This window comes from Mycobacterium sp., assembly GCF_052144515.1.
Taxonomy (GTDB): Bacteria; Actinomycetota; Actinomycetes; order Mycobacteriales; family Mycobacteriaceae; genus Mycobacterium.
The window spans coordinates 1-99,474 of record NZ_JBKQQD010000164.1; the positions used below are offsets into that span (position 1 = coordinate 1).

At 66.2% G+C, this 99,474-nt stretch carries 80 protein-coding genes and 5 pseudogenes; 50 read left to right on the forward strand and 35 right to left on the reverse strand.

Translation table 11 applies throughout. The features are described 5' to 3' along the window. Positions 1-23: 23 nt before the first annotated feature. Both ACLP9N_RS10795 and ACLP9N_RS10800 read right to left on the reverse strand, forming a co-directional pair. Entirely contained in the window at positions 24-194 is a 171-nt protein-coding gene (locus ACLP9N_RS10795; RefSeq protein ID WP_442407403.1) for a CsbD family protein, read from the reverse strand. A 177-nt stretch (positions 195-371) separates the two neighbouring features. After that, a complete protein-coding gene (locus ACLP9N_RS10800; protein ID WP_442407404.1) occupies positions 372-689 on the reverse strand; it encodes a hypothetical protein in 318 nt (105 codons plus the stop codon). Positions 690-1,579: 890 nt separating this feature from the next. Here ACLP9N_RS10800 and ACLP9N_RS10805 point away from each other — a divergent pair. Together ACLP9N_RS10805 and ACLP9N_RS10810 are read left to right on the forward strand one after the other, a co-directional pair. After that, positions 1,580-2,287 carry a GAF and ANTAR domain-containing protein gene (locus ACLP9N_RS10805; protein WP_442407405.1) on the forward strand — a complete coding sequence of 236 codons (708 nt, stop codon included), beginning with the start codon at positions 1,580-1,582 and terminating at the stop codon, positions 2,285-2,287. Between the two features lie 67 nt (positions 2,288-2,354). Next, on the forward strand, positions 2,355-3,113 hold the full coding sequence (locus ACLP9N_RS10810) for a GAF and ANTAR domain-containing protein (protein ID WP_442407406.1): 759 nt from the start codon (positions 2,355-2,357) through the stop codon (positions 3,111-3,113). A 27-nt stretch (positions 3,114-3,140) separates the two neighbouring features. On the opposite strand, the gene ACLP9N_RS10815 is transcribed toward ACLP9N_RS10810, so the two are convergent. Continuing rightward, positions 3,141-3,431 (reverse strand): ANTAR domain-containing protein, encoded by a 291-nt coding sequence (locus tag ACLP9N_RS10815; protein ID WP_442407407.1) that lies wholly within the window; start codon positions 3,429-3,431, stop codon positions 3,141-3,143. Between the two features lie 696 nt (positions 3,432-4,127). Here ACLP9N_RS10815 and ACLP9N_RS10820 point away from each other — a divergent pair. The 6 genes from ACLP9N_RS10820 (at position 4,128) to ACLP9N_RS10845 (ending at position 11,164) form a co-directional block, all read left to right on the forward strand. Then, entirely contained in the window at positions 4,128-5,129 is a 1,002-nt protein-coding gene (locus ACLP9N_RS10820) for a helix-turn-helix transcriptional regulator (protein ID WP_442407408.1), read from the forward strand. Next, a complete protein-coding gene (locus ACLP9N_RS10825) occupies positions 5,126-6,100 on the forward strand; it encodes a helix-turn-helix transcriptional regulator (protein ID WP_442407409.1) in 975 nt (324 codons plus the stop codon). Before ACLP9N_RS10820 ends, ACLP9N_RS10825 begins: the two co-directional genes overlap by 4 nt. Positions 6,101-6,164: 64 nt before the next feature. Then, positions 6,165-6,422 (forward strand): Sec-independent protein translocase subunit TatA, encoded by a 258-nt coding sequence (gene tatA / locus ACLP9N_RS10830; RefSeq protein ID WP_442407410.1) that lies wholly within the window; start codon positions 6,165-6,167, stop codon positions 6,420-6,422. 138 nt (positions 6,423-6,560) lie between these two features. After that, entirely contained in the window at positions 6,561-7,403 is an 843-nt protein-coding gene (gene tatC, locus ACLP9N_RS10835; RefSeq protein WP_442407411.1) for a twin-arginine translocase subunit TatC, read from the forward strand. Positions 7,404-7,490: 87 nt separating this feature from the next. Further along, positions 7,491-10,277, forward strand: coding sequence for a DEAD/DEAH box helicase (locus ACLP9N_RS10840; protein ID WP_442407412.1), 2,787 nt, complete (start codon positions 7,491-7,493; stop codon positions 10,275-10,277). 77 nt (positions 10,278-10,354) lie between these two features. Continuing rightward, positions 10,355-11,164 carry a DUF4333 domain-containing protein gene (locus ACLP9N_RS10845; RefSeq protein WP_442407413.1) on the forward strand — a complete coding sequence of 270 codons (810 nt, stop codon included), beginning with the start codon at positions 10,355-10,357 and terminating at the stop codon, positions 11,162-11,164. Positions 11,165-11,167: 3 nt separating this feature from the next. Here the strand turns inward: ACLP9N_RS10845 and ACLP9N_RS10850 are convergent, their stop codons facing one another. Next, a complete protein-coding gene (locus ACLP9N_RS10850; protein WP_442407414.1) occupies positions 11,168-12,124 on the reverse strand; it encodes a 5'-3' exonuclease in 957 nt (318 codons plus the stop codon). Positions 12,125-12,143: 19 nt separating this feature from the next. Here ACLP9N_RS10850 and ACLP9N_RS10855 point away from each other — a divergent pair, with 19 nt between their 5' ends. Together ACLP9N_RS10855 and ACLP9N_RS10860 are read left to right on the forward strand one after the other, a co-directional pair. Continuing rightward, positions 12,144-13,280 (forward strand): M24 family metallopeptidase, encoded by a 1,137-nt coding sequence (locus ACLP9N_RS10855; RefSeq protein ID WP_442407415.1) that lies wholly within the window; start codon positions 12,144-12,146, stop codon positions 13,278-13,280. Between the two features lie 15 nt (positions 13,281-13,295). Further along, positions 13,296-15,563 (forward strand): alpha/beta hydrolase-fold protein, encoded by a 2,268-nt coding sequence (locus ACLP9N_RS10860; RefSeq protein ID WP_442407416.1) that lies wholly within the window; start codon positions 13,296-13,298, stop codon positions 15,561-15,563. Here ACLP9N_RS10860 and ACLP9N_RS10865 read toward each other — a convergent pair. From ACLP9N_RS10865 to ACLP9N_RS10875, 3 genes are all read right to left on the reverse strand, one after another. Next, the gene (locus ACLP9N_RS10865) at positions 15,560-15,865 is read right to left on the reverse strand and encodes a DUF2563 family protein (RefSeq protein WP_442407417.1); all 306 of its coding nucleotides are present in this window, start codon (positions 15,863-15,865) and stop codon (positions 15,560-15,562) included. The genes ACLP9N_RS10860 and ACLP9N_RS10865 overlap by 4 nt on opposite strands. Positions 15,866-15,941: 76 nt before the next feature. After that, a complete protein-coding gene (locus ACLP9N_RS10870; RefSeq protein ID WP_442407418.1) occupies positions 15,942-16,502 on the reverse strand; it encodes a hypothetical protein in 561 nt (186 codons plus the stop codon). 29 nt (positions 16,503-16,531) lie between these two features. Then, positions 16,532-18,511 carry a putative alpha/beta hydrolase gene (locus ACLP9N_RS10875; RefSeq protein WP_442407419.1) on the reverse strand — a complete coding sequence of 660 codons (1,980 nt, stop codon included), beginning with the start codon at positions 18,509-18,511 and terminating at the stop codon, positions 16,532-16,534. A 335-nt stretch (positions 18,512-18,846) separates the two neighbouring features. Here ACLP9N_RS10875 and ACLP9N_RS10880 point away from each other — a divergent pair, with 335 nt between their 5' ends. Continuing rightward, positions 18,847-21,423, forward strand: a complete 2,577-nt coding sequence (locus ACLP9N_RS10880) for an ADP-ribosyltransferase (protein WP_442407420.1) — start codon at positions 18,847-18,849, stop codon at positions 21,421-21,423. Positions 21,424-21,465: 42 nt separating this feature from the next. Next, complete coding sequence (locus ACLP9N_RS10885; protein WP_442407421.1) at positions 21,466-21,681, forward strand: hypothetical protein; 216 nt, start codon at positions 21,466-21,468, stop codon at positions 21,679-21,681. A 60-nt stretch (positions 21,682-21,741) separates the two neighbouring features. Here the strand turns inward: ACLP9N_RS10885 and trhA are convergent, their stop codons facing one another. Next, entirely contained in the window at positions 21,742-22,467 is a 726-nt protein-coding gene (gene trhA, locus ACLP9N_RS10890) for a PAQR family membrane homeostasis protein TrhA (RefSeq protein WP_442407422.1), read from the reverse strand. Between the two features lie 179 nt (positions 22,468-22,646). Between trhA and ACLP9N_RS10895 the strand changes: the two genes are divergently transcribed. Further along, entirely contained in the window at positions 22,647-24,071 is a 1,425-nt protein-coding gene (locus tag ACLP9N_RS10895) for a HAMP domain-containing sensor histidine kinase (protein WP_442407423.1), read from the forward strand. Here the strand turns inward: ACLP9N_RS10895 and ACLP9N_RS10900 are convergent. The 3 genes and pseudogenes from ACLP9N_RS10900 to ACLP9N_RS10910 form a co-directional block, all read right to left on the reverse strand. Beyond that, a pseudogene (locus ACLP9N_RS10900) lies at positions 24,053-24,722 on the reverse strand (response regulator transcription factor). The gene ACLP9N_RS10895 and the pseudogene ACLP9N_RS10900 overlap by 19 nt on opposite strands. Continuing rightward, positions 24,719-25,519 (reverse strand): COG4705 family protein, encoded by an 801-nt coding sequence (locus tag ACLP9N_RS10905; protein ID WP_442407424.1) that lies wholly within the window; start codon positions 25,517-25,519, stop codon positions 24,719-24,721. The pseudogene ACLP9N_RS10900 and the gene ACLP9N_RS10905 overlap by 4 nt, the downstream one beginning before the upstream one ends. A gap of 138 nt (positions 25,520-25,657) precedes the next feature. Continuing rightward, positions 25,658-26,074: a F420-dependent biliverdin reductase gene (locus ACLP9N_RS10910; RefSeq protein ID WP_442407425.1), complete on the reverse strand. Its 417-nt coding sequence runs from the start codon at positions 26,072-26,074 to the stop codon at positions 25,658-25,660. Between the two features lie 35 nt (positions 26,075-26,109). Between ACLP9N_RS10910 and ACLP9N_RS10915 the strand changes: the two genes are divergently transcribed. Genes ACLP9N_RS10915 through ACLP9N_RS10930 form a run of 4 tightly spaced genes read left to right on the forward strand, consistent with a single transcriptional unit; the run spans position 26,110 to position 29,505 of the window. Then, positions 26,110-26,856, forward strand: coding sequence for an SDR family NAD(P)-dependent oxidoreductase (locus tag ACLP9N_RS10915; protein ID WP_442407426.1), 747 nt, complete (start codon positions 26,110-26,112; stop codon positions 26,854-26,856). Further along, on the forward strand, positions 26,853-28,028 hold the full coding sequence (gene cbiE / locus ACLP9N_RS10920) for a precorrin-6y C5,15-methyltransferase (decarboxylating) subunit CbiE (protein WP_442407427.1): 1,176 nt from the start codon (positions 26,853-26,855) through the stop codon (positions 28,026-28,028). Before ACLP9N_RS10915 ends, cbiE begins: the two co-directional genes overlap by 4 nt. Then, positions 28,025-28,780 carry a precorrin-4 C(11)-methyltransferase gene (cobM, locus tag ACLP9N_RS10925; protein WP_442407477.1) on the forward strand — a complete coding sequence of 252 codons (756 nt, stop codon included), beginning with the start codon at positions 28,025-28,027 and terminating at the stop codon, positions 28,778-28,780. The genes cbiE and cobM overlap by 4 nt, the downstream gene beginning before the upstream one ends. Next, entirely contained in the window at positions 28,780-29,505 is a 726-nt protein-coding gene (locus tag ACLP9N_RS10930) for a cobalt-precorrin-6A reductase (RefSeq protein ID WP_442407428.1), read from the forward strand. The genes cobM and ACLP9N_RS10930 overlap by 1 nt, the downstream gene beginning before the upstream one ends. Here the strand turns inward: ACLP9N_RS10930 and sigC are convergent. From sigC to ACLP9N_RS10965, 7 genes and pseudogenes are all read right to left on the reverse strand, one after another. Further along, entirely contained in the window at positions 29,502-30,065 is a 564-nt protein-coding gene (gene sigC / locus ACLP9N_RS10935; protein WP_442407478.1) for an RNA polymerase sigma factor SigC, read from the reverse strand. The two genes, ACLP9N_RS10930 and sigC, sit on opposite strands and share 4 nt — an antisense overlap. Positions 30,066-30,251: 186 nt before the next feature. Beyond that, positions 30,252-30,884 (reverse strand): annotated as a pseudogene (locus ACLP9N_RS10940) (DUF2275 domain-containing protein); the annotation flags it as partial. Between the two features lie 44 nt (positions 30,885-30,928). After that, positions 30,929-32,416: a precorrin-2 C(20)-methyltransferase gene (locus ACLP9N_RS10945; RefSeq protein ID WP_442407429.1), complete on the reverse strand. Its 1,488-nt coding sequence runs from the start codon at positions 32,414-32,416 to the stop codon at positions 30,929-30,931. Next, positions 32,413-33,039 (reverse strand): precorrin-8X methylmutase, encoded by a 627-nt coding sequence (locus tag ACLP9N_RS10950; protein WP_442407430.1) that lies wholly within the window; start codon positions 33,037-33,039, stop codon positions 32,413-32,415. The genes ACLP9N_RS10945 and ACLP9N_RS10950 overlap by 4 nt, the downstream gene beginning before the upstream one ends. A 9-nt stretch (positions 33,040-33,048) precedes the next feature. Beyond that, on the reverse strand, positions 33,049-34,158 hold the full coding sequence (gene cobG, locus ACLP9N_RS10955; RefSeq protein ID WP_442407431.1) for a precorrin-3B synthase: 1,110 nt from the start codon (positions 34,156-34,158) through the stop codon (positions 33,049-33,051). A 347-nt stretch (positions 34,159-34,505) separates the two neighbouring features. Next, on the reverse strand, positions 34,506-34,769 hold the full coding sequence (locus ACLP9N_RS10960; protein WP_442407432.1) for a hypothetical protein: 264 nt from the start codon (positions 34,767-34,769) through the stop codon (positions 34,506-34,508). A gap of 179 nt (positions 34,770-34,948) precedes the next feature. Further along, positions 34,949-36,259, reverse strand: coding sequence for a DUF222 domain-containing protein (locus ACLP9N_RS10965; protein ID WP_442407433.1), 1,311 nt, complete (start codon positions 36,257-36,259; stop codon positions 34,949-34,951). 199 nt (positions 36,260-36,458) lie between these two features. Here ACLP9N_RS10965 and ACLP9N_RS10970 point away from each other — a divergent pair, with 199 nt between their 5' ends. Next, positions 36,459-37,916: a flavin-containing monooxygenase gene (locus ACLP9N_RS10970; RefSeq protein ID WP_442407434.1), complete on the forward strand. Its 1,458-nt coding sequence runs from the start codon at positions 36,459-36,461 to the stop codon at positions 37,914-37,916. A 100-nt stretch (positions 37,917-38,016) separates the two neighbouring features. On the opposite strand, the gene ACLP9N_RS10975 is transcribed toward ACLP9N_RS10970, so the two are convergent. Together ACLP9N_RS10975 and ACLP9N_RS10980 are read right to left on the reverse strand one after the other, a co-directional pair. After that, positions 38,017-38,337: a hypothetical protein gene (locus ACLP9N_RS10975; RefSeq protein WP_442407435.1), complete on the reverse strand. Its 321-nt coding sequence runs from the start codon at positions 38,335-38,337 to the stop codon at positions 38,017-38,019. 144 nt (positions 38,338-38,481) lie between these two features. Then, a complete protein-coding gene (locus tag ACLP9N_RS10980; protein ID WP_442407436.1) occupies positions 38,482-39,315 on the reverse strand; it encodes an SDR family oxidoreductase in 834 nt (277 codons plus the stop codon). Positions 39,316-39,354: 39 nt separating this feature from the next. Here ACLP9N_RS10980 and cobN point away from each other — a divergent pair, with 39 nt between their 5' ends. Then, positions 39,355-42,948: a cobaltochelatase subunit CobN gene (cobN, locus tag ACLP9N_RS10985; RefSeq protein ID WP_442407437.1), complete on the forward strand. Its 3,594-nt coding sequence runs from the start codon at positions 39,355-39,357 to the stop codon at positions 42,946-42,948. A gap of 86 nt (positions 42,949-43,034) precedes the next feature. On the opposite strand, the gene ACLP9N_RS10990 is transcribed toward cobN, so the two are convergent. From ACLP9N_RS10990 to ACLP9N_RS11005, 4 genes are read right to left on the reverse strand one after another with little or no spacing between them, the layout of a single operon-like run. Continuing rightward, complete coding sequence (locus ACLP9N_RS10990) at positions 43,035-43,838, reverse strand: SDR family NAD(P)-dependent oxidoreductase (protein ID WP_442407438.1); 804 nt, start codon at positions 43,836-43,838, stop codon at positions 43,035-43,037. 24 nt (positions 43,839-43,862) lie between these two features. Next, on the reverse strand, positions 43,863-44,474 hold the full coding sequence (locus ACLP9N_RS10995) for a TetR/AcrR family transcriptional regulator (protein WP_442407439.1): 612 nt from the start codon (positions 44,472-44,474) through the stop codon (positions 43,863-43,865). A gap of 4 nt (positions 44,475-44,478) precedes the next feature. Continuing rightward, entirely contained in the window at positions 44,479-45,624 is a 1,146-nt protein-coding gene (locus tag ACLP9N_RS11000) for a sulfotransferase family protein (protein ID WP_442407440.1), read from the reverse strand. Continuing rightward, complete coding sequence (locus ACLP9N_RS11005) at positions 45,621-46,856, reverse strand: DUF1214 domain-containing protein (RefSeq protein ID WP_442407441.1); 1,236 nt, start codon at positions 46,854-46,856, stop codon at positions 45,621-45,623. Before ACLP9N_RS11005 ends, ACLP9N_RS11000 begins: the two co-directional genes overlap by 4 nt. 107 nt (positions 46,857-46,963) lie before the next feature. Here ACLP9N_RS11005 and ACLP9N_RS11010 point away from each other — a divergent pair, with 107 nt between their 5' ends. Then, positions 46,964-47,359, forward strand: a complete 396-nt coding sequence (locus ACLP9N_RS11010) for a PPOX class F420-dependent oxidoreductase (protein ID WP_442407442.1) — start codon at positions 46,964-46,966, stop codon at positions 47,357-47,359. Positions 47,360-47,386: 27 nt separating this feature from the next. Beyond that, positions 47,387-48,250, forward strand: a complete 864-nt coding sequence (locus ACLP9N_RS11015; RefSeq protein WP_442407443.1) for a type 1 glutamine amidotransferase domain-containing protein — start codon at positions 47,387-47,389, stop codon at positions 48,248-48,250. Here the strand turns inward: ACLP9N_RS11015 and ACLP9N_RS11020 are convergent. Then, positions 48,238-48,444: a hypothetical protein gene (locus ACLP9N_RS11020; protein ID WP_442407444.1), complete on the reverse strand. Its 207-nt coding sequence runs from the start codon at positions 48,442-48,444 to the stop codon at positions 48,238-48,240. The genes ACLP9N_RS11015 and ACLP9N_RS11020 overlap by 13 nt on opposite strands. Positions 48,445-48,491: 47 nt before the next feature. Beyond that, entirely contained in the window at positions 48,492-49,199 is a 708-nt protein-coding gene (locus ACLP9N_RS11025; protein ID WP_442407445.1) for a dienelactone hydrolase family protein, read from the reverse strand. A gap of 73 nt (positions 49,200-49,272) precedes the next feature. Between ACLP9N_RS11025 and ACLP9N_RS11030 the strand changes: the two genes are divergently transcribed. The 3 genes and pseudogenes from ACLP9N_RS11030 to lnt all read left to right on the forward strand — a co-directional run bounded on the left by ACLP9N_RS11030 (position 49,273) and on the right by lnt (position 54,135). Next, a complete protein-coding gene (locus ACLP9N_RS11030; RefSeq protein ID WP_442407446.1) occupies positions 49,273-49,788 on the forward strand; it encodes an FxsA family protein in 516 nt (171 codons plus the stop codon). A gap of 9 nt (positions 49,789-49,797) precedes the next feature. Continuing rightward, positions 49,798-51,423, forward strand: a complete 1,626-nt coding sequence (locus ACLP9N_RS11035; RefSeq protein WP_442407447.1) for an amidohydrolase — start codon at positions 49,798-49,800, stop codon at positions 51,421-51,423. Further along, positions 51,416-54,135: pseudogene (gene lnt / locus ACLP9N_RS11040) on the forward strand (apolipoprotein N-acyltransferase). The gene ACLP9N_RS11035 and the pseudogene lnt overlap by 8 nt, the downstream one beginning before the upstream one ends. On the opposite strand, the gene rbpA reads toward lnt, so the two are convergent. Beyond that, entirely contained in the window at positions 54,113-54,448 is a 336-nt protein-coding gene (gene rbpA / locus ACLP9N_RS11045; protein WP_424075126.1) for an RNA polymerase-binding protein RbpA, read from the reverse strand. The pseudogene lnt and the gene rbpA overlap by 23 nt on opposite strands. A 187-nt stretch (positions 54,449-54,635) precedes the next feature. Between rbpA and ACLP9N_RS11050 the strand changes: the two genes are divergently transcribed. From ACLP9N_RS11050 to ACLP9N_RS11065, 4 genes are all read left to right on the forward strand, one after another. Next, positions 54,636-55,004, forward strand: a complete 369-nt coding sequence (locus tag ACLP9N_RS11050) for a hypothetical protein (protein WP_442407448.1) — start codon at positions 54,636-54,638, stop codon at positions 55,002-55,004. 323 nt (positions 55,005-55,327) lie between these two features. Continuing rightward, complete coding sequence (locus ACLP9N_RS11055) at positions 55,328-67,780, forward strand: type I polyketide synthase (protein ID WP_442407449.1); 12,453 nt, start codon at positions 55,328-55,330, stop codon at positions 67,778-67,780. A gap of 8 nt (positions 67,781-67,788) precedes the next feature. Further along, on the forward strand, positions 67,789-70,410 hold the full coding sequence (locus tag ACLP9N_RS11060; RefSeq protein WP_442407479.1) for a sugar epimerase family protein: 2,622 nt from the start codon (positions 67,789-67,791) through the stop codon (positions 70,408-70,410). A 71-nt stretch (positions 70,411-70,481) separates the two neighbouring features. Continuing rightward, complete coding sequence (locus ACLP9N_RS11065) at positions 70,482-71,120, forward strand: hypothetical protein (RefSeq protein WP_442407450.1); 639 nt, start codon at positions 70,482-70,484, stop codon at positions 71,118-71,120. Positions 71,121-71,133: 13 nt separating this feature from the next. Here the strand turns inward: ACLP9N_RS11065 and ACLP9N_RS11070 are convergent, their stop codons facing one another. Then, positions 71,134-71,763 (reverse strand): TetR/AcrR family transcriptional regulator, encoded by a 630-nt coding sequence (locus ACLP9N_RS11070; protein WP_442407451.1) that lies wholly within the window; start codon positions 71,761-71,763, stop codon positions 71,134-71,136. A gap of 103 nt (positions 71,764-71,866) precedes the next feature. Between ACLP9N_RS11070 and ACLP9N_RS11075 the strand changes: the two genes are divergently transcribed. Beyond that, positions 71,867-73,078 (forward strand): cytochrome P450, encoded by a 1,212-nt coding sequence (locus tag ACLP9N_RS11075; protein ID WP_442407452.1) that lies wholly within the window; start codon positions 71,867-71,869, stop codon positions 73,076-73,078. A 2-nt stretch (positions 73,079-73,080) separates the two neighbouring features. Beyond that, positions 73,081-74,055, forward strand: coding sequence for an SDR family NAD(P)-dependent oxidoreductase (locus tag ACLP9N_RS11080; protein WP_442407453.1), 975 nt, complete (start codon positions 73,081-73,083; stop codon positions 74,053-74,055). On the opposite strand, the gene ACLP9N_RS11085 is transcribed toward ACLP9N_RS11080, so the two are convergent. Next, complete coding sequence (locus tag ACLP9N_RS11085; RefSeq protein WP_442407454.1) at positions 74,042-74,746, reverse strand: hypothetical protein; 705 nt, start codon at positions 74,744-74,746, stop codon at positions 74,042-74,044. The genes ACLP9N_RS11080 and ACLP9N_RS11085 overlap by 14 nt on opposite strands. Before the next feature lie 78 nt (positions 74,747-74,824). Here ACLP9N_RS11085 and ACLP9N_RS11090 point away from each other — a divergent pair, with 78 nt between their 5' ends. From ACLP9N_RS11090 to ACLP9N_RS11100, 3 genes are read left to right on the forward strand one after another with little or no spacing between them, the layout of a single operon-like run. After that, positions 74,825-76,342: a carboxylesterase/lipase family protein gene (locus tag ACLP9N_RS11090; protein ID WP_442407455.1), complete on the forward strand. Its 1,518-nt coding sequence runs from the start codon at positions 74,825-74,827 to the stop codon at positions 76,340-76,342. 5 nt (positions 76,343-76,347) lie between these two features. Beyond that, positions 76,348-78,378: a DUF7064 domain-containing protein gene (locus ACLP9N_RS11095; RefSeq protein ID WP_442407456.1), complete on the forward strand. Its 2,031-nt coding sequence runs from the start codon at positions 76,348-76,350 to the stop codon at positions 78,376-78,378. Beyond that, positions 78,348-78,920, forward strand: coding sequence for a gluconokinase (locus ACLP9N_RS11100; protein ID WP_442407457.1), 573 nt, complete (start codon positions 78,348-78,350; stop codon positions 78,918-78,920). The genes ACLP9N_RS11095 and ACLP9N_RS11100 overlap by 31 nt, the downstream gene beginning before the upstream one ends. On the opposite strand, the gene ACLP9N_RS11105 is transcribed toward ACLP9N_RS11100, so the two are convergent. Continuing rightward, positions 78,889-79,746, reverse strand: a complete 858-nt coding sequence (locus ACLP9N_RS11105) for a DoxX family protein (protein ID WP_442407458.1) — start codon at positions 79,744-79,746, stop codon at positions 78,889-78,891. The genes ACLP9N_RS11100 and ACLP9N_RS11105 overlap by 32 nt on opposite strands. A gap of 77 nt (positions 79,747-79,823) precedes the next feature. Between ACLP9N_RS11105 and pncA the strand changes: the two genes are divergently transcribed. Together pncA and ACLP9N_RS11115 are read left to right on the forward strand one after the other, a co-directional pair. Continuing rightward, positions 79,824-80,396 (forward strand): pyrazinamidase PncA, encoded by a 573-nt coding sequence (gene pncA, locus ACLP9N_RS11110; RefSeq protein WP_442407459.1) that lies wholly within the window; start codon positions 79,824-79,826, stop codon positions 80,394-80,396. 11 nt (positions 80,397-80,407) lie between these two features. Next, a complete protein-coding gene (locus tag ACLP9N_RS11115) occupies positions 80,408-81,208 on the forward strand; it encodes a ketosteroid isomerase family protein (RefSeq protein ID WP_442407460.1) in 801 nt (266 codons plus the stop codon). Positions 81,209-81,214: 6 nt separating this feature from the next. Here ACLP9N_RS11115 and ACLP9N_RS11120 read toward each other — a convergent pair. After that, positions 81,215-81,531: pseudogene (locus ACLP9N_RS11120) on the reverse strand (DoxX family protein). 154 nt (positions 81,532-81,685) lie between these two features. Between ACLP9N_RS11120 and ACLP9N_RS11125 the strand changes: the two are divergent. From ACLP9N_RS11125 to ACLP9N_RS11150, 6 genes are read left to right on the forward strand one after another with little or no spacing between them, the layout of a single operon-like run. Continuing rightward, positions 81,686-81,883, forward strand: coding sequence for a hypothetical protein (locus tag ACLP9N_RS11125; RefSeq protein ID WP_442407461.1), 198 nt, complete (start codon positions 81,686-81,688; stop codon positions 81,881-81,883). Positions 81,884-81,908: 25 nt separating this feature from the next. Beyond that, the gene (locus tag ACLP9N_RS11130) at positions 81,909-83,234 is read left to right on the forward strand and encodes an ABC transporter substrate-binding protein (protein WP_442407462.1); all 1,326 of its coding nucleotides are present in this window, start codon (positions 81,909-81,911) and stop codon (positions 83,232-83,234) included. A 7-nt stretch (positions 83,235-83,241) separates the two neighbouring features. Then, positions 83,242-84,168, forward strand: coding sequence for a carbohydrate ABC transporter permease (locus ACLP9N_RS11135; protein WP_442407463.1), 927 nt, complete (start codon positions 83,242-83,244; stop codon positions 84,166-84,168). Further along, positions 84,155-84,997 carry a carbohydrate ABC transporter permease gene (locus tag ACLP9N_RS11140; protein ID WP_442407464.1) on the forward strand — a complete coding sequence of 281 codons (843 nt, stop codon included), beginning with the start codon at positions 84,155-84,157 and terminating at the stop codon, positions 84,995-84,997. Before ACLP9N_RS11135 ends, ACLP9N_RS11140 begins: the two co-directional genes overlap by 14 nt. Positions 84,998-85,000: 3 nt before the next feature. Beyond that, the gene (locus ACLP9N_RS11145) at positions 85,001-86,071 is read left to right on the forward strand and encodes an ABC transporter ATP-binding protein (RefSeq protein ID WP_442407465.1); all 1,071 of its coding nucleotides are present in this window, start codon (positions 85,001-85,003) and stop codon (positions 86,069-86,071) included. After that, entirely contained in the window at positions 86,068-87,024 is a 957-nt protein-coding gene (locus tag ACLP9N_RS11150) for a patatin-like phospholipase family protein (protein ID WP_442407466.1), read from the forward strand. Before ACLP9N_RS11145 ends, ACLP9N_RS11150 begins: the two co-directional genes overlap by 4 nt. Here the strand turns inward: ACLP9N_RS11150 and ACLP9N_RS11155 are convergent, their stop codons facing one another. Next, positions 87,025-87,324 (reverse strand): DUF3349 domain-containing protein, encoded by a 300-nt coding sequence (locus tag ACLP9N_RS11155; protein ID WP_442407467.1) that lies wholly within the window; start codon positions 87,322-87,324, stop codon positions 87,025-87,027. A gap of 166 nt (positions 87,325-87,490) precedes the next feature. On the opposite strand from ACLP9N_RS11155, the gene ACLP9N_RS11160 reads away from it, so the two are divergent. From ACLP9N_RS11160 to ACLP9N_RS11180, 5 genes and pseudogenes are all read left to right on the forward strand, one after another. Continuing rightward, positions 87,491-88,324 (forward strand): DUF3097 domain-containing protein, encoded by an 834-nt coding sequence (locus tag ACLP9N_RS11160; RefSeq protein WP_442407480.1) that lies wholly within the window; start codon positions 87,491-87,493, stop codon positions 88,322-88,324. 93 nt (positions 88,325-88,417) lie between these two features. Then, positions 88,418-89,429 (forward strand): annotated as a pseudogene (locus tag ACLP9N_RS11165) (Dyp-type peroxidase); the annotation flags it as partial. A 159-nt stretch (positions 89,430-89,588) separates the two neighbouring features. After that, positions 89,589-90,449, forward strand: coding sequence for a universal stress protein (locus ACLP9N_RS11170; RefSeq protein WP_442407468.1), 861 nt, complete (start codon positions 89,589-89,591; stop codon positions 90,447-90,449). Positions 90,450-90,604: 155 nt separating this feature from the next. Next, on the forward strand, positions 90,605-90,961 hold the full coding sequence (gene fdxA / locus ACLP9N_RS11175) for a ferredoxin (protein ID WP_442407469.1): 357 nt from the start codon (positions 90,605-90,607) through the stop codon (positions 90,959-90,961). A 213-nt stretch (positions 90,962-91,174) separates the two neighbouring features. Then, positions 91,175-92,062: a universal stress protein gene (locus ACLP9N_RS11180; protein ID WP_442407470.1), complete on the forward strand. Its 888-nt coding sequence runs from the start codon at positions 91,175-91,177 to the stop codon at positions 92,060-92,062. 10 nt (positions 92,063-92,072) lie between these two features. Here the strand turns inward: ACLP9N_RS11180 and mhpA are convergent, their stop codons facing one another. From mhpA to ACLP9N_RS11195, 3 genes are all read right to left on the reverse strand, one after another. After that, entirely contained in the window at positions 92,073-93,587 is a 1,515-nt protein-coding gene (gene mhpA / locus ACLP9N_RS11185; protein ID WP_442407471.1) for a bifunctional 3-(3-hydroxy-phenyl)propionate/3-hydroxycinnamic acid hydroxylase MhpA, read from the reverse strand. Next, entirely contained in the window at positions 93,584-94,546 is a 963-nt protein-coding gene (locus tag ACLP9N_RS11190; protein WP_442407472.1) for a fumarylacetoacetate hydrolase family protein, read from the reverse strand. Before ACLP9N_RS11190 ends, mhpA begins: the two co-directional genes overlap by 4 nt. A gap of 121 nt (positions 94,547-94,667) precedes the next feature. Further along, positions 94,668-95,810, reverse strand: a complete 1,143-nt coding sequence (locus tag ACLP9N_RS11195) for a VOC family protein (RefSeq protein ID WP_442407473.1) — start codon at positions 95,808-95,810, stop codon at positions 94,668-94,670. Between the two features lie 79 nt (positions 95,811-95,889). Between ACLP9N_RS11195 and ACLP9N_RS11200 the strand changes: the two genes are divergently transcribed. From ACLP9N_RS11200 to ACLP9N_RS11215, 4 genes are all read left to right on the forward strand, one after another. Beyond that, the gene (locus ACLP9N_RS11200; protein WP_442407474.1) at positions 95,890-96,579 is read left to right on the forward strand and encodes a TetR/AcrR family transcriptional regulator; all 690 of its coding nucleotides are present in this window, start codon (positions 95,890-95,892) and stop codon (positions 96,577-96,579) included. Between the two features lie 458 nt (positions 96,580-97,037). Next, the gene (locus tag ACLP9N_RS11205) at positions 97,038-97,355 is read left to right on the forward strand and encodes a hypothetical protein (protein ID WP_442407475.1); all 318 of its coding nucleotides are present in this window, start codon (positions 97,038-97,040) and stop codon (positions 97,353-97,355) included. A 205-nt stretch (positions 97,356-97,560) separates the two neighbouring features. Next, positions 97,561-98,232, forward strand: a complete 672-nt coding sequence (locus ACLP9N_RS11210) for a TetR/AcrR family transcriptional regulator (protein WP_442407476.1) — start codon at positions 97,561-97,563, stop codon at positions 98,230-98,232. A gap of 757 nt (positions 98,233-98,989) precedes the next feature. Next, positions 98,990-99,474: MlaE family ABC transporter permease (locus ACLP9N_RS11215; protein ID WP_442407481.1), on the forward strand; the 485-nt coding region annotated here is incomplete at its 3' end.

Genomic DNA, 99,474 nt, shown 5'->3' on the forward strand with positions numbered 1-99,474 from the left:
GCGGCAGGCCACAACAAGAACGGTTATTTGAATACGTCCTTGACGTTTTCGCCGGCCTTCTTAACGCTGGACTTGGTTTGGTCCTTCTTGCCTTCGCCCTCGGTGTGCTTGTCGCCAGTGACCTTTCCGGCCTGCTCCTTGGCTTTACCCGCGACGTCCTGAGCGGCGTTCTTGACCTTATCGGTGATTCCCATGGGTGTGTCCCTTCTGAGGTGGTCAGCCGCGAACTGCGGATGACCGTGGAACGACCCCGAGGTGGGGTCGCCCTGGACCCGCACCCGGGTGAGCCCCGGTGCGAGAGATCGTGCTATCCCCTTGTGCTGCAATGACAATGCGGACACGCGGACCTAACGGTGGAGCGGAACTTGCGATTAGGCGTCGCCGCGGTGACGGCTGCCACACTTCGCCAGACCCCGGCTTACCATGTAGCCGATGCTGAGCAACACGACGTAGAACCATGCCCGATCCGCCGAGAAGTAGTCGGCATGCCCGTCGGTCGCCTTGACTAAGTACGACGCGAGCAGCACGCCGATGACCGCGGCGACAAACACAGCGAATTCGGATGTCTTGAATGATGCCTTCGTCTCGTTTCCGCGTCGTGAGCGAACTCGACTGACGTCCGTGTCTTCCGCGCTGTAGGCGGTCGGCGTGTCGGAGCAGTGTGTGGCGGCGGGGTTACTGATCGTCATTTCTATTCCTAAATTGTGTGTAAGCCTGACAGAGTTCTCGCGAAAGCCATTGGTAGCAAATGTGTTTCGAGCTGCTATCACATCGACTGTGTTGGTTCAGAATCGCATCATTGGAGGCGCCCAGTCACGTCGAGGCACGCGAATTCGCGCCGTCCCAGTCGACTGGTTTGTTAGATATCCGGCTGAACAGATGCTTGCGGCTAAGACTTAACCGCTCCGGACTTGCTGATTACCAACGAGCTCAACGCTACGCGCTGGTAGATCATTTGGCTACTCCAGCAATTGGATACGGCTTCGCCGGTTCGGGCTTGGAAAACCGGGTATTCTTCGTGTCGGTTGACACGCCAGCCAGCCAGAGTGCTTCACCCGCGGGCGTCCCGATCGCGACGCCGGATGAATCTGGTATTTCGGTGATTACAGCTGGGAGCTGGTCGTCATGGAATCGTTTTCTTCGCTGGTGAGCAGACGTCGAAGCGCGGCTCGCCAAATCGGTCTGCTCCGCGACGTTCCGGTATTCGTCGCGTGGGGGGCCGACGACACGACCATTCCACCGCGACACCATCTCGCTCTCGCGGAGCGCGTACCGCACGCGGTGATGGTCGAGACTACCGATGCTGGCCACTACCCCACACGAAACCCGCCGCTGCTCAGCTGCTTCCGGCCATGGAGAGGTTTCTCCGCTCGACGCAGCCGTTCCGATACTCCGAGTCCCGAGTTTGTCGAACGGCTCACCGAATCACCAGGACACCGCTCATGGGTAGCTTCCGACAAGAGTCTCGAAGGGCCGGACTCGTCGACACGCGTGGGGTTAGTGAATAGTGGACGGATGACGCCGCGAACGAAGTATCCGGGCGGTTGCGCTGACCCGACCGACCTGTGTTCGGATAAATGTGACAATCCATGAGCAACTGCTCGCCGCGGTCGGCGGAGAACGCCGGCTAGATGCCGCAGACCGGCTGTGCCGGGCCTGCGTGACGCTGCTCGAGGTCGAAGCTGCGGCGATCTCGCTGGTCTTCGACGGCGCCAACGCCGCAACACTGGGGTCGAGTGGATCGCGAGCGCGGATTTATGACGAGCTGCAGTTCACTCTGGGCGAGGGGCCATGCTTGGACTCGGTGGCCCTTCGGGCTCCCGTCGTCGTTCTCGACCTTGCCGACCTAAACGACACACGGTGGCCCGCGTACGGGCCCGCGATGCTGGCACACCAGATCCGAGGGGTGTACGCGACGCCGGTGCTGGTGGCTGGCGAATACGTCGGAGCACTGGACCTGTTTTGCGCCAAGCCGGGTCCATTGGGCACCGAGCAACTGGCCGGCGCGGTTGCGGCCGCCGAGTTGGCAGCCATCCCCGTACTCGATCTCATGAATGCAGATCTGCAGGCCGCGGTTTCCGATCCCAGCAGCAACGCCTGGGCGGAACTGAATGCGCTGTCTCGCGTTGAGGTCAGCCAGGCCACCGGCATGGTGATGGCTCAGCTCGGCATCGACGCGGCAGACGCCCTTGTCCGGCTGCGGGCGCACGCGTACGCCACCGATCGCAGCGCCATCGACGTCGCGCGCGACATCCTGGACCGTCGACTGCGACTGGAGGATGATTGATGCGGTCATCTCAAGTGGGACACCCCTTCGGCGCGCCACGCGGGGCCATCCAGGAAGGGAGCCGAAGGTGACCGACACTGCTCGTGAATCTCGAGTCTTGGACGCTGTCGTATCGCTTGTCGACAGCCTGCTCGACGATTTTGACGTGGTTGACCTATTGACCGAGCTCACGGAACGCTGCGCAGGGCTACTGGATGTTGCCGCGGCCGGTCTCCTGCTCGCTGACCCGCTCGAGAAGCTGCATCTGTTGGCTGCGACTTCGGAGAAGGCGCGCGATTTGGAGCTCTTCCAGCTGCAGGCCGACGAAGGACCGTGTGTGGAGTGTTACACCAGCGGGCGGCCCGTTTCGGTGGCGGACCTAGCGGCTGCGTCGCCGCGTTGGCCGCGGTTTGTTCCCGCGGCTGTCGACGCCGGCTTCGCCTCGGTGCACGCGGTGCCGATGCGCGCGGCCGGAAAAGTATTGGGTGCCCTGGGCCTGTTCGGTACCCATTCGGGCGAACTCAATGACGCCGATCTGCTGGTCGGCCAAAGCCTGGCGCACATCGCGTGTGTGGCGATCTTGCAGGAACACGCGCCAACTGCCTCGGCGGTGGTGCCACGCCTGCGCACCGCACTGGCCGCCCGCCTGGTGGTCGAGCAGGCCAAGGGCTTCCTGCGCGAGCGACTGGACGTGTCGGTGCAGGACGCGTTTACGTTGTTGCGGCGTTACGCGCGGTCCTACGACGATCATCTGACTGACGTCTCGCGGCGGCTGATAGCCGAGCCCGATTGCCGCCCCACGATCTTGGCGGCCATGGCAACAATGAAAGCGGCTCTGCCGGCGTGACTCTCTAGTCCCCCGCGCTAGCCGCCGTCAGGCCTGCTCGTGGCGGGCGCGGGCGCGGCGCACCGATTCGTCGACCAGTCGCTCGGCGATGACGCGCAGCTCGACGTTCTCGGACTGACTCAACTTGACCAGCCGGTCCAAGGCCTCCTGCGCGCTGGCTCCGGACCGGCTACGGACGATACCGATCGCCTGGTCGAAAACCGACCGACTACCCAACGCGCGCTGCAGCTGCTCGGCGTGGTACCGGGCCTCCATCAACAACCGCGCGTTGTAGACCGACACGGCCGCGGGTCCGGCGAACTGTGCGCCGACCGCCATGGCGTGTTCGGCGAACGCGTCGAGGCCGTACGCGTAGGCGTTGATGGCCCCCGACCACCTGCTCGCCGAGCATCAGCGGCAAACCAAACGCCGAGTTCACGCCCAAGCGGGCAACCGCGGGGCCGAAGCGTGGCCAACGTGTGTCGTCCCCGATTGACCCACCGACACAGGGCCGTCGGGTGCGCATAGCGGTGATGCACGGCCCTTCCTGGTGGACCTCGTACTGAAGGATGTCAACCTCACGGACGAACTCCGCGGTCACCTCCCACGCCTGGATACGCAATTGCGCCCAAGACGGGTGGGCGACGGTCACAGCGGCACCCTCGACGCCCGGAATCGCATGTGCGGCAAACTCGGCCACCTGGGCCAGCAACTCGCTCACGGTGGAGGCACCCATCACGATGCCGCTCAATCCGATCAGCCCGGCATGCAAATCGTCCTCGTCCACCCTGCGTTGTGCGTGCGTGAGTTCTGGCAGCTGCGGTGTAGTAGCGCGCCCGGGCTGGAAGTCATACCCGGCCAACGCCACCACCCCCTCGTCAGTCGCGTTTAGCACCTGCTAACGACTCGCCCGTAGCGCCGACCGGCGTCTCAACCTCGCTAAAGGGTTGCCTACAGCCTAGTAACTCAAACTCGACGACGTGACCGACTCAGCCAATTTCGAATTGGTTTTGCCGCACCCCTAAGCTGCTACTGGTGGCGACCTCGAAAGTCGAACGGCTGGTCAATCTCGTCATCGCTCTGCTGTCCACCCGCGGCTTCATCACCGCTGAAAAGATCAGATCCAGCGTGGCAGGTTATTCGGACAGCCCCAATGCCGAGGCGTTCTCCCGGATGTTCGAGCGCGACAAGAACGAGTTACGCGACCTCGGCATCCCGCTGGAGGTTGGCAAGGTGTCGGCGCTGGACCCCACCGAGGGCTACCGCATCAATCGCGACGCCTACGCATTACGCCCCGTCGAGCTGACCTCGGACGAAGCCGCCGCGGTAGCCGTCGCCACCGGGCTGTGGCAATCGCCCGAGCTGATCACCGCGACCCAGGGCGCGTTGCTCAAGCTGCGGGCCGCCGGGGTGGACGTCGATCCCTTAGACATCGGGGCGCAGGTGGCCATCGCGTCGGCGGCCGGGGTGCCGGGTCTGCGCGGATCGGAGGATGTCCTGGGAATCCTGTTGTCGGCCATCGGTTCCCGGCAGGCGGTGCAGTTCCCGCACAGGCCGTCGCGGGCGGAGCCCTACACCACCCGCACCGTCGAACCGTGGGGGGTAATCACCGAGAAGGGCCGCTGGTATCTGGTGGGCCACGACCGCGACCGCGGCGCCACCCGCACGTTCCGGCTCTCGCGGATCGGCGCCGACGTCACGCCGGTCGGCCCCGAAGGCGCGATCACCGTGCCCTACGACGTCGACCTGCGCAAGATCGTGGCTGAGACGGTCAGCGAGACACCCGCCGGTGGCCTGGCCATGGTCTGGGTCGCCGACGGACGGGCCACCGCGCTGCGGCGCGCCGGACGGCCCGTCAGCGCGCGGCAACTCGCCGGGCGCAACGGAGACGTGATCGAACTCGACATCGGGTCCGCCGACGGATTGGCGCGTGAGGTCGCCGGCTACGGGGCCGACGCCATCGTGCTGGAACCGCAGTCCCTGCGCGACGACGTGCTGATCCGATTACGCGCCCAAGCGGGGGAGCGGCGCCCATGACAAACGTGTCCGATCGCCTTGTGCGGCTGCTCAACATGGTGCCGTATTTCCAGGCCAACCCGCGGATCACCCGCGCCGAGGCCGCCGCCGAGCTGGGGGTGACGAGCAAACAGCTCGAGGCGGACCTCAACCAGCTGTGGATGTGCGGCCTGCCCGGCTACGGCCCCGGCGACCTCATCGACTTCGAGTTCTCCGGCGACACCATCGAGGTGACGTTCTCGGCCGGCATCGACCGGCCCCTTCAGCTGACGTCGCCGGAGGCCACCGGCCTGCTGGTGGCGCTTCGGGCGTTGGCCGACATTCCGGGAGTGGTCGATCCGGAGGCGGCGCGCAGCGCGATCGCCAAGATCGCGGCCGCCGCCGGCGCAGCCGGGCACGACGGCACGGTGTCGGCCGCCGACGAACCGGCGCCCCTGGAGAGCCGGGCCGCAGCCGCGGTACGCGCCGCGGTGCGTGACAAAAAGGCATTGGCCATCGACTACTATGCCGCCTCACGCGACACCCTGACCAGCCGCATCGTCGACCCCATCCGGGTCCTGCTGGTCGGTGGGCACAGCTACCTGGAGGCCTGGTCACGCGAATCCGAAGGGGTTCGGCTGTTCCGCTTCGACCGGATCGTGGACGCCACTGAGCTCGACGAGCCGGCCGCGCCACCCGAACCCGTGCTGCAGGCACCACCCGACACCTCGCTGTTCGACGGCGACCCGTCACTGCCGTCGGCGACGCTGCGCATAGCGCCCGCGGCGTCCTGGATGTTCGAGTACTACCCGCTGCGGGAGGTGCGCGAGCTGCCGGAAGGATCGTGCGAGGCGGTAATGACCTACGCCTCCGAAGACTGGATGACGCGTTTGGTGCTGGGCTTCGGGGCCGCGGTGCGGGTGCTTGAACCGGAGTCGCTCGCAGTGCGTGTAAGGGATGCTGCCGCGGCCGCCCTCGAGTCCTATCAGGTGGCGGGGCCCACCACGCCGTAGTGCGAGGACACCGGCGTTTTGCTCTGCTGCGGTAGCATCGAGTGGACGTCTGGAGGTAACAAAAGTGGGCAGTCTTAGTCCGTGGCACTGGGCAATCATCGCCATCCTGGTGATCGTGCTGTTCGGCGCCAAGAAGCTCCCCGATGCAGCGCGCTCGCTGGGCAAGTCGATGCGCATCTTCAAGTCCGAGATGCGGGAAATGCAGTCCGAGAACAAAGCCGACGCCATTGAGACCCCCGCCGCGACCCCCACGCCGGTGCAGTCGCAGCGCGTCGACCCGGCGGCCACCGAGCAGGGTCACACCGAGGCACGGCCGGCCTAGCCTGCGATTACCGTCGCGGTGCCCGAGATTCACTGACCGAACGTCGTGAATGGTTCCAGGGTGTCAGGGCGCGGCGCCCGTGTATTCAAACGACTCGATCCACGCCACAGGCGCAGTCGCACCAATCCTGACGCGACGATGTCGCTGGTCGACCACCTCACGGAGCTGCGTACCCGGCTGCTGATCGCCCTGGCCGCGATCCTGGTCACCACGATTTTCGGGTTCGTCTGGTATTCGCATTCGATCTTCGGGCTGGAAAGCCTCGGCGAGTGGCTGCGGCATCCGTACTGTTCGCTGCCCCAGTCGGCGCGCGCGGATATCAGCGCCGACAGGCAATGCCGGTTGCTGGCCACCGCCCCGTTCGACCAATTCATGCTGCGGCTCAAGGTCGGGATGGCGGCCGGGGTTGTGCTGGCCTGTCCGGTGTGGTTCTACCAGCTCTGGGCGTTCATCACGCCCGGGCTCTACAAGAAGGAACGCCGCTTCGCGGTGGCGTTCGTGATCCCGGCGGCGGCCCTGTTCATCGCCGGCGCCCTGCTGGCCTACCTGGTGCTGTCCAAGGCGCTGGGTTTCTTGTTGACCGTCGGCAACAACGTGCAAGTCACCGCGCTGTCCGGTGACCGGTATTTCGGCTTCCTGATCAACCTGCTGGTGGTTTTCGGGGTCAGCTTCGAGTTCCCGCTGCTGATCGTGATGCTCAACATGGTCGGTGTGCTGACCTATCAGCGGCTCAAGTCCTGGCGGCGCGGGCTGATCTTCGCGATGTTCCTGTTCGCAGCGATATTCACGCCCGGATCCGATCCGTTTTCGATGACGGCTTTGGGCCTGGCGCTGACGGTGCTGCTCGAGTTCGCTATCCAGATCTCTCGGCTGCACGACAAGCGAAAAGCCAAGCGCGAAGCGCTGATTCCCGACGACGAAGCGTCGGTCATCGAATCTCCCGAGCCGATAATTGCCGGGACCCATGACGACATCACGTAAAGATCGACCCGGCGAGCGTGCGCGTCTGTACAGCGACACGCCGTATTTGATGTACATCCGCGCACGCTCGCGCAACCAGGCAGCGGCGTGACCGAATTGGCCGAGCTGGCCCGGTTCACCGCGGAGCTGCCCTTTTCGCTCGACGACTTTCAGCAGCGGGCCTGCGCGGCACTCGAACGGGGCCACGGCGTGCTGGTCTGCGCGCCGACGGGTGCGGGCAAGACGGTGGTTGGCGAATTCGCCGTGCACCTGGCACTGGCGTCGGGCGGCAAATGCTTTTACACCACGCCACTGAAGGCCCTGAGCAACCAGAAGCACACTGACCTCACGGCGCGCTACGGCCGCGACCGGATCGGGCTGCTCACCGGTGACGTGTCGGTCAACGGCGATGCGCCCGTGGTGGTGATGACCACCGAAGTGCTGCGCAACATGCTCTACGCCGATTCTCCTGCGCTACAAGGACTTTCGTATGTGGTGATGGACGAGGTGCATTTCCTCGCCGACCGGATGCGGGGCCCGGTGTGGGAAGAGGTCATCCTGCATCTTCCCGACGAGGTGCGAGTGGTCAGCCTGTCGGCGACGGTGAGCAACGCCGAGGAGTTCGGCGGCTGGATCCAGACCGTGCGGGGCGACACGACCGTGGTGGTCGACGAGCACCGGCCGGTGCCGCTGTGGCAACACGTCTTGGTGGGCAAGCGCCTCTTCGACCTGTTCGATTACGACAGTGCAGCCGACAAATCGCGCGGCCCCCGCGTTGATCCCGAACTGCTGCGCCACATCGCGCATCGCCGCGAGGCCGACCGGATGTCGGACTGGCGTGGCCCCCGCCGCCAGGCGGGAAGAGGTGGCCAGGGCCGAGGAGGTCAAGGCCGGCCGCGGTTCTACCGCCCGCCGCCGCGCCCCGACGTGATCGCGAAGCTGGACTCCGAAGGTCTGTTGCCGGCGATCACGTTCGTGTTCTCGCGGGCGGGCTGCGATGCCGCGGTCGGCCAGTGCCTGCGGTCGCCGTTGCGGCTGACCACCGAAGAGGAACGCGCCCAGATCGCTGAGGTGATCGACCACCGTTGCGGTGACCTCGCCGACGCCGACCTGGCAGTGCTGGGCTACTACGAGTGGCGGGAAGGGCTGCTGCGCGGTCTGGCGGCCCACCACGCCGGCATGTTGCCCGCGTTTCGGCATACCGTTGAAGAGTTATTCACCGCGGGCCTGGTCAAGGCGGTGTTCGCTACCGAAACCCTGGCGCTCGGCATCAACATGCCCGCCCGCACGGTGGTGCTCGAGCGGCTGGTGAAGTTCAACGGCGAGCAGCATGTACCGCTGACGCCGGGGGAGTACACGCAGCTGACCGGCCGCGCCGGTCGGCGCGGCATCGACGTCGAAGGCCACGCCGTCGTGCTCTGGCACCCTGACATCGAGCCGTCCGAGGTGGCCGGGCTGGCCTCTACCCGCACCTTCCCGCTGCGCAGTTCGTTCGCGCCGTCGTACAACATGACGATCAACCTGGTGCACCAGATGGGCCCCGAGCAGGCGCACCAGTTGCTTGAGCAGTCGTTCGCCCAGTACCAGGCCGATGGATCCGTCGTCGGGCTGGTTCGTGGCATCGAGCGGGGTAAGGAGATGCTCGACGAGATCGCTGCCGAACTGGGTGGTCACGACGCGCCGATCCTGGAATACGCGCGGCTGCGGGCACGGATTTCCGAGATGGAGCGCACGCAGGCCCACGCGTCCCGGCTGCAACGACGGCAAGCGGCCAGCGACGCGCTGGCCGCGCTGCGCCGCGGCGACATCATCAACATCACCCACGGCCGTCGCGGCGGGCTGGCGGTGGTTTTGGAGTCGGCCCGCGACGGCGACGACCCGCGGCCGCTGGTACTCACCGAACACCGATGGGCGGGACGGATTTCGTCGGCGGATTATTCGGGTGCGTCGGCGCCGGTCGGGTCGATGGCATTGCCCAAGCGGATCGAACACCGCCAGCCGAGGGTCCGGCGTGATCTGGCCTCGGCGCTGCTATCGGCCGCCGCCGGGCTGCCGGTTCCTGCTGGACGCCGCGCCGGTAGCAGCAAGAAGGCCGCGGATAAGGACAGTGAATTCCACGATCCGGAACTGGCGTCGTTGCGGGCACAATTGCGTCGGCACCCCGCTCACAATGCGCCCGAACTCGAGGACCAGATCCGCCAGACCGAGCGCTACCTGCGCATCGAACGCGACAACGCGCAGCTGCAGCAGAAGGTCGCCGCCGCCACCAACTCGCTGGCCCGCACCTTCGATCGGATCGTCGGGCTGCTCACCGAACGCGACTTCATCGGAGGTTCCGCCGCCGACCCGAAAGTCACCGACGACGGACGGTTATTGGCCAGGATCTACAGCGAGAGCGACCTGCTGGTCGCGGAGTGCCTACGCACCGGCGCGTGGGCGGGCCTGCGTCCTGCGGAGTTGGCGGCAGTGGTCTCGGCGGTGCTGTACGAGACGCGGGGCGGTGACGGCCCCAGCGCCCCGTTTGCCGCCGAGGCGCCCACCCCGCGTTTACAGCAGGCGCTGCGGCAGACGGCGAGGCTGTCGGCCGCGCTGCGCGCCGACGAGCAACGGCACCGAATCGCCCCGAGTCGTGAACCCGACGACGGGTTCGCCAGCACCATCTACCGCTGGGCCTGCACCGGTGATCTGGCCGCGGCTTTGGCCACCGCCGACACCTACGCCTCGGCCGGCGGTGGTTCTCCGTTGTCCGCGGGGGATTTCGTGCGCTGGTGCCGACAGGTGCTCGACCTGCTGGACCAAGTCCGCAACGCCGCTCCCGACCCTGAGCTGCGGGCTACCGCCAAGCGCGCTATCAATGACGTTCGGCGCGGCGTTGTCGCAGTTGACGCCGGGTAGGCTGAGCCGGGACTACGGTTACATGCGCAAACGTGTCAAAAGACTTGCAAGGGACTTTCAAGGACACAGGAGAAACGATGAGCGGACCGCAGGGGTCAGATCCAAATCAGTCGTGGCAACCGCCCGGCCATGACGCCGATCAGCAATCCGCGGACCAGCCGACCCAAGTGGCACCGACGGGATCACCCTGGCAACAGCAGCAGCCACCCCAGGACGCGACGTGGCAAGCCCCCGCGTACACGCCACCCGCGTATCCGCAGTACCAACAGCCGGCTGAGCAGTCGTATCAACAGCAATACCCGTCGGCAACGCCCGGCTACGGACAATCGGAGCAGTTTGGTTCCCAGCCCACCCAGTACGGCACGCCCGCTCAATACGGCCAGCCCGACCAGTACGGCCAGCCGGGGCAGTACGGGCAATACGCCCAGCCTGGCCAATACGCCCAGCCTGGCCAATACGGTCAGCCCGGCCAGTACGCCCAGCCCGGTCAGTACCCGCAGCAATACCAGCCCTATGACCAATCGGGGCAACCGGGACAACCGGGCAAGAAGCGTTCGGGTGCGCTGATCGGCGGCATCGCGGCGGCAATCGGCGTGGTCGTGATCGGGGCCGTTCTGGTGCTCGGTTTCTTATGGCCAGCATGGTTCGTCACCACCAAGCTGGACGTCAACAAGGCTCAGGCCGGCGTGCAGCAGGTCCTCACCGACGAAACCAATGGCTACGGCGCGAAGAACGTCAAAGACGTCAAGTGCAACGGCGGCTCAGACCCGACCGTCAAAAAGGGCGGCACCTTCGACTGCACCGTCAGCATCGACGGCGCGCAGAAGCACGTGACGGTCACCTTCCAGGACAGCAAGGGCACCTACGAGGTCGGCCGCCCCCAGTAGCCCTCACGCGGGCAACGCGTCCAGCGCCTTCTGCAACCGCGCGATCGACGACCCGACTCCCAGTGCCGTCGCCAGCTCGGCGGTGCGTTTCGGGTCGGCGGCGGCCAGCGGTAGCGCGTCGGTGGGCGTCGAAAGTGTGACGGGCGCGTCGGTGGCGACCCGCACCACCGCACCGGCGGCCTCGATGTAGTCGGTCGCGGCCAGCAGTTTCGCCCGCAATCCCTTGGCCATTTTGGATTTCGGGTCGTGTGCGGCGGCCAGGATCTGCTCCAGCGAGCCATGCTGCGCCAGCAGGGCGGCCGCCGTCTTCTCGCCGACGCCCGGCACACCCGGTAGGCCGTCGGACGGATCGCCGCGCAGCAGCGCGAGTTCGGCGTAGGCGGGCCCGGCCCGATCGGCCGGAACGCCGTAGTGCTCGGCGACCTCGGCCGGCCCGAACAGGGTGGCCTTGGACAGCCCGCGGCCCAGGTAGAGCACCCGAACCGGGACGGGATCGTCGGCGACGACCTGCAGCAGGTCGCGGTCGCCGCTGACCACGACGACGGGGTCGTCTTTTTCGAATGCCGCCAGCGTGCCCAGCACGTCGTCGGCCTCGAAGCCCGGCGCGCCCGCGGCGGGGATCCCGAATGCGTCCAGCAGCTCCATGATCATGTCGACCTGCGGTGTCAGGTCGTCGGGCACTTCCTCGACGTCGGGCTCTCCCTCAGGCTCGGGCTCGGCCACCCGGTGCGCCTTATAGGAGGGGATCAGATCGACGCGGAACTGGGGCCGCCAATCCAGGTCGAGGCACACCACCAGCCGGCTGGGCTTTTGTTGGGTGATGACCACGGCCATCGAGTCGATGAAGCCGCGCACGGCGTTGACCGGCCGGCCGTCGGGCGCGGTGATCGACGACGGCACCCCGAAGTAGGAGCGGAACCACATGCTGGCGCCGTCGAGCAGCGCGAGGGATGCGGGCATGCGGGTTATCCTGCCAGCCATGGATTCTCGCCGGTTCAAGGCCTTCGATGCCGGGGTATATGCCCGCCGGCTGACCGCGGCGGCCGCGGCCACCGCCGACGCCGGTCTCGCCGGTCTGGTTATCACCCCGGGCTATGACCTGCGCTACCTTGTGGGTTCGCGCGCGCAGACGTTCGAGCGCCTCACCGCGTTAGTGTTGCCGGCAGCCGGTGAGCCGACGATCCTCGTGCCGCGATTGGAGCTGGCCTCGCTCAGCGAGTCGGCCATCACGGAACTGGGCCTCACGGTGCGGGATTGGGTCGACGGCGACGACCCCTACCGGTTGGTGGGTGACGCGTTGGGCGGTGCCCCTGCCGCAGCGGCCGTCAACGATTCCATGCCGGCGCTGCACCTGTTGCCGCTGGCCGGTGTGCTCGGCGTGCTGCCGGTGCTGGCCACCGACGTGATGCGCGGGCTGCGGATGGTCAAGCAGCCGGCCGAGATCGATGCGCTGCGCAAGGCCGGTGCGGCCATCGACCGGGTGCATGCTCGGGTCCCGGAGTTTTTGATACCCGGCCGGACCGAGGCCGACGTCGCCGCCGATATCGCTGAAGCGATTGTCGCCGAAGGGCATTCGGAGGTGGCGTTCGTCATCGTCGGCTCCGGACCGCACGGAGCCGACCCGCATCACGGCTACTCCGACCGCGAACTGCAGGTCGGCGACATCGTCGTCGTCGACATCGGCGGCAGCTACGAACCCGGATACCACTCCGACTCCACCCGCACGTACAGCATCGGCGAACCCAGTCGCGATGTGGCACAACACTATTCGACACTGCAACGGGCGCAGCGCGCGGCGTTCGACGCGGTCCGTCCGGGCGTGACCGCCGAGCAGGTCGACGCCGCTGCTCGCGACGTGCTTGTTGAGGCCGGCCTGGGGGAGTATTTCGTGCATCGCACCGGGCACGGTATCGGGCTGTCGGTGCACGAGGAGCCCTACATCGTCGGCGGCAATGACCTGACTTTGGTTGCGGGCATGGCGTTTTCGATCGAGCCCGGTATCTACTTCCCGGGCCGGTGGGGTGCCCGGGTCGAGGACATCGTCATCGTGACCGAGGACGGTGCGCTGTCGGTCAACAACCGGCCGCACGAGCTCATTGTGGTGCCCGTGGCTTAGCGTACGTTGGGTGTGGTGTCACTCCTGGACCTCACACTGCTTCCCATCCGGATCGCACGTCACATCGCCGATGCGGTGGTGCATCCCGAGGCGCCCGCATCGGCGCCACCGGCCGAGCTGGTCGTGGTCGACGGGATGCCCGAGGGGGTGCCGCCGGCGGCGCGGCGACCCGAGCCGCAACTCCCCGCGCCGGCCGGGTGGCCGTTCGGCGAGGAGTTTCCGCGCACCTGCGGCACGGCCCGCCTGGCCGGTGGCGCTTTGTTCTGGACCGACTTCCTCTACGACGACCATGGCGCGACGGGCCTGCCCATCGGCGACCTGAAAATCCAGGCGCCGCCCGCCGGCACCTACATCTATCCCGACGGGCCCGCGGCCGGCAACGGGGCCGACATCTTCCGTGTCGCCATCGGGCTGACCGAGACCCATACCTGGTGGCGGATCGACTGGAACACGCTGCTCGACGCCGCGGTGCCGATCGCGCTGTTCACCTTCGACACCCACCGTGAGCGGGCCAGTGCTGAGGAATGGCCGGCCGGTGCCGGCGTGCGCTCCGAGGGCATCGACCTGGCGCTGCTGGTCTCCGGTGGCAGTGCGCGGCTGATCGAGCTGACCACGCAGGCCTCGACGCCCGTCGAGCAGAGCGTCGACACGGGATCGAGGTCGTTTGTCGCGCAGGTTCCGCGGTCGCTGCTCGAACCCGCCGGCAGTTGGACAGTCCGGCTGGCCGCCGGGCTGGCCAACGCCGCGGGAGACGGATTCGCCGACGTGCCGGCCGAACACGGCGCGCTGCCCGGGCAACCCAACGTGTACAACGTCGCGTTTCGCACCAACGAGCAGGAACCGCCGCACCTGAACTTCTGGTCCGACAAGGCCCAGGCCAAGGCCCTGAGCAGCGGCGACGTGTCAGAGTTCGCGGTCGTCGTCGACTGGGACGCGCTTGCCGAACGGGAAACCACGCCCGAGCCGGTCATCACCGGCGCCTCGACCCGCTGGTACGTGTCCTCAGTGGAGCTGGGCCAGGGCATAAAACAAGGGTTGGCGGCCGACAATATTTTGAGCACCGAGCCGCAGTTCCTCGGTCGGGTTCAGCCCTTTTCGATTTGCCTTCCGTCGACATATGCGCCCGGGCGCGCGCTGCCGTTGACGCTGCTGCTGCACTCGCTTTCGCTCGGGCAAACCCAGTTCGCCGCCATCGACCCGCGACTGTTGCACGAAGTCTGCGAGACCCGCGAATCGGTGGTGATCACGCCGCTGGCCCGAGGCCCGTCGACCTGGTATTTCGACACTGGGGAACTCGACGTGTGGGAGGTGTGGGCGCGGGTGGCCGAACAGCTGGGCACCGACCCCAACCGCACGGTGATTTCGGGCTATTCGATGGGCGGCTATGCAGCCTACAAGCTTGGGCTGACCTACCCCGAGGTGTTCGCCCAGGCGGTCGTGCTGGCCGGCCCGCCGGCGTGTGGTGTGCGGCTGTTGCCCGATATCGACATCCCGGCCGACCTGAACCCGGACTCTCCCTGTGCCCGCGAGGGCGACAGCTGGAAGCTGCTGGTGAACGCGCGGTGGCTGCCCTACGTCATCGCTCACGGGCTCGTCGATGAGCTGGTGCCGTTCGCCTCGGCGGCCGAGCAGGTGCTCGAACTGGACCGGCTCGGCTATCGCCACCGATTCACCGCTTATCCGCTGGAGGATCACATCGCCTGGATCTTTCAGGACAAGTTCGACGATCCGGTCGCACACATGGGAACTGGCCTGCGCCAAGCGGATCCGGGTCACATCACGTTCGCGTGGTACCCCCAGCTGGTGCGGGCCGACCTGGGTATCGGGCCACACCAGGTGTGGTGGTTGTCGGAGCTGGCGGCCGCCCCCGAGGTGGTTGCCCGCCGCGGGGCCGTCGCGGAAGTCGACGCGCGGTCGTATGCACGGCCGGACCCGACGCACACCATCACGCACCATCGCGGCATCGTCGGGCACTTCGACCCGACCCCCGGGTTGTACAGCGAGCTGGACTGGCGGGTAGGGCCTCCCGCGGGGCCGCTGCCGTATCTGACATTGCGGCTCAACGGGGTTGGCAGCCTCACCGTTGACGTCGAGCGGGCCGGCCTGGCGGCGTTGCCCTCCTCGACGATCTCGGTGGCGACCGACACCGCCACCCAGATCACGCTCGGTGGGCTAGGCGCCGGGGCGGTGGTGCAAGTCGACGGCCAACCAGCCGGGCCGAGCGTGGCGCTGCTGCCGGGGCGGCACCGCATCGACCTGATCGGAAAAGCAGTGACGCCCTAGGTGTTTCGCACCGCCCGCTCGGCCGCGGCGTTGCGCGCGTCCATCTCGGTGAACCCGTTGGCGGCCAGGTGCGCCCTGCTGCCGACCGCGGTGAGCGCCTCCTGGTGGGCCTGCAAGGTTTGCACGTGCTGCGTGTGTGCCGAGCGGACCGCGTCGTGAAACTCCTCGGCCGCGGCGAACTCACCGAACATCCCCGACATCAGCGGGCCGCGCGAGAGGTGGTCGGCCCCTTCTTGAGCGTGTCCGCCCGCGCGGTGCGACTCGTTGGCCCCCGAGTGCAGCAATCCAGTGTCGACAAACATCGTGACCCCTTCCTGCTATGAGCTGTCGGTGAGGCTAATGACGGCGCGGTGAGCGGTCAATTCACCCTGCGCGTCATCAGTGCAGCAACTGGTCGGTGACGTCGTACCAGGTGCCGTCGCGGCGGTGGTCACCGACGTTGCGGCACTCCCCGGAAAGTTCGACCGAACCGTCTTTGACCGTTCCGCTGCTCTTGCCGATGATCGCCATGACGCCGCCTGTGTGGATGACGCGGCCGAAGGGCCGCTTGCCCGGCGGCGGACCGTCCGACCAGCCGTGGCCAATCATCGTCGTGGCGATCTGCTCGAAATAGGCGTTGCGGTCGGCTCCGGCGGGGACGTCGAACGACATGTCCACTCGGCCGCGAAAGGGCGGGTCGCCCTGGTCGTTACACGATTCCCAGCCGAAGACGCCGGAGACGTTTTGCAACTTGGCGATCGTTGCGATTTGCCTGGCCGGGTCGAGCACCTGGGCCTTGGTCTGCTCATCGGAGAGCGGGTTTGCAGGACGATCCGGGTCCTGTCCAAACGGAATCATCTTCGAACATCCTCCTAAGACGACGGTGACCGCGATGAGCGCGGCGGCGACGCGTGCAAAAACTGAAATAGCTTGCTGCCCAGCCGCGTTAACATCAAACATCGGCGAACAACCTCCTTGAGCACCGATCACTATTTGAAATCATGGTCCCTGGTGACCGAATCTCCCTGCCGGTCCCATTCCGGGTCGACGGTGACGGGTGCTCGAATCTCGACGTGCGGCAGGGGGATCGTCCCGAAGGGCGTCTTCACCTCGGTCGGCGTCGAGATCCGTTCTTCGTCCCTGAACGGAGCGAGCATGCCTTGGTTGGCCAAGTCACTGCCGTGGCCGGTGGAGATTTCGGTCATATTGTGCAGCGCTTCGCTGCCCATGTCGTAGTAATGGGAGTGGTCGTTGAACCAGGGGACAACGCTGCGCGTGCCCGCAACTTCGGCGCGGAACCGCACCGACCCGAATCCGGAATGGGCTGGGTCGGTGCCCAGCCCCGCCAACGGCCCGAGCGGGTCGCCGAGAGCGTCGTTGATCGCGTTGGGCGTACCGCTGCCTGATTCGCCGATCCAACTGATCGCGTCGGTGGAGGCCGCACCCACGTAAACCTGTCCGCCATTGAGGTGAAAGTCGGTGGCGCTGCGCGCCACATCGGTTCCTGGACAGCCGATCAGCACGGCGTCATTGGCGCGCATGCCGCTGTTGGCGAAGGCGTCGGCCACCGTCGTCGACCCGTAGGAATGCCCGATGACGGTGACGTGCGACGGAATCGAGCCATCATGGGTGACCGCCAGACCGTTGACATCGGCGGCCAGCAGCGCGCCTCCCTCACGCGCCAGCCACGGGCTGCCCACCTGCTGCAGTTTCGTCGGGTCGGCGAGGGCTTGTTCCGGATGCTGGAAGTCGAACTCCGGTGCGTCATAGCCCATCCAGGCGATCACCGCGGTGGGCTTCGTGGGATCGGCGTTCAACGACTGGCTGTAGAGGTTGATGGCGTCGTTGTGCCCGTCGAACAGCCAGCCGCCTTTCACGCTGCTGTTGGTGCCGGGAACGATGACGGCGGTATTGCGCGCCTTGTCGAGGTTACCGATCGCGATCGCCGCCCGTCCCTTTCCGTTGAAGGCGAGCGGGTCGTATGCCCAAAGCATAACGGGCCGTGGGTTTTTGGGGTCGCCCCTGTCGTGTTCGAGTCCCTTGTTGGTCTTCACCGCGTTCTGGTATCGGGTGATGTCGGTGGCCTTGAGGCCGTACTTTTCCGGGTTGGTGAACAGGTCGTTGTTCGAGTCGTGAAGCGCGTTGTCCCTCAGCGCTTGGGGCGACAGCCCGAACTGTCCCGCGACATCCTCGACCCGGTGCAGGTCGTCGTTCATCACGTCCGCGCTGACGTGTCCACGGACGTCGGCCGGAATTCCGTTGAGGTTGCCCAACTCCTGCGGGTGCTGATCGATCAGCAGGCGTTTCTGCTCCTCGCTGAGCGAATCCCACCAGCGTTTGACTTGCTCCGGATTGGTGTCCGGCGGCGGGATCAACAACTCGTCCGCCCCTCGCATCTCCGCCGGGTCGACTCCGTCGGCGCGCAGGACGGCCAGCCCGTTCTGCAACGTCGCCGAGTAGCCGTCGCGAATTTGGTTGACCTGGAACAGCACTGCGCGTGTCTCGGCAACGGCGTCTTCGTAGAGATCGTTGACCTCGTCTTCGTCGCCGTCGTCGATTGCCTCGCCGATTTCGTCGTCGATATCTGCCAGGTCCTGGTCGAGCGCCGAGATGTACCAGCCGGAGGTTCGTTGCGCTTCGGCCAGGGCGGCGGCGATGTTTTCCAGGTCGGCGGCGATTTTGGGCAGTTGCGCGGCCTGCAGGCCCAAGGACTTGGTCACGCGCTGCACTTCGGCGGAGTCGTTGATCGGGTGCTGGCCGTTCTCCCGATTCCAGGACGCCGCGAAGCGGCGACGGGCCTCCTCGAAGGCGGTGTTGGACTCGGTGGTGGACTGGCCCGCGTCATGAAACGCCTGCGCCAGATCGGATATCTGCGCTGGGAGGCCGGCCTGCAGGCTGTCGTCCATCCCCCAGGGATCGCCGCCGGCATCGATGATCAGCCGCGCGACGCTTATGTATTGGAGTTGCATCGCACCGCCGGCGGTTCTTGGGCGCACCTCGGCGCGAGGTAGGACTCATCCGCCCCCGCGTGCAGTGACCCAATGTCGACGACCATGTGTGCAGGAATCCGAGGTGAGCGGACATCGCCCCCCTCTATAGCTGGTGAGGTTAGCTACTTCGCGATTGCCGGTCAATCTGGTGCCGGTCTTCCGGGGCCCCGGCCGACGGGCGAATCGTCGGGCCGCGTGCGCGATAGGGGTCTCACATCTGCCGTCTGACTGGTGGTGGCGGCTGGCTCTGGAGGGCTTTGCTGCGCGACTGGGGTGAATAGCGGCTGCGGACGGCATGGGTGAGAATTCCGCGCGTGGCCCCCTTGGCGGTTGATCCAGCGGCGTTGTCGGCTGCCGGCGCCGCCGTGATTGCCATTGGCGATGACGTGGCCGCGGCGTTGGGCGCGTTGACGGCCGGGTTTTCGGCCAACACTGGCCAGGACGCGGCCGGCGAGGTGTTCGGCCTGGCGTATCAGGATGCCGCGGAGGCGCTGTTGAAGGCTGCGGCGGCTGCGATCAACGCGCTGCGTTTCAACGGGGCCAAGATACAACTTTGCGCGTCGAATTATTCGAAGGCCGAGGCGGCTTCGACGCTCGGCGGCGGCGGTGGCGGTGTGCTGCCCGCCCCGGGCGAACCGGTCAAGATCGCGGCTCCCGGTCCGCCGGGGACGCTGGGTCCCGGGGTGGCCGCTCCACTGCTTTGGGCGGTGGTTGAGGCGTTGATCGACGGTGTCTGGCCCAACGGTCATGTTGCGGCGCTGCGTGCGGCCGCGGGGCGGTGGCGTGCCTTCGGTGCGGCGCTCACCGGGGGCCAGGACGCGCTGAACAAGCCGAAGTCAGCGGTCGCCGGGCAGCAGATTCCGGAAGGAGCGTCGATTCAGCCCGTCCTGTCCACGATCGGCACCCATCTGGGCGAGCTGGGTGCGCAGTGCGGGAAGTTGGCCACCAAGCTGGACGCTTTCGCCGACGAAGTGGCCCACACGCAGAATGCGATTCGCGATCTCTTGCACCGGTTGGGGACGGTGTCGGGCCTGTGGCATGAGGTGGTGTCGTTCTTCGACGGTGACGCGCTTGAGGAGATCAAAAAGATCGCCGCCGACATCAACGCCCTACTGCACGACATGAAACGCGAAGCCGAGGCCCAAGCGCAGGTCATGAAAGATGGGATGCAGATCATCGATGGCTGGGTGCGCGGCATGGAGAAATACACGCGCGGCGAGTTCACTCATTTCCTGGGCCAGGCCGTCGGTAATCAAGTGGCAACTGTTTTCGACACCTACGTAAACATTGACGAGGGAGTTTTCAAGGGAGCGGTCGGGCTCGTACAGACCGTCGACCAGCTAGACCCGACGCGGTTCCTCTACGATCCCAAAGGCGCGGCGTCCACTTGGGCCGGTCTTGGCGAGACGGTCGTTAAAGCCAATCCGTTATACGCCGTATTTGATCCGGCCGGCGCACTCAAAAATGATCTGGGCCTTCTCAAAGGCCTAGTGCACGCCGAGGATTGGCGCAGCGATCGGCCGGGCTTGGGGTTCGGGGAAAACCTCTTCGATGTCGCGACCCTCTTCGTTCCGGGTGCGGGGGAAGCCGGTGCCGGCGCGGAAGGGGCTGCGGCGGGAACACGCGCCGCCGCCGAGGCGGGCGTTGATGCCGCGGATGCTGCCGGCACGGTGGGGCGCGCCGGGCGGGTGGCCGGCGAGGTGGGAGAAGCCGCGGGCGCTGGCGGTGCGCTGGCCGATATCGGCAAGGCAGGCGGCGGCTTGACCAAGGACTTGGAAAACCTCGGGGGAGAGCTGCCCAAGACCGATTCTCCGCTCGGTGGTCGTCCGGTCGGCTTGCCAGACCCGAAGCCGTTGGAGGCGCCGGTCGAGCCCACACCTCGCCCGATGGATTCCGCGGTGTCGAGCAAGACCCCATTCGATCCTCCGGCCGCCCCGCCCGCGACGGCCGTGAGCGAGGGTCCATTCGGCCCGCCAATCGCCCCGCCCGGGTTGGAGCCGCCGGGCACGCCGGTCGGTCCGCATGATCCGCTGCCCGGGCCTGGGGGTGGTCCGGGTCCTGGGCTGGCGGGTCGCCATGATCCGGTGTCGGTGCCGGCGGGTGGTCCGCGTGATTCGGTGCGGCTTTTCGCAGCGGCGACGCCCACCGCATCAGCCCCCGATCTCACGGCATCGGGCAGTCGGCTATCCGAACTGTCAGCGCCACATGGCGGTGGAGGGCATGGGCCTGGCGACGGCAGGCCCACGGGCAGTCACCCGCATGAACGGCCACCGCGCGGTGGTGGCCAGCACAGGCCCGGTGACGACAGTCCGCAGAGTGGTCGCCCTCACGGGCAACCACCATCCCGCGACGGGACACCTCACGGACATAGCGATGCGGGCTCAGATCGTGACGGCCTTTCCGACAGCGGCTACGGTCCGACCGCGATAGACCCACTGACCTGGGATGATCGGTTGGCACTTGCCGACTACACTGGCTCTGGCTACGAGGACTTAAACAGGGCGTTGAGGAGCGATGCATTGGACGCATCTCACCACGCTCGTATTGACGCGCTAAATAATGCGTTGGAGAAGCTTCCCGCTTATCAAGGCCCAGTAATTCGTGGGACAAACCTTCCGCCTGAGGTGCTTGATCAATATCGACCTGGTGAAATCATTACAGAGGACGCTTTCCTAAGTACGACGACGAACACGGCAGTCGCACGGTCACCAACGTTCGCTGGGAACGTAGAGTTTAGGATTTTGTCCAGCACAGGCCGAGATATTTCGTCCCTCTCGATGTTCCCGGGCGAGCAAGAAATACTGTTTCCCCCTGGTACTAGGTTCTATATCGTTAGTAAGGTACTAGATCCGCTAACGGGCAGGACAGTTATCCGCATGGTCGAACGCTAGATCAGGGGGATCCAGGGAACCAATGGACGATGGGAGTTTTCAGTGAGTAAGAGAATTGCTGGCAAGACTTTTTCTACGCCCGAAGAGGCAGGCGTTACTCCGCCGACAGAAGAGGAATTGGCGCGCGCACAAAAACTATTTGATGAGTTCGAACAAAAAATAGACGCCGTGGCTCCAGAAGATCGGATCAAAGATGTCTCACCAAAGTTCTGGGATGACATTTCAGGCACCGAGTACGAAGATCGGAGCGACCAATAGCTCGCACCACAAGATCGGTTTCGACCTGATCTGGCTGCGTTACTCGCTTTTTGCGTCCGACTAGAAGACCGCGAACCATATGGCGATGTATTGGCAGATCGCCGCAACCGCGGTGCAAGCGTGGAACAACTCGTGATAACCGAACGTCGTCGGCCACGGGTCGGGCCAGCGCAGCCCGTAGAACACCGCACCGATGCTGTACAGCGCGCCGCCGCAAGCCAGCAGCATCGCCCCGGCCACTCCGACGTCGTGCACAATCATTCCGCCGTACCAGACCGCTACCCAGCCCAGCAGGAGATAAAGCGTGACGCCCACCCAACGCGGGGCCGACGGCCAAAACAGCGACACCGCGATTCCGGCCAGCGCACCGCCCCATACGATTGCCAGCACGGTATGCGCGGTCGCGCGCGGCATGGCCAGCGTGGCGAACGGTGTGTAGGTGCCAGCAATGAACACGAAGATCATCGAGTGGTCGAGACGACGCATCCATCTCCTGGCGTCCGCCGACTCCCAGTGAACGCGGTGATAGATGGCGCTGACAGCAAACATCGCCACGATAGCCAGGGCATACGCCAGCGTGGCGAGGCCGGCTTGCTTGGAGGCCACTGCCCACGACATCACCACCAGGGCAGTACCCGCAAAGAAGGCCGCGACGGCGCAGTAGAGGTGAATCCAGCCGCGCAAGCGCGGCGGGGTCAGCGTATTGACAGCGGCGTTAACACCGTCGACAACGGCAGCTGGTTGCAGAGACTCGGGCCGGGAGATCGAATCAGTCTGGTAACTCACTATTTCCCCTAACTAGTGGCGAAGCGTTCAGTCCTCACCATCGGAGCGCCAGCGTAGGAGCGGGCCGCTGAGAAGCCGCTGAGAAGCTCGTCGGCCTTGATGTATGTCGCGCATGACGGCCACGTTGTTACCGCGCTAAAGGTGTTCTCAGCCGATCCTCAGCGCTGCAGGATCAAACTATGGGGGTGTGTGCAGTACGGCCGGTGCGGCGAAACAGGATCGTGCGTGCCGTGCGCCTCCCCAATTTGGGCATCTCCGCTCGCTCAGCTGCGGTGTCGGCGATCGTCGTGTTGGTTGCACTTGTTTTTGCGGGCTCGTTATTCGTGGCGATCCTGTACCGGTCGTTGCTGGTGGGTGTCGATGACGCCACCGCCGGCAGGGTTCGCCATATCGTGGAGGCCCTGCAGTCCGGCTCGCCTGACAACCTCGACAGCGGCCTTTTGACCACCAACCAGCGCGTGGTCGCAATCCAGCTCATCGCCCCCGATGGCAAGGTGATAGCGCGGGCCGGGGCTGCGCCTAATACGCCGTTGATCGCCGTGACCCAGTTCGACCTCAATTTGCGCCGCGGCATGTCCGACGATGCGGTGCCCAATGACGACATGCGTGTCAGCGGTCAGCGGGTCAACACTCCATCCGGTGAATACACGGTGCTCGTCGGAGGGGGTAGCGAGGCGGTCGAGGCGACCGCACGGACCGTCGCGCTGCTTTTGGCTTGCGGCGCCCCGATCATCATCGCGGTGGCGGCAGCGGCAACCTACGGGCTCGTTCGCCGCTCACTGAAATCGGTGGACGCGATCCGCAGCAGAGTGGCTGAAATCTCCACGTCCGACTTAGCCGAACGGGTACCCGTACCCAGCAGTCGCGACGAGATTGCAGCCCTGGCAGTCACCATGAACGAAATGCTGTCGCGCATCGAAGCCGGCCACCGCGCGCAACAACGGTTCCTCGGCGACGCCTCTCACGAATTACGCAGCCCGCTGGCCACCATCATCTCCGGGTTGGAGGCCGCCGAGGTTCATCCTGAGTTGCTCGATGCAGACTTAGCGATCAACACCTTGCTTCCGGAGGCGCAACGAATGCGCCTGCTGATCGAAGATCTGCTTCTGCTGGCCCGCGCCGACGAGCAAAGTCTGACATTGCGCAAAGAGCAGGTGCTCCTCGGCGATGTTGCGGAGGTCGAGGTGAATCGCGCACGCCGTGACGCCGGATGCACGATCCACACCGATACCTCTCCGGTGTGCTTTATCGGTGACCCGGTTGCGGTGTCGCGTGTGATTCGCAATCTCGTGGATAACGCTGTGCGCCATGCGAAATCGCGCGTCGACGTCCACGTCGGCAGCCGAGACGGTGACGCCATCATCACCGTCAGTGATGATGGCCGCGGCATCGCTCCAGCCGAGCGAGCCCGGGTCTTCGAGCGGTTTGTGCGTCTGGACTCAGACCGGGCCCGCAGCAGCGGAGGAACCGGCCTAGGGCTAGCAATCGTCGCCGAGGTCGTGGCCGCGCACGGCGGCACCGTAACCATTGACGACCGACCCGGCGGCGGAACCAAAATGACCGTGGCCCTCCCTCAAAACAAGCCTCAGCACAACAACCGGTAACCGGCACCGCGAATCGTCTCGATGGTGTTGGTGCCGAAGGGAACATCGATCTTGCGCCGCAGATAGCCCACGTAAACCTCAACAACGTTGTCCGGACCCTGATAGTGCGCATCCCACACGTTGTTCAAGATCTCGGCCTTCGTCACCACGACGTCCTTGTTGCGCATGAGAAATTCCAGCAGCCCATACTCACGGGGAGTCAAAGTGATTGGGGTCGAACCACGTTGGACCGTGTGCCGGGCCGGATCCAGTGACAGCGAGCCAGCGGTCAACACCACTGGCCGCTCCGGCGCACCGCGACGCACCAACGCGCGCAGCCGCGCCACGAGCACCCGAAACGAAAACGGTTTCGTCAGATAGTCATCCGCTCCGAGATCGAACGCATCGGTCTCGTCGTATTCACCGTCCTTGGCAGTCAGCATGAGCACCGGTGTCCACACGTCCTGCGACCGCATTCGACGCAGCACCTCGTACCCCGCTGTGGCCGGGGAGCATGATGTCGAGAACCACGACATCAAAGTTGTGTGAAACCGCCTCGTGTAGGCCCTCGACGCCCGTACTGGCAGCGACGACGACGAAACCCTCCGCCTTCAGTCCCCTGGACAGCGTCGCCGACAATCGTGGCTCGTCCTCGACGAGCAGGACTCTCATGGCGTTGATTCCGCGTCTGCCGCTGTACGTCCTTCCGGCTGGCCGGGGTGACGTCCGGGGCGTTGCGGCAGGAGAACTAGCAACGCGACGATGATCGCAGCGATGACCGCCGAGGCCAGCGGGCGGCTCAGGGCCAGGCCGCCATCGGCGACGGGCTTATCGAGGAAATCGCCCACGGTCGCGCCCAGCGGCCGCGTCAGGATGAATGCCACCCAGAACAGGGTGACCCGCGACACTGCGGTCCAGTAATACAGGGCCACCACCGCGAGAAGAGCCGCCGCGAATACCAACGCGCCGCGTTCGTAACCAAATCCGCGAGTGTCGGCGAGCCAATCGCCGAGAGCGGTGCCCAGCGTTTGTGAAAACGTGATGGTCGCCCAGTAGAACGCCTCTACCTTCGGCGTCGAAACGGTGCTCACCGATACCGTGCCCTGCGACCAACGCCAAAGCCCCAAGGTAGCCAAGAGACAACCCAGAAGCAGAAGCGATCCGCCGGTGTAGCCGATCCCCAGTGATCGGTCAGCGAAATCGGCCAACACTGTGCCGAAGGTCGTCGAGGCCACGATCGTCGCCCAGTACAGAGCCGCATGGAAGCGCTTGGCCAAGATCTGTGCGGCGACCAGTGCCACCAGCGTGACCCCGAAAAGCGCAACTCCGGCGACGTAACCCCAATTCAGCGTCATCGTGACGGTGTCGCCGCCGGTCTCGCCCAACGTGGTCGCCAAGACCTTGATGACCCAAAAGCCCAGGGTCACCGCCGGCACCTTGGTTAACGCCTGTTTCGTCACGTCATTCATCAGGTACTGATCTTTCGGTCTCGTTGAATGGATGCCACAGCGTGCCGATGTCTCTATTCATGACTACGGCAACCCAACTGAGGAGACGCTGAGATCGATTCCGCGGATTTAGCAAGTAGGGGTGAGGCCAGCCGAAGGCTACTCGCTGCTACTGCGGTCGAGCAGATCCGACGACCCGAGCACCCGCTCCACCTGGACCTCGATGACCACCCGTCGCGGGTTTGCGCGTGGGGTGCGGTAGCGCTGGGCGTAACGCAACTCGGCGTCGCGGACGGCGTCGATCTCCCTGTTCACGGTGGATCGGCCCTCCAGCGACAGCCACCGGGCACCGTCGACCTGGCTGAGCACGGCCACCCCGCCGCGGTCGGCGTTGACCGCCTTCTGAGAGCCGCCGGTGGTGATGACCCGTGCGATATGGGTCTTGGGATCGAAGGTGAAGCCAACCGCCACCACATGCGGCGAATTGTCGGCTCGCAGCGTGGTCAGCATCGCCAAGTGGCGTTCGGAGAGAAACGCCAGCGCGTCGTCGGTGAGTCGGGTAGTGGTATACGGCATCGCCCCTCACGCTAGCGCAGGTCATAATCGCAGCCGTGGACGACACGGGCGCCGGCCCGGTACTAATTCTGGGCGGCCGCAGCGAGATCGGCGTTGAGCTTGCGCGGCGCCTGGCCCCTGGGGCGACGCTGGTCCTGGCCGCACGGAATGCCGACCGTCTCGACGAGCAGGTGGCCACCCTCACGGCGGCCGGAGCCGCGGCGGTGCACACCAGGGAGTTCGACGCCGACGACCTGGCCTCGCACGGCCCGCTGATCGCCTCGGTCATCGACGACCATGGCCCCATCGGCACCGCGGTGCTGGCCTTCGGGATCCTTGGCGACCAGGCCCGGGCTGAGGTCGACGCGGCGCATGCGGTGGCCATCGTGCACACCGACTACGTCGCTCAGGTGAGCATGCTCACCCATCTGGCCACCGCCATGCGCACCGCGGGTCGGGGATCGCTGGTGGTGTTCTCCTCGGTGGCCGGGGTGCGGGTGCGCCGCGCGAACTACGTCTACGGCTCCGCTAAGGCCGGCCTGGACGGCTTCGCCAGCGGGTTGGCCGACGCGCTGCACGGAACCGGAGTGCGACTGCTGATCGCGCGGCCGGGATTCGTCATCGGGCGCATGACGGAGGGCATGACGCCCGCACCGCTGTCCAGCACCCCCGACCAGGTGGCCGCCGCCACCGCGCGGGCGCTGGCCAAGGGGCGGCGCACCGTCTGGATCCCGCGGGCATTGCGGTCGTGGACCGTCGTGCGGCTATTGCCGCAGTTCGTCTGGCGCAGGATGCCGCGTTGATCACCGTTGTCGGGATCGGCGCCGACGGAATGCCGGGACTTCCCGAAGCGTCGCGAAGCGAATTACGCAGGGCCACAGTCATTTACGGGTCCAAGCGGCAGCTGGATCTGCTCGATGACACGGTGCGTGCGCCCCGCCGGGAATGGCCGTCACCCATGCTGCCCGCGCTGCGGCGCCTGCTTGACGATCACGGCGGCGAAGACGTACACGTGGTGGCCAGCGGCGACCCGCTGATGCATGGCATCGGCGGCACGTTGATCCGGCTGTTCGGGCCCGACCAGGTCACCGTGTTGCCGCACGTCTCGGCGGTGACGCTGGCGTGCGCGCGGATGGGGTGGAATGTGCATGACACGGAGGTGATCAGTCTGGTCACCGCGCAACCGGCCACCGCGGTACGCCGCGGCGGCCAAGCGATCGTGCTGTCCAGCGACCGGTCCACGCCGAAGGCGCTCGCGGAACTCCTCAACGCGCACGGCCGCGGCAATTCCGAATTCAGCGTGCTCGAACAGCTCGGCGGCCCAAAGGAGCGTCGCCGCGACGGCACCGCGCGGGAGTGGGCCGATCGCGGGCCCCAGGGGGTCGACGACCTCAACGTGATCGCCGTGCGCTATCTGCCCGACGAGCGCACGTCGTCGTTGTCGGATCAGGCATTCGCCCACGACGGGCAGATCACCAAACACGGGATCCGGGCGGTCACCATGGCGGCGTTGGCGCCGAGGCCCGGGCAGCGGTTATGGGACGTCGGTGCGGGCTCAGGCAGCATCGCCGTCGAGTGGTGCCGCAGCTGGCAGAGCTGCACCGCGGTGGCGTTCGAACGCGACGAGCGGCGCCGCCTCAACGTCGGGTTCAATGCCGCGGCGTTCGGTGTCAGCATCGACGTGCGCGGGGAAGCACCTGATGCGTTCGGCGGCGCCGAAGCGCCCTCGACGATTTTCATCGGAGGTGGCCTCACCGAGCCCGGACTCCTCGACGCCTGCCTCGGCAAACTGCCCGCCGGTGGACGCCTGGTCGCCAACGCTGTTACCGCAGAATCGGAAGCCCTACTGGTACATGCTTATTCGCGTTTCGGCGGCGAGCTGCGCCGATTCCAGCACTATCGGGGCGAGCCGCTCGGCGACTTCACCGGTTGGCGCCCGCAGATGCCCGTCACCCAGTGGGCGGTAACGAAGTGACGGTGTATTTCATCGGCGCGGGCCCGGGCGCCGCCGACCTGGTCACAGTCCGCGGCCAGCGACTCCTCGAAAGCTGCCAAGTGTGCCTCTACGCGGGGTCGATCATGCCCGACGACCTGCTGGCACACTGTCCACCCGGCGCCAAAATCGTCGATACCGGTTCGCTGACTCTTGAGCAGATCGTCACCGAACTCGCCGACGCCCACGCCGCCGGCCACGACGTGGCGCGGCTGCACTCCGGCGACCCGTCGCTGTATAGCGCGCTGGCCGAGCAGTGCCGCCGACTCGACGCGCTGGGCATTGACTACGAAATCGTCCCTGGAGTACCGGCTTTCGCCGCGGCCGCTGCCGCCCTCAAACGCGAGCTCACCGTCCCCGGGGTGGCGCAAACGGTGACGCTGACCCGAGTGGCCACTCTGTCGACACCCATGCCGCCCGGCGAAGACCTGGCCAGCCTCGCCCAGTCCGGGGCCACCCTGGTCCTGCACCTGGCCGCCGCGCAGATCGACACCATCGTCCCGCAGCTGCTGGCCGGCGGCTACCAGCCCGAAACACCGGCTGCGGTAGTGGCTTTCGCGAGCTGGCCACAGCAGACGGTGCTGCGCGGCACGCTCTCCAGCATCGCCGGCCAGATGCACCACGCCGGCATCACCAAGACCGCCGTCATCGTCGTCGGCGACGTGCTGGCCGCCGAGGGCTTCACCGACAGCTACCTGTATTCGGCGGCACGTCGCAGCGGGCCGCCCCACTGATGCGCGTGCTGCTGCTCGGTGGCACCGCTGAGGGAAGGGAATTGGCCGCGCGGCTGCACCCGCACGTCGACATCATCAGCTCGCTGGCCGGCCGGGTGCCCGACCCGGCCCTGCCCGTCGGCCCGGTGCGCATCGGCGGGTTCGGCGGCACCGATGGACTGCGGCGCTGGCTGCGAGACCAACGCATCGACGCCGTCGTCGACGCGACCCACCCGTTCGCGGCCACCATGACCGCGCATGCCGCGCAAGTATGTCGCGAACTGGCAATGCCGCATCTGGTGCTGGCCCGACCCCCGTGGGATTCCGACGGCGCCACCGTCGTCGCATCGGACACCGGCGCGGCAGAAACCGTTGCCGAACAACGTTTTTCGCGGGTCTTCCTCACCACCGGCCGCTCGGGCGTCAAGGCCTTCGCCGCCAGCGACGCGTGGTTTCTGATCCGCGCGGTCACCGAGCCGAACAGTGCATCATTGCCGCGTCATCACCAGCTGGTGCTGTCCCGCGGGCCGTATCACTACGACGACGAATTCGCGCTGCTGACCAAGCATCGCATCGACGCGCTGGTTACTAAGAACAGCGGCGGCGACATGACTCGGGCGAAGCTGGATGCTGCTGCGGCGCTTGATATTCCGGTGGTGATGGTGGCGCGCCCGCGGCTGCCGGACGGGGTGAAGGCGGTGGGCACCGTGCAGCAGGCCGCCGACTGGGTCGCCGAAATCCGCTAACCGGTAAGGTCGTCGCGTGCGTCGCGTTCCGCGTCGGCCAGCAGTGCGTCGCGGGCGCGGGCTACGCGGGATCGGATGGTGCCCACCGGGCAGCCACACACCGCCGCGGCGTCGGCATAGGGCAGCCCCAAAAGCTGGGTGAGCAAGAGGGCTTCCCGCTGTTCGGTGTTGAGGCCGGCGATCATCGTGGTCACTTCGACGAGGTCTTCGAATCCGCGGGCGTGGCGGTCGCCGGTGGGCAGGTGTTCGAGATAGGCGCCCGCGGCGGTACGGGGCCGCGATTGGGCGCGGCGGATGTGGTCGGCGACGACGCGGCGCGCGATGGCCAGCAGCCAGGTTCGGGCGCTGGATCGTCCGGAGAACCGCTCGATGGCGCCGATCGCCCGCAGGAAGGTTTCTTGAGTCAGGTCGTCCGCGTTCCCCGCATCGGACAGATAGGTGACAAACCGCCACACGTCGTGCTGGGTGGCCTTGATGAACGCCTCGAGCGCCCGCTCGTTCCCGCGCGCAGCCGCCAAGGCGAGTGCGGTAACGGCCTCGTCATCGGTTGACGCGGTCATGGCCGACCACCTTAGTCCCGCGGGCCTGGAGAATCTACGACGGGTTGTCGTAGAGGTCGCGATGGACCGGTTGATGGGCCACAGATGCCCGCGTCGTCGACCGGTGGGCTGGGCGGGGATGTCGGCTTGTTCGTCGGAGGCATCCGGGGCATCCGAGGCGTCCGATGACCGTGGCCCGCGCGCCCCGATTCGTTCCCGCGCCACCAGCAACGCGAACGTAAAGCCCACCAGCAGGGGCACGTGACTGGCGATGCGTGCTGCGGTCTCCTCGCCCTCGAAGGCGTCAACGACCTCGTAGCCCACGAGTGCCACCGAATACGCGCCGACGATCGCCGCGACACCGATCGCCGCGACGGGCCAGACGCCGGCGGCGATCATGGCCAGCCCCAACGCCATCAACCACGCAGTGGACTCGTGCATTAGATGCTCGCCCGACATCGCCCCGTGCGTGTGGGACACCATGCCGAAATCGAACCCGCCGATCTGAGCCGCCGCGATCGCCACCTGGAACACACCGACGGCAATGAGGCCCCAGCGCCGGTAGCGCGACCGCAACGCGCGCATCCAGCGTTGCCGCGCGGTGGACCCCTCGCTGAGACTCGCCATGATCTTGTCGGCCAGGTCCGGTCCGTGCCCGGGCTCGACGGAGGCCAGCCGGCGAGTCTGCACGGCCGCGCCGATCAGCCACGTGCGGCACCGGCCGCACGATTCCAGATGGGCATCGACCTGCTGCGCGAGCACCTGCGGACGCTCGCCGTCCAGCCGCGCCGACAGCGCCTCGCGCGCAACCTCACACCGCATCCCTGCATCGTTGCGCATGCCTGGTCCGCGCGCAAAGACCAGGACCTGTGGCACCTCGGTCACTAACCTGGATAGTGCCGAGGTGTGAACACACGATCCCCGGAATCGCCTGAGTACCACTGGGTTTGCGAAGACCCGACGATCAGGAGGCACCGCATGTCGACATCGGCGGGGTTCAGGTCGGCCAGCCGCACGACACTGACGTCTTCATCGGGGCCCGACACGTTGCGGCCGATCACCACCGGTGTGCCGGGTTCGCGATGGGCCAGCAGCAGGTCGCGCATCGCGCCGACCTGCCAGGTCCGCGCCTTAGAGGCCGGGTTGTAGATGGCCAGCACCAAATCGGCGGCGGCCGCGGCGACGAGGCGGTTGGCGATCAAATCCCAAGGCTTGAGCCGGTCGGACAACGAGATCACGGCGTAGTCGTGACCCAGCGGGGCGCCGACCCGGCTGGCGACGGCCTGAGCGGCGGTCATCGCCGGAATCACCCGGACCTGCACATCTGGCCACTGTTTGGCCTCTTCCAGAACGGCGGTGGCCATCGCGAACACGCCCGGATCGCCCGAGGAGACCACCGCGACAGCGTGCCCTTGTTCGGCCAGCGCGCAGGCCAGCCGCGCACGCGCGGGTTCGTCGGTGTTGTCGCTGGGACGACGCCGCTGGCCGTCGCGCACCGGGACGCGGTCCAGGTAGCGGCCGTAACCGATCAGATCGGTCGCGGCGGCCAGCTCGCGGCGGCTCTGCGGTGTCATCCAGTCGCGGTCACCGGGCCCCAGGCCCACCACCGCGACCGTGCCGGCTGTTGGCTTCAACGGTCGCCGGCCGCCCGGCAGCATGGCCAGCGAGAAGTACGGCACCCGGGTCTCGTCGACGTCCGCGGCGGGCAATATGTGTTGTCCCGGGGTGCTGGCGCGCTCCACATAGAAAGCGTCGTCAAGCCGTCCGGACGCCGAAAGTGCTTCGCGGACATTGTGATACGAACGGCCCAGCTTGAGCACCACGGCGGCGTCGGCGTCGGCAAGCCGACGGGTCAGTTCGGCGACCGGCAAGGTGCCCGGCAACACCGACAGCACCTCGTCCCCGGCCACCAGCGGTGTCGCGATGGCCGCCGACGCGGCGCTCACCGACGTCACGCCCGGCACGATGACGGCGTCGAATCGCTGCGTCAGCCGGGTGTGCAGATGCATGTAGGAGCTGTAGAACAGCGGGTCGCCCTCGGCCAGCAGGGCCACGTCGCGTCCGGCATCGAGGTGTGCGGCGATACGCCGGGTGGCGTCGGCGTAGAAGTCCTCGAGCGCACCGGCGTAGCCGCCGGGATGATCGGTCGTTTCGGTGGTCACCGGGTAGATCAGGTGTTCCTCGATCTGACCGGGTCGCAGGTAGGGTTCCGCGATGCCGCGGGCGATGCTGCGACCGTGGCGGGCGCTGTGATAGGCCACCACGTCCGCCTCGCCGAGCACCCGGGCGGCCTTGACTGTCACCAACTCTGGGTCGCCGGGCCCCAGCCCGACCCCCCAGAGCGTGCCTCTCTGTTTGGGCTGGCCCGTCATTCGGTGTCGGCCGCAATCGCGTTGACGGCGGCGGCGGCCATGGCGCTGCCGCCGCGGCGGCCGGTCACCACCAGATAGGACATGCCCCGCGGCCGGTCGATGAGCTCCTGCTTGGACTGCGCCGAGCCGACGAATCCGACCGGCCCGCCCAGCACCGCGACCGGCGCCGAAACCCCCTCGTCGATCAGTTCCAGCAGCCGGAACAGGGCGGTGGGCGCATTGCCGATCGCCAGCACCGCGCCGGCCAGCCGGTCGGCCCACAGCTCCACGGCGGCCGCCGAGCGGGTGGTGTGCCGACGAGCCGCCAGCTCGGCCGCCCGCGGATCAGCCACCAGTGACACGACCTGGTTGTCGGCGGGCAGCCGCGTGGTGGTGATCCCGGCGGCGACCATCGACGAATCGCACAGCACCGGGGCACCGCCGCGCAGGGCGGCGCTGGTCCGGGTGACCACGTCGTCTGCGAAGGCGACGTGCTCGGCGACGTCGACCTGCCCGCAGGTATGGATCAACCGGACCACGACCCGCGCGACATCGGCGGGGAACCGGGTCAGGTCGGCTTCGGCCCGGATGGTCGCGAACGATTGACGATAGATCTCGTCGGCGTCGCGTAGATAGTCGAGCACTCGCTCACCCTACGGCTTTGATTTGCGGAGCAGCCGGTACCCGTCGCCCGTGGCCACCAGCACTTCGCCCACCGGCGGACTGCCGCAGGCACGTTCGCAACCGACGAAGTGGCGGTGCATGGCGGGATCCACGTTCAGCGCGTGCTCCGCATCCGCTCGCACATCGGCGGTCGACTGCGCGCAGCCGGGGCTGCCCGTGCAGGCGCTGACGGTCAGCCAGGGGGAGGTCTCGTCGAACACCAGGCCCAGCGGCGCCAGCACCCGCAGCGCAGCGTCGGCGACGGACTCGTCGAGGTCGCACACCAGCACCGATCGCCACGGCGTGATGACCAGCGGGGCCTCAACAGCGGCCAAGTACTCCGCGAGGCGGGCCGGCAGCACCCCCAACGGGACCGCGGCGCCCAGCGTGACGCGGCCGTCTATCTGGGTCATCCAGCCGACCGGTGCCTTGGTGACGGGCGGGAATGATTCGGCACTTAATTCGGCGCCGGGTACCAGGTCATGAAGGTCATCCAATTCGTTTACCCGCCAGGCTTTTCCGCGAAGTTCCAGGAAGCGCACCGCGACGCCGATCAGCGTGTCGGCGACGTCGCCGACTGCCACCCGGATGCTGGTGTCCTCCCCTGCCAGCAGCAGCGCGCAGCCATCGTCGAACCAGTGCACGCCGACGTCGGCACCCAGGCCGGACACGTCGGCGCGGCCGTCGTCGAGACCGAACCAGAACCGCCCGCCCAGCTCCGCGAGTCTGGGTTCAGCGCAGATCGCCGCGTCCAGCTCATCGACCCACTCTCGCACGTCGACGCGCCCGCCGACCCGGCCGGACAGTGGCGACGCGACGATGTTGCGGACCCTTTCATGCGTCGCCGACGGCAGCAGCCCGGCGGCGGCGATCGCGTCGCCAACCGCCGCGACGTCGGTGATCCCGCGCACCTGCACGTTTCCGCGGGCGGTCAGCTCCAGCGTTCCTGAGCCCAACCGGTTCGAGACGCCGGCCAGCGCCCCCAACTGGGCGGCGGTGATCATGCCGCCGGGCAGTCGGATTCGTGCCATCGCGCCATCGGCCGCCTGATGCACCTGCAGTGCACCCGGGCAGGCATCGGTGTCGCGGGCTCGGGGCATGGTTCACGGTACGTCCTTCGTCTAAAAGGGCGGCGGCTGGTTTCGAGCAGCGACGTGGGCGGCGTTGAGAGCGCGTTCGGCGTTGATTCGGCAGGAGCGGTCTTGTTCGCGGGTTCGGTGGCGCTTGGGCATCATCAACCCGCGCTCGCCGGGTGGTCGGATTAGCGCTGGTGCAGGCGGTATTTCGCCGGTGGGCAGGCACAGGGTGGGGAACAGCAGCCGACTGCCCGGGCGAGTTGTGTAAGTCTGCCCCGTCGGCGATGTCCATACGACGGTGCCGTCAGGCAATTGGTCGCTGGGCCTGTGAGCCACGCTGGCGCACCTGTGTCTTGCCGATGCCCTTTGCCTTATGTAATGGCGTGGCTAGCGCCGTGGCGCTGGTGCACCGATGCCAAGTACTCCACCATCCGGCAAAGGTTGACACCAGCCGCGCTCAACTTGTAGATGGTGGCGTCCCGATCTTCCACGCACGACTGCCAGTCCAGGAACTCCTTCGGCAATTTCTGGTTGTCTGCGTTGAGGTGGATTTTCTGCTCGATTTGGTCGCACACATCCGCGAGGGTCAAGTCTCCCGGCGAACCACCGATGGTGGAGAACCACTTATCAGTCATGTCAGATCGTCTTCTCTCCAAAGAAATAAAGCCCCCGTATCTCGAAGGCTATCGGGTCCCTGTCACGAGGTTTCTGCGGGCCGCTGCCGACCGACGCGAATGTTGCATCGAATCGCAAAATGTTGCATCGAATCGCAAGGTGGCCCCGGCGGATTGGAGACAACACCGAGGCCACTTAGCTAATCGTCGCGCCGCCGCCGGGGTGGCCGGTAGGGTCTTTGGGCATCAAACCTGCTCCGACTTGGCGTTCGAGGGGGGTATCCCAGACGAATGCCCGTGCCGTCGGGGAGTTGCTCGTCGTGCCACGCTGTCCAGAAAGTTTTGAGCAGATGGTGTTTTCTGCATAGACATTTCAAGTTCGACGGATGCGTCAGACCCAGCGGGTAGGGGATCGTGTGGTCGACATCGCAGCACTCCGCAGGCTGGTCGCAGTTCGGGAACCGGCACGTCATGTCGCGGCACCGCACGAACATGTCCAGCGCTGCCGACGGGCGGTAACCCGACTCCGGTGCGACCCGGTTGCCGGGATGGATCATCGGCCGAAGCTGTGCACCATCTCGGATAAGCTCAGCGAGTAGCGGCGCAGGCACCACACCACCACTGGTAATCGAGGCGGCCGGCCGCTTCCTGGGTGTCGCCGCGGGTGGTGCTGGTTCGGATAGGGCGTCTGTCGCTGAGGCGACGGCGACGACGTGGGTAACCACGCACGACGCCCGCTGTTCGCGATCGGCACCGGCGACGCAGTCAATGCTTTCGCAGCGGCAGGCAAGCCGATCGGCCCCGGCGGCCAGCGCGCCCAACGCGTCGGCGCGGCGCTGGCTGAGGGTACGTGGGTCGTGCTCGCAGACATCGTGGGCCATCTGGGTGAGTCGCCGGTCGAGCACAGCGGCATCGGTGGCGTACAGCCGGCCCCACAGGGCGGCGGTGCCGGACTCTTCATTTGCCTGGTCAATCACCACTTCGCGGCTGCGGGCGGCGTCACGGGTGCGCCGCAATGCGGCCGGGTCGTGGTAATCCACCACGGTGTTGATGGCCTGTGCCGTCTTGGTTGCCGATAGCGGCCCGAATCGGGCCGCGTCCTGTGCCAATGTCTCATCGACCAGCCGCAACGTCTCGGGGTCCTTGATGAGATCGGTATGCCACACGATCGTCGACGCCAGCCGTGCGCTGATCTTCCCCTGGGCGAAGAGAGCCGCCACGTGAGGCAGCCGATTGTCTAGTGCGACAGCCAGATACATCTGGCCCGATGCCATACGGTGGCTGATGCCCTGTGCGGCGCCGACTTCAGCGGCCATGGCATCCCAGTTATCGCACGACCAGTGGGCGCAGTCGGTGGGGCCATCGGCGTGGCGGCGCACCCACTCGGCGATGGCGGCGAGGCGACGCGCTGACGCGACGGCCTCCGCCCGGGTCCATTCGGAGATCGCGGCGACCACCGCGTCGTCGTCGGCGCTCTGCAGCGACTCGGCACTTGACCAATTGTCGCACATGTGTTCGATTTTAGCTTGCTTGAATGACGCCGAGAGCATCGAAGCCTTCGGCTGTGGATACAAGCCCAACTGTGGATAACTCGAAACCGCCGCACGAGCGAGCGCCATCAGAAAGATATGAATCTGCACATTTTGATTCCGGCGCCAGCGACGGCGTCGATACTGTTTGTGCAGACCAGCGAGAGGTCAGGTGGTTGTCATGACACCGAAGCGTGCACTGAAAGTCGCGATAATCGGCGCCGGGATGTCGGGCATATGCATGGCGGTCAAGCTGCAGGACGCCGGCATCGACTCGTTCACCATCTTCGAGAAGGCCGACGACGTCGGAGGCACCTGGCGCGACAACACGTATCCCGGTCTTACTTGCGATGTCCCTTCGCGGTACTACTCCTACTCGTTTCGGCCTAACCCCGAATGGTCGCGCCTGCTGCCGCCCGGTCCCGAGATCCAGGTGTATTTCCGGCAGGTGGCCGAAGAACGAGGCATCCGTCCGCACATCCGGTTCGGCACCGACGTCACGACAGCCCGATACGACGACGGGCGGTGGCGGCTCACCACCGCCGACGGCGAGGAAACGTTCGACGTGCTCATCACCGCGACCGGAGTCCTGCGGGTGCCTCGTTATCCGGAGATCGCCGGGCTCGAGATGTTCGCCGGCCCCGCGTTCCACTCATCGCGCTGGGATCACTCGATCTCCTTGCCGGACAAGCGGATCGGTTTGATTGGGACGGGCTCGACGGGCGTGCAGATCACGGCCGAGCTCGGCGGCAAGGTGCATGGTCTGAAGGTTTTCCAGCGCACCGCGCAGTGGGTCTGCCCGGTGCCCAACCTGCGCTACTCGGCCCTGACCCGGGCGGCGCTGCGTCGTTGGCCGAGGCTGAACGGGCTGCCCTACCGCTTCTGGGGAAGGTACATACGGACCATGTTCGGCTCCGCGCCGATCCGCCCGGGTTTCGCGCGCAGGTGGTTCACATTCCTGTGCCGGTGGAACCTGCGGCTCTCGGTGCGCGACGCGCAGTTGCGGGCGAAGCTCACCCCGAAGGACCTGCCGATGTGCAAGCGGCTGATCTTCGCCGGCCACTACTACCGCTCTGTACGGCAGCCGGGAGTCGAGGTGATCACCGACGCTATCGATCGCATCGAGTCCCGCGGCGTTGTCACCGCCGACGGCACCCTGCACGAACTGGACCTCCTGGTGTATGCCACCGGATTCGACGCTCGGGCCTACGTGCGCCCGCTGACGGTGATCGGGGAAGGCGGGCTCACCCTAGACGAGGCTTGGGCCGACGGTCCGATGGCCTACCGTTCGGTCGCGGTGCCCGGGTTCCCCAATCTGTTCATGCTCATGGGCCCGCATTCACCGATCGGCAACCAGTCACTCGTCCCGATCGCCGAGGACCAGGCCGACTATGCGATGTGGTGGATCAACCAGCTCCGCGACGGTGTGGTCCGCACCGCCGCACCGACTGAAGCGGCCACCAAGGAATACAACGAGAGCATGAAAGCCGCTATGCCGCAGACGATCTGGGTCACCGGCTGCAGCAGCTGGTACCTCGGCAAGGACGGTCTACCCGAGCTGTTCCCCTGGACACCGGACACCCACCGCGAGCTCTTGCGCCAACCCGAGCCTGCCGACTTCGACGTGCGCACCGCCTGACAGACCGCGCCTAACTCACCAAGCCATCACCGCAGTGTATCTCGCAAAAATGCCCATGCCGTCGATAGGGCGGCGGTGTGCACGGCCAGGTCGGTGCCGATCAGTGGTCCGGTACCTGGGCCGGCGAGGTCGTCGAAGCTGCCGCCGAGCTCACCTTCGACTCGTCCCACGGGCAGTCGTTGACGGCCGATCGTCCAATGACGCTGGCGGCGTCCTTGAGACTGAATCCGCCGTCGTGGGCGATCGTGAGGGAAAGCCGGAAAATATCGCCACCGGTCTGGGCCTTGTCGAGCGCCGCGCACACCGTCTTACCGTTGCGGCTGACATAGTCATCCACGGGTCCAGCGTGAGCCACCGCCGGGGCGAACATGGAGGTGGCCGCGACGGCGAGCAGAGGCGCGGCCGTGTACAGGGTCCTCACTTCACCTCCGACAGGGCGGCTGAACTCCGACCCAAAGCTATCAAGTCGGTGCCGTCGGCGCTGTATGAGTTTGATATGACTTTCTTCGAGATGACCTGCGGTGCAATGAGTTTGACATCTGCGTGAAACGTGGTGGACACAAATTCAGGACGTCCCCGTGCGCCGGGCATAGGTTGCGCGCTTGCCGCGATCGACGTCGCTGGTGCAAACACGATCCGTCCCGAACGCGCGTCCAATCGCCTCCGATACGCGTTGCGGCATGAAACGCTGCGCCGAGATGACGATGCCGATCGAACGGGGAACGAAAACACGTGGTTTCGGTTTGGCGATCACTCCGACTACCGCCCGGGCCACGTCTTCCGGCTCGGCATTCTTGAAGCCCCTCGCGTGTCCGAAACCGGCAATCATCTCGGTATTCGTCAAGGTCGGCATGATCACCGAGAAGTGCACGCCGCGTCCACGGTTTTCCATGCGAACGGTCTCGGTGTACCCGAGCAAGGCATGCTTTGTGGCGCCATAGGTTGCGAGGCCCGCGGCCGGCAGCACGCTCCCCACAGACCCGATGTTGATGATGTGACCACGACCGCGGGCCAACATCCGTTGTGCGCCCAGCTTGGTACCCAGCATCACGCCCCAGATGTTGACATCAAGCACCCGCCTCGAGACTGCGTCGTCCTCCTCGACCGCGCTACCGACCGCGATAAGGCCGGCGTTGTTCACGAGGACGTCCAGCGGCCCCAGTTGGTCTTCGGCGACGTCGAGGAAATCGGTAAAGGACCGGCGATCGGTGACGTCCAATCCGCGGCAAACCTGCAACCCCAACCGGCTACCCACCTCCTGGACGGTGGATTCGTCGATATCACCGACCGCGACCTTGGCGCCCAGACCTTGCAGAGTGGTTGCGATAGCAAGGCCGATTCCGCGCGCCCCACCAGTGACGGCGACCGTCTTGCCGGAGACGTTTACTGCGACAGGCACAGTTCATAGCGTAGGCCGCCGATGCGGTACGAATGATGGGTGGCCGAGCCAACCGTCCTGCTGCTGTCGACGTCCGACACCGACCTGATCAGCGCCCGATCCAGCGGCAAGAACTATCGGTGGGCCAACCCGTCGCGGCTGTCCGAAGCCGAGCTGCCCGACCTGCTGGCCTCGCTATTGGAGAATGCGGCAATCGTGGTGGTCCGGATCCTCGGCGGCTACCGCGCCTGGCAAAGCGGCATCGACACGGTGATCGCCCGCGGTATCCCGACCGTGCTGGTCAGTGGCGAGCAGGCGGCCGACGCGGAGTTGACCGGCCTGTCCACGGTCGCGGCCGGCATCGCGGTGCAAGCCCACATCTACCTGGCTCACGGGGGCGTGGACAACCTGCGCCAATTGCATGCCTTCTTGACCGACACCCTGCTGATGACCGGCTTCGGGTTCACTCCGCCCGTGGTGACCCCCACCTGGGGTCAGCTGGAGCGGCCGGACGCCGGCACAACCGGCCCGACGATCGCGGTGCTCTACTACCGCGCACAGCACTTGGCCGGCAACACCGCCTACGTCGAGTCGCTGTGCCGGGCGATCGAGGATGCGGGCGCGCGGCCGCTGCCCGTCTACTGCGCATCGTTGCGCACCGCCGAACCCGGACTGCTGCAACGACTCGGCGACGCCGACGCGATGGTGGTCACCGTGCTGGCCGCCGGGGGACTCAAGCCCGCCACGGTCTCCGCCGGCGGCGATGACGACAGCTGGAACGTCGAACACCTGGCGGCCCTGGACATCCCGATCCTGCAGGGTTTGTGCCTGACCAGCCCGCGCAGCCAGTGGCGTGACAACGATGACGGCCTGTCCCCGCTCGATGTGGCCAGTCAGGTCGCCGTGCCCGAATTCGACGGCCGGATCATCACAGTTCCGTTCTCGTTCAAAGAGATTGACGACGACGGGTTGATCTCGTATGTCGCCGACGCGGAGCGCTGCGCGCGGGTCGCCGGTCTGGCGGTCCGGCACGCGCAGCTGCGGCATGTCGCTCCCGCCGACAAACGGGTGGCCCTGGTGTTCTCGGCGTATCCCACCAAGCACGCCCGGATCGGCAACGCGGTCGGCCTGGACACCCCGGCCAGCGCCGTCGCGCTGCTGCGAGCCATGCGCGATCACGGGTATCAGGTGGGCGAGGTTCCCGGTGTCGAGAACGCCGACGGCTCGGATGGTACAGCCTTGATTCACGCCCTGATCGAACGCGGCGGACAAGACCCCGACTGGCTCACCGACGGCCAACTGGCCGGCAACCCCATTCGGGCGTCCGCCAAGGATTACCGCGATTGGTTTGCCACCCTGCCCGACGAGCTCACGGCGGCCGTGCAGCAGCACTGGGGGCCGCCCCCGGGAGAGCTGTTCGTCGACCGCAGCCACGATCCCGACGGCGAGATCGTCATCGCCGCAATGCAAGCCGGCAACCTGGTTCTGATGGTCCAGCCGCCTCGCGGCTTCGGCGACAACCCGGTGGCCATCTACCACGACCCGGACCTACCGCCCAGCCACCACTACCTGGCCGCCTATCGCTGGCTGGATGTTGGATTCGGAGCGCACGCCGTGGTGCACCTGGGCAAGCACGGCAACCTGGAATGGCTGCCGGGCAAGACGCTGGGCATGTCGGCGGCCTGCGGATCCGACGCCGCGCTGGCCAACCTGCCGCTGATCTACCCATTCCTGGTCAACGACCCCGGGGAGGGCACCCAGGCCAAGCGGCGGGCACACGCGGTTCTCGTCGACCACCTGATCCCGCCGATGGCGCGCGCTGAAACCTATGGTGACATAGCGCGTTTGGAGCAGCTGCTCGACGAGCACGCCAACGTCGCCGCGCTGGATCCCGGCAAGCTGCCCGCCATCCGCCAGCAGATCTGGACGCTGATCCGGGCCGCCAAGATGGACCACGACCTGGGACTGACCGAGCGGCCGGAAGAGGACTCGTTCGATGACATGATCTTGCACATCGACGGCTGGTTGTGCGAGATCAAGGATGTCCAGATCCGCGACGGCCTGCACATCCTTGGCCAAAAGCCAACGGGGGGGGCCGAACTCGACCTGGTGCTGGCCATCCTGCGGGCCCGCCAGCTGTTCGGCGGCGAGCACGTCCTCCCCGGCCTGCGGCAGGCGCTTGGTTTGGCCGAGGACGGCAGCGACGAGCGGTCCTCGGTGGACCAGGCCGAGGCGGCCGCCCGGCACCTGGTCGCGGCGCTGCAGGCCACCGGCTGGGATCCGGACGCCGCCGACCGGCTCACCGACAACGCCGACGTCGCAGCGGTGTTGCGGTTCGCGGCCACCGAGGTCGTGCCGCGGCTTGCCGGCACGGCATCCGAAATCGAGCAGGTATTGAAAGCCTTGGATGGCCATTTCATCCCGGCCGGCCCTTCCGGGTCCCCACTGCGCGGCCTGGTCAACGTGCTGCCCACCGGTCGCAACTTCTACTCCGTCGACCCCAAGGCGATACCATCGCGGCTGGCGTGGGAAGCCGGTGTGGCACTGGCGGACTCACTGCTGCAGCGCTACCGCAACGACCACGGGCAGTGGCCGCAGTCGGTTGGCCTGTCGGTCTGGGGCACGTCAGCGATGCGCACCGCCGGCGACGACATCGCCGAAGTGCTTGCACTGCTAGGGGTTCGGCCGGTCTGGGACGACGCGTCTCGGCGAGTCGTCGGCCTGACGCCGATCCCGCTGGCCGAGCTGGGGCGGCCACGGATCGACGTGACGGTGCGGATCTCCGGGTTTTTCCGCGACGCCTTCCCGCACGTCGTGACCATGCTCGACGACGCGGTCCGGCTCGTCGCCGACCTCGACGAGCCCGCCGTCGAGAACTACGTGCGCGCGCACGCGCAGGCCGATCTGGCCCAGCACGGCGACGCAAGGCGCTCCACCACAAGAATTTTCGGCTCCAAGCCGGGCACCTACGGGGCCGGGCTGTTGCAGCTGATCGACAGCCGCAACTGGCGCGACGACGCCGACCTCGCGCAGGTATACACCGCCTGGGGCGGATTCGCCTATGGGCGCGGCCTCGACGGCCGCGAGGCGGTCGACGATATGAACCGGCAGTACCGGCGCATCGCGGTGGCCGCCAAGAACACCGACACTCGCGAGCACGACATCGCCGACTCCGACGACTACTTCCAATATCACGGCGGCATGGTGGCCACGGTGCGGGCACTGACCGGCCAGGCACCTGTGGCCTACATCGGCGACAACACCAGACCCGACGCGATCCGCACCCGCACGCTGTCCGAGGAGACCACCCGGGTGTTCCGCGCCCGAGTGGTCAATCCCCGCTGGATGGCCGCGATGCGCCGGCACGGCTACAAGGGTGCATTCGAGATGGCAGCAACCGTCGACTATCTGTTCGGTTACGACGCCACCGCCGGGGTGATGGCCGATTGGATGTACGAACAACTCACCGAGCGTTACGTTTTGGACCCGGAGAACCGAAAGTTCATGGCCGAGTCCAACCCGTGGGCGCTGCACGGCATGGCCGAACGGCTCTTGGAGGCCGCCGGCCGCGGCATGTGGGTCGATCCGCAACCGGACACCCTCGACGGGTTGCGGCAGGCGCTGCTGGAAACCGAAGGCGACCTTGAGGGCTAGTCGGCCATTGCTCGCCGAGCGTGACGTTGCAGTCACTTTCGAGCCCGAGCGTGACTGCAGCGTCACGTTCGCGCAGAAACCGGGCGCTAAACGAAATCCGAGCCGCCGTCCACGTTGATCGTGGCTCCGGTGACGTAGCCGTTTCGCCGCGACGCCAAGTAGGCGGTGAGGGAGGCGACCTCTTCGGGCAGTCCGGCACGGCCGAGGTCGCAGGGCTGGTGAAAGTTGTTGTCAATCCAGGTCATAACGTCGACGGGGTTAGTGGCGTCCAGGCCGTCGGCGGCGAGGATGTCTTTGAGGTTTTCGGTAAAGCTGGCAGTCACGATGGTTCCGGGGCAGACGCAATTCACCAGGATGCCATCGGCGGCAAGGCTTTTGGACAAGTTCTTGGTGATGCTGGCCAAGGCCGCCTTCGATGCCGTATATGCGACGATCCGCGGGTTCTGCCGCTGAATCGAGTGTGCAGAGAAGGTCACGATGCGGGCCCATTCCGCCGAGCGCAGCAGCGGCAACGAGGCGCGGATCGCTCGCACCCCCGACATCGTGCCGAGCGCGAACGTATTGTCCCACCCCGCATCGTCCATCTGCTCGAAATAGCCGTCGCCCGGCCCGGTCGTGTGGACCAGGCAATTAAGTCGACCCCAACGCTCGGCGAGCGCGGCGAATCCATCGGCGATGGACCGCGCATCAGTCATGTCGACGCTGATTCCCACGGCGTCCGGCGCGCCGGCCTCGCGCAGCGCCGCCACGGCGGCATCGAGAGCTTCGGAGCCTCTGGCCATCACCGCCACGCTGGCTCCTTCGGCCGCCAGGGTTTGGGCAACGGCCAGCCCCATTCCCTTGCTGCCGCCCGTGACCACGGCTGTCGATCCACCGAAACCCAGATCCATCGCTAGTCTCCTTTGATCAGTTCTCTACAGAGCCACACCCAGCCCGCGCAGACAGAAACGCAGAATGCGTTCGCGAAGGTCATCGCGGTCGCAATCGCCCGTCGCCCAGTGCTGGTTGATGCCCGCCCACACCACGCCGTGGATGAACTGGGCGTCGGTCACCGGGTCGATGTGGTGGAACACCCCGGCCCGCAGACCGCGCTGAAGCGCGTCGCGCAGCGGCGTGAGCATCTCCGCGTAGGCGGGCTGAACCAGACCTGGGGACTGCGATTGAGCTTCCAGCGACAGACGGCGCAAATCGGATCCGATGCTGTCGTCGAACGCCAAGTCCAGGCGGCCGTCGATCCAGGCCGTCACCGCCTCGATCTCCGTTGTGGCAGTAGCCATTCGGCGTCGTAACCGCCGCTTCTCGACGCGCGCGGTCTCCAGGAAGACCGCGGCGACGAGTTCTTCCTTGGAGTCGAAGTGACGGTAGAACGCGCGTGTGCTCAGGTTGGCTCGTTCCAGGACGGTGGCGAGGCTGAGTCCGCGAACCCCGTGCTCCCGCAGCGTTGTTGACGCGGCGGCAAGGATCTCGCGGCGCACGGTGGGGTCGGGACTCAGCTTGTCGCGTCGCCGCGTGCGAGGAGCACTCACGGCGTCAGGCTGTTGCGTCGTAGGTGGCGAGGTAGTCTGCGAACCGCTCGCGAACGCCTTCGGGTGTCAGGCCGTAGTCGGCCAGGTGATATTCGTGAGTACCCCGGGAGCCGGGTTTGTGCCCCTGGGCCCACTGCGTGACCGAATGCAGGGTGGCATCGGTGAAGGTCAAACCCAGGGATTCATAACTGGTTTGCAGGGTGCGTATCGGGTCGGTTTGCAAATCGGCGAACGAGACGTCCGTGAATCGGTCGTCGCCCATCCGGCTGCGGAAATCCATTGCACGCCGGACAGCTTCGACCCAGCTGTCGAGTTGCTCGGCGCCGAGTTCCTTGGCGTCGTTGCGGTCGCTGCTCCAGCTGCGCACGTACTGGATCAGGCTGCACACCGAGCCCATCACCTTGGCCGGATCGCGATGATTCCATAGGAATTTGGCGTTGGGATAGGCCTCGACGAGCGCGTCGAGTGCGAACATGTGCACGGGCGTCTTGAGGTGCCACAGCACCGGTGGGCAATGCCATTGCAACAGCTTGAGTACTCGCCGGTGAAAGGTGTAGGTCTCGCGCATGTCGCAGTGCATCACCCAAGCAAGATAGGCGGGCGCCCGAACGGCGCCGTCGAAGTGGAAGGTCCGGAAACTCATGCCCATCAGGTCCTGGCATTCGGTCGGGGCGGTGGCCTCGGAGTTGTGCATCGTCTTCATCAGCGGGAACATGTCGTCGAGCATTTTCAGGCCGGCCTCGGCCTGCGCGATCCGCGGGTCGCTGTGTTGGGTGGTGGCCTCCGGCGGAGGTGTGGGCGCCTGGGATTCCCACGTCCGCAGGGACCGGAACTGGGGATCGGCGGCGACCAGTTGGCTCAGGGCCGTGGTGCCGGTGCGGGGCAAGCCGATCACGAAGACCGGGCCGCCGACCTCCTGGTCGTCGATCTTGGGGTGCCGGCGGTAGGTGTCCTCGATCTTGAGGCGTTGAATCAGGGCGTTGCTGATGGTCGCGTGCTGAATGACGCGGCCCACGTCGTTGAGGTCCGCCTCGGTGTTGAGCGCTTCCACGATGCGTTCGAGTCCCTCGCGATAATACGGCGAGCCGAAGTCCTCAAGACCCGTTGCAGCGCAAGCGCCTTCTTCCAGCTCGTTGGCATCGAACGTCATTGTCCGAACCTTTCCCGCACGGCGCGGCGGCGTGCCGCGAGGATGGATTTCCGCTCTTCTGGGGTGACCGTTGTGGTGTCCCAGGGCAATTCCGCATGAATGTCGTCGAACGCCACCACCCGCGTCGACGGCGTGGGCGCGGTTGTGGTGCGTACGCAGCGCAGGATGATCGGCCCGTTGCTGTAGCCGGCGGTGTCGAGCCAATTCGCGACCCCCGGGTCGCGGGCACACAGCACCACGCGCACCAGGCCATCGGAATCGACGACAGCCTGATGCGCGTTCAGGCTGGATTGGTGGCGCCCGTAGTGAATGGTCTCCCACCACGGATTGCCGATCGAGAAGCTCCAGTAAATGCCCTCGGGTGGTTCGACTTCGACGATGAGCGCCTCGTCCGCACGCAGCTCCCAGCGGCCGATCACCGGCCGGTTTTCTGCGGCGGCACCGATGTCGCGGCGATCGATCGGCGGCAGGAAGCCGTTCGTCGGTGCCGCGGCGCCGAACTGCAGAAAGAACGCCAGGTTGTCGTGGACGAAGTCGCCGAGAGCGACCAGCTGCCGCGACACCGCCACCTCCGGGTCGACCGGACGTCCCTCGGGCAGCACCGCGTCGCCGAGCCGCTCGATGCGCAGCGACGACGCCACCTCGGTGTCGCAGTCGTAGAAGAAGTGCCGCACCGTCAGCGTGGGATGGTCGCCCTCGATACGCATCCAATTTCCGGCTTGCTGATCGGTCGACAGCACCACCTCGAAGTTTCCGTTGGCGTCGACCTCGAGTTCGTCGACCAGTGCGTTCCCGGTTGCCGCGATGCCGTTCATCGTCTGTAGCCCGACGTACCGCGCGGTGCCGCGGTTGCCGAACAGTCGGTAACTCTGGCCGCCGCGCAGCACGGCGCGGGTGTAGATGCAGTCGGGGCACTCCATTCCCCAGGTCACGGCGTCGTCAGTACTGGTGGCGGCGACAGACAGGATCGGATCTGGGTCGAACCGCAACAACTCGTCGATACCCGCAGCGAGCAGCACGAGCAGGTGCCGCATGCCCGCGGCGAGATCGGCCCGATTTCGATTCGCCGGGTCGGATTCCACCACCTGCGCGGCTTGGCGCAGCCGATCCAACAAATGCGACCATGCCGACAGCGGGCCGTGGCTGACGTCGTCGGGTTCACCCGACCCGGCATCTAAGGCCGCCTCGGCGATCGAGAACGGCAACCATGCCAGCGGCTTCGGGTCGCTCACGTTTTCCCCGCTTCCGTCGGCGTTTCAAAGCACGGTGCCCTTAAGTGAAAACAATATTTTCACTTAAGAATCGGGAATGTCAACGCCCAGCGAGGTAGGTTGGCACCGTGACACCCTCGTTCGCCGACCTTGCCAAGGCGCAATACATCCTGCTGACCACGTTCACCAAGGACGGCCGGCCCAAGCCCACTCCGATCTGGGCCGCCTTGGACACAGAGCGCGGGGACCGGCTGCTGGTGATCACCGGGGGAGGCTCGTGGAAGGTCAAGCGGATCCGCAACACGCCCCGCGTGACGATGGCCACCTGCACCATGGGTGGGCGTCCGACGAGCGAGGCCGTTGAGGGCACCGCGGCCGTGCTGGACGGGTCGCAGACGGGTGCCGTCTACGACGCGATCGGCAAGCGGTACGGCAGCGTGGGCAAGGTATTCAACTTCTTCAGCAAGCTGCGCGGCGGCATGGAAAACAACGTCGGCCTCGAGCTCAGAGTGGCCCCGGCCTGATGGTGGCGACCCGCTGAGCTGCCGCAGGTGAGTACCGTGCTGATCCCGATCCCGGATCGTGATTTCGACCCGACGGAGGTCGCGGTCAGCTGGCGCGTCCTGACCCGCAACGGTCACCGCGTCGTCTTCGCCACCGAAAGCGGCACGCCCGGGGTTGCCGACGACATCATGGTCAGCGGCCGGGGCCTGGACATCTGGTCCGGGCTACCGGTATTGGGCGCCATTCCGCTGATTGGGCTGGCGCTGCGGGCGAATAGGGACGGTCGCGAAGCATACCGGAACATGTTGGCCTCGAATGAGTTTCAGCATCCGGTGAGCTGGCCTCAGGCAAGCCTCGACGGTATTGATGCGTTGCTGCTGCCCGGCGGCCACCGCGCCCGCGGAATGCGCAGCTTCATCGACAGCGAGATCCTGCAACGGCTCGTCGTCGACGCCTTCGCCCGCGGGATGATCGTGGCCGCGATCTGTCACGGCGTGCTGCTTGCGGCCCGCAGCGTTGATCCCGCCACCGGTCGCTCGGTGCTCTACGGACGCAAGACCACCGCGCTGACGTGGGCGCTGGAGCGCACCGCCTGGCGCCTCACCCGCGTCACCCGCTTCTGGGATCCCAACTACTACCGCACCTACACCGAGGAACCCGGCCAGCCCGGTGGGTACATGTCGGTGCAGTCGGAAGTCACTCGTGCGCTTCGAGATTCAGCGGATTTCTGTGACGTCGCCCGCGGGTCGCCGCGGTGGCGGCGCAAGACCTCCGGCATGGTACGCGACACGGCGAGCGACTCGCGGCCGGCGTTCGTCGTCGACGACGGCACCTATGTGTCGGCGCGCTGGCCGGGTGACACCCACACCTTTGCGACGGTCTTGTCCGAGAAGTTGGCTCAGACGTCGTAGGGGCCCATCTGTTTCGCCGTGAACGCGTACGGGCTGTTTCGATCCCGCATCACCATGTTGGGAACCGCCACCCCGAACACGGCGCTGCCGACCGCGCCGCCCAGGCCTTTGGCCCAGTCCGCCCGGTCGAGTGAACCACCCTGGGCACCAGCATTTATGGCCTTGACGTAACCGATACCGATAGGGAACGGCACCGATGCGCGGCCAATGTGTGCGGTGCTTGGCTAGCACCAGTTAGAGCCTATGTCGTTGCGTCCGCCCGCAGGTGCTCGCCAAAGAACGTGAAGACGCGGCTCCACGCGTCTTCGGTCGCGGTTTGGTTGTAGCCGAACCCCGCGATGCGAATCAGGGGCTGGGCGGGGAGTTTGTTCGCGAAGCCGTGCCCCGCGCCGGGGTAGGACTTGATATCGGCGGTGATGTGTTTGCTCGTCGTCACTTCGCGCAATTTCTTGGGCGCGCCGACACCTAGCGGGTCGCGGCCGCCGAAGCTCGCCACGATCGGGCATGCCCCGTCCAGCGTCTCGCTGAGATTGCGGGGCAGCGGCGTGCCGTAGAACGGTGCCGAGGCGCCAAAACCTTTGGGCGACATGACGAGCGCGAACCCACCGCCCATGCAGAAGCCTGCGATGCCGACCCGCCCGGAGCATTCCCGCATCCCCAGCAGGTGATCGCGCGCAGCCAGAATGTCGTCAAGGGCGCGGCCCCGTTTGGTCAGCAGCTCACGCATGACTCGCATGACGCAGCGGGCCCGGCCGCCCCGCGCGAACATGTTCGGCGTCAACGCGACATAGCCGGCCCGGGCGATGTGGTCGTTGATCGACTCCTTGTCTGGCTCGTAGCCGATCGCGTCGTGGATCACCACCACGCCCGGCCACGGGCCTTTCCCTGGGGGAATGCTGAGCAGCGCATCGATCGGTCCGTCGGGGGTGTCGATCTCAATCGTGGTCATAGCGTTATCTAACTGCAGTCGCGATGTGCACCGAAATAGGAACTTCGGCTTAGTCCACAGACGTTGGCGTCACATGATGCGGCGGTTGTTACTCTCCTACGCTGTCGTCGAGCTCGTTGTGCTCGTCGGGCTTGCGGCGACGATCGGCGTCGGCTGGACCTTGTTGGTGCTGTTGGCCACCTTCGTACTCGGGTTAGTCCTGTGGGCGCCGCTAGCCGGCTGGCAGCTCAGCAGTCAAGTCGCCCAGTTGCGATCGGGTCTGAAGGAACCGCGCGTTGCGCTGAGCGATGGCGCGGTGGTTGCTCTGGCCAGTGGCCTGATCCTCGTTCCGGGGCTGGCCACAACCGTTCTGGGGCTGTTGCTGCTGGTGCCGCCGATACGGGCGGCCGCCCGCCCCGGATTGGCCGCCATCGCGATGCGCCGGTTCCAGTGGCAGGTGCCGCTGAGTACCGACACGGCCGCTGCAAGCGCCGACCGCCGCGACTTCATCGACGGCGAAGTGATCGATGTGATCGACTCCGAGCCGCCGATCTTGCCGCAGGGCCCGATTGGCCCGATTGGTCAGGGGCCTTCAGTGCGGCGCACGTAGTTTTGCGGTGTGACGCAGATTCGCACGACGCTGCTGGTGAACGGCCGGGTGCACAGCCCCACCCACCCCGACGCCACCGCTATGGCGGTGCGCGACGGCGTCATCGCGTGGCTCGGCAGCGATGACGTCGGCCGCAGCCAGTTCCCGGACGCCGACGTGGTGGATCTCGACGGCGGCTTCGTGGCGCCGGGATTCGTGGACAGCCACATCCACCTGAGCGCGACCGGCCTCACGGTCAGCGGCCTGGACCTGCGGCCGGCCACGTCGCGCGCGCACTGCGTTCAGATGGTCGCCGACTACGCCGGCGCCCACCCGGGTCAGCCGGTGTGGGGACACGGCTGGGATGAGTCCGGCTGGCCGGAGAACGCCGCGCCGAGCACGGCCGACCTGGATGCGGTGCTCGGCGACCGGCCCGCCTACCTGGCTCGCGTCGACGTCCATTCCGCGCTGGCCTCGACCGGGCTGCGACGGCTGGTCCCGGAGTTGCCGGCTGAGGCTGGTTTCGAGGCCGGTATCGCCGCCGAGCAGCCGCTGGCCGGCGATGCTCACCATCTGGTCCGGGCGGTTGCCCGTGACCTGCTGACGGCCGAGCAGCTGGCCGAAGCCCGGGCCGCGGCGCTGCGGGCCGCCGCCGCGTCCGGGATCGTCGCGGTGCACGAATGCGCCGGCCCCGAGATCGGCGGGTTGGACGATTGGCTGCAGCTGCGCGCCATGAACCACGGTGTCCACGGTGTCGAAGTGATCGGCTACTGGGGTGAGGCGGTGACGACACCCGCACAGGCCCGCGCGCTGATGGAAAAGACCGGAGCCCGCGGGCTGGCCGGTGATCTGTTCGTCGACGGGGCGCTCGGCTCACGCACCGCTTGGCTGCACGAGCCCTACACCGACGCTCCGGACCGCACCGGCACCTGCTACCTCGAGCCTGACGCCATCGAAGCGCATCTGCGGGCCTGTACCAAGGCGGAGGTGACCGCGGGTTTCCACGTCATCGGCGATGCAGCGGTCTCGGCGGTGGTCGGTGCCTTCGAACGAATCGTCGCGGACCTCGGGGCGGTTGCCGTCGCCCGGTGCGGGCACCGCCTGGAGCACGTGGAGATGGTGAGCGCCGATCAAGCCGCAAAGCTGGGCGCGTGGGGCGTCATTGCCAGCGTGCAGCCCAATTTCGATGCACTCTGGGGCGGCGGCGACGGCATGTACGCCCGTCGGCTCGGCGCGGCGCGAGGCAGTGAACTCAACCCCTTTGCGCTGTTAGCATCCCAAGGCGTGCCCCTCGCGCTAGGTTCGGACGCCCCGGTGACGGGGCTCGATCCCTGGGGGAGCGTGCGCGCGGCGGTCAATCACCACACCCCGGGCAGCGCGATTTCGGCGCGGGCGGCCTTCGCTGCCGCGACCCGCGGTGGCTGGCGGGCAGCCGGTGTCCGCGACGGCGCAACCGGAACCTTGGTGCCCGGCGCGCCGGCCTCCTACGCCGTGTGGGAAGCCGGGCCCCTCGACGTCACCGCACCGCGCGACGCCGTCCAGCGCTGGTCCACCGACCCGCGGTCCCGGGTTCCCGCATTACCGCGAATGCACCCGACCGACACCGCGCCGCGCTGCCGACAAACCGTGCATCGGGGTGCCGTCATCCATGGCTAGTGATTCGTCCGATCCGCCGGTGGAGCCGAGTGGGCCTGACGCCACTGTCGACGAAGCAGACGCCGAGCCGGAGTCGGAGCCCAGCGACGCGCCGGCGGCGCCGAACTGGGCACGCAAAGCGCTGACGGGGGCGGCTGGGGCGGTTGGGGCGGTGGTAGCGCGGCTGCCCGCCGTCCGGGCGTGGCTGGTGCCGCGTCTGCCGCGGTTGGTGGTCACCGTCGTGGCCGGCTGGCTGTTCTTGGCCAGCTTCCCGCCCAGGAACTGGTGGTGGGGCGCCGTGGTCGCCTTCGCGCTGCTGGCGTGGGTGCTGACCCGCTCGGCCACCACGCTGCTGGGCGGCCTGGGCTACGGATTCCTGTTCGGTCTGGTGTTCTACCTGGCGCTGCTGCCATGGATCAGCATGCTGGTGGGCGCCATGCCCTGGTTCGCGCTCGCGACGGTGTCGGCGCTGTTTCCCGCTCTGTTTGGCCTGTTCGCGATCGTGGTGCGGCGGCTGCCCGGCTGGCCGATCTGGTTTGCGGTGGTCTGGGCGGCGCAGGAGTGGTTGAGGGCGGTTTTTCCGTTTGGCGGATTTCCCTGGGGGTCGGTGGCGTTCGGTCAAACCAATGGCCCCTTGCTGCCGCTGGTCCAGCTCGGCGGGGTTGCTGTGCTCTCCGCGGCGATCGTGTTGGTGGGATCGAGCCTGACCGCAATCGCCCTGGAGATTGTGAGGTGGCTGCGGACGACCGGCCAGACGCGTGCCGCGGATCCGCCCGCCGTGGTGCTGCCCGGTGTCTGCATCTGTCTGGTGTTGCTCACCGCGGTGGTCGTCTGGCCGCAGGTGCGCCACGCGGGTACCGCGTCGGGTGGTGAACCGGCGGTCACGGTCGCGGTGGTGCAGGGCAATGTGCCCCGGCTTGGGCTGCAATTCAACGCGCAACGCCGAGCGGTGCTGGACAACCATGTTCGCGAGACGATGCGGCTGGCCGAGGACGTGCGCGCGGGCAGCGCCCCACAACCTCAATTCGTGCTCTGGCCCGAGGACTCGTCGGATATCGATCCGCTGCTCAATGTCGACGCCGGGCAGGAGATCCAGGCGGCGGCGCAGGCAATCGGCGCGCCGATCCTGGTCGGCACCGTGCTCGATGCCGGCGGCCGCATGCAAGAAACTCCCGAATACACCAACACCGTGATCGTCTGGAATCCGGTCACCGGACCGGCCGACCGCCACGATAAGGAAATCGTGCAGCCGTTCGGCGAGTACCTGCCGATGCCCTGGCTTTTCAAGCATCTCTCCGGGTACGCCGACCGCGCCGGCCACTTCGTGCCCCGCACAAGTAGCGACGTCGTGCACATCGCCGGAGTACCGGTCGGGGTGGCCACCTGCTGGGAGGTGATCTTCGATCGCGAGCCCCGCAAGGCGGTCCTCAACGGCGCCCAATTGCTGGCCGTGCCCAGCAACAACGCCACGTTCAACCGGGCCATGAGCGAGCAACAGCTCGCGTTCGCCAAGGTACGGGCCGTCGAACACGACCGATACGTCCTGGTTGCCGGCACCACCGGGATCAGTGCTGTCATCGCGCCGGACGGCGGCGAGTTGGCCCGCACGGAGTTCTTCCAGCCCGACTACCTGGACAGCCCGGTCCGCCTCAAGACGACGCTCACGCCGGCAACCCGCTGGGGTCCGATCATGCAATGGATGCTGGTCGGGACGGCTGGAGCGGTTATTTTCATCGGAATTTGGCAGAATAGGGGGTCCTTGCGTCCGAATCGCCGGCGGTCTAGCGCCCCGGGCGAATCTTCGGACTCAGAGGTTGCGCCCGACACCCCTCCCGAAGCGGGCGGCGACGACGTTATTTCCCGTTACACGGGCGACGACAGAGGAGCTACATGACCACCGGCCAGCCGGCGCCCCCGATCCCGGGGAATCGTCCCAGCCAGCGCGTCCTGGTGATCATCCCGACCTTCAATGAGCGGGAGAACCTGCCGCTGATCCATGGGCGGCTCAAGACCGCGTGCCCCGAGGTGCACGTGCTCATCGTGGACGACAACAGCCCGGATGGCACCGGCCAACTCGCTGACGAACTGGCAGCCGCCGACCCCGGTCGCACGCACGTGTTGCACCGCACCGTCAAGAACGGGCTGGGCGCGGCCTACCTGGAAGGCTTCGCCTGGGGTTTGAGCCGGCAGTACTCGGTGCTGGTCGAGATGGACGCGGACGGCAGCCACGCGCCCGAGCAGCTGCACCGGCTGCTGGAGGCTGTCGACGCCGGAGCCGACCTGGCCATCGGTTCGCGCTACGTCGACGGCGGAACGGTGCGGAACTGGCCCTGGCGGCGCTGGGCGCTGTCCTGGACGGCGAACACCTACGCACGGCTGTCGCTCGGCGTCAGCGTCCACGACATCACCGCCGGCTACCGCGCCTACCGCCGCGAAGTGCTCGAGGTGATCGATCTCGACGGAGTGGACTCCAAGGGCTACTGCTTCCAGATCGACCTGACGAACCGCACGGTGCGCAATGGGTTCGTCGTCGCCGAAGTGCCCATCACCTTCACCGAGCGCGAACTCGGCGTGTCCAAGATGAGCGGATCCAACATCCGCGAAGCGTTGGCCAAGGTCACCCGCTGGGGCATCGAGGGGCGATTCGCTCGCACCGGAAGCACACACACCCACGACCGGGCATAACCGGTCCGGGCGGGTGGGTTGCGCGTCAACCGCGGCGGCGTGACCTGATGATGTCGAGGCGCTCCTTGAGCAGCTCTTCGAGTTCTTCGACGCTACGGCGCTCCAGCAGCATGTCCCAGTGCGTACGGGGCGGCTTGACCTTCTTGGGTTCTGGCAGATCACCCTCGATCAGGGTGCCCTCCATGCCGTTGCGGCACTGCCAGGTGCCGGGGATATCGGCGTCGTCGGCGAAGGGGACCTCGAACTCCTCGCCGTTGTCGGTGCGGTACCGCGCTATCTGGCGCGGCGCCAGGTCATGGTTGCGGTCAGTCTCGTAGCTCACGGCTCCGAGGCGACTGCCTCTGAGGACGCGATCAGCCATAAGCGCTACTCCTTATGTGGCCTGTGAGCTCTCGGGCTCTCCCGTAATGGCAATACTTTTCCGGTTGGCAAACGTTACGACGGGCTGTCTAGTTCCCCGGACCGGCGCGCGGTGCATGCGGCGCGACCATCAAGCATACGCGGTGTCGCGGGCTCGAAATGACTCACGCGGGCTAAAGTCGGCAAGCATGACTCTGGGTAGACGGGGCGCAGGGCCCCAGCCGTGCCGCTGGTGTGGCAGGGACGTCACCGAGGTCGGGATGGGCCGCCGCCGCCAGTACTGCCGGCAGTCGTGTCGCCAACGGGCCTACGAGCAGCGGGCCATGATCACCCGGGGCGAGGCCGGAGGCGTGCCCGCGCTGCCCGTCGATGCGGTTGTGCTGTCGGCGGACGACGCGGCCGACCTGTCGGATCGCGTCTACCAGGTGCGATGCGCCGCCGAGGACGTCGCGACCGCGCTCGACGAGGGCGCCGGGGCCACCGAGCTGCGCGAACTGTGTGATGCGCTGATTCGGGCGGCCAGGGCCGCCGACGGCTGGCGACGAGTGGGGGTCTGACCGCGGCGTTCAGGTACAGTCGCGCCATGGACGGCGGGTCAGTTGGAAAGAAAGCACCGAACACCTCCGCGCGCGGCGTCACATGCTTGTCGGCGAAGCTCGCAGCGACGCCGTTCCTCTTATAACAGCGGGGAGTATCGGACGTTTTGAAATCCTGCCGGAGTTGGCCATACTCACCAGCGACATTCTTGGGCCGGAGAGCAGCACGACGTTGGTCGAAAAAATCCCGAGTCGGTTCGTGCAGCAACGTCCGTGACTCGGCGACAGCCGCATCCGCCAGTTAACGACGTCCGGTAGTTTGGCGAGGGTTAGACGAGGTAGCGATGGTTGATCAACTCCAGCATGCGACCGAAGCGCTGCGCAAAGCGCTGGTCCAGGTTGAACGCCTGAAGCGCACCAACCGTGCCCTGCTGGAGCGGTCGAATGAGCCGATCGCCATCGTCGGTATGTCGTGCCGATTCCCGGGTGGCGTTGATTCCCCGGACGCCCTGTGGCAAATGGTGGCCGAAGGCCGGGACGTCATCACGGAGTTTCCGACCGACCGTGGGTGGGACCTGGCCGGGTTATTCGACCCGGATCCCGACGTGCTGCACAAGTCGTATGCGCACACCGGCGGCTTCGTGGACCGCGTGGCCGACTTCGACGCGGCCTTCTTTGGTATCGCGCCGAGTGAAGCGTTGGCGATGGACCCCCAGCATCGAATGTTGCTGGAGCTGTCGTGGGAGGCGCTCGAGCGGGCCGGTATCGATCCTGGTGGGCTGCGCGGCAGCGCCACCGGGGTGTTCGCCGGGCTCATCGTCCAGGGCTACGGAATGTTGGCCGAGGAGATCGAGGGCTACCGGCTGACCGGCATGACCTCCAGCGTCGCGTCGGGGCGGGTGTCGTATGTGCTGGGGTTGGAGGGCCCGGCGGTGTCGGTGGATACGGCGTGTTCGTCGTCGTTGGTGGCGTTGCATATGGCGGTGCAGTCGCTGCGGTCGGGCGAATGCGACCTGGCCCTGGCCGGCGGAGCAACCGTCAATGCGACGCCGACCGTGTTCGTGGAGTTCAGCCGGCACCGGGGGCTGTCCCCGGATGGCCGGTGCAAGGCGTACGCCGGCGCGGCCGACGGGGTTGGCTGGTCCGAGGGCGGAGCCATCCTGGTGGTGGAGCGGTTGTCGGATGCGCGGCGGTTGGGTCATCCGGTATTGGCGGTGGTGCGGGGTTCGGCGGTCAATCAGGACGGTGCGTCGAATGGGTTGACGGCGCCTAATGGTCCCTCGCAGCAGCGAGTGGTGCGGGCGGCGTTGGCCAATGCGGGGTTGTCGTCGGCCGACGTCGATGTGGTGGAGGGCCACGGGACCGGAACCACGTTAGGTGATCCCATTGAGGCGCAGGCGTTGTTGGCGACCTACGGGCAGGACCGCGCTGCACCCCTCTGGTTGGGGTCGATCAAGTCGAACATGGGTCACACTCAAGCCGCTGCGGGGGTGGCCGGTGTGATCAAGATGGTGCAGGCGATGCGCCATGAAATGTTGCCGGCCACATTGCATGTGGATGTGCCGTCTCCGCATGTGGATTGGTCGGCCGGGTCGGTGTCGCTGTTGACCGAAGCCCGGCCTTGGAAAGCCGAGTCGGTTGAGGGGCGGGCGCGCCGGGCGGGGGTTTCTTCGTTCGGAATCAGTGGCACCAACGCGCACGTCATCGTTGAGGCCGCCCCGGTCGATTCCCTGGCGGCGGACGGGCCCACGGCACCGGTAGTGCCGTGGGTGGTATCGGCGAAGTCGTTGGCGGCGTTGGGATCTCAGGCGGCGCGGTTGGCCGAGCATGTGCGCGATCATCCGGGGCTTGATGTCGCCGATGTGGGGTGGACGCTGGCGGGTCGTTCGGTGTTCGAGCATCGGGCCGTCGTTGTCGGTGGTGATCGGGATCGGTTGTTGGCCGGGCTGGACGAGCTGGCCGTCGATGAGGTCGTATCGGTGATTCGGGGCGCCGCGACTCCCGGCGGCAAGACGGTGTTCGTCTTCCCCGGCCAAGGCTCGCAATGGTTGGGTATGGGTGTCGAATTGCTTGATACCGCACCGGTGTTCGCCCGCCAGATCGACGCGTGCGCGGACGCCTTCTCGGAATTCGTGGACTGGTCACTGACCGATGTGCTGCGTGGCGTGCCGGATGCGCCAGGCCTTGAGCGCGTGGACGTGGTGCAGCCGGTTCTCTTCGCGGTGATGGTGTCGCTGGCCGAATTGTGGAAGTCGGTCGGAGTCAACCCGGATGCCGTGATCGGCCACTCGCAAGGTGAAATCGCCGCCGCCTACGTCGCCGGCGCGCTGTCCCTGCGAGACGCCGCACGAGTGGTCACGTTGCGCAGCAGGTTGCTGACCGCGCTGGCCGGCCCGGGCGGCATGGTGTCGATCGCATGTGGTTCCGAGCGCGCGCGGGAGTTGTTGGCGCCCTTTGGAAGTCGCATCGGTATCGCCGCGGTCAACGGCCGCTCCGCAGTCGTGGTGTCGGGCGAAGTGGCCGCGCTGGAGGAACTGATCGGCCTCTGCGCCGAACGGGATCTGCGCACCCGCCGGATTGACGTGGACTACGCGTCGCATTCCGTCGAGGTCGAGGCGATCCGCGGCGAGCTTGCCCAGGTCCTGTCCGGTATCGAGCCGCGCTCCTCGCGCACCGCCTTCTTCTCGACGGTGACCGGAAAGCGTTTGGACACAGCAGATTTGGACGCCCACTACTGGTACCGCAACATCCGGCAGACGGTCCAGTTCGACGAGGCGGTGCGCAGCGCCTGTGAGCAGGGCTACCGCACCTTCATCGAATCCAGCCCGCATCCCGCGTTGATCGCCGGCATCGAGGACACCGCGACCGATTGCACAGCCGGCGACGCCGGGGCCGCCGAGGTCACCGTCGTCCCCACGCTGGGGCGCGAAGACGGCGGCCTCGATCGATTCCTGATCTCGGCTGCCACCGCGTTTGTCGCGGGTGTGGCCGTGGATTGGCGTGGCGTGCTTGATGGGGCCGGCTTCGTCGAGCTGCCGACGTATGCCTTTGACCGGCGGCGGTTTTGGCTCTCCGGCGAGACTATCGGCGCCGATGCCGCGGGGTTGGGGCTAGGGGCCAGTGAGCACGCGTTGTTGGGCGCGGTGGTGGAACTGCCGGCCTCCGGCGGCGTGGTGCTGACGGGGCGACTGTCGCCCGCGACGCAAAGCTGGCTGGCCGACCACGCCGTCTCCGGGGCAATCATCTTTCCCGGCACCGGTTTCGTCGAGCTGGCGATCCGCGCCGGCGACGAAGTCGGCTGCTCGGTGGTCGACGAACTGACTCTGCGGACGCCGCTGATGCTGCCGACTGGGACTTCTGGGGGGTCGGTTGCCGTGCAGGCGGTGGTGGGCGCCGCCGACGCGGCCGGCCAGCGCAGTGTTTCGATCTACTCCCGCGCCGAAGCCGATGACGCATGGGTGTGCAACGCCGAGGGGACATTGAGCTCCGGGTCGGTCGAGCCGACGGCGGACTTGTCGGTGTGGCCGCCCGCGGGCGCCGTCGCGGTAGATGTGGCCGACGGCTATGAGCGGTTGGCGGCGCGCGGCTACCGCTATGGCCCGGCATTCCGCGGTTTGACCGCGATGTGGGCCCGCGGCGACGAGATGTTCGCCGAGGTGAGGCTGCCAGACGCGGCCGGCGGCGTCGGCGGGTTCGGGATGCATCCGGCGCTGCTGGATGCGGCCTTGCATGCGGCGGTGATAGCCAACCAGGAAGCCGAATTGGTTGTGCCGTTCTCCTGGCAGGGCGTATCGCTGCATGCCGCGGGCGCATCGGCGGTGCGGGCACGGATTGCGCCGGCCGGGCCTACGGGTTCTTCTGGCGTCTCGATCGAACTCGCCGACGGGTTGGGGTTGCCGGTGTTGTCGGTGGCTTCGATGGTGGCCCGTCCGCTGAGTGAGCAGCAGCTGCGCTCCGCAGTCTCCGGCTCCGGTCCTGACCGGCTGTTCGAAGTGATCTGGTCGCCGGTGCCCGGGGTTTCCGGCGTGGGCGCGACACCGTCTTATGAGGTGTTTGAATCCGTTGCGGTTGACCATGATCCGGTGACGGGCGCCTATCAGCGCACGCATCGGGCGCTGGCCGCTGTCCAGTCGTGGCTGACCGAGCGGGAGTCCGGAGTGCTCGTGATGGCGACCAGGGGCGCCACGGGGTTGCCGGGGGAGGACGTCATAGACCTGGCGGGCGCGGCGGTGTGGGGGCTGGTGCGGTCGGCTCAGACCGAGCACCCGGGCCGCATCGTGCTGGTGGATTCCGATGCGCCCCTTGATGGTCAGGCCATAGCCGCGGCGTTGGCGGTCGGTGAACCGCAGGTGCTGCTGCGCGGCGGACAGGTGTACACCGCGCGAGTGCGCGCCAGCCGCGCCGTCGACGGGATCCTGGTGCCTCCAAGCGACGGGCCCTGGCGGCTGGGCATCAGCAGCGCGGGCACCTTCGAGAACCTGCGGCTCGAACCGGTTCCCAACGCCGATGCGCCGTTGCAGCCCGGCCAGGTTCGCGTGGCGCTGCGCGCCATCGCCGCAAACTTCCGCGACATCATGATCACCCTGGGCATGTTCACCCACGACGGGTTGCTGGGCGGCGAGGGCGCCGGCGTCGTCGTCGAAGTCGGCCCCGGGGTGACGGAATTCGCGGTCGGCGATTCGGTGTACGGATTCTTCCCCGACGGCCACGGCACGCTGGTCGCCGGCGACGTCCGCATCCTGCAACCGATGCCCGCCGACTGGTCCTACGCCGAAGCCGCCGCCATATCAGCTGTATTCACCACCGCGTATATGGCGTTCGTGCACTTGGCCGACGTCAAGCCGGGGCAGCGGGTGTTGGTGCACGCGGCCGCCGGTGGCGTGGGGATGGCCGCCGTGCAGTTGGCCCGGCACCTGGGTTTGGAGGTATTTGCCACCGCCAGCCGTGGTAAATGGGACACCCTGCGGGCCATGGGCTTTGACGACGACCACATCTCCGATTCGCGCAGCCTGGAGTTCGAGGACAAGTTCCGCTCGGTCACCGGCGGACGTGGAATGGACGTGGTGCTGGACTCGCTGGCCGGCGAATTCGTCGACGCGTCACTGCGACTGGTCGCGCCCGGCGGGTTGTTCCTCGAGATGGGCAAGACCGACATCCGCGATCCTGGTGCGATAGCGAGGGAATACCCGGGCGTGCGTTACCGCGCCTTCGACCTGTTCGAACCCGGCCGTCCGCGGATGCACCAGTGGATGTGCGAGCTGGCGCAACTGTTCGACGCCGGTGTGCTGCGGCCATTGCCGGTGACGACGTTCGACATCCGCCGCGGCGAAGCGGCGTTGCGGTATCTGAGCCAGGCGCGCCACACGGGCAAGGTCGTCATGAGCATGCCCGACACGTGGGCGACCGGCACGGTACTGATCACTGGCGGCACCGGCATGGCCGGCTCGGCGCTGGCCCGGCACGTGGTGGCCCGGCACGGGGCGCGACACCTGGTGTTGGTGAGTCGCAGCGGCCCGGATGCGCCTGGGGCGCAGAAGCTTTCGGCCGAACTGGCTGCGGCTGGCGCACAGGTGCAGGTGGTGGCCTGCGATGCGGCCGATCGCGCGGCGCTGGCCAAGGTGATCGCCGACATCGGAATGCAGCATCCACTGTCGGCGGTGATTCATGCCGCCGGGGTACTGGACGACGCCGTCGTCACGTCGTTGACCCCCGAGCGGGTCGATGCGGTGTTGCGGGCCAAGGTGGACGCGGTGTGGAACCTGCACGAGCTGACCCGGGACCTGGATGTGTCTGCTTTCGTGGTGTTTTCGTCGATGGCGGGTCTGGTGGGCTCCTCAGGCCAGGCCAACTATGCTGCGGCCAACTCATTCCTGGACGGGCTGGCCGCACACCGGCGCGCGCACCGGCTGCCGGCGATCTCGCTGGGGTGGGGGCTGTGGGATCAGGCCAGCGCGATGACCGGCGGCCTGGATGCCGCCGACTTGGCCCGGCTGGGCCGCGACGGCATCTTGGCGTTGTCGTCCGACGAGGCGATGGAACTGTTCGACACGGCACTGATTGTCGACGAACCATTCATGGCGCCGGCCCGGATCGATCTGACCGCGCTGGCCCACGCGATCGCGGTGCCGCCGATGTTTACCGATCTGGTCAATGCGCCGACCCGGCGCAGGGTCGACGAATCGCTGGCCGCCGCGAAGTCGAAATCGGCTCTGGCGCAACGCCTACAGCGACTGCCCGAGCCCGAGCAGCACACGGTCGTGCTGGATCTGGTGCGCTCCCACATCGCCACCGTGCTGGGCACCATCACCGCAGAGGCGATCGACCCCGACAAGGCGTTCCAGGAGTTGGGTTTTGACTCGCTGACCGCGGTCGAAATGCGTAACCGGCTCAAAGCCGCCACCGGATTGGCGCTGTCACCCACGCTCATCTTCGACTATCCGACCCCCAACGGTCTGGCCTCCTACATCCGGGCGGAACTCGCCGGCGCCCCACAAGAGATCAAGCACACCCCCGCGGTTCATGTGACGGGCGATGACCCCATCGCCATCGTCGGTATGTCGTGCCGCTTCCCGGGCGGTGTGGCTACCCCCGAAGACCTGTGGGACATGGTGATCCAGGGCCGCGACGTGCTCTCCGGATTCCCGACCGACCGCGGCTGGGACCTGGCAGGGCTGTACAACCCGGACCCCGATGTCGCCGGCGCGTGCTACACGCGCACTGGTGGGTTCGTGGATGGTGTCGCGGACTTTGATCCTGGGTTCTTCGGTATTGCGCCCAGTGAGGCGCTCGCCATGGACCCGCAGCAACGCATGTTCCTGGAGCTGTCCTGGGAAGCCTTGGAAAGAGCGGGAATCGAACCAGGCGTGTTGCGGGGCAGCGCCACCGGGGTGTTCGCCGGGGTTTACACCCAGGGCTACGGCATAGGTGCCGAACAAGCCTCAAAAGCCTTGGAGGGCTTCCGGCTGACCGGCCAGTCCGCGAGCGTCGCGTCGGGGCGGGTGTCGTATGTGCTGGGGTTGGAGGGCCCGGCGGTGTCGGTGGATACGGCGTGTTCGTCGTCGTTGGTGGCGTTGCATATGGCGGTGCAGTCGCTGCGGTCGGGCGAGTGCGACCTGGCCCTGGCGGGCGGGGTCACCGTGAATGCCACGCCCGACATCTTCGTGGAGTTCAGCCGCATGCGGGGGTTGTCGGCGGATGGCCGGTGCAAGGCATTCGCCGGCGCGGCCGACGGCACCGGATTCTCCGAGGGGGGCGGAATGCTGGTGGTGGAGCGCTTGTCTGATGCGCGGCGGTTGGGTCATCCGGTGTTGGCGGTGGTGCGGGGTTCTGCGGTCAATCAGGATGGTGCGTCGAATGGGTTGACGGCGCCTAATGGGCCTTCGCAGCAGCGGGTGGTGCGGACGGCGTTGGCCAATGCGGGGCTGAGCGCGGCGCAGGTGGATGTGGTGGAGGGTCACGGGACCGGTACCACGTTGGGTGATCCGATTGAGGCTCAGGCGTTGTTGGCGACCTACGGGCAGGACCGCGCTGCACCCCTCTGGCTGGGATCGATCAAGTCGAATATGGGTCATACGCAGGCCGCGGCGGGGGTGGCGGGTGTGATCAAGATGGTGCAGGCGATGCGCCATGGGGTGTTGCCGGCGACGTTGCACGTGGATGTGCCGTCGTCGCATGTGGATTGGTCGGCGGGTTCGGTGTCGTTGTTGACGCAGGCGCGGCCCTGGCCGGCTGAGGGTCGGGTCCAGAGGGCGGGTATCTCGTCGTGTGGGATTAGTGGCACGAATGCGCATGTGATCGTTGAGGCTGCGCCGGCGGTGGCGGAGCGTGAGGGCCGCCGTGAGCTTTCGGTGGTGCCGTGGGTGGTGTCGGCGAAGTCGTTGGCGGCGTTGGGGTCTCAGGCGGCTCGGTTGGCCGGGTATGTGCGTGCGCGTCCGGAGCTTGATGTGGCTGATGTGGGGTGGTCGCTGGCGGGTCGTTCGAGTTTTGAGCATCGGGCTGTGGTTGTCGGTCGTGATCGGGATCGGTTGTTGGCTGGGCTGGACGAGCTGGCCGGCGATGAGGTCGTATCGGTGATTCGGGGCACCGCGACTCCTGGCGGCAAGACGGTGTTCGTCTTTCCCGGCCAAGGCTCCCAAATCCTGGGCATGGGAAGGGGATTGCACGCCGAGTACCCGGTATTCGCCGACGCGTTCGACGCCGTCGTAGCCGAGCTGGACCGGCACCTGCTGCGTCCGCTGCGCGAAGTGATGTGGGGACACGACGAAAACCTGTTGAACACCACCGAATTCGCCCAACCCGCTTTGTTCGCGGTGGAAGTGGCCTTGTTCCGGTTGCTGGAATCCTGGGGGATCCATCCCGATTTCGTGATGGGCCATTCGGTCGGGGAGTTGTCCGCGGCGCACGTCGCCGGCGTCCTCTCGCTGGAGAACGCGGCGGTACTGGTGGTCGCCCGGGGCCGTTTGATGCAGGCTCTCCCGGCGGGCGGGGCGATGGTCGCCGTGCAGGCCACCGAGGAAGAGGTGCGGCCGCTGCTGACCGCCGATGTCGGCATCGCTGCGGTCAACGGGCCTGCCTCGGTGGTGATCTCGGGTGCCGAGAACGCGGTCACCGCGATCGTCGAGCAGCTCCGCGCTGACGGCCGCAGGGTGCACCAACTGGCGGTCTCCCATGCGTTCCACTCCCCGTTGATGGAGCCGATGGTCGATGAATTCGCCACGGCCGCAGCCGGGTTCGCTATCGGACAGCCCAGCGTCCCGATTGTGTCCAACCTGACCGGGCAGCTGGCCGGAGACGACTTCGCTTCTGCCGCGTACTGGAAGCGGCACATCCGCGAGGCGGTGCGATTCGCCGAGAGTGTCCGATTCGCGCACACAGCCGGCGCGCACCGCTTCCTGGAAGTCGGGCCCAGCAGCGGCCTGACGGCATCGATCGAAGAATCGCTACCCGATGCAGCCGTCATCACGATGTCTGCGCTGCGCAAGGACCGTCCCGAGCCGGCGACCCTGACGGGCGCCGTTGCGCAAGGGTTCGTCACCGGCATGGACGTGGACTGGCGCGGGGTAATCGGCGCGGCTAACTTTGTTGAACTACCCACCTATGCCTTTGACCGACGGCGATTTTGGCTCTTCCGCGATGATGTCGCGGCCGATGCCACCGGATTGGGTCTGGAAGCCAGCGAGCATGCCTTGCTGGGTGCCGTCGTCGAACTACCGGCCTCGGGCGGGGTGGTGCTAACGGGGCGGTTGTCGCCCAGCGTGCAGGGTTGGCTGTCCGATCACGCCATCGGTGGCGTAGTGCTGTTCCCCGGTGCGGGTTTTGTCGAGTTGGCGATCCGCGCCGGCGACGAAGTCGGCTGTGGCGTGGTCGACGAGCTGAATTTGGCGGCGCCGCTGGTGCTGCCCGCCTCGGGTTCGGTCGCGGTCCGGGTAGTGGTCGACGGCCCGGACGATGCGGGAACCCGTGCGGTGTCGGTGTTTTCGCGCGCCGAAGCCGGTTTACCGTGGCTATTGCATGCCGAGGGTGCGCTGAGCGCGGGTACGGTGCAGCCGGCCGCGGATTTGTCCGTGTGGCCGCCGGTCGGTGCCACCCGGGTGGTCCTCGACGGGATCTATCAGGGGTTGGCGGCGCGCGGCTACGGGTATGGACCGGCCTTCCAAGGATTGCAGGCGATGTGGCGCCGCGGCGATGAGTTGTTCGCAGAGGTGGCGCTGCCGACAGCTGCCGGGCTGACGCCGGCGGGCTTCGGGGTGCACCCGGCGGTGTTGGATGCGGCACTGCATGCGGTCATTGTGGCCGGCGCCGCCAACATCGGCGGCGCCGCCGAGGGTTCGGTGATGGTGCCGTTCTCCTGGCAGCAGGTGTGTCTACATGCCGCAGGAGCCTCGGCGGTGCGGGCTCGCATCGCGCCGACGGGACCGTCGGCCGTCTCGATCGAGCTCACGGACACCTTGGGTTTGCCGGTGTTGTCGGTGACGTCGATGGTCGCCCGGCCGGTGACCGAGAAGCAGCTGAAGGCCGCGCTATCGGGCTCGGGCGGGGATCGGCTGTTCGAGGTGGTCTGGACGCCGACGACGGCTGCATCGGCCGGTGCCATCCCGTCGTACGAGGTCTTCGAGTCGGAACCGGCCGCCGATGATCCCGTGGCCGGCGTGTATGCGGCCACCCACAAAGCATTGGCTGCCGTGGGGTCCTGGCTGACCGAGCGTGACACGGGGGTCTTGGTGGTGGCGACGCGGGGCGCGGTGGCGTTGCCCGGCGAGGACGTCACCGATTTGGCGGGTGCGGCGGTGTGGGGGCTGGTGCGCTCGGCGCAGACCGAGCACCCTGGCCGGATCGTGCTGGTCGACGCCGACGGGCCGCAGGATGGCGAAGCGGTCGAGGCGGCGTTGGCGGTCGGTGAGCCGCAAGTGCTGCTGCGGGGCGGGCGGGTGTACACCGCGCGGGTTCATGGCAGTCGCGCGGTTGACGGCGTGCTGGTGCCTCCCGACGGTGTGCCGTGGCGGTTGGGAATGAGCACCAGGGGCACGTTCGAGAATCTTTGCTTGGAGCCGATTTCCGACGCTGACGCGCCGTTGGCGCCCGGCCAGGTGCGTGTTGCGACCCGCGCCATCGCCGCCAATTTCCGCGACGTCATGATCGCGTTGGGTCTCTATCCCGACGAAGACGCGGTCATGGGTGTCGAGGCGTCCGGAGTCGTTGTCGAAACCGCTTCTTGCGGCAACCGTTTCGCGGTCGGTGACCGAGTCACCGGCCTGTTCCCGGACGGCACCGGCACCATCGCGGTGACCGACGAGCGGCTGATGATCAAAATTCCTGCGGGTTGGTCCTACGCCGACGCCGCCACGGCTCCCGTCGTTTTCGCGACGGCCCACTACGCGCTGACCACCCTGGCCGACGCGAAGGCCGGGCAGCGGGTGCTGGTCCATGCGGCGACCGGCGGGGTGGGCATGGCGGCGGTCCAGCTGGCCAGGCACTTGGGCCTGGAGGTGTTCGCCACCGCCAGCCAGGGCAAGTGGGACACGTTGCGGGCAATGGGCTTCGATGAAGATCACATCGCCGATTCGCGCACGTGTGACTTCGAGGACAAGTTCCGGACGGTCACCGGTGGCCGCGGTATGGATGTGGTGCTCGACTCGTTGGCCGGCGACTTCGTGGATGCCTCGCTGCGATTGGTCGCGGCCGGTGGGATCTTCTTGGAGATGGGCAAGACCGACATCCGTGATCCCGGCGTGGTCGCCGAACAACATGCGGGCGTGCGCTACCGCGCCTTCGACCTTTTCGAAGCGGGGCCCGACCACATCCAGCGGATGCTCGCCGACCTGGCCGCGATGTTCGGCGACGATCTATTGCGGCCGTTGCCGGTCACCACGTTTGATGTGCGGCGGGCGCCCGCGGCCTTGCGGTATTTAAGTCAGGCCCGCCACGTCGGCAAGGTCGTGATCATGATGCCGGATGCATGGGCGGCGGGCACCGTGCTCATCACCGGTGCTACCGGCATGGCGGGTTCGGCGCTGGCCCGCCATGTGGTGGCCCACCACGGGGCGCGCCACCTGCTCCTGGTGAGTCGGCGTGGACCCGATGCACCGGGGGCGGCGGAGTTGGTCGCCGAGCTGGCAGCGGCCGGCGCCCAGGTACAGGCGGTGGCCTGTGATGCGGCGGATCGTGAAGCGCTGGCCAAGGTGATCGCCGATATCCCGGTACAGCAGCCACTTTCGGCGGTGATTCATGCCGCCGGGGTGCTCGACGATGCGGTGGTAACCTCGCTGACCCCCGAGCGGGTTGACGCGGTGCTGCGGCCCAAGGTGGACGCGGCGTGGAACCTGCACGAGTTGACCCGGGACCTGGATGTGTCGGCGTTTGTGCTGTTTTCGTCGATGGGCGGTCTGGTGGGGTCCTCAGGTCAGGCCAACTACGCTGCGGGCAACTCGTTCCTGGATGCGCTGGCCATAAACCGGCGGGCTCAGGGTCTGCCGGCGATCTCTCTCGGGTGGGGGCTTTGGGATCAGGACAGCGACATGACCGGCAGGTTGGCGGGTGTCGATTTCGCACGGTTCGCGCGCGATGGCATCGTGGCGATGTCCTCGGATGAAGCGCTCCGACTGCTCGACACCGCAATGATTGTCGACGAGCCATTCGTGCTGCCCGCCCACATCGATCTGGTCGCGTTGCGGGCCAAGTTCGACGCCGGCACGTTGCCGCCCATGTTCGTCGATCTGATCAACGCGCAGGGGCGGCGCCAGGTCGATGACTCGCTGGCCGCAGCAAAATCCAAATCGGCGCTCCTGCAACGCCTGGAGGGTCTGCCCGAGGATGAGCAGCACGCCATCCTACTGGATCTGGTGCGTTCCCACATCGCCACCGTGCTGGGCACCTCGAGCCCCGAGGCCATCGACCCGGACCGCGCTTTCCAGGAGTTGGGTTTCGACTCACTGACCGCCGTCGAGATGCGCAACCGGCTCAAAGCCGCTACCGGACTGCCCCTTTCGCCGACCCTGATTTTCGACTATCCCAACTCCGCGGCGCTGGCCGGCTACTTCCACCAGGCGCTCCTCGGCGCCACACGCCAAGACACCCCGCAAGCCGCGCCCGGCGAAGCGGAGCTGCAGCGCGTTGTGGCGTCCATTCCGGTCAGGCGCCTTCGGCAAGCCGGGGTATTGGATCTGTTGCTCGCGTTGGCAAATGACACCGACGGGGACGGTCAGTCGACGGGCTCGCAGGGCGCCGCTACTGCAAAAGACATCGCCGACATGGACCTCGATGACCTGGTCAACGCGGCGTTCATGAACGACGACGACTAGCCATGAGCTTGAGGATCGCGGTCACCGGGGCCAGCGGGGTTCTGGGCCGTGGCATCGTCGCCAGATTACTCACCCAAGGCCACGACGTCGCCGGAATCGCTCGTCATCGACCTGAGAGCTGGCCGAGCGCAGCGGATTTCGTTGCCGCCGACATCCGCGATGCGGCCGCGGTCAGGCGCGCGGTCACGGGCGCGGTCGTCGTCGCGCACTGCGCATGGTCCACCCGCCGGGTCAATATCGAGGGCACGGCCAACGTCCTCGACGCAATGGCCGAGACAGGTACCGGTCGCATCGTTTTCGCTTCATCGCCGCATGTCTACGGCGCCGCCACGGCGCCGGCAGACGAGCGCGACGTGGTTGCCCCGGTATCCGCCGAGGGGCTGGACAAGGCACAGGTCGAAAGAATGCTGGCGGAGTCGGGCGCCAAGTGGGTTGCGATCCGCTCCGCGTTCATTCTCGGCCGGGGTGTCGACAACTGGTTGCTAAGGTTGTTGGCGCTACCGGCGTATCCCGACATCGCCGGGGCCGCGGATCGCAGCCTGCAAGTGGTTCACGCCGACGACGCGCTGCGGCTGTTTATCCGTGCGCTCCTGGACGACGAAATCGACAGCGGCCCGATCAATCTCGCCGCGCCCGGAGAGCCGACCTTTCGCCAGCTCGCTGAAGTGCTCGGGCGGCCCGTTGTGCCGTTGGGCGGCGCTGCGAGGGCGCTTGGGCGGCGCCGCTCGGCCGCGCTGGCCGAACTGCAGCTCGTGCAAAGTGCGCCGCTGATGGATACCACGCGGCTGCACGACGAGTGGGGGTTCCGGCCGGCGTGGAACGCCGGCGAAACCATCGAAGACTTCGCGCTCGCGGTGCGCGGGCGGATCACCGTGGGCAAGCGGGTGGTATCGCTGCCCTGGCGAATGACCAGCATCCAGGACCTGCCCGCCATCGACACGCCGTCCGATGACGGAGTGGTTCCCAGATTGGCCGGCCCACAGGAGGATAACGGCGAGTTCGACACGCCGATCGACCCGCGTTTCCCCACCTATCTGGCCACTAACTTGTCCGAAGCGCTGCCGGGCCCGTTCTCTCCGTCGTCCGCTTCGGTGACCGTGCGCGGCCTACGCGCGGGCGGGGCGGCCATTGCCGAGCGGTTGCGGCCGGGCGGCGTGGTGCAGCGGGAAATCGCCATGCGCACCGTCGCGGTGTTCGCGCACCGGCTGTACGGAGCGATCACGTCGGCGCACTTCATGGCCGAGACAGTGCCATTCGCCAAGCCCGCCACGATTGTCAGCAACAGCGGGTTTTTCGGCCCCAGCATGGCGTCGCTACCGATCTTCGCCGAGCAGCGTCCACCGTCCGAATCCCGTCGCGGGCGCAGGCAGCTGCGCACCATCCGCAACATCGGGGTATTCGGGGTCAACCTGGTGGGACTGAGTGCCGGATCAGCCCGCGATACATACGATTTCATCGCCGACGTCGATCGGCTGGAGCGGCTTGCCGGCGGCGACCTCACCCGACTCGACGATCGCCGGTTACTCAGCCTGATCTCGCTGGCACGTGACCACGTGGTGCACGGGTGGGTGCTGGCCTCTGCGTCATTCATGCTGTGTGCCGCGTTCAATGTGTTGTTGCGCGGATTGTGTGGTCGCGACACCGCGACGTCTGTTGGGCCGGATCTGGTGAGCGCGCGGTCGGTGGAGGCGCTGCAGCGGCTCGTGGTCGCGGCGCGGCGTGACCCCACCGTGACGCGTCTGCTGGCCGAACCGGGGGAGCGCCTGGGCAAGCTGGCCGTGGAGGCGCCGGAGTTCCACGCCGCGGTGCTGGCCGAGCTGGCGCTGATCGGGCACCGCGGTCCGGCCGAAGCCGAGATGCTGTCGACCAGTTACGCCGACAACCCCGAGTTACTGGTCCGGATGGTGGCCAGGGCTCTGAACACTGTACCGCCGCCACCCCCGCGACACCCACGGATTCCGTTGCGGGCCAAGCCCGTTGCATCACTGGCCGCACGCCAGCTGCGCGACCGTGAGGCCCGCCGCGACAAAATGGTGCGGGCCATCTGGGTGCTGCGCGGCCTGCTGCGTGAGTACGGGCGCAGGTTGGCCGAAGCAGGAGTCGTGGACACCGCCGACGACGTGTTCTACCTGTTGGTCGACGAGCTGGACGAAATTGGGCGGCTGCCGGCAGACGTTGCGAAATTGGTGGCCCGGCGGCGGGCCGAACAACGCAGGCTGGCCGGCGTCATTCCGCCGACGGTGTTCAGCGGAAGCTGGGAACCCTCGGCCACCTCGTCAACGGCGCTGGCCGCCGGCGACACCCTGCGCGGAGTCGGTGTGTGCGGGGGCCGGGTGCGCGGCCGGGTGCGGATCGTGCGGCCCGAGAGCATCGACGAGCTGCAACCCGGCGAGATTCTCGTCGCGGAGGTCACCGACGTCGGGTACACCGCCGCGTTCTGCTACGCCGCGGCCGTGGTGACCGAACTCGGCGGCCCGATGTCCCACGCCGCCGTGGTGGCACGCGAATTCGGGTTCCCGTGTGTGGTCGACGTCCAAGCGGCCACGCACCGGCTCCCGCTGGGAGCCCTGGTCGAGGTCGACGGCAGCACAGGAGAGATCCGCGTGCTCGACAGTGACGGCACTCCGTGAGTTTTCATGTTCGCGCCGCGTAGAAGGCGCCCGCAACGTATACAAGTAGCTGGCAGCAACGAGGAGGACTCATGACTATGGTGCGGACGTCCGCGGTCGGCTTGACGGCCACCGCTATCTTGGTCAGCGCCACGCTGGCGGCCTGCGGCAGCGATAAAGGCACTCCCGCAACCTCGACGTCGTCATCGAGTTCATCCGCATCGTCGAGCGCAGCGGCATCGTCGAGCCCCACCGCGGGCGCGAGTCCGTCGACGGGCCAGACGGACTACACCTCATTGCTGATCACGCCCAGTGACGTCGGTCCCAGTGCTTTTGTTGACGGGCCGCCGACCGCGAATCCCAGCGGCATAACCGGTGTGGGCCAGACCTTCAAGAACCCCGACGGCAAGCGGACCATCGTCGACACGATCGCGGTTTATCCCGACGCGACCGGGGCCGCCCCGATGATCCCGGCCATGAAAGACGAACTCGCCAAGAAGATCACCGGTGCACCGCAGCCCATCGACATCGGGTCGAACGGGTTTATGGTCGCGGGTGTGGCGGCCGACCCGTCCAAGCAGATGGAAATATCCGAGGCGGTGTTCATCGAGGGGAGGGCAGTCGTCGACTTGGAGTTCGATTGCTCACTGGGCAATCCCACGCCAAATGACGTCCTCCTGGATTTGGCTCGCAAACAGGACGCTGCGGTCAAGAAAGGCTTGTCCAGCTAGCCACTGATCAGCTTCACAGGGGCCAGCTGTTCGGATGCAGCGCATAGCGGAAAGCAGCGGCCGGTGGCAGCGGCTGTCGTTCGCCGACCGAGATCGCATCGAGAATGAGGGCGACATAGCGTCGCCAGCCATCGCTCGTTGAATCCATCGTCGACAGCACGCTGTAGAGCATCGCGATCAGGCGCGGTATGTCATCGGCGACCAGATCTGCACGAACCCGGCCGGTCTCTTGGCCGCGGCGGACGAGGTCGTTGAGTGCCTCGTCCAGCGAGTTCGAGATATCGGGGGTCAGCGATCCGGCTCGGTGCGCGGCATTCAGGAGGTGGTGTTCGCGGGCGCCCAGCGATATCGCCGCCTCGATCAGCTGGGCGATGCCACGCAGCGGGTCACTCGCACGCCGGGCTTCGTCGATCGCCGGCGTGAGATCTTCGGCGATGCTTTGATCCAGGGCCGCCCGGACCAGGTCTGCCTTTGTCGGAAACCTGCGGTAGAGCGTTCGTTCGCCTACTCCTGCATGCCGGGCGACGGTCTCAACGGGTGCATCTGGCCCGAGCTCGGCGTAGATGTCCCGCGCGGCGCGCAGAATTCGCTCCACGTTGCGGGCCGCGTCAGCTCGCAACGGCCGGTATTCCACCGCTGTCATGACGACAGCCTAACTGACAGTTGACTGCTAGAAAGGGTGGCTTTACGCTCGTACCACGTTTATCAACTGGCAGATCACTGACACTTAATAGGAAACTCCTTCTATGTCAACAACTTCCGAGACTTCCGAGACGGATCTTCCCGTCATCCCAGTCCCGCGCGATGCGGGCTGCCCGCTGCGACCCCCGGCTGAATTCGTCGACTGGCGGAAAGAGCCGGGCCTCAAACGAGCGATGTACCATGGCCAGCCGACCTGGATGGTGAGCCGTTACCAGGACATCAAAGCGGCGCTGGTCGATCCGTGCCTGTCCGCGAAGACTCTCCCGGACGCGATCATGCCAACGGACGCCGACAACAAGATCCCTGTGGTATTCGCGCGGACCGACGATCCCGAGCATCACCGGCTGCGGCGCATGCTGACCACTAACTTCACCTTCCGGCGTTGCGAAGCGATGAGGCCACAGATCCAGGGATTGGTCGACCACTTTCTCGACGAGATGATCGGCAACGGCCCGCCTGCCGACCTCGTGCGTGACTTTGCCCTGCCGGTGCCGTCATTGGTGATCGCGCTGTTGCTGGGAGTGCCCCCCGAAGATCTCGGCCCCTTCCAACACCACACCACTGTCGGACTGGACGTCAGGTCGACCGAGGAGCAGAAGGGAGCGGCCTTTGGGGCGATGTACTCCTACATTGAGGAGTTGGTCTACCGCAAAGAGCGCGAACCCGGCGACGATTTGATCAGCCGTCTGCTCACCGAGTACGTGGCGACCGGCCAGCTCAACCATGCCACGGCCGCCATGACGGCGGTGATCATGATGCAGGCCGGCCACGAAACCACGGCCAACATGATCTCGCTGGGAACGGTTGTGCTGCTGCAGCATCCGGATGTCTTCGAGCGGCTCGCTCAGACCGACGAACAGGCCGTCATCGCGAACATCGTCGAAGAGATGATGCGCTACCTCACCATCGTGCACAGCCAGGTCGACAGGGTGGCGACCGCGGATCTCACCCTCGGCGGCCAGTTGATCCGCGCCGGGGACTGGGTGTTGATGAACCTGCCCGCCGGGAACTGGGACACCGAGTTCGTCGACAACCCGGAAGCCTTCGACGTCGATCGAAATGCCCGCGGACACTTGGGTTTCGGCTACGGTGTGCACCAATGCATCGGAGCGAACCTGGCCCGCGTGGAAATGCAGGTCGCATTCACCACGCTGGCCCGGCGGCTACCCGGGCTGAAATTGGCGGTATCGCCGGACGAGCTGAGGTTCAAAGAGGCCGATATTTACGGCATGAAAGAACTTCCGGTGAGCTGGTGACGATGTCGATTGGTGAGCTGCGGTTCGACGGGCAGGTTGCCGTGATCACCGGCGCCTGTGGCGGCTTGGGTAAGCAGTACGCGTTGCTCCTTGCCGCGCGCGGTGCGCGCGTCGTGGTCAACGACACCGGCGGGTCGGTGACAGGGGATGGCTCGAACGCCGACGCCGCGACCGTCGTCGCGGAGGAGATCCGGCAGCAAGGCGGTCAGGCCGTCGCCGATAGCCACAGCGTCACCAGTCCCGAAGGAGGAGCGGCGATCATCGACGCCGCTTTGCGCACCTGGGGCCGAGTCGACATCGTGATCAACAATGCGGGAATCGTTCGCGACGCACCGTTTGAGGACATGACCCCCGAACGGTTCGAACCCCTGGTGGACGTGCACCTAAAGGGCGCGTTCCACGTGACGCGGCCGGCCTGGAAAGTGATGCGCGAGCAACGGTACGGTCGGATCGTCAACACCTGCTCGGCCGCGGGAATCCTGGGCGCCGAAGGCATGAGCAACTACGGGGCGGCCAAGACCGGGTTGATCGGCTTGACGCGAGTGCTGGCCGCCGAAGGAGCCGGCCACGACATCAAGGTCAACGCCCTCGCCCCGATCGCCTACACCCGGATGCTGGCGCACTCTGTTGACACAGCAACCGGCCAGCCGGCCGTAAAAAATGATGCGTCGGCGCAGGCGGTACTGGATGAGCTTGTGGGCCAATACCTTCAGAAGCTGGATCCGGCACTGGTGGCTCCGGTGGTGGCGTTTCTCGCCCACCGGGATTGTCGCGTTTCCGGGGAGATCTACACCGTGGGCGCCGGGCATGTTGCCCGCTTCTTTATCGGGCGCACGCACGGTTTCTACAGTCCGGCGCTGTCCATCGAGGACGTGCGCGATCACCTCGACGAGATCCGCGACGAAGCCGGCTACACCGTGCCCGGCGGACCCGCTGACGAGATGAGCGAGCTGTTCGCGACCATCATGAGCAGCTGAACGCGATTCCGACGCCATCGGGCGGTGGCACCGACCGCAGGCAGCCGAACGGCTCGATGCCGGCGGTGCTGAACCGTGCCGCCGACTGGTGGGCGTAGTTCACGCACAACAGGCCGGATTGGTCGGCGCGGCAACGGTAGTCACCGAATGACACCGAGTCCCCGTTCGCTAACTCGGGTCCGTTGCCGTTGACGAAGGGGCCCGGATCGCCACGGGCCGCCCCGACCTGCAGGTTCGTTCCGTCGAAGTCGACCCAGCCGCCTTTCCACTCTCCGTAGGCCGTCGCGGGCGGGGGCGGGGGATTACTCAGCGTGACCAGACAGACCAGCGCGCCGGCGGTGTGTTTGGAATCGGTCATGCAGGCGACTTTGCTCGCTTGGGCGGTGAACGCGATGTCGTCACCGAGTGACGTGGTCGCGCCTTCGCGCGTCGCGTTGTGATAGTGGCCCGGATCTGCGGGGTGACCTGCCTCGATCCAGGCGACGACGTCGGAGATCGGGGCCCCCTCAGCAGGCACAGCCGGCGCGGTCGACGCGGCCGGCGGTTTGCTGCCTGACGGGCCGGTGGTTGTCGTCGCAGATGCTTGGCTGGTGGTCGACGTCTGCCCCGAGTGGTTATTGCCCGCGGTTGAGCATGCGGCGACCAGCCCGCCAACTAGGAAAGGCACTGCGACCAGGACGGCGATCCGCATCCCGCCAGGCTAACCGTCGCGCGCCGGATTTGTGCGCTCCGCGCGCCCTACATCCGCAGTGTCGGCTACCGTCGGGTTATGCATGAGCGCACCGTCCGCGCGCACACGGCCACCGGCACCGTCGAAGGCTTCACCCGCGACGGCGTGAACCGCTGGCGATCCATCCCCTATGCCCAGGCGCCAGTGGGGCGGCTACGATTCCGGGCGCCGCTGCCCGCCCAGCCCTGGTCGGGGGTGCGGCACTGCCACGGCTTCACCAACTGCGCGCCCCAACAGCGTCGCTACACCCTGGTCGGCCTCTCGGGCTACGGAGGCAGGTACCAGCCCATGAGCGAAGACTGCCTCACCCTCAACGTCGTCACCCCCGAAAAGCCCAGCGAAGAACCGCTGCCGGTGATGGTGTTCATCCATGGCGGCGGGTACATCATGGGCAGCTCAGCGACTCCGATATACGACGGCGCCGCGCTGGCGCGCCGCGGCTGCGTGTACGTATCGGTCAACTACCGGCTCGGCGTGCTGGGCTGTGTGGACTTGTCGTCGCTGTCGACTCCCGACGTCACCATCGATAGCAACTTGTATCTGCGTGATCTGGTGCTGGCTCTGCAGTGGGTTCGGGACAACATCGCGGGGTTCGGCGGTGACCCGGGCAATGTCACCATCTTCGGCGAGAGCGCGGGTGCGTGCATCACCGCCACGTTGTTGGCGGTGCCCGCGGCCAAAGGCCTGTTCGCCCGCGCGATCTCGGAGAGCCCGGCGTCGGGTCTGGTGCGGTCGAAGGAAATTGCCGACGAGTTCGCCGGCCGGTTCGCCGCCCTGCTCGGCGTGCGCGGCCAGGGCGCCGCCAAAGCGCTGGTGCAGGCATCCGCGGCCCAACTGGTGGAGGCACAACACCGCCTCATCGAGCAGGGCATGGAACAAAGGTTGGGCGCCTTCCCGATTGGACCGGTCATTGGCGACGACTGCCTGCCTACCGACCCCGTCGAGGCGATGCGGTCCGGTCGGGCGCATCGGGTGCCGCTCATCGTGGGAACGAACGCCGAAGAGGGCCGGTTGTTCACCCGCTTCCTGCGAATGCTGCCGACCAACCAATCAATGATCGAAGAGTTGCTAGCCGACACGGAACCGGCTGCCCGCGAACGCATTACCGCGGCCTACCCGGATTACCCCGCGTCGTCGGCGTGCATCCAGCTCGGCGGCGACTTCGCGTTCAGCTCGGCGGCCTGGCAGATCGCCGAAGCCCACAGCGGACGCGCGCCCACCTACCTGTACCGGTATGACTTCGCTCCGCGGACGCTGCGCTGGTCGGGTCTGGGGGCGACCCATGCCACCGAGTTGTTAGCCGTCTTCGATGTCTACCGCACCAGGTTGGGCGCGTTGCTGACCGCTGCGGCCGATCGGCGCGCCGCGTTGCGGGTCAGCAACCAGGTGCAGCGGCGTTGGCGCTCCTTCAGCCGCAGCGGGGTGCCGGGCGACGACTGGCCGCTCTACACTCTCGACGACCGTGCCGTGATGGTCATCGACCACAAGTCCCGCGTCGAGTTCGATCCGCATGCGGACCGCCGGATGGCCTGGCTCGGCTTCTCCCTGGCACGCTGACCCTCATGACCCCCAACACCGAGCAAGACGACCAGGTCCTGGAACGGCCCGAGGACCTCACCGCCTCATGGCTGTCTGACAAGATAGGAGCCGGAGCCGCTGGATCAGTGGTCGCTTTCGCCGTAGAGCGCATCGGCACCGGTCAGATGAGCGAGTGCTATCGCGTGGCGCTGAAGTATGCCGACGCCGGCTCTGATGGGCCACGTTCGGTAGTGCTGAAGGTCGCGGCGACCGATCCGGTAAGCCGCCAGACCGGATTGGCTCTGGGTCTCTACGAGCGCGAAGTCTGCTTCTATCGCGACATCGCGCCGGGCATCGGGGGACCGATAGCGCCGTGCTACCACGCCGCGGTCGACACCTCGACGGGGGTGTTCGATCTGCTGCTCGGCGATGCGGGGCCCGCGGTCGTCGGTGATGAAATCGCTGGTGCCACAACAGAACAGGCCAGGCTCGGCGTTCTCGAGCTGGGTCGGCTGCAGGGTCCGCTGCTCGGCGACACCGCGCTGGCCGAAGCGTCGTGGCTCAATCGTGAGTCGCCGCTGAATCAGGCGATGATCACCCCGCTGTATGCGGGCTTCGTCGACCGCTACGGCGAGCAGATCGCGCCGAACCATCGCTTCGTGTGTGAGCGCCTGGTGGGCGCTTTCGACGGGTATGTGGAGGCCGTAGCGGGGCAGATGCGAGGCCTGGTGCACGGCGACTACCGGCTGGACAACATGTTGTTCGGCACGGCCGGAGCCGACCGGGCGCTGACGGTGGTCGACTGGCAGACCGTTTCCTGGGGTCCCGCGCTGACCGACCTGGCGTACTTTCTCGGTACCGCGCTGCCGGCGCAGGATCGGCGTGAGCACTACGACGCCTTGCTGCTGGCGTATCACGAGGCGCTGGGGCCCGGGGCGCCGATCAGCCTCGCCGAGGTCCGCGAAGGTGTGCGCCGGCAAAGCTTTTTCGGTGTGATGATGGCGATCGTTTCCTCGATGCTGGTGGAGCGCACCGAACGAGGCGACCAGATGTTCATGACGATGCTGCAACGGCATTGCGACCATGTGCTGCATACCGACGCATTGGCGGCCCTCCCAGTTGCCGCCCCGGGCGCGGCAAAGCCGGAGCCGCTGCAGCCGTCCCAGGAGGACGAACTCGCCCACACCGCGACCGCCGAATCGTTGTGGAGCGAGAGCTGGTATGCCGACTTCGCCGACACCGCACAGGGATTGGGCGGCTGGTTCCGCATCGGTCTGGTCGCGAACCAGCAGACGGCGTGGGTGCACGCGCTGCTGTGCGGTCCCGACCTGCCGACAGTCGCCGTCGTCGACGGCGAAGTCCCGCTGACCGCCGACCCGTGGGCGCTGCGCACCGACGCCTTCGAACTCAACCACTCCGCGAACGCGCCGCTGCAGACCTACCGTGTCGACCTGCGGGGGCGGGCTCAGGCTTACTCGGACCCGTCGGCCTTGCTGCGCGGCGAGCCGGGAACACCGGTCGAGATGACGATGAATTTGGAGTGGGCCACCGACGGCACGCCCTACAAGTATCGGCTGACCACGCGTTACGAGATCCCGTGCACCGTGTCCGGCACCGTCACTGTCGGCGACACCAGCTACCACGTGAATTCCGTTCCAGGACAACGCGATCACTCGTGGGGGGTGCGTGACTGGTGGAGCATGGACTGGATGTGGAGCGCAGTGCACCTCGACGACGGCACCCACCTGCACGGCGTGAACATCCGGATTCCCGGCATTCCCGCCGTCAGTGTCGGCTACGTCCAGGATCGCGACGGCAAGCTGACCGAACTGGAAACGGTGAGTAGTGGGGAAGCGTTCGGCGACAACGGGCTACCGCTGAGCGCGACATTGAGTCTGGACCCGGGCGAGATCACCGGTGACGTTGAGATGCGCGGCCAGGCGCCGGTGAGCTTGACCGCCCCCGACGGACGGGTGAGCCAATTCCCGCGCGCTTGGGTCAGTGTCACTACCGCGGACGGCCGCACCGGCGTCGGCTGGATGGAATGGAATCGCAACCTCACGGACCAGACCTAAGCGCGGTCCCCGACGGAGCGCCCATCGTGGTGATGGGTGTGTCCGGATCGGGCAAGTCGACGGTGGGTTCCGCCCTCGCGCAACGGTTGCGGGTGCCCTTCGTCGACGCTGACACCTTGCACCCGCCCACCAACATCGCCAAGATGGCCGCCGGCGAACCGCTCGACGACGATGATCGCTACCCCTGGCTGGATAAGGTCGGCCGGTGGTTGGCCGACCACCGCGGGGGCGGTGTGGTGGCATGCTCGGCGCTCAAGCGCAAGTACCGCGACCAGCTGCGCGCGCACTGTCCGCGGGTTGAGTTCTTGCACCTGCGCGGTTCACTGGAACTCATCGGCAGCCGATTGGCCGCCAGGTCAGGTCATGTCATGCCGGCCGCACTGCTGCGGTCGCAATTCGACGCTTTGGAACCGCTTGGTGCCGACGAGCGTGGGGTCGTCATCGACCTCGGTGAGGATGCCCAGGATCCCCAGGGCCCTCACGTCGTAGTCGCTGCGTTCCTTGCACGGATTACCAGGGGCGCTTGCGACGACGGCTCTTGATCTCGTCGCCGACTCGTTCGCGGGCGGCGTCGGCAAAGTCACTGCCCCGCGCCACCGCCGTGTCGGCGAACTGGCTGCCGTGTACCCGAGCGCTTTCGGCGAGCTCGGCGCCACGCACACGCGCAGTGTCGGCCAACTTTTCGCCGCGTTTGCGTGCCTTCTTGGCCAGGGGCGCACCCCTTTCGGCGGCGGTGCCGGCCAGTTCGCGGCCCCGCTCGAGAGCTGCTTCGGCGTAGGGTGCGCTTCTTTCGGCGGCGGCGCTGGCCAATTCGCGGCCTCGTTCGGCACCGACCTGTAAGCCGTGCACGATCTTCTCGCCGAGTTCCGCGAAATCGGCGTCGTCGGATCCGGGCAGCGCCGAGGACACCCGCTCGGACAACCGCTGCGCAGCCCGACGGCCGCGCCATCCCAGTGAGGGTTTGCCCGCGGTGTCGGCCGACGCAATCAATAGCCCGCCCACCAGGCTGAGGTCGGTGAGGAATTGCTGGCGCTTCTGGCCTTTGAGCTCCGGGTCGGGTTCGTTCCAGAACGAGTGTGTCCCGAGATTGGCCGGTAGCACCGTCAGCGCGAGTGCGGCCGAGGCGACACGCGGCAGCTTTCCGGTAGCAAGCAACAGACCGCCACCGACCTGAACGGTCGCGGTGATTCTCGCTACCGTCTCGGGGTCGCTCGGAATACGGCTGCCAACGGGGTCAGGTAGCGCCTGCAGGCCGTCCACGGCCGGCGCCGCGGCTTCCGCGGCGGATTTAGGATTGAGCAGTGAATTGACTCCCTGGCCGATGAATGCCACTGACAACAGGGGTCGCGCGATTTTCCGGAGCACCATGGCAGCTTGGTTACCCGTCTGATCTGCAAATAAACCGCGCGGCACGACGAGGCTTGGTTGGAGCTAGGGTGGACCGCGTGCGGGCGTTGATCATCGTCGACGTACAGAAAGACTTCTGCGAGGGCGGCTCGCTGGCGGTGGCGGGCGGTGCCGCCCTGGCCCCCGCGATTAACCACTATCTGGCCGGGGACTCCGGTTACCAGCACGTCGTGGCGACCAAAGACTCCCACATCGACCCGGGTGACCACTTCTCCGACCATCCGGATTATGTGACGTCGTGGCCACCGCACTGCATCGCCGGCACCTCCGGAGCCGATTTTTACCCCGACCTCAACACCACCCCGATCGAAGCGGTCTTTCACAAAGGCGCCTACGACGCCGGTTACAGCGGTTTCCAGGGTGTCGACGAGAACGGGTCACCGCTGCTCGAATGGTTGCAGCAGCGCGGCGTCGACGAGGTCGACGTCGTGGGTATTGCCGCCGACCATTGCGTCCGCCGCACCGCGGAGGACGCGGCACGCGCCGGGTTGGCCACCAGGGTGCTGCTGAACCTGACGGTGGCCGTGGCCGCTGATTCGGCGACGGCGGCGCTGGCGGAGATGCGGATCGCCGGCATCGAAGTGGTCGAGGGTTTACCAGAGGGTTTTTAAGAGGGGGCGTAATGGTGGTGCCACTGGATCGGGCGCATCTCATGGCCGCGGTAGAGCGGTCGCCGCAGGCGGCCGCTGCGCACGACCGCGCCGGCTGGGTGGGACTGTTCACCGCCGACGGCCGGATCGAAGACCCCGTCGGCTCGCGGCCACACCTCGGAACCGCGCAGATCGGCCGCTTCTATGACACCTTCATCGGTCCGCGCAACATCAAGTTTCACCGCGATCTCGATATCGTCTTCGGCACGGCGGTCCTGCGTGACCTCGAGCTCGAAGTGGCAATGGGTCCGTCGGTGACGATGTACATCCCCGCGTTTCTGCGCTATGACCTCCGAGAAGCCAACGGCGAGTGGCGGATTGCCGTGCTCCGAGCTTACTGGGAGCTGCCGGCCATGATGCTGCGGTTCCTGCGATCCGGCTCCGGGGCGATATCGCCCGGCCTCCAACTTTCGCGAAATCTGCTGAGCAACCAGGGACTGAAAGGCGCCGCGGGCTTCATGACCGGCTTTCGCCGGGTTGGTTCGAAGCATAAGGAGCTGGTGGAAAAGTTCCTGCACGCCGTCACCCGCGGGGACAGGTTCGCCGCTGCGCGTGCGCTGTCATTAACTGCCGCAATAACTTTGGGCGATAGCGACCCGATCGATCTCGATGAGCTGGTCGCGCAGCTCAATGGGGCGAGTTGGGCCAAGGCGATCGGGGCGGGGCCCACGGTCGCGGTCTCGCTCAACTCCGGTCACGGGCGCGGCATCGTGTTCGCCGATGTCGCCTGGCGGGGCACTGCGATCAACCGGATCCGGTACTTTCCCGTCTGATCTGTCTCAGGGCGCAACCATCAGCGCGAGCGATGCGGCCGAGGGCAACAAGTAGCCGCCCGGAAATGCGATGTTGTAGAGCACACGGGCCCTGAGGTGCGTCAGCACCGCCCCGACGCAGAACAACACCAGGCCGACAGGCCGACCAGCAGCCCGTCGGCCCCGGTGGGCTCTACCGCACGCAGCGCAGTTAGCCACCAATGCGGCACCCCGATCTCGGCCGAATTGGCCAGCACGAGTCGGGCGCCGATGAAGTCGACGACGGCGATTCCGGCGGTGACGATCGCGGTGGTCAACGTAATCACGACACACGTGGTGCCCATGGGTCAGGTCCGTATTGCCTTGGTCAATACGTTGTCGTGCAGTTGTTTCCGCAGCGGCGAGTCCGAATGGCCGTACAGCGCGGTGCGGCTACCCAATCGGTAGGGTCTCGGTAGGTTCATTAGTGCAGGTCTCCTTGCGTGGACAGAGAGTTCGATGGATGCGGTCATCTACTTGACGACTCCCGTCGGCGGGCGCGCGCAAGCGCTGCTGCAGATCGGCGTCGGAGACGACAATCGCACTCACACGATCGACATCACCGGCGACGCCGACCACCTGCGCCGGGTGGTTCTCACACTGCCGTGCTGGCCGTCTCAGAATTGCCACATGCCCATCGGGTACCAAGGACATTAAAAAGTGATGGGCCAAGGGGAGCACGATGCTCGATAGGCCGTTCGGACGGCGGAACTTGCTGCGGGGCGCTGGTGCGCTCACCGCGGCGTCCCTGGCACCGTGGACGGCCGGCTGCGCTCCCGACGACAAGGACGCGTTGACCTTCTTCTTTGCGGCCAATCCGGACGAGCGCGACGTCCGGCTGCGCATCATCGACGAATTCCAGCACCGCCATCCCGACATCAAGGTTCGGCCGGTGTTGTCCGCTCCGGGCGTGATGCAGCAGCTTGCGACATTCTGCGCCGGCGGCAAGTGCCCGGATGTGATGATGGCGTGGGACTTGACCTACGCCGAACTCGCCGCCCGGGGGGTGTTGCTGGACCTCAATACCCTGCTGGCCCGCGACCAAGCCTTCGCAGCACAACTGCGGTCAGACAGCGTCGAGGCTCTGTATGACTCCTTCGCGTTCAAGGGAGGTCAGTACGCGCTACCGGAGCAATGGTCCGGAAACTACCTGTTCTACAACAAGCGGCTTTTCGCCGAGGCCGGCGTGCCGGCGCCGTCCCGAACGTGGGAGCAGCCGTGGAGCTTCGGGGAGTTCCTGGACACCGCCACAGCTCTGACCAAACGGAACGCATCCGGACGGACGACCCAATGGGGCTTCGTCAACATGTGGTTCTCGTACTATTCGGCCGGGCTGTTCGGCATGAATAACGGGGTACCGTGGGCCACCCCGCTGAAGAACCCGACCCACTTCAATTTTGGTGACGACGCCTTCATCGAGGCGGTGCAGTTCTACGCCGACCTGGCCAACGAGCACAAGGTGGCGCCCGACGCATCCGAGGTGCAGTCGATGTCCACGCCCGATCTGTTCGCGGCGGGCAGGGCGGCGATCGCGATGGGTGGCCACTGGCGATACCAGACCTTCATTCGAGCCGACGGCCTGGATTTCGATGTCACCCCGTTGCCGGTAGGGCCACGACGGCAGGGACAGCCTGCCCACTCCAATATTGGTTCCACCGGGCTGGCCATCTCCACGAGCAGCCAACGCAAGGAGCAGGCATGGGAATTCGTGAAATTCGTGACCGGCCCCGAAGGGCAGGCGCTGATCAGTGAATCCAGCCTCTTCGTACCGGTGCTGCGGTCCGCGCTCAACTCGACCGGATTCGCCAAAGCCCACCAGAACGTCGGCAACCTCGCCGTGCTCACCCAGGGACCGGCATACTCGGAGGGACTGCCGGTCACCCCGGCCTGGGAGAAGATCGTCGCCTTGATGGACCGCAACTTCGGCCCGGTGCTGCGCGGATCCCGGCCCGCGACATCGCTGCGGGGGCTGCCGCCCGTCCTCGACGAGGCGCTGAGAACTCCATGACAAAGCCATGACCAGGGTCGATACACGTCTCAGAAGGTCCGCCCCGTGGCGCCGCCGCGCCTGGGCCGGTCGCCTCTTCGTCGCACCGAACCTGACAGCGGTCGCCGTGTTCATGCTGTTTCCCCTCGGGTTCTCGTTCTACATGAGCTTTCATCGATGGGACGTGTTCAGGCCGCCGAAGTTCGTGGGCCTGAGGAACTTCCACGACCTCGCGTCCGACCCGCTCTTTCTCATCGCCATCCGCAACACCGTCATCTTTACCGTGGGCACGGTCGTGCCCACCGTGCTGATCAGCCTGGTGGTGGCCGCCGTGCTGAATCGGACCGTCAAGGGTATCGGCGTCTTTCGCACCATCGTCTTTCTGCCGCTGGCGATCTCGTCGGTGGTGATGGCGGTGGTCTGGCAGTTCGTCTTCAACACGGACAATGGGCTGCTCAACATCATGCTGGGCTGGGTGGGGATCGGCCCGATCCCATGGCTGGTCGAACCCAGATGGGCCATGGTGTCGCTGTGCATCGTCAGCGTCTGGCGGGGCGTGCCCTTCGCCACCGTGATTTTGCTGGCGGCGATGCAAGGCGTGCCCGAAACCGTCTACGAGGCGGCCAAGATCGACGGCGCGGGCGAAATACGGCAGTTCGTGTTCATGACGGTGCCGCTGATCCGTGGGTCGATTACGTTTGTGGGCGTCATATCGATCATCCACGCGTTCCAGGCATTTGACATGGTCTACGTCCTCAACGGCGCGAATGGCGGCCCGGAAACCGCGACGTATGTGCTGGGCATCATGTTGTTCCAGCACGCTTTCTCCTTCCTGGAATTCGGCTACGCGTCGGCACTGGCATGGGTGATGTTCGCCATCCTGCTGGTGCTGACTCTGGTGCAGTTGCGGCTCACGCGGCAACGGTCTTGGGAGACTTCTCGTGGTCTCAGCTGAGCGAGTGTTCACCCGCAACGTCTTTCGTGGTGTGCTGGTCTACACCGCGCTGATCGGCATCGCGTGGTGCTGGCTGTTCCCGATCGCCTGGGCCGTGTCCGGTTCCCTGAAGAGGGAAGGCGAGGTTACCGAGCCAAGGCTGTTGCCGGCTCACCCGCGGTGGGCGAACTACACCGAGGTGTTCGGGCTGATGCCGTTCTGGCGCATGTTCTTCAACACCGTGCTGTACGCCGGATGCGTGACGGCCGGTCAGGTCTTTTTCTGCTCGTTGGCCGGATACGCCTTCGCGCGACTGCAATTCCGCGGCCGTGACACGCTGTTCATTCTGTATCTGGGCACCCTGATGGTGCCGCTGACCGTGACCGTGATCCCACAGTTCATCCTGATGCGGACCGTCGGGTGGGTCGATACGCCGTGGGCGATGATCGTGCCGGGCTTGTTCGGCAGCGCCTTTGGAACCTATCTCATGCGCCAGTTCTTCCGAACGCTGCCGACCGACCTGGAGGAAGCGGCCATCCTGGACGGTTGTTCGCCGTGGCAGATCTATTGGCGGATCCTGCTGCCCCATGCCCGGCCGGCGGTGATGGTGCTCGCGGTGCTCACCTGGGTCAACGTCTGGAACGACTTCCTGTGGCCGCTCCTGATGTTGCAGCGCAACAGCCTGGCCACGCTGACCCTGGGACTGGTCCGGCTGCGGGGCGAATATGTCGCGCGTTGGCCGATAATCATGGCCACCTCGATGCTGATCATGGTGCCGCTGGTTATCATCTACGCGTTCGCGCAGCGTTCCTTTGTCCGTGGTATCGCCGTCACTGGACTCAATGGGTAGCCCATGGCCTCAGTGACTTTCGAGCAAGCGACGCGGCAGTTCCCGGGCACCGACCGGCCGGCCCTGGATCGTCTCGACCTCGTCGTCGGCGACGGTGAGTTCGTCGTCCTGGTCGGCCCGTCCGGATGCGGCAAGACGACGTCGTTGCGCATGGTGGCCGGGCTGGAAACGGTGGATTCCGGCCGTATCCGGATCGGGGACCGAGATGTCACCCGCATCGAACCCAAGGATCGCGACGTGGCGATGGTCTTTCAGAACTACGCCCTCTATCCACACCTGACGGTCGCGCAGAACATGGGATTCGCGTTGAAGATCGCCAAAACCCCGAAGCCCGAGATCCGGGAACGAGTGCTGGCCGCGGCGAATCTGCTTGATCTGCAACCGTTCCTAGATCGCAAACCCAAGGACCTCTCCGGTGGGCAACGCCAGCGGGTGGCAATGGGGCGCGCGATCGTACGCCGCCCACAGGTGTTCCTGATGGACGAGCCGCTGTCCAATCTCGACGCCAAACTGCGGGTGCAAACCCGCAACCAGATCGCGGCACTGCAGCGACAACTGGGCACCACCACGGTCTACGTCACACACGACCAGGTCGAGGCCATGACGATGGGAGACCGTGTCGCGGTGCTGCGCGACGGCGTGCTGCAACAGTGCGCGACTCCCCGTGAGCTGTACCGCAACCCCGACAACGTCTTTGTCGCGGGGTTCATCGGGTCTCCGGCAATGAACCTGTTCACCCTGCCGATCATTGATTCCGCTGTGTCGCTGGGGGATTGGCCGATCCGCGTGCCGCGCGAGATCGCGGGCAACGTCGGCGAGGTGGTCGTCGGAGTCCGCCCCGAACACTTCGAACTGGGCAACCGAGGTGTTGAAATGGAGGTCGACGTGGTCGAAGAGCTGGGGGCAGACGCCTATCTCTACGGTCGAATCAGCGGTTCCGGCAAGGTAATCGATCAGCCTGTCGTTGCGCGTGTCGACGGCCACAACCCGCCCGAAAAGGGCAGCCGGGTGCTTCTGCACCCGCAACCGGGGCACCTGCACTTCTTCGGTGTTGACGGGGAACGGATCTCTTGAGTACGTCACGCGTGGACCTGGTGTGCGAGGGCGGTGGGGTCCGTGGGATCGGGCTGGTCGGTGCGGTGGACGCGCTGGGCACGGCCGGCTATGAGTTTCCCCGGGTCGCGGGGAGCAGCGCCGGGGCGATTGTCGCGTCGCTGGTTGCCGCTGTGCAGGCCGCCGGTAAACCGTTGACGAGGATCGCGGAGATCATGCGTTCGATCGACTATCGGAAGTTCCTGGACCGCAATCTCATCGGGCATGTCCCGCTGATCGGCGGGGGACTGTCGTTGCTGGTCTCCGACGGGGTCTACCGGGGTGCTTATCTCGAAGAGCTGCTGACCGATCTGCTCGCTGACCTAGGCGTGCGCACCTTCGGCGACCTGCGCACCGGCGAAGAGCCCGATCAGTTCGCCTGGTCGCTGGTGGTCACCGCCAGCGACCTGTCCCGACGCCGGCTGGTGCGCATCCCATGGGACCTCGAGTCCTATGGCATCGACCCGGACGGTTTCTCCGTGGCACGAGCGGTGCACGCTTCCGCGGCAATTCCGTACATCTTCGAGCCCGTTCGGGTCGGTGGCGCTACCTGGGTCGACGGCGGGCTGCTATCGGATTTTCCCGTAGAGCTGTTCGACCGGCCCAACCCGCGTTGGCCGACGTTCGGCATCCGACTGTCCGCGCGTCCCGGCATTCCGCCCACCCTTCCGGTGCATGGGCCGGTGTCGTTGGGGATTGCCGGAATCGAAACGCTGGTGAGCAATCAGGACAACGCGTACATCGACGATGTGTGCACCGTGCGACGCACCATCTTCGTGCCCGCCCAGGACGTGAGCCCGATCGACTTCGACATCACCGCCGAGCAACGCGAAGCGCTCTATCAACGCGGATTGCAGGCGGGCAGGGACTTTTTGAAGACGTGGAACTACGCCAACTATCTGGTGGCCTGCGGCGGCCCGCCCACATCGTCTTAGCTATCCGCGCACGTAGCCGATCGCTTCGAGCCGACGTTGAATGCGCTCGACGTCATCCGGCGAGGGCATGTCGTCGGTGATCCGGGTGATGTGCACCCCGACATCGGCGGTGCTGACCGGGCCGCTAATCGGGATAAGCCCACGCATCATGAGTTCGCTTGTGATAGCGGTGATCTCGTCGTCGCAAAGTCGCCGTCGCGACAGAGCCGCGAGCGGCACATAACCGGTGGACGGCATGCCGGTGGGGTAACCGGCGCGCAAAAAAGCGACCAACCGTGCCACCTTGTCGGCCAAGTACATACGTAGCAACGTAGCAGTGGCACGTTATCAGGTGGTTACGACAGCACAGTTACTTGCGGCGATTTTATGGATTCATCGGGCATACAGCTGAATCCTTAACGCTTTGGTTGCGTGGGCCTGGCGCGTCGTCGCGAGGGTTGCGGGCAAGGATTCCTACTATTGCCGGGTGGTGGATCGCTACGGAACCGACGTGCTTGCCGCGGGCCGGCGCAAGCCGCGCTCGACGGAACATCCAGTCGAGCTCGGCATGGTCGTCGAGGACGCGCAGACCGGCTACGTCGGCGCAGTAGTCCGAGTCGAATACGGCCGCATCGACCTGGAGGACCGGCACGGCCACACCCGCGGGTTTCCCCTGGGCCCCGGTTATCTGTTCGAGGGCCGTCCGGTGATCCTCACTGCGCCGCGTCGTTCGGCGCCCGCCGCCGCGGCCCGAACCGCGTCCGGCTCGGTGGCGGTGCCCGGCAGCCGCGCCCGGGTCGCCCGCGCCAGCCGGATCTATGTAGAGGGTCGCCACGACGCCGAACTCGTCGCGCAGGTGTGGGGTGCGGACCTGCGCATCGAGGGCGTCGTCGTCGAGCACCTCGGTGGCGTAGACGACCTGGTCGGCATCGTGGCCGAGTTCCAGCCCGGTCCCGGGCGCCGACTCGGAGTTCTCGTTGACCACCTCGTCGCCGGGTCCAAGGAGGCGCGCATCGCCGATGCGGTGCGCCGGGGACCCGGTGGCCCCGACACCCTGGTCGTCGGCCACCCCAACGTCGACATATGGCAGGCGGTGAAGCCGCAGCGGCTCGGTCTGACGGCCTGGCCGGACGTGCCGCGGCAGATCGAGTGGAAGCACGGTGCGTGTAAGGCGCTGGGCTTGCCACATGCCAACCAGGCGGACATCGCCAGGGCGTGGCGTCGTATCCGTTCGCGGGTGCGCGACTGGAACGACCTGGAACCGGCGCTGATCGGCCGGGTCGAAGAGCTGATCGACTTCGTGACCCAACCGGACTCGTAACACCATTGGAGACATAAACCACGGCATGCTTTGCGCTGGCCAACCTCGGGGTACGCAGCCAATGCCGACGTCGCACGGGGATGCCGCTACCGGGCGGGCGCGGGGCGCGCCGATCTGCGAACGCTGCTGGCGCGCTGGTCGGCTGCGGCGGCGGTCCTGCAGCAGGGCAAGCCCGTCGGGTCGGTGCAGCCACAGGTCGACGTGCAAACGCCCGCCGATACCGGGGAGGCCTACGGGCTGAGCCCCGCCAGCCTGACGGTCGCCGTGGGGCTGGGACCCTCGCTATTCGGCGACCGTTTCGGGCTCGCCGCGCGGCGGCCCGCGGCTTTCACTGATCTGCCCTCGCTCAACGGGGACAACCTCGACCCACGTTTGCACGGTGGTGATCTCTCGGTGCAAGCCTGCGCCGACGACCCCCAGGTCTGTTACCACGCCGTGCGCAACCTGGCCCGCCTCGGCCGCAACATCGTCTCACCGTACTGGGCGGTACTGGGCTTCGGACGGGCCTCCGCGGGCCCGGCCAGCACACCCCGCGAAACCTGTTGGGGTTCAAGGACGGTACCCGCAACGTCGCCACCAATGCGGAGTACGACCGATTTGTGTGCGTCGACAATAGCGACCAACCCTGGATGAACGGCGGAACCTACCAAGTAGTGCGCAAAATCCGGATGCTGCTGGAGACGTGGGATGTCGACCGAATCGTCAACCAGCAGAAGATTTTCGGCCGTACCAAGAAGAAGGAGCACCGCTCAGCGGTAAGGCGGAGTTCGACACCCCGAACTTCGGAGCCAAGGACGCCAACGGGAACTTGCTCATCGATCCGGTGTCGCATGTCGGTTTGGCCGCCAGGGAGAACAATGACGGCATAATGATTCGCCGACGCTCCTATAACTACACCGACGGCCTCGACGCCAATGGCCTGCTCAACGCCGGCTTGCTGTTCGTCTCGTATCAAAACGATCCCCAGAATTTCATCCGTCTGCAGAATCGGCTCGGCGCGCACGACCTGCTCAACGAGTACATCCGCCGCGTCGGATCGGCCATCTTCGCAGTGCCACCCGCACCTAAAGAAGGCCACTACATCGGCCAGGTTCTATTCAGCTGAGCAAATCTTGCCAAAGCCACGGCCGGAGCGACGACAGCTCGCTAGGACCAATGGCGGCCAACTGAGGACCAACGACCCTCTAGGCCTGATTCCGAAAGCAATAGTGTTGCGGGTGACCTGTTAACGGCACCAACCGAAGTCCAACCCGGAAGCCGCACGATGAACAAACCATCGACACCCGAGTCGATCGTCGTCGGCATCGACGGCTCGAAGGCGGCGGTATGCGCCGCGCTGTGGGCAATCGATGAGGCGGTCAGTCGTGATATCCCTTTGCGATTGTTGTATGCGATCGAACCCGACGATGCCGCGTCCGTTCGGCCGGAGCTGGCGGCGCGCAGACTGGCCATTGCAGAGAACGCGATACGTTACGCGTTCATGGCTGCCGAGGCCGCCGGCGAGCCGGTCAAGATCGAGGTCGAGATCACCCAGGAGCGGGCGATCACATCGTTGATCCGTGCTTCGGCGTCGGCCGCCATGTTGTGTATCGGCGCGGTCGGCGCACACCACTTTCAGCCAGGGCGGGTAGGCTCCACCGCTGCGGTCCTTGCGTTATCGGCACGCTGCCCGGTGGCCATCATCCGGGGCCAGGGCGATCGGGCCGCACGCCGTACACGGTGGGTTGTCGTCGACGCAGAAGGGTCTGCCGACAGCGGCGCCTTGCTGGGGATCGCGGTCGAGGAGGCACGACTATGCAACTCACCGCTACGGGCGATCACCTGTCGGCAAACTGGGGTCCGCGATATCGGCAGCGCAACCGAGGACGACGATCGCCGGATACTTGCCAACCTGGATCGTCGGCTTGCCCGTTGGACGCGACGCTATCCGGACGTCCGGGTGGAGTGCTCGGCGGTGCACGGCGGCGTTCTGGATTACCTGGCCGAAAACGGCCAATCGGTGCAGTTGCTCGTTGTCAGCGCTCGCGATCGTGAGAACCTGGGACAGGTCGTCGGACCTACCGGGAACGCTGTGCTGCACAACGCGGACTGCTCGCTGCTGGTGGTTGATCATCAATACCTGTGACAGTGAAATCGCGCAAACTGCAACAAAATGCGGATGACTGGTTGGCGTCGACGGACGCCGGCGTTCGACGCGGCGGCAGCCCGGGTATTTGGTCCTTCCCGTAAGGGCCCTTCGGCAGGCGCGATCGCCGACAAGGGTTGCGTAGCTTGACGTCTATGACTTACGTGATCGGTAGCGCTTGCGTGGATGTGATGGACAAGTCTTGCGTGCAGGAGTGCCCCGCCGACTGCATCTACGAGGGGGCCCGAATGATGTATATCAACCCCGATGAGTGCGTGGACTGCGGTGCGTGCAAACTGATTTGCCGCATGGACGCGATTTTTTGGGAAGGGGATCTTCCTGACGATGAGCAACAGCACCGTGAGGATAACGCCGCGTTTTTTCACCAGATTCTGCCGGGCCGGGATGCTCCCCTCGGCTCGCCAGGTGGTGCTGCAGCGGTGGGCCCGATCGGCGTTGACACGCCCTTGGTCGCGGCTATGACAGCCCGGCGGCCGCCACCCGGTCATTAATGCCGTCGACTCCGCCCCTTGGCACGCGAGCGTCCACTAGAGCACGCCGTCGCCGGCCGACAAAGACATCATTCGGCGGCGGCGTGCTCATCCCTGCAGTGAGGCGGTAGCGCTGATTGACGTCGGTCGCAGGTCCGCGTGGGTGAGGACTAAAGCCTCCTTACCTATGGCGGTGCCGGTATATAACGTCGATTGTGACGAAGGGAGAACGAAATGTCCACACCCGTAAAGCATCTCGGTATCGTCGTGGGGGTCGACGGATCGCCGGCGTCGAATGTCGCCACGTGTTGGGCGGCCCGTGATGCGGCGATGAAAAGCATCCCACTGACCGTGGTGAGCGTCGTGACAACCCCGACCGCGACCTATCCGCCGGTCCCATACCCTGACTCTTTGGGGGTATGGCTGGAAGACAAGGGGCGCAAAGCCGCCGCGCATGCGGTCAAGATCGCCGAAGACGCCATGCCGACCGATCGGAAGGTCGCCTGCAAGAGCGAGGTCGTCTTTTCGACGCCAGTTCAGGCCCTGGTCAAGATGTCGGATGAGGCCGAGATGGTCGTTGTGGGCAGTTCCGGCAAGGGAATGCTGGCCCGGGGTGTGCTCGGTTCGGTCAGTTCGAGCGTGGTGCAGCATGCTAATTGTCCGGTCGCGGTGGTCCGTGATGAAGATCCGTTGATGCCCGATCCGCAGCACGCTCCCGTCCTGTTGGGAATCGACGGCTCGCCGGCCTCTGAACTCGCGACGGAGATCGCGTTCGACGAAGCGTCGCGTCGCGGGGTGGACCTGATAGCCCTGCACGCATGGAGCGATGTCCCAATTCTCGAACTTCCGGGATTGAACTTTGAGGAAGTATTGGCAGAAGAGTCGCGTAGTTTCGCCGAACGGCTGGCGGGCTGGCATGAACGCTACCCCGACGTGACGGTGCAGCGAATGATCGTATGCGACGAACCAGCGCGTCAACTCGTCGAAAAATCAGAGTCCGCACAGCTTGTCGTTGTCGGCAGTCATGGCCGAGGTGGTTTGAGCCGGATGATACTGGGCTCGGTCAGCAACAAAGTCGTGCACTCCGTCCGGATGCCTGTGATCGTCGCGCGTCCATCGTGAGTTTTACCGTTCACCCGTGGTGAAGAACGGTGGCCGTCCACGCGCATAGGGCAGCGGGGTCGCGTCCGGCGCGCATAACTGTGCGGTCGGGGCGCACGATCGCGGCCACGACCCGCTCTTGGCGCAGCCACTTTTCGAGTTGGCTGTCGTGGTCGGCTACCAGCACAGCGACACCGCGCCGCCGGAGCAAACTTTCGTCGGCGCCGCCGAGCGGACCGGCGGTGATGAAGGCGAAGCCCGCGCCGACAACGTCGTCGAGCCGTTGACCGCCGTTTAGCAACGGATTCGGGCAGAGCGTGCCGGCAAGCGCACCTGGCCGGCGGGATTTGTGCACCAGCGCCGAGCTACGCAGCGGCGGCGTCGTGGAGTCGACGACCTTGTCGCGCAGACCGGGAAGCAGTCGCACCCGGGGCAACACGAGTTGGCGCAGTACGTTGCCGAGACGGCCACCGCCGGTCATCGCGCGGCCGACATTGAGCGCCAGTCGAATCAGCTGCCGGGTGTGCGGTTTGCGCTCCTGCTCGTAACTATCGAGAACACCTGCCGCCAGTGTGCCGTTGCGGACCCCGGCGATCTTCCAGGCCAGGTTCATGGCGTCGCGCAGTCCGGCTCCCATGCCCTGACCGATGAACGGGGGAGTGAGGTGCGCGGCGTCCCCGAGGATGAAGACGTTGGCGCGACGCCACCGGTCGGCGATTTGCGCGCGGAACGTGTATTCGGCAACGCGAAGCAGCGTTAATTCGCTGTCCGCGACGTCGGCGGTCCAGGGCGCGATGAGTGTTCGCAGCGCGGCCAAAGTGCCGAAATCATCGGCGCTTTCGCCCGCCAGCAATTGAAACTCCCAACGATAGCGGGCCTGTCCGATGCGCATATAGGTGCCCGCGCGAACCGGATCGCACACCTGATGCACGCCCTCCCACTGGTTCAGGTCCGTGTCGGTGGCTATATCGACGACCAGCCAGGGCTGTTCGAACTTCAAATCCCGCATGGTCGAACCGATCTGGGTGCGCACGACACTGTTGGCGCCGTCGCAGCCCAGCAGGTAGTCAGCCTCGACCAGGTGCGGTTGGCCGTCGCAGCGGTCGGTGAACGCGACCCGCAGGCGTCCGTCGTGGTCGGTGACTTCGGTTACCTCGGCGTTGCCCCGCAATTCGGCTTCCGCGTAACGCTTCAGGTTGGCGCGCAGCAGGGCCTCGAGCTCCGGTTGGTCGAACATGTTGGCCTGCGGGAAGCCATGCACGCTGCGCGAGGTGTCGCGGTTGAACTCGGCCAGCACGTTGAATCGTTTGTCGAGCAGCCGCAGCCCGAGCGTGGGCCGTGAGATCGCCGCGAACTCCTCGGCGATGCCGAGTCGGGCAACGACACGGTAGATTTCGTCGTCCAGATGCACGGCGCGGGGCTGCGGGTACACACCAGGCCAGCGGTCGAGGACGAGGCAGTCCACGCCGTACTGCGCCAACAGCGTGGCGGCGGTGATGCCCGTCGGTCCGGCGCCGACGATCGCGACAGAAACGTGCCGAGTCACGCGTATCGGATTGCGGTGCGCTGGGTTCCGAGGTCGATGGCGCCGTCGTCGGTGGCCACCGACGCCTCCACGATGTCGCCGTTTTGCAGATATCTTGGGTTAGCGGCCTGACTCTTGAAGAACGCCCGCCATTTGACGGCCGGCGGCAACAGGTTGCTGATGATCTGGACCGGCTTCGGCGGGGCACTCAGGGCGGTGCCGACCGGGGTGCCGGTGAGCACCAGATCACCGGGGGCGAGCTCCTGGAACTGGGTCAGCGACTGCAGCGCCTGCAGTGGCAGGTATAGCATGTCGCCTTCGACCAGCGAGTTCTGTCGCTCGTCCCCGTTGACGCTCAGGCGCAGCCGCAGGTCACCAAATCGCTTGAGCTCCTCGGCGTCCAGCAGTACCAGCTCCGGCCCGACCGGGGTGAACGTCGGATAAGACTTGGCTTCGTAGAACTGAGTCTGCGGAAGCTGGATGTCGCGTGCCGACACATCGTTTGTGACGACCAGCCCCGCGATCAATTCGGCGAGGTTCGCGTCGGAAATGGCCGTGCCGACCGGGATTGGGCGTCCGATGACTAGCCCGATCTCCACCTCGTAGTCCAGCAGCCGGACGTGCTTGGGTTTCACGATGTCGTCGAACGGACCGTTGATCGACGCGGACGCCTTTCGGAAGAAGGTCAGCGGAACCGATGACGGGTCCATGCCCGCATCCCTGACGTGCGACTCGAAGTTGGTCATCTGCGCCACCACTCGGCACGGCCTGGTCACCGGTGAAACTAAGTTCAGACTTTGCAGTGAGACCGTGTCGGCGACGGTGTCGGTGCCAGCGGCGGCAGTCTCGATCGGGGTCCTGTCGGCCAGCAGCTGGGCGGTGGTGGTCGCGGCGGTGTCGATCCGCGCGGCGCCGTCGGGCGTCTTGACCCACCAGGCATGGCCGGTTTCAGAGGCGGTGTGTAGTACGGAAACGGTCATCCGATTTGCGGCGTGGAAACCCCTGGCTTTAGCCGGGGGAGGAAACGCCGCCTCCTTCCTTGGATAGGTTGTCGGTGGTCTTGCCTAGGTTGGATCCACCGGCTTAAGCCGGTGGGGGACGTCAAGAGGTGGGTACTTTCAGTCGGCCGATCAGGCGGCGGATATCGAACTCGTTGCTTTCCCGAAGCGCGGTGATCATCGAAACCAGCTCGTGGCGAGCCGATTTCGGGTCGGTTCCGAGGAAATCTCTGGTCGCGCGCGGCCCCCACTGGGCCAGGCCGGACGCGGTGAAGGGTGCCCAGCCGGGCTCGAGGGTGTTGTCGAACATGTCGCCGTCGGCGAAGTGCTCGACCAGGAAGCCATCCGGATCGCGCCAGTAGTCGAAGATCTGACTGCCCTGGATGTGTCTTCCGATACCCCAGGACCGGAAATAGCCGCGGTCCCTGAGGTATTCACCGCCGGCAGCCAGGGCGTCGAGATCGCAGACCTGATACGCCGAGTGGATGTAGCAGTTGGTCGGACCCAGGGCGATCGCCAGCGTGTGATGATCGGCCGGTGTCGATCCGCGATCGCAGCGGATGAAGCTCATCGTCGGGCCCCGCTGGCGCTGGCCGGGAAAGAACAGGAAGTCGCTGACGATCATGCCCAGGTTGTCCAGGTACCAGTCGAGCGCCTCGCGATACTTGGTCGATTGCAGCACCAGGTGGCCCAGGCGCTGTACCCGTGCGGGTACGCGGCCGGGGCGTTGGGTGGTGTTGGTGCGCTCTAGATCGCGTCCGAAATTGAAACTGTGCGGCTCTTGGCCCGGCAGCTGCGGCAGTTCGTGCATTCCGGCGACCACGCGCACCGCGATCCCGCTGGGATCGACCAAGTCGACGGATAGGCCGCCGATCGTCTCCGGCAGCGGCCGCGCGGCAGCACCGAATTTGTCCGCCAGCCGCAGCACGTCGACCTCGTCGCCCGCCCGAAACGCCACGCCGGTGAAGCGCGTCCGCTGCCCGCGGCGCAGGATCACGCAGGGTGCACCCGCGTCGGTGCCGCGCAAATGAAGTTCCTCCGGACCGCGCTGTGCGGTATGGAAGCCGAAGGCCCGCGCGAATGCCTCGGCGCGAATCAGGTCCGATTTTTCGAATTCCAGCCACGCGACGTCGACGACTTTGATCACCGGATTGCGGGACCGGCCCCGGTGCTCGCCGGCCAGCGCTCCATGCTCGCTGTGCAGGTCTTTATGCGTGTCCCGGTGGGTTTCGATGCTCTGCTCCATAACCATCTCCCGACTAACTGACGAAATCGTCACATAGAGTCGACGGTCAGTCAAGATTTCTGACGAAATGCTCATAGTGATGCATACTCCTAGAGTGACGACGTTGGGCGAAGGCGCGGCGGGCAATCGCCTGCAGCGGCGCAAGCAGCGCACCAGGGCGGCGCTGGTCAGGGCAGCGCAGCGCTTAATCGCCGAGGGCAGGGTCAACGTGCCGGTACTGGAGATCACCCAGGCCGCCGACGTCGGGATGGGCTCCTTCTACAACCACTTCGACAGCAAGGAGCAGCTGTTCGAGGCCGCTGTCGCCGACGTGCTCGACGCCCACGGCGCGCTGCTGGACCGCCTTACCGCCTCGATCGAGGACCCCGCCGAGACCTTTGCCACCAGTTTCCGGCTGACTGGCCGGCTGTTTCGTCAGCGCCCACAAGAGAGCGAGATCTTGTTGGCCAATGGGTCGGCCCTGCTGTCTTCGGACCGCGGCCTTGCTCCCCGAGCGCTACGTGATATCAAGGCCGCCGCCGACGCCGGGCGGTTCCAAAGTGCGGTCAGGCACGACCCGGAGCTGGCATTGGCCATGGCCGGCGGCGCGCTGCTCGGGCTCGGCACGCTGCTGCGGCACGCCCCAGAACGCGACGGCGCGCTGGCCGCCGACACGGTTACCGAAAACGTGCTGCGTCTGTTCGGCCTGCCGGCCGATGAGGCGCGCGCTATTTGTCAACACCCGCTGCCTGACCTCGATACCTGGGAACAGCCCGACTCGGCCGCGTGAGCTGTTAGCTCGAGTGTCGGGTGACCGCAGCGTCGCGCAGCCGGGGCACTGGAGGTGCAGCCGCGTTGCTCGATTGCTTAACAGAACGTCACCGCGGCGATTTCAGTGTTGCCGCGCGGGGATTGCCGCCGCGCCTGGTTCAAAACGGTGTACTGCTCTCAAAGACCACACCGAAGCGTTGTTATGCCAAGCCATCATCGCCAACCGGTGGCGCCAGGACGTGACCGGTGACGCCAAGGCACACCGCGTTCGACCGACCGCCTGGACCGGCGTGACGCCGTTGGTAGCTCCCCAGGCTCCCGGAATGATGGTCTTGTTTGCCAAGCAACTTACGACCTCCGGAGAGGGGCCGTAATGCCCTGGACGGGGCAGCCTCCGAAGAGGAAACTCTCCGGGAGGTTCGGAGTATTTTGAGCGCCCGGACCAGACGGAGACAACGTCGCTTAGGGAGTACACAGATGTTAAACAGCCTAACGCTCCACGATAACCAGGTTCGTCAGCAGCGCGCGCAGGATGCCGAGCTATTAAAGAAGTCAGGTGTGCACAAGCTCGTTGTCGCAGACCGTGACGGCAACTGCTTAGCGTACGTATTGGCTTGGGACAGCTTCGAATATGACGCCGAGACCGACACCTATGTCTGCGTTGTCGACAGTGATGGCAGAGAACTCATGACCGTGTACACCGCCGGTGAAATTAAGTCAGCACCTGGTGCAAACACGTACGTCGTAACTGCGCCGGATGGGTTAAGCGGTCGCAGGGCGTTGCAGGCCCAGTAAGCTGCCGGACACCAGGCATACACTTCGGGGTGCTTTAAGGATCCGGCGACCAAACCGTCACAGGTGGCAAACAGCAGGTCGGGTGCCGCGAGCACGCAGGAAAACAGAATCTGCCGCCCCACGCGGCATAACCAGTAGACAATATCCACGTCGCGACGCTTATGATAGACCGTTCGTACGGTTAGTTTACGTCGAAGGGTTGAAGATGCCCAGATCGCCTGGCAGACGTACCGAGATTCTCGACGCGTTTGTCCGCTATGTCGCCGAACGTGGCTACGACAGAACGAATATGGGCGACATCGCCGACGAGCTTGGCATGTCTAAGGGCACCATCGTTCATCACTTCGGAACCAAAGCGCAGATGTTGCGCGAGCTTGAAGAAACCCACCTGACCCGCCAGCTCGATGTGCTGCGGATGGTATGGGATCGCCTGGCCGCGCCGCACGAACGCATCGCCGCAATCATTTTCGCCTCCACACTGCTACAAGTCATCGCCCGCAACGCGACTGTGGCAAGCCAGCGTGAGGTGGTTCAGTTGTCCGATGACCCGGCGATGCAGCAAGTGCGTAAGTTGCGCCATCAATTGCAAACGCTCACGATTGACGAGATCCGCAACGGGATAGAGAGCGGTGTGTTCCGAAGCGTGGACGCCGAGCTGGCGGCACTGCAGCTGTGGGGATCGCTTCAGTGGATGTGGGTGTGGTTCGATCCCGCCGATCCCCGGACACCCGAACAAGTCGGGGCCGCTTTCGTCGACGTGTTCCTCGGCGGACTGCTGCTCGACCGCTTAGGACTTAGCAAGTGGGCAAACCCTTCCACGGATGTCGTCTCGGTGGTGCGCGAATCCCTTGCCGCGATAACGGGTGCAACAGATTGACCGCGTAGCGACAGAATGCTTTGCGCGGGAAGGTAATTGGCCGCAACCGATTCCTGCTTGAAGTGCTGAGCCGTCGGTGGTCAGGGCTTCGACCAGGCGAGAAATTCTGACTGTACGTATAGTCGATAACAGCGTCCAAAACGGCACATTCCCCCAGCACCGGAGATCGTTGAAAAACGCGCGCCAGCGTCGCTGAGAAGGCGCAAAAGGCTTGGTAATGACTATTTAGATCGGGAGCAAGCGCAGGGCGTTCGGGGTGGTCTGTCTGTTAGGCCAGCCGACGATCCTAGTTGATTGACTGAACGTACGGTCTAATGACATAGTTGCTGCGTGGCGCGAACGAGGGCGACAGGGAGCCGGGGGGCAGGGATAGTCGACCGGGAGCGAAGTGATGCGCTACGCCACGGGTCCACACCGAGAACCGTTGCGCCGGAACTTGGAGCGGAGCAGTCGGAAATCGCCGGCGTTCACGGAAACTTTGAAATGCGTTCTAGCAAAAGGAGTTTCGCGGCACCGTCACCCCGTGAGCAGGCTTCCGAATCGGACGTGCGACATGATCCGTCGCGACGCCGCGAGTCACACGGTTCCTTCGTGAGGGGGCGGTCATGACCACGTCGACAGGGACACGTGCCGCGGGTGCAACAGGCCGAGCGTGGCTACGTCGAAGGCCGCGCCGATGACTTCCTCGAACGTGATTGTCGGCAAAGTGGGCGACAGGATCCGACCAGGCGCGGAAGTGGCCGGCGGGTTCTTCCGAATGTGCATGCTGACCGGCAAAGCCCTGAAGAAGCCGTTCGAATGGCGTGAGTTCATCTGGGTTGGCTGGTTCCTCATGCGGGTCTCGCTGTTGCCCACTATCGCGGTGTCCATCCCGGAAACCGTGCTGCTCATCTTCACGCTCAACCTCCTGCTGGCCGAGATCGGCGCCGCCGACGTCTCCGGTGCTGGTGCCGCGATCGGCGCGGTCACCCAGCTCGGCCCGATCGTGACGGTGCTGGTGGTCGCCGGCGCCGGGGGCACCGCCATCTGCGCCGACCTCGGCGCGCGCACACTCCGCGAGGAAATCGATGCGCTCGAGGTGCTCGGCATCGACCCGATCCACCGGCTGGTGCTGCCGCGCGTCGTCGCCTCGACGATCGTCGCGGTGCTGCTCAACGGCCTCGTGGTCGCCGTCGGCCTGGGGGGCGGCTACCTCTTCAGCGTGTACCTGCAGAACGTCTCGAGCGGTGCCTACCTCTCGAC

Coding starts and splice junctions, on each gene's coding strand:
- ACLP9N_RS10965 (WP_442407433.1), bottom strand. CDS start 36,259: ATGTGCGACAATTGGTCAAGTGCCGAGTCGCTGCAGAGCGCCGACGAC.
- ACLP9N_RS10825 (WP_442407409.1), top strand. CDS start 5,126: ATGACAAACGTGTCCGATCGCCTTGTGCGGCTGCTCAACATGGTGCCG.
- ACLP9N_RS11075 (WP_442407452.1), top strand. CDS start 71,867: ATGTCAACAACTTCCGAGACTTCCGAGACGGATCTTCCCGTCATCCCA.
- ACLP9N_RS11055 (WP_442407449.1), top strand. CDS start 55,328: ATGGTTGATCAACTCCAGCATGCGACCGAAGCGCTGCGCAAAGCGCTG.
- ACLP9N_RS10970 (WP_442407434.1), top strand. CDS start 36,459: ATGACACCGAAGCGTGCACTGAAAGTCGCGATAATCGGCGCCGGGATG.
- ACLP9N_RS10855 (WP_442407415.1), top strand. CDS start 12,144: ATGGATTCTCGCCGGTTCAAGGCCTTCGATGCCGGGGTATATGCCCGC.
- cobG (WP_442407431.1), bottom strand. CDS start 34,158: ATGCCCCGAGCCCGCGACACCGATGCCTGCCCGGGTGCACTGCAGGTG.
- ACLP9N_RS10930 (WP_442407428.1), top strand. CDS start 28,780: ATGCGCGTGCTGCTGCTCGGTGGCACCGCTGAGGGAAGGGAATTGGCC.
- ACLP9N_RS10905 (WP_442407424.1), bottom strand. CDS start 25,519: ATGAATGACGTGACGAAACAGGCGTTAACCAAGGTGCCGGCGGTGACC.
- ACLP9N_RS10800 (WP_442407404.1), bottom strand. CDS start 689: ATGACGATCAGTAACCCCGCCGCCACACACTGCTCCGACACGCCGACC.
- ACLP9N_RS10945 (WP_442407429.1), bottom strand. CDS start 32,416: ATGACGGGCCAGCCCAAACAGAGAGGCACGCTCTGGGGGGTCGGGCTG.
- ACLP9N_RS10895 (WP_442407423.1), top strand. CDS start 22,647: ATGGGGGTGTGTGCAGTACGGCCGGTGCGGCGAAACAGGATCGTGCGT.
- ACLP9N_RS10850 (WP_442407414.1), bottom strand. CDS start 12,124: ATGCCCGCATCCCTCGCGCTGCTCGACGGCGCCAGCATGTGGTTCCGC.
- rbpA (WP_424075126.1), bottom strand. CDS start 54,448: ATGGCTGATCGCGTCCTCAGAGGCAGTCGCCTCGGAGCCGTGAGCTAC.
- ACLP9N_RS11200 (WP_442407474.1), top strand. CDS start 95,890: ATGCATACTCCTAGAGTGACGACGTTGGGCGAAGGCGCGGCGGGCAAT.
- ACLP9N_RS11210 (WP_442407476.1), top strand. CDS start 97,561: ATGCCCAGATCGCCTGGCAGACGTACCGAGATTCTCGACGCGTTTGTC.
- ACLP9N_RS10845 (WP_442407413.1), top strand. CDS start 10,355: ATGAGCGGACCGCAGGGGTCAGATCCAAATCAGTCGTGGCAACCGCCC.
- ACLP9N_RS11090 (WP_442407455.1), top strand. CDS start 74,825: ATGCATGAGCGCACCGTCCGCGCGCACACGGCCACCGGCACCGTCGAA.
- ACLP9N_RS11065 (WP_442407450.1), top strand. CDS start 70,482: ATGACTATGGTGCGGACGTCCGCGGTCGGCTTGACGGCCACCGCTATC.
- ACLP9N_RS11130 (WP_442407462.1), top strand. CDS start 81,909: ATGCTCGATAGGCCGTTCGGACGGCGGAACTTGCTGCGGGGCGCTGGT.
- ACLP9N_RS11080 (WP_442407453.1), top strand. CDS start 73,081: ATGTCGATTGGTGAGCTGCGGTTCGACGGGCAGGTTGCCGTGATCACC.
- ACLP9N_RS11145 (WP_442407465.1), top strand. CDS start 85,001: ATGGCCTCAGTGACTTTCGAGCAAGCGACGCGGCAGTTCCCGGGCACC.
- ACLP9N_RS10865 (WP_442407417.1), bottom strand. CDS start 15,865: ATGTTTGTCGACACTGGATTGCTGCACTCGGGGGCCAACGAGTCGCAC.
- ACLP9N_RS10875 (WP_442407419.1), bottom strand. CDS start 18,511: ATGCAACTCCAATACATAAGCGTCGCGCGGCTGATCATCGATGCCGGC.
- ACLP9N_RS11100 (WP_442407457.1), top strand. CDS start 78,348: ATGGAATCGCAACCTCACGGACCAGACCTAAGCGCGGTCCCCGACGGA.
- ACLP9N_RS11125 (WP_442407461.1), top strand. CDS start 81,686: ATGGATGCGGTCATCTACTTGACGACTCCCGTCGGCGGGCGCGCGCAA.
- sigC (WP_442407478.1), bottom strand. CDS start 30,065: ATGACCGCGTCAACCGATGACGAGGCCGTTACCGCACTCGCCTTGGCG.
- ACLP9N_RS10990 (WP_442407438.1), bottom strand. CDS start 43,838: ATGGATCTGGGTTTCGGTGGATCGACAGCCGTGGTCACGGGCGGCAGC.
- tatC (WP_442407411.1), top strand. CDS start 6,561: ATGTCGCTGGTCGACCACCTCACGGAGCTGCGTACCCGGCTGCTGATC.
- ACLP9N_RS10910 (WP_442407425.1), bottom strand. CDS start 26,074: ATGCCGTATACCACTACCCGACTCACCGACGACGCGCTGGCGTTTCTC.
- ACLP9N_RS11190 (WP_442407472.1), bottom strand. CDS start 94,546: ATGACCGTTTCCGTACTACACACCGCCTCTGAAACCGGCCATGCCTGG.
- ACLP9N_RS11095 (WP_442407456.1), top strand. CDS start 76,348: ATGACCCCCAACACCGAGCAAGACGACCAGGTCCTGGAACGGCCCGAG.
- ACLP9N_RS11155 (WP_442407467.1), bottom strand. CDS start 87,324: ATGTACTTGGCCGACAAGGTGGCACGGTTGGTCGCTTTTTTGCGCGCC.
- ACLP9N_RS11135 (WP_442407463.1), top strand. CDS start 83,242: ATGACCAGGGTCGATACACGTCTCAGAAGGTCCGCCCCGTGGCGCCGC.
- ACLP9N_RS10815 (WP_442407407.1), bottom strand. CDS start 3,431: ATGGCGGTCGGCGCACAGTTCGCCGGACCCGCGGCCGTGTCGGTCTAC.
- ACLP9N_RS11025 (WP_442407445.1), bottom strand. CDS start 49,199: ATGACCACGATTGAGATCGACACCCCCGACGGACCGATCGATGCGCTG.
- ACLP9N_RS11180 (WP_442407470.1), top strand. CDS start 91,175: ATGTCCACACCCGTAAAGCATCTCGGTATCGTCGTGGGGGTCGACGGA.
- ACLP9N_RS11030 (WP_442407446.1), top strand. CDS start 49,273: ATGATGCGGCGGTTGTTACTCTCCTACGCTGTCGTCGAGCTCGTTGTG.
- ACLP9N_RS11170 (WP_442407468.1), top strand. CDS start 89,589: ATGAACAAACCATCGACACCCGAGTCGATCGTCGTCGGCATCGACGGC.
- ACLP9N_RS10795 (WP_442407403.1), bottom strand. CDS start 194: ATGGGAATCACCGATAAGGTCAAGAACGCCGCTCAGGACGTCGCGGGT.
- ACLP9N_RS11070 (WP_442407451.1), bottom strand. CDS start 71,763: ATGACAGCGGTGGAATACCGGCCGTTGCGAGCTGACGCGGCCCGCAAC.
- ACLP9N_RS10960 (WP_442407432.1), bottom strand. CDS start 34,769: ATGACTGATAAGTGGTTCTCCACCATCGGTGGTTCGCCGGGAGACTTG.
- ACLP9N_RS11000 (WP_442407440.1), bottom strand. CDS start 45,624: ATGACGTTCGATGCCAACGAGCTGGAAGAAGGCGCTTGCGCTGCAACG.
- fdxA (WP_442407469.1), top strand. CDS start 90,605: ATGACTTACGTGATCGGTAGCGCTTGCGTGGATGTGATGGACAAGTCT.
- ACLP9N_RS11105 (WP_442407458.1), bottom strand. CDS start 79,746: ATGGTGCTCCGGAAAATCGCGCGACCCCTGTTGTCAGTGGCATTCATC.
- ACLP9N_RS11115 (WP_442407460.1), top strand. CDS start 80,408: ATGGTGGTGCCACTGGATCGGGCGCATCTCATGGCCGCGGTAGAGCGG.
- ACLP9N_RS11085 (WP_442407454.1), bottom strand. CDS start 74,746: ATGCGGATCGCCGTCCTGGTCGCAGTGCCTTTCCTAGTTGGCGGGCTG.
- ACLP9N_RS10870 (WP_442407418.1), bottom strand. CDS start 16,502: ATGTTTGATGTTAACGCGGCTGGGCAGCAAGCTATTTCAGTTTTTGCA.
- ACLP9N_RS11205 (WP_442407475.1), top strand. CDS start 97,038: ATGTTAAACAGCCTAACGCTCCACGATAACCAGGTTCGTCAGCAGCGC.
- ACLP9N_RS11195 (WP_442407473.1), bottom strand. CDS start 95,810: ATGGAGCAGAGCATCGAAACCCACCGGGACACGCATAAAGACCTGCAC.
- ACLP9N_RS11050 (WP_442407448.1), top strand. CDS start 54,636: ATGACTCTGGGTAGACGGGGCGCAGGGCCCCAGCCGTGCCGCTGGTGT.